Origin of the sequence: Saccharospirillum salsuginis, assembly GCF_014651855.1 — a bacterium.
In the GTDB taxonomy this organism is placed as follows: Bacteria; Pseudomonadota; Gammaproteobacteria; order Pseudomonadales; family Natronospirillaceae; genus Saccharospirillum; species Saccharospirillum salsuginis.
Map to the genome: position 1 here is coordinate 1 of NZ_BMXR01000015.1, position 115,343 is coordinate 115,343.

Genomic DNA, 115,343 nt, shown 5'->3' on the forward strand with positions numbered 1-115,343 from the left:
CTACGGACGAAGTCCACTGATGTGGCTTCTAGGTTGGAACGGTCTCCCCGGTGACTGGTCTCGAACCCTATCAAGTTCATTGGGTAAAACATACAAGGTTGGATCGGTCCGACGGTTCGGTAGCCAAAGGCGTAATCCAACACATCCAAACCTTTGCACCTACTCAAACCATGGTCACCCTTGTAGGATTACGTCGCGTAAGCGCGACTTATCCAACCTACTCAACCAGCCCCGTTTGTAGGACCAAACACCCCAACCAATGACCACGGTTACAACAACCGCTCCTCCAACGGGTATTTCGACAACAATTCCGGCCCATCCTCGGTCACCAATATCTGCTGCTCCAACTTAACCCCTTCCTTACCCCCCACTTCCCCGGCAAAACTCTCCACACACAACACCATCCCAGGCTCGATCATGCCTTCAATACCGCCGTCCTCCCACAAATGCGGACTGACGATCAAGGGGTATTCATTACACAAGCCAATCCCATGCGCGATAGCGGAATTGGTGCGCTCCCGGTACCGCTCGGGTAACCGGGCGCTGTTCTCCGCGATTTCGGCGAAGGTGACGCCGGGCCGGAACAGGGGGATGGTGTCGTGCACTTGCTGGTAGGCGGCGGCGTAGAGGGCGCGCTGTTCGCTGCTGGGTCGCCGGTCGCCGGCGATCCAGCTGCGGGAGATGTCGGCGGAGTAGCCGAAGGCGCCGATGAGGTCGGTGTCGAAGGAGACCATGTCGCCGGCTTCGATGACGCGGGAGGAACACTCCTGGTACCAGGGGTTGGTGCGTGGGCCGGAGGTGAGCAGGCGGGTTTCGATCCATTCGCCACCGTGTTCGATGTTGGCCTGGTGCAGGTAGGACCAGAGTCGTTGTTCGGTGACGCCGGGTTCGAGGTGTTCGTACATGAGCTGTATACCGGCTTCGCAGTTGGCGACGGCGGCGCGCACGGCGATCTGTTCCTGCGGGGTTTTGATCTTGCGGGCGTGGTTGATGACGGTCTGGCCGTCGATGACGTCGATGCCGTGGCGTTCGAGCGCCCGCAGGCCGATGGGGTCGAGCCGGTCGACGGCGAGGCGGCGGTTGTCGGCGCCGTGCTGGCGCATAAGGTCGGCGATTTCATTCGCCCAGTCTCGCGCCTTTTCCTCGACCCGATCACCGGCGATGAAGTGGTACCAGGCGACGGCGTTGCGGATCTCGCCGACAGCGGCTTTGCCCTGTACCAGATGCTCGCAGCCGGCGAATTCGAATAAGACAACCGGGCCTTCGGCCGGGACGAAGACGTAGCGGCAGGGGTTGTGCAGGCCGTAGACCTGCATATTGCTGGTGCCGCTGGCGTAGCGGATGTTGGTCGGGTCGTAGAAGAGCCCGGCGGCGCAGTCGTGGGCGCGAATCTGGGCCTGAAGGCGGTCCAGGCGTTCCAGGTCGAGCTGACGTTCATCGGGTTTTAACATCGGCACAGCCATCAGCGAATCAGCCCGTCGTAGGAGTCGGCCTGGGCGCGTTCGGCCAGGATGTGAGCCTCGGACACCCGACCGTAGAGTTGGCGCGTGCGTTCGACCGGGCCGACGACGCCGGGTTTCTTGGCATAGGCCAGCACGGCGGTGAGGCGAGCGGTATCGCCCCGGACGCGGCTGACCTGATGCAGGGAGTAGCGGCCGCGAAACATCTGCAGGTCGCCGGGACGCAAACGCAGTTCTTTTATCGGCGAGGTGTCGTCGCCCCGCAGGACCCGGCCGACGCCGTCGAGGTTTTCGTTGCCGGGTGTGCGGATGTTCGGGCAGTACTGGAAAACCCCGCCCTCGTCCGGGGACTGGGTCATAATGGTGGTGATGAATTCGTTGGTGTCGTAGTGCCAGGGTTGCTGGGTGCCCGGTGGCATGGTGTTGATCACCAGACCGGCGAAGGGGTCGGCGTATTCGAACACTTCGGGCTGGTCGTTGCATTCGGCGACGAACCGCTTCATACCTGGCGAGACGTAGATGCGCTGCAAGGCCGTGTCCGCCGGGATGGTATCGCGGGTGACGAAACCGCTGGAGCGTTCGAAGAAGAGTTGCCGCGGGTCGTCGTCGGCCAGGCGGTCGTCCGGTTCGGTGTTGTAGATGTTGCACCGCAGATGTTGGAAAAACGCCTTGGGGGCCAGGGCGTTGGTTTCCTGTTTGGCCTGGGCCAGACCGGCCCCGGTCAGAAAAGCCGGCAGCACGGAGCAGCCGTCCCGGTCGAGGTCGGCCTTCACGCGGGTGATCAGATCGGCCCAGGCCGGGCTGTCCGGATCGTGAATCGGGTAGCGCTCCAGATCGACCAGATCGGCCAGATCGGTTCGGCCGGCGTCGGCGAATTTCAGCGGTGTGGTCGAAGCGTCGGGCGGGGTCACCAGTGCTTGAGTCATTCGGTCACCTTGTCGGTTTCATCGGTGAATTCGAGTCGTTCGGTCAGGTCGGTATAGCGGCGCTTGATGACGCGGTAGTCGCGCAGCCGGGTCTGCGAGAAGCCCAGCAGCAGGAGGGCATCGCGCACCGGTTCGTTCAACGCAGCCATGGCGTCGACTACGGCCAGGTACAATCGATGCACCTCGCGTTCTGAGCGTTTGGCGGTGATGAACGGCAGCCCGGGCGTCGACGGGGTGCGTCCCAGCACGCGCAATTGCCCGGTGGCGGCCTCGTACCGGCGGGCATGCGCCCAGGTCACGGCGTCGATGGCGGCGACATTGGCCTCGCCCCGGGCCACGGCTTGCAGAGCGGCACGATGGCTACCGGTGATTTGCCGCTTCAGGCTGGCCGGGACCTGCGGTACCTGTTGCAACAGATGGAACAACGGCGCGGCGTAGCCGGACTGGGAGCCGATGTCGTTACAGGCGAAGCGCGCACCCACGAGGTCCGACACCCCCTCTATATCGCTGTCGCGGTGTACCACCAGCACGCTGAAGTACTGGCCGAAGCTGCAGTCGATGTCGTAGGACGGCGTGCCCACGACCGAGACACGCTCTTTCAGTCGGGTCACCAACGGCAGGCCGCAGGTCTGGGCCAGCAACAGGTCGGGCGATGACCAGAGCCTCATCAGGTCGACTTGCCGGTCGAGTCGTTCGGGTGGCGAAAACCCCCGGTCGGCGAGACTCTCGCGCAACAGGTTGTAGAACTGGTCGGTCTCGGAACGGATTTCCGGCCAGTCGTACATCGGCAGGGTCACGATGGATGCGCTCATGCCACACCTCCACGTTGACCCCGATTCTCTCCGGCCAGCGGATAGACCACCGGCTCCTTGGCCCGGAAGGCGAACCGCCGCCAGATCTCGGCGTAACTCCTGAAATAATAGCCCTGGTTCATCGCCAGCAGTCGCTCTCGGTTGTTCCGGAACAAGCGCGGCAGCTCGTACCAGGCGACATTCGGGTAGGCGTGGTGTACGGCATGCAGATTGTTGTTGAGGAACAGCCAACTGAGCGGACCGGTGTCTTCGATCAGAACAGTGCGGGCCCTCATCGAGTCATCGGCCTGATGTTCCAGAAAGGTTCGCACCGACAGCAGGCCGTAGCCCAGATAGGCACACAGCAGATAAAGGGCGGCCGACAACCCGGTCCCGATGTGAATGACCGCCAGCAGACCGATCACAGCCAGGCCATGCAGTACCCAGATTCGCACAGTGGCGGGTGTTCGCCGGCCTGTGGACAACTCACTCCCCACGAAACCGATCACGCTCAACAAGGGCCCAAGCAGCACCCGCCCGACAAGCCGGTTGTTCCAGCGCAGCAGGATTTTCACGGTCGTCGGCAGCCGCTGCCAACGCTCGGGCGTCTGGTACCAGCTCTCCGGGTCTTCATAGGGGTCGGTCAGGCTGGCGCCATGGTGGTGTTTGATGTGCGCCGCCTTGAACCGGCGATAGGGCACGAAGAGGCCCAGAGGGACGGCCACCAACGCATCGTTCAAGCGCTGGTCGAGGAAGGGATGGCCATGGATGCATTCGTGCTGCAACGACGAATGCAGGGTGATCAGCGGGATCAGCAGCAGGCATTGCGCCCAGACGGCCATGTCCAGCGGGTTCGACAAGACGCCGATCCAGGCCGCATAACAGGCCAGAATCAGCAACAGGGTTTTCCATTCGGCACGGTCACGTAAGCCCACGCGGTCGGTTACTCCTCTGTTCACGTTGGACTGTGTATTAGAGGCCGACCGACCGTTGTAGACAATCTGAGAATGTGAAGTCTAAAATGTTTCTTCGCAACATAATTCCCATGATGTGACTTTCATAGGATTTGCAGTGTTTTCACAACAAGATGAATTCCAGCCCGCCGACAAGCGCGACATCGCCCAGACGTTCCGCGAACGCATGGCGCTGTTGATTTCCCGGCACGGCTTCAACCTGAGCCAGTTCTCCCAGGCGATCGGCATCGACCGCTCGGCACTCAGCCAATTCCTGATGCCGGAGGCGACCCGTCTGCCGCGAGCGGAGACTCTGTTCAACATCGCCAAATTCTGCGGTGTCTCGGTGGACTGGTTACTCGGTGTGGTGGCGACGGAAGGCGAGCGGGATGACAGCATCCCCTCGGTCGAGACGTTGCGCATGTCCGGCGACGAAGCGCAACGAAAACTGGCGCAGTGGCACCGGGAGGCCCTGGGTTACAAGATCCGCTACATCCCCAGCACCATCCCGGATTTGCTGCGTATTCCCGAGGTCAGCGAATACGAGTTCAAGGACCACAATCTGGAAATCCGCGAAGCCCAGGACAAACAGGCGCGCGAACTGCTGGACAAAACGCCGTTTCCGGAGACGGACATCGAGGTCTGCATGCCGCTGCAGACGCTGGAGCACCTGGCCAAGGGCGAAGGCATCTGGAGTGACCTGGCGGCGCCGATCCGGCGCAAGCAACTGGAACACATGCGGGCCCTGGTGGAGGCGTTCTACCCGACTTACCGGCTCTTCCTGTACGACCAGCACACCGCCTTTTCGGCACCCTACACCCTGTTCGGCCCGCAACGGGCCATCATCTACCTCGGGAACATGTACCTGATCGTGCATTCGGTGGAGCACATTCGGGCGATGACGCAGCATTTCGACCGACTGATCAAAGGGGCGGAGGTGACGCCGGACCGGGCGGCGGAACAGATCGAAGCCTATTTGCGGGTCATGGAATAACAGAACGTACGGGGAGCACGCGAGGCTCCCCGGAGAGAGGCATCAGCCGGTTTGGCGGCGCAATGCCTTCCAGGCTTTCAGGTACGGGCGGGGATCCTGCTTCAACGGCAAATTAATGGCCATCAGCAACTCGGCTCGTGAATGTCCCATGTCTTCCAGTATGTGGTCGTCATAGCGCAACAACCCGACCAGCTTGCGGCGGTACTGCCAGGCCTTATACAGACGAACGGCGCTCTCCATCAGCCACAGCGGCGGCATGGACGGCATGTAATAGTCGATGTTGATCTTTTGGATGGGGGTGGGAGTGAGACCGATTGCTGTCATGGCGTTCTCCAAATAACAACAGCGTGGAAGGGCCCGGCAATTGCCGAAAAATTGAGCGATCTCGATCGCGGCGCGGATTATGGAGACAGCCGATGACAAGATCAATGGGCGCGAACGAGAATTCACTCACAACTTTGATTCAACGCAATTCGGGCACCCCCAATGGCCGAGTTGACCCGGCCCTGTGGACTACAAAATCTCGTTCGAGATCAAGAACCTACCGGTACTCGACCGACCGGAAAGCCGGCCGGTCGCTGTATCAGGAACTTTCCGGGAACAGCGACAGCCGTTTGCCTTCGGCCTCGCCCCACAGCTCTTCGAGCCGATCGTGACGACCACACCGCCAGACGTAATAGTTATAGCGAACCGAGTTTTTCTGATGGTAGTTCTGGTGGTATTGCTCCGCCGGGTAAAACGCCTCCAGCGGCTCGATCGGTGTCACGATCCCGGACGACAAATCGTACTGTTCGCTAAGCCGTTGACGCGACTGTTCGGCCAATTGCCGCTGTGCCTCGGTGTGATGGAAGATCCCGGTCGTATAGGAAGCCCCCCGGTCGCAGAACTGGCCACCGTCGTCCAGCGGATCGACATTGGCCCAGAACGCTTCCAGCAAGGTCTCATACGACACCCGACTGCGGTCGTACGTCACCTGCAGGGCTTCCACATGGCCGGTGCCTCCTTGCACGACCTGTTTATAGGACGGGTTTTCGACATGGCCGTTGGCATAACCAGATACCGTTTGGGTGACGCCTTCGACCTTGTCGAAGGCCTCCTCCACACACCAGAAACAGCCCCCGGCAAAGGTCGCCTTGGCCATGGTTTCCGCCGAGACCGGCGCCACCCAACTCAACGCGGCCGCCAGACCGACAGCCAACACACCTTTCATTGCATCACTCATAACTCGCTCCTCAGGCCGACTCGTCCGGAACAAAATCCAGCGCCAGCCCATTGTTGCAGTACCGCTTACCGGTCGGCTCCGGACCGTCGTCAAACACATGGCCCTGATGCCCGCCGCAGCGGCGGCAGTGATATTCAGTGCGCGGAATCACCAACTTGAAATCAAGTTTGGTCTCCACCGCGTCCGGCAGTGGCTCGTAAAAGCTCGGCCACCCGGTTCCGCTTTTGAACTTCGTTTCCGAGCTGAACAGGGGCAGCGCGCAGCCCGCGCAGATGAATGTGCCCTTACGGGTTTCATCGTTCAACGGACTGCTGAACGCCCGTTCCGTACCGGCCTTGCGCAGAATCTTGAACTCCTCATCGGTCAGGCGACGACGCCACTCCTGCTCGGACAACGCCGCCCAATCCACCGAGTTCCCGCCGCTCGAACCGCCGGACGTCTCCGCCAACACACGGAAACCGCTGACCGACGCCAGGCCCAACGCGGCCCCACCGACCAGAACCTGGAGAAACGCACGGCGACTTTGACCCTTATAGGTAGGCATGAACCAACCTCCCGGGAGTTAACCCAAACACATGTATCCACTGAGACCCGGATACGGGTTCAGAGTTCCTGAGAATCGCTATGGCTACCCGAGGCGTGATTTCAACCGGGCAAAAGGAAAGTCTGGGAAAGGACAGAAACCGGCCATAACACGACCGGCCAATGAGTCAATCGGTCAAGGCAATCGTCAGGCCGTCACCCACAACACCTCGGCATCCACCTCACTGGTCGACACCAGCGCATGCCCCATGGTGCAGTCGTAATAGGCCGAATCTCCCTCGAACAGCTCAACCGGCTCATAAAACTCCGTATAAAACAGAAGCGACCCCGACAGCACGTACAAAAACTCCTCGCCATCGTGCCGAATCCAGTCCGTGAACTCATCGAACGTCCGCGTATGCACCCGGGTGCGGAACGGCACCATCTTCTTCTGCGTCAGAGAGGTATTCAGCAACTCATGCTCATAGGTCGGCGTCGGATGCGGTTTCCCCTCCCCAGAGCGCGTGATATCCCGCCGACCCGCCGGCTTCGCCCCGGACCGGGGCTGCGCGAACAACTGAGGAATATCGATGCCCAGACCGTGCACCAGCTTCGTCACCGCCGTAAATGTCGGCGAAATCTGCTCATTCTCGATCTTCGACAACGTCGACCGCGCCAGACCCGTCCGCTTGGACGCCTCCTCCAACGTCAAATTCTGACTCAGACGAATCGCCCGCACCCGCTGCCCCAACTGCAGCGGCTCCAGAGTCGCCTCCGTCTCACTCCGGCGCTCCACTTCCAGCGCCTTCCTATCCTGCTCTTTCAAAAAATGCGGTTCGTCGGCCATGCCAAATCAAGTTTCGTATCAGGGACTTACCTCAGTATTGCACACCGACAGGGCCCTTGAAATGCCCGAGAACGCCATCCCGAGCAAAAGTTTCCTATAGGAAATTTTTGTTGATATCGAGAAATACCGTTGATAATCTGCGCCTCAATGAAACAGACGTTGGTGGTTTCGAGTACTAAAGCGACGCCACTGGTGGGGGTCTGACCGGTTCGAGAGTACTTGCCAGATGTCTTGGCAAGGGCGGTCAGACGAGAATCCACCTCACTTAGCGCCGGCACGTTGGCAAAAGTTGAATTTGTGGTGTCGGATTGAGCGCCGGATGGCCGGGATGCTCAGGTGGGGATGTCCGCAGCAAGGATGCTGCGGTCAAGCCTACATGGATGTATTCACGGCGACCCCGCATGAGCATCCCGGCCAGCCGGTGCGGACCCTGGCACCAAAAGCCAACCAATCAGCACGAAATACCGGCGCGAACGACAGCCACCAACAACCAACCACAGGGCATAACCGGAGGCACACAATGACCCAACACCATGGCACAAAAGCCTTCTTCCAGGACTCACTGGCCAAAAGCGACGCCTCCGTCATGACGGCCATCCGCCAGGAAGACCGCCGCCAACGCGACCAGATCGAACTCATCGCCTCCGAAAACATCGTCTCCAAGGCCGTGTTGGAAGCCCAGGGCAGCCTGCTCACCAACAAATACGCCGAAGGCTACCCCGGTCGCCGCTACTACGGCGGCTGCGACTGGGTCGACGAAGTCGAACGCCTCGCCATCGAACGCGCCAAACAACTGTTCGACTGCCAATACATCAACGTCCAGCCGCATTCCGGCGCCCAGGCCAACGGCGCCGTCATGCTCGCCCTGCTGCAACCGGGCGACACCATCATGGGCATGAGCCTCGACGCCGGCGGCCACCTCACCCACGGCGCCCGCCCCGCCCAATCCGGCAAATGGTTCAACGCCGTTCAATACGGCGTTGACGCCGAGACCCAGCGCATCGACTACGACGCCGTCGAACAACTGGCCCTCGAATGCCAGCCCAAACTCATCATCGCCGGCGGCTCCGCCATTCCGCGCAAGCTCGACTTCGCCAAATTCCGGCGCATCGCCGACAAAGTGGGTGCCTACCTGATGGTCGACATGGCCCACATCGCCGGCCTGATTGCCAGCGGCCTGCACCCAAGCCCGCTGCCGCACGCCCACATCGTCACCACCACCACGCACAAGACCCTGCGCGGCCCACGGGGCGGCATGATCCTGAGTAACGACCTCGACCTCGGCAAGAAGATCAATTCCGCCGTCTTCCCCGGCCTGCAAGGCGGACCACTGATGCACGTCATTGCCGGTAAAGCCGTAGCCCTCGGCGAAGCGTTGAGCCCCGCGTTCCGCACTTACAGCCAACAGGTCATCGACAACGCCCAGACCCTGGCCGGTGTGCTCATCGACCGCGGCTGCGACATCGTCACCGGCGGCACCGACACCCATCTGGTGTTGGTCGACCTCCGCCCGAAAGGCCTCACCGGCAACATCGTCGAAGCGGCACTGGAACGCGCCAACATCACCTGTAACAAAAACGGCATCCCCTTCGACCCGGAAAAACCCACGGTCACCTCCGGGATCCGTCTCGGCACCCCGGCCGGCACCACCCGGGGCTTCGGCTCCGACGAGTTCGCCCAAATTGGCCAGTTGATCGGCGACGTACTCGACGGCCTCAACAAAGACGGCACGCCCAATGCGGAGGTCGAAGAACGCGTCAAACGTGAAATTGCAGAGTTGTGCGAGCGGTTTCCCTTATATGGCTGAACCCTATTGGTCCGGTGGTTAAACCCGCGCCGGCTGCCGGGTAGACCTATTCGGGGTCGCCGTGAACCCATCCATGGGGGCTTGACGGCCGCCGTCCGGGCGGCCGACATCCCCGAATAGGTCTACCCGGTACCCGGCGCTAGCCTGCAGTGAACCGCGCAGGTACAGAAATCTGAACCAAATAAACGGTCGATTGGCACAGATGGTTAGGGACCGATGCCGGTGGTGCTCATTCAGGGAAGTCCGCAACATGGATGTTGCGGTCTAGCCTACATGGACGTATTGAGTGGGCGGCACCCCGCGCGACCCTGAATGAGCACCACCGGCAGCGGGCCCGGATTTAACCACAGTCCCAACCCAACCGCAGAACAAACGACAAACACCGAGGACATAACGATGACTGCCATTCCGAATGAATTGAAGTACGCCGAAAGCCACGAATGGGTGCGGGACAATGGTGATGGCACCGTCACCATTGGTATTACCGACCATGCTCAAAGCCAGCTCGGCGACATCGTTTTTGTCGAACTGCCGAGCCCGGACCAGGCCCTGGGTAAAGGCGACGATTTCGCCGTTATCGAATCCGTTAAAGCGGCGTCCGATATCTATGCGCCCATCGCCGGTACCGTCGTCGCCACCAACGATGCACTGGAAGACGCCCCCGAAACCGTAAACGAAGACGCCTACGGCAACGGCTGGCTGATCAAACTCAAAGTCGACGACGTCAGTGAACTCGATGCCCTGCTGACCGCCGACGGCTACCAGAGCCACCTCGGCAATGAAGGCTAAGGAGCACATCATGACCGCCAAACTGCCCTTCACCCAGAAACCCCTGTCCCAACTGCGCGGTGCCAGCTTCACCGACCGCCACATTGGCCCGGGCGCGGACGAGCAGGCCGCCATGCTCGACGCCCTCGGCGTCGATACCTTGCAGACTCTGATCGACCAGACCGTCCCCGAGGGTATTCGCCTGGGCCGCGAGCTGGACGTGCGCGAGGGTCTGTCGGAAGAAGCCGCGCTGGCCGAATTGCGCACTTTGGCCGATCAGAACATCGTCAACCGCTCCTTCATCGGCCAGGGTTACTACAACACCCTGATGCCTGCGGTGATTCAGCGCAATGTGCTGGAAAATCCGGCTTGGTATACGGCCTACACGCCCTATCAGCCGGAAATTTCCCAGGGGCGGCTCGAATCCCTGCTCAATTTCCAGCAGATGATCATGGATCTGACCGGTCTGGATCTGGCCAACGCCTCCTTGCTGGACGAAGCAACGGCGGCCGCCGAAGCCATGACCCTGTGCCAGCGCGCCAACCGCAAGAACAAGAGCAACGACTTTTTTGTCGCAGACGATGTCCATCCGCAGACGCTGGATGTCTTGCGCACCCGTGCCGAACATCACGGGTTCAATCTGGTCGTCGCGCCGGCCGGTAGCATCGGCGAGCACACGCCGTTCGGCGCGCTGTTCCAGTACCCGAACACGTCCGGTGATATTCCGGACCTGGGTCAATTGATTCAGACCGCCAACGCCCAGGGCGCCATGACCGCCGTGGCCAGTGACCTGCTGGCCCTGATGCTGCTGCGCTCGCCGGGTGAGTTGGGTGCGGACATCGTCTTCGGCAGCGCCCAGCGTTTCGGTGTGCCGATGGGTTACGGCGGCCCGCACGCTGCCTTCTTCGCCGCCCGCGAGCCGCTGAAACGTCAGGTGCCGGGACGCATCATCGGGGTGTCGGTCGACAGCCGGGGCGACACCGCCTTGCGCATGGCGATGCAAACCCGCGAACAGCACATTCGCCGCGAAAAGGCGACCTCGAACATCTGCACCGCCCAGGCGTTGCTGGCGAACCTGGCGGCGTTCTACGCGGTGTATCACGGTCCGGACGGTCTGCGTGCGATCGCCGAACGGGTCCATCGCCTGACCGCCATTCTGGCGACCGGTCTGCGCCGTGCCGGACAGGACGTGCAGGCAACCTACTTCGATACCCTGACGCTCGATGTCGAGCCCATTGTGTTGGAGCGTGCCAAAGCGGCCGGCATGAACCTGCGTTTGCTGGACGAGACCCACATCGGGATCAGCTTGGACGAGACCACAACCGAAGCCGACGTGGCCGAGTTGTTCACCGTCTTGCTGGGCGCGGAGCATGGGCAGTCCGTCGGTGATATCGACGCAGCTCTGATCGGCGGCGAGCCGACCGGGATTCGCGCCGACCAGCGACGCCAGGATGCCATCCTGACGCACCCGGTGTTCAATCAGTACCACAGCGAGACCGAGCTGCTGCGCTACATCAAGCGTCTGGAAAACAAGGATTACTCCCTGGTCCACGGCATGATTCCGCTGGGCTCGTGCACCATGAAGCTGAACGCCACGGCTGAAATGATGCCGGTCAGTTGGCCCGAGTTCGCCAACATCCACCCGTTTGCCCCGGCGGAACAGACGCGCGGCTACCGGACCATGATTGAGGAGTTGGAACGCGATTTGGCCGAAATCACCGGCTACGATGCCGTCTCCATGCAGCCAAACTCCGGCGCCCAGGGCGAGTACGCCGGTCTGCTGGCGATCAAACGCTATCAACAGGCCAATGGCGAAGGACAGCGCGATGTCTGCCTGATTCCGGCCTCGGCCCACGGCACCAACCCTGCGTCGGCGGCGATGATGAGCATGAAGGTGGTCATCGTCGAATGCGACGACAACGGCAACGTCGATCTGGACGACCTCAAGGCCAAAGCCGAACAGGCCGGCGACCGGCTGTCGGCCTGCATGATCACCTACCCGTCCACACACGGTGTCTACGAGGAATCCGTGGTCGAGCTGTGCCGGATCGTTCACGAACACGGCGGCCAGGTGTACCTCGATGGCGCCAATCTGAACGCCCAGGTCGGTCTGACCCAGCCGGGTCTGATCGGTTCCGACGTCTCGCACCTGAACCTGCACAAGACCTTCGCCATCCCGCACGGCGGCGGCGGTCCGGGCATGGGTCCGATCGGCGTGAAGGCGCACCTGACGCCCTACCTGCCGGGTCATGGTGAAACCGGTGCGAACGATGGCGCTGTCTCCGCCGCGCCCTACGGTTCGGCCGGCATCCTGCCGATCACCTGGATGTACAACCGCATGCTGGGTCGCACCGGTCTGCGCCAATCCAGTGAACTTGCGATCCTCGGGGCGAACTACATCGCCCATGAGTTAGCGGACGATTACGACGTGTTGTATCGCGGCCGTAATGGCCGGGTGGCACACGAGTGCATCCTCGACATCCGCCCGCTCAAGGCCGACACCGGCATCACCGAGGAAGACATCGCCAAGCGACTGATGGACTACGGCTTCCACGCCCCGACCATGTCGTTCCCGGTACCCGGCACGCTGATGATCGAACCGACCGAGTCCGAGTCCAAGGTTGAACTGGATCGGTTCATCGACGCGATGAAGGGCATTCGCGCTGAAATCGAAAAAGTCAGAACCGGAGAATGGGCGGCGGATCAGTCGCCGCTGCGGATGGCGCCGCACACCCAGGCCGATGTGGTCGGTGACTGGGAACGGCCCTACTCGCGGGATATCGGTGTATTTCCGAGTGAAGCGGTCCGAGCGGCCAAGTTCTGGCCAGCGGTCAATCGCGTGGACAACGTCTACGGCGATCGCAACTTCATCTGCAGTTGCCCGGGGACCGACGCCTATCGGGACTGAATGATGGCTTGAGTATTGTAGGGCAGAAGAGCCAACGGCGACATCTGCCGTAGGAAGCAGAAGAAGCCTGTGTATAACTCCCTGCCACGGGATACCTCCACGGCAGATATCGCTCCGCTCTTCTGCCCTACAACCCGCTCCCAACCCACACCGAACCACGCTGGGAGAACAACAATGCACATCAGCGTTTTCGACCTGTTCAAGATCGGCATCGGCCCGTCGAGTTCCCACACCGTCGGGCCGATGTCGGCCGCCGCCGACTTCGTCTCCACCACACTGACCGACACCCAACAATCGCGCGTTCAACGCATACAGGTCACCCTGCACGGTTCTCTCAGCGCCACCGGGCGCGGGCACGGTACGGACGTGGCCGTCATGGGCGGCCTGGCCGGTGCCCGACCGGATTCGGTCGACCCGGCCTGGCTCTGGTCCCTGCCGGATCGATTGCGCTCCGGCGTCTCGCTCTGGCCGGATCGGACACTCGGGTTCGATCCGGATACGGACATCGCCTTCGACGACACACCGCTGGCGTATCACCCCAACGCGATGACGCTGGTCGCATTCCTGTCGGATGGTTGCGAAGTTACCGAAACCTTCTATTCGGTCGGCGGTGGATTTGTCGTCACCGAAACCGAAGCCTCAAAGGGCCACCTCTTTTCACAGGATGCGGACCTGCCCTACGCGTTCGCAGACGCACACACCCTGTTGAATCTCTGCCGGGAAACCGGGTTGCGCATCAGCGACCTGATGTGGGCCAACGAATGCGCACGCCGACCGGAAGCTGAGGTCCGCACCGGCCTACACGCCATCTGGCAAGCCATGCACGACTGCATCGACACCGGCCTCGCCACCGAAGGCACCTTACCCGGCGGGCTCGATGTCGCCCGTCGCGCGCATCGGTTTCACGCTTCCCTGCAACAGGCGCGCGGTCGCAATGTCATCGCCAACACCCTGGGCGCCATGGACTGGGTGAACCTGTATGCGCTCGCGGTGAACGAAGAGAATGCCGCCGGCGGTCGCATGGTCACCGCACCGACCAACGGTGCCGCCGGTATCGTCCCGGCTGTATTGATGTATTACCTGACCTTCAGCGATCGCCTGAACAGCGACGACATCATTCCCTTCCTGCTGACCGCCTCCGCCGTTGGTGGACTGTGCAAACTGAACGCTTCGATCTCCGGCGCCGAAGTCGGCTGCCAGGGCGAGGTTGGCTCGGCCTGCGCCATGGCCGCTGCCGGCCTAACCGAGGTTCTGGGCGGCACGCCGGCCCAGGTGGAAAACGCGGCGGAAATCGCGCTGGAGCACAACCTCGGCCTAACCTGCGACCCAATTGGCGGCCTGGTCCAGGTGCCCTGTATCGAACGCAACGCCATTGCGGCGGTCAAGGCCATCAACGCCGCGCAGATGGCGCTTCGCGGCGACGGCAGTCATTTCGTGTCGCTGGACAAAGCCATCACAACCATGCGTGAAACCGGGAAGGACATGCAGGACAAGTACAAGGAAACGTCGAAAGGCGGACTGGCGGTCAATGTTATCGAGTGTTGACTTGGGAATGCTCGGGAAATCAGCTGACCCGCCCGGGAGCGCCGGCGCTCCCGGGGTTGGCTTCGGGGTTACTGCTTGGCCCCGTAGTTGTAGATGGAATTCCAGGCGCAGATAGAGCGGTTCCGATATTCGTTATACAACCAATAGTTGTAGCAGTTATCGTCGTAACTCCAGCGACCGACGTCGATCTTGTAAGGTCCCAGATTCACATCCTGCAGTGACCGGTATTGGCCGTTATACAACAACGAAAAGTGCAGATGCGGACCGGTGGAACTGCCGCCCTGGCACAGCGCATTGCCCCGGTCGTTCGCATAGTTGGCCAGCTTGGTGTTGCGATTGACCCACTGCCCGTCGCGCACCTGAATGCCTTCCAGGTGATAGTAGTTCGTCGCCCAGCCATTGGGATTCGTCACCCGGACCTGGCACTGTGAAAACACCCGCACATAGCCCCCATGCGCCGCCGCCACACTGTAGGTTTGCGCGCCCCAACGCGGCCAGTCGTAGGAGACGTCGATGGACGACAACGGATAGCCGGACCCGGTATTGGCGTGGGCGCCGTTCGGGATCCACCAGTACCCCTGGCGCCAGGGCATCTGCATCATGTTTTCAGGGGGGACGAAGCTGTTGTACCCGTAGTTCCACTGCAGGGATCGGTCCGACTTCTGTTTCAGATCCTGCTTGGGTTCGGGACGATCGACTGTTTCCTGGCCTCTGAGCGTGGCCGCCTGTTCAGGAAATAATTCGGCAAACCGGGTCTCGAACGCTTCCAGAGGGTCCTCGGCACGAATGGACCGGCTGTTCTCCGCCATCGCACTGGCCATAACCAGCGAGGCCGGGGATGCGTCCGATTCCACGTCTCGCCGCAAAAGGGACGGCCCGGTCGTGCGTTGCATGCCCTTGATGTTGTAAAAACGGTCCGACAATCGAGTGACCACATCGCTCAACTGGTCGTTAAAACCCACTTCGTCCGACAATGTGCCAAAGGGACGTTCCAGTGACGCATCGGTCGGATGGGAGACCACATCGCTTCGAGCATCCATCAGAGCCAGAACGATACGCGGATGAATGCTGGCATAGCCGGTCCAATGTGAAATGGCTTCCTCATGGGGCTTCAGGTGAGGGGCGTGTCGGTCGAGGTAGGTCGACAGATCGAAATTGTCGCGCGCCAGGTCATAGACAAAGGCCGACTCGCGAATCGGCTTGGACTGACTGACCGAATGGCGAACAATCTCGATACTGGCTCGGGACTCCAGCTGGGTTTCACCGGGTTCGTGAATGTCCTTGGCCTGAACGGAAAACCCAAGTGCGAGGAGAATCGAGGTACCGGCGCAACGCGCCAGTATCCGACGGGTAATATGCATGATGTGTATTCCTTTATTATTTCATTTTTGGTTGATTACAACTCGGACAGCAGCCGTGACCGCATGCACTCCCGGACGCCCGATTTCCTTGCGCCGGCATCTACAGCCGCTACAGGCACCTTAGAACGAACGATCACCGTACGAAATGTCTGAGAGCGACATCGCAACAAGATTGACGACAGTCATTAGCCTGAGTGTGATGGTCATCACAGGCATGAACCGTAAGAAGGGAACCGATACACAAAAAGCCCGCCAGGCTATCGGTAGCCGGGCGGGCTTGTGGGTCAGGCGTCGATCCGTGACAAAGGGTTTCCTGTGGCGGCGGTCACCGCATTACATTTTGCCTTTGGCTTGGTTGATGGTGGCCTGTGATGGGTTGAACTCACCGAACTCGCGATTGGACAGTTCGCCATCCCCATCGGCATCCAGATGAGTGAACAGATTGGCGATTTCATCGTAATTGGACACTTCGTTCTGGGTCAGTACGCTGTCCCCATTGGTGTCGATGGTCTGAAACAACTTCTTGTTGTTGCTCGCGGTCCAGTCGTCCTCAGACTGACCAGCGGCCATCGCGGGTGCGGTGGCCCCCATCGCGAATAAAATACCGGTTACCAGTGCTGTCTTTCTCATAACACCCTCCTGCTTGATTGAGTGGGTGACTTTGGCAATGCACGGAAACGAATCCTGCCCGCGCATCTACCCGTGGATAATCAAGCATCATGCCAGTCCTACAAAGGCGCTCATGATGTGTATTGCCGCGACAGACCGTTTAAAAACAGCTTTCATGCTGTTGGTATTTGGAGACACCGGAACGGGTATCGATTGCGCGGGAATGGGCCGACAAAGGGCGTATTCAACGTGTCGACAAACGTCGACACATTGGCAGGCTGATTCGCAAAAATCCGCCCGATTCAAAAAGTTAGAGTGTCGACAAGCCGCAACACCCGTCCCTGTGAGCGCGTGTAATCACTCGCTCACAGGCTGTTATGGCACTCGACAGGATCAATGCTGAGCCTTGAAGGCTTCTCGGGTCAGGTTTCTGGCGCCATCGGCACTCACCACCAGGTTGTCTTCGATGCGGATGCCGCCGTAGGGTTTGAGCCGCTCAATCAATGCCAAATCCAGACCATGATCGGGTTCCCGTTGCATCAGACGGTCCAGCAACATCGGGATGAAGTACAGTCCGGGCTCCATGGTAATGACCATCGAGGATTCGAGCGTGCGCGTCAGGCGCAGGAAAGGGTTGTCATCGTCGGCCCGGGTTTCGCCTTCCGGGGTTTGCTGATGCCCGCCGACATCATGCACCTGAAGCCCCAGCAGATGCCCCAACCCATGCGGGAAAAAAGCGTGAGGCACGCGCTTGGCCAACTGTTCCTCGACGGGCAGGCGGCACAGACCATGGTCGCGCAACAGGCCGGCAACACCGGCCAGCGCCTGGTTCTGCAATTCGGTCATGGTAACACCCGGCTTCACACTGGCGTTCAGTGTTTGCTGCAGGGCGTCCAGCCCCAACCTCAAGTCCGCGAACAATCCGCCGTCGGTCGTATGGGTGCGGGTGATGTCGCTGGCATAGCCGTTGACCCGGGCGCCGGCGTCGATCAGCAGGGTGCGGTGTTCGGCGGGTGGCGTAAAACGGCGCCGCTCGTAATGCAGCGTCGCCGCCGCCTCGTTCAATGCAATGATGCCGCTGTAGGGTTCCTGGCTTTCCAACTGTTCGCTCGCGGCCAGATAATCGCGGTAGATTTCCGCTTCACTGGCACCGCGCAAAAAGGCGTCCCGGGCCGCCTGGTGACCGGCTACGGCCTTGCGGTTAGCCTGTGCCATGCACTCGATCTCGAAATCGGTTTTGTAGGCGCGGTAATAGCTCAGTTCCGCCTTGAGACCGGCGGGGTCGATGTCTACCTGAACGCCCTGCTCCGCCAGCGCCGGGTGCCGGGGCCCGATCCAGGCGATGCGCCCGGTCAGTTTGGGCAGCCAATCGTCCAGACCGGTGGCCGCTTCAACACTCCAGTACCCCGCCCATTCACCACCGGGGGCTTGGGGTGTTAAGTGCCAGAAGTCGGCTCGAGCCGGCCATAACAACCGGGGTTTGTCGCCCGGTGTAAAGACGATGAAGGTATCGGGATCGATATCATAAGGCACCCACTGTTGAGCAAAGGGACGCGGGTTATAGGGGTAAGCCCGGTCATCTTCCGCCACCATCGCCAGACTGCCGCTACTGATGACGACGCAGTCATAGCCATGGGTGTTTAGAGCCTGCTCATAGCGATCGACCAATGCCTTCAGATGAGCAATGTACATTTCAGTATTCATGAAAACCTCTCGGATCGTATGCCATCAGCCGTCAGTGCCAGGCGGTCAATGACTGTGACTGAGCAATTCCTGCCCATAGGGGCTCCGGAACGCCTGCTGTTTTAACTGGTCCACCGTTGCCTCTTCCACCACCCTTCCCTGACGTAATATGGCCAGGCGGTCGCAAAGAAAAGACACGACGGGCAAATCGTGAGTCACCATAAAATAGGTTAAACCGCGGTCTTCCTGCAGCGCTTTCAACAGGTTCAACACCTCGGCTTGCACCGACACGTCCAGCGCCGATGTGGGTTCGTCCAGGAGCAGCACCGGAGGGTCCAGCATCAGAGCCCGGGCGATGGCTACACGCTGGCGTTGCCCACCCGACAATTGATGCGGCAGCCGGAATCGAAACTTTCGGGCCAACCCGACCGCGGCCATCGCGTCCTGAACCCGCTGGTCTCTTTGACCGATACCATGGATCGCCAAGGGTTCGGACAATATGGCATCGACACTTTTCCGGGGATGCAGTGAGCCATAGGGATCCTGAAAGACCATTTGGCACAATCGGACCAATGCTTTGTCCCTGCCATGTGCCAGTTCGTGCTCTCCCAGACGAATCCGCCCGGACCAGTTAGACAGTTGTCCGGCCAGAACTTTCAGTATTGTGGACTTGCCCGAACCGCTCTCACCCACCAGGGCAAAACTCTGACCGTACTCAACAGAGAGCGTCACATTGTTGACCACGGCGGCATCGCCATACCGAATGGTGACATCTTTCAGATCGATCATGTTACACACTCCCCAGTTGAATACGATCCAGGATGGGCAATCGGTTCCGGTGCTCATTCAATACGGGTACCGACGCCAACAGGCCCTGTGTATAGGGGTGCGTTGCCTGATGCAATTGCCCGGCTTCACAAGTCTCCACGATACGCCCCTTGAACATCACCAAAATACGATCGCAATAACGTGAAACAAGGTTCAGATCGTGGCTGATTAAAATAAGGCCCATGCCTTTGTATCGAATCAGGTCGTCCATGATGTCCAGAACCTGAGACTGAACGGATACGTCCAGCGCCGACGTAGGTTCATCGGCTATCATCAAATCCGGCTCCAAAATCACCATCATGGCGATCATGACACGCTGACCCATACCCCCGGACACTTCATGAGGGTATTGCCGGTAGACGCGCTCGGGATCATCGATACGTACCGAACGAAGCGCCTTCAGTACCGACTCACGACGCTGCTTTCTGTTCTGCCGACCGTGGAACTCAAGCACTTCGCTCATCTGATGCCCAATCGTCATAACAGGATTCAGTGAAAACTTCGGATCCTGCATGACCATCGACAACCGCGCACCTCGCAATCGTCGCATGGCTTTATCGGGAAGCGTTTGCAGATCCTGGCCATCGAACACCATCCGATCCGCGGTGACCCGACCGGGTGGTGCGATCAGTCGCATCAAGGCGCGTCCGGTCATCGACTTGCCGGACCCGCTCTCGCCGACGATCCCGAGGCGTTCACGACCGAGATCGAAACTGATGCCCTTTACAACCTCAACCGGCCCCTGGTGACTGGGAAACTCGACGCGCAGATTTTCAACACTCAACAAACTCATGATCAGGTCCTGTTCCGGGGATCGAGTACATCGCGTAAGCCATCGCCAAACAGACAGAAGCCGAGGCTGACCACAACAATGGCGAAACCGGGCATGGTGGCGACCCACCATTGATCCAGAATGAAGGCCCGCCCGCTGGAAATCATCGCGCCCCACTCGGGCATTGGCGGTTGCGCCCCCAACCCCAGAAAACCGAGGCCGGCCGCGGTCAAAATGATGCCGGCCATGTCAAGCGTCACACGTACAATCGTCGATGACAGACACAGGGGCATCACGTGGCGGACAATGATGCGAGCGTGCGATGCCCCTTGCATGCGAATCGCCGACATAAACTCCGCATTGCGAAAGGTCAGGGTTTCCGCCCGGGCAATGCGGGCATAAACAGGCCAGGCGGTAATCGCGATGGCGATCACCGCGTTCTCGATGCCCGGCCCAAGAGCGGCGACAAAGGCCAGGGCCATGATCAGCCGGGGCATGGACAGAAAGATATCGGTTAACCCCATCAGAACGCGATCCACCCAGCCGCCGAAATAGCCGGCCATGGTGCCGATCAGCAGCCCCAATGGCGCGGAAATCACGGCCACCAGCAGTACGATGTACAAAGTGATGCGAGAACCGTGAATAATGCGCGACATAATATCCCGCCCCAATTCATCGGTTCCCATCCAATGTGCGGCCGAAGGCGGGAGCAGGCGCGCCGACAGGTCGCTTTCAATCGGCGAATAGGGTGCGATCCAGGGAGCGAAGGCCGCCACTAGCAGAAGCCCCAGAATAATAACCAGTCCCACCAGTGCCAACGGGTTAGCGAACAGCGCCCGCGATGTCCGATACGCCTGCCCCAAACCGGCCTGCCAACGGGTTTCGGGCGCGTCACTCATCAACCAGTTAACCGTCATCATGCGCGAGCCCTCGGATCCAGTATGCGATACAACAAATCGGACAGGCGGTTGATGCCGATGAACACAGCACCGATAACCAGGGTCGCGCCCAGCACCGCATTCATGTCCGCGTTCAGCAGGGCATTGGTCAGATAGTTACCAATCCCCGGCCAGGAAAACACCGTCTCGATCATCACCGACCCTTCCAGCAGTTGAGCGAAGGACAGCCCGATCACGGTGACCAACTGAATGCGGATCGCCCGAAAGGCATGACGCCAAATCACTACCCGTTCCGGTGCACCTTTGACTCGGGCGGTGACGATGTATTCCTGGCTCAACTGATCCAGCATGAACGAGCGGGTCATCCGAGCAATGTAGGCCAGACTGAAGAACCCGAGAATAAACGCCGGCAACACAATATGTGAAACAGCGCTGCGAAAGACGCCCCACTCACCGGCCAGGGCACTGTCGAGCAACAACAAGCCCGTTTTGGGTTTGACCAGGCCCTCCATGAAGATATCGAGCCGTCCCGGGCCGCCGACCCAATGAAGATGGGCGTAAAACAACGCCAGCCCCACCAACCCTAGCCAGAATGCGGGGATCGCATAACCGGCCAATCCGATCACGCGAATGACCTGATCCACCCAACGGCCTTGATTGGCCGCCGCCACAACGCCGGCGGGGACACCGATGAACACACCGATCAGAATGCCCAGAGTCGCCATCTCCAACGTGGCGGGGAATACACGTCCCAGCTCTTCAATGACCGGTCGTTGACTGCTGACGGCCATGCCCAGATCGCCCTGCAGCACCGAACCGACGTAGTGAATGAATTGAAGCCAAAGCGGATCGTTTAGTCCCATCTCCAGCTTGACGGCGTCGTACACCTCCTGCGGTGCACGGTCTCCCACAACCGCCAGCACCGGGTCGATGGGCACTACCCGCCCAATAACGAAGGTGATCAACAACAACCCCAGAAACGTCAGCGACAAAGTAGCCAGAAAACCGGCTCCCGTCTTCAACCACCGCAAAGACGGCGGTACAGGCCGGGCCGACAGGCGAACGGCAGTCATATAAAACCTTTATTGTTATGAAAAAGTTTTTTGACTTAACTAAATTTTTTTACTAATGTCAAATTACTTTCACAGCCAAGAGATCACCGATGAACCCTCAACTCTCTGACTCCGAAGCCGGAACTACCTTGCTCAGCGGTTCGCGAATCCGTGAACTCAGGCGCCGGGCTGGCATGACTTTGCAAGCCCTCAGTGACCAGGCTGGTATCTCGGTTGGCTTTCTCAGTCAGGTGGAGCGGGGCAAAGGCACGCCGTCACTGGGTACCCTTGCCCAGTTGGCCGCGGCGCTCGGTGTCAGCATCGAGTATTTCATCTCCACGCCCAAAGCGACGGACAGCATCACCCGGTCCGATGAACGGCCGCGATTTGCCGTGGCCGACTCCTCGTTGCAGTACGAGCGGATTTCCACCGACCTCCCCGGCGGCCAGTTGACCTCGCTGATCATTCATATTCCGGTGGGTTACGAGTCCGAGCTGACCAGCCACCCCGGCGAGGAACTGATTCTGATGCTGGAAGGCGCGGTCAAGCAGACATTGGGTGACAGCACCTTCACGCTGCACGCCGGTGACTCACTGCACTTTATGGGCGACACACCGCACCAGTTCGCGAACATCGGCGATGTTCCGGTGAAAATGCTGTGGACAGGCACATCCCCTCGTTTGAAGGGCCCTCAGCCGTCCCGTTGAACACGGGGCCGATTATTGACCAATACTGTTGGAGAATCAGAACAATGAATAACCGACTGAAGGCTGCGGTGTCAGCCCTCGTATTGTCGTTGCCAGGCGTATCCGCCTGGGCCGCGACACCGGATGACACCCTGGTCGTCGCTCAGAACATCGACGACATCGTTAGCATCGACCCGGCTCAGGCCTATGAGTTTTCCTCGGGAGAATTCGTCGCCAACACCTACGATCAATTGGTGCAATACGACGCAGAGGACACCACCACCCTGGCCCCCGGACTGGCCACCAAGTGGACGGTGAATGCCGAAGATCGGGAAATCGTATTCTCATTGCGCGACGACGTGCGGTTCCATTCCGGCAACACCTTCGACCCGGAGGATGTCGTCTACTCGTTCAAGCGCGTCATCGAACTCAACAAGGCGCCCGCCTTTATCCTGACCCAGTTGGGCTGGACCTCAGACAACATCGAGGACATGGTGACTGCGGGTGACGATTCCGTCACCGTCCGGTATGAAGGGGACTTCGCACCGTCTTTCGTACTCAACGTGCTGGCGTCCAGACCGGCGTCGATCGTGGACGCTGAACTGGTTGCCTCACATGCCTCCGATGGGGACATGGGCAACGCCTGGCTCAACAGAAATTCCGCCGGAACCGGTCCGTTCAAATTGCGCACCTACCGTCCGGCCGAATTGCTGATCATGGATGCCAACGATGACTATTTCGGCGGTACCCCGGAGATCAATGGCGTCATCATTCGTCACGTCGCCGAAGCGGCCACGCAACGGTTGTTACTGGAAGCGGGCGATGTCGACATCGCCATGAACCTGACCCCGGATCAGGTCAAGGGGTTGTCCGGCAACAACGACGTGTCGGTTAAAACCTACCCTCAGGCCGCTGTACACTTCCTGTCGTTTAACCAGAAAGATTCCCGCCTGACGTCCGAAGCTCTGTGGGAAGCCGCGCGCTACCTGGTGGATTACAACGGCATGGTCGACTCTTTCCTGAACGGACAAATGGAAGTCCATCAATCGTTCTGGCCAGCCGGTTTCCCGGGCGCGGTCACCGAGACGCCATATGAGTATAATCCGGACAAAGCGCGTGCCATCCTGGAAGACGCCGGTGTGGACCTGCCGATCACTGTCACGCTCGATGTGATCAACTCGGCACCGTTTACCGATATGGCTCAGGCCCTGCAGGCGACGTTCGCACCGGTCGGTATCAACTTCGAGATTCTTCCCGGTACCGGCGCTCAGGTCATTACCAAGTACCGGGCCCGTACTCATGAAGCCATGTTGCTGTATTGGGGACCGGATTTCATGGACCCGCACTCAAACGCCAAGGCGTTTTCCTACAACTCGGATAACTCAGACGACAACTACCAGAGCACAACCACCTGGCGCAATGCCTGGCAGCCGTCCGATGAGATGAACCGCATGACCATGGCGGCTCTGACGGAACAAGACAACGAACAGCGCATGGTCATGTACCGGGAACTGCAGCGCGGCGTACAAGGTGATTCGCCGATCGTCATCATGTTCCAGGCGACCAAGCAAGTCGCGATGCATGACGCGGTGGACGGCTTTGTGAACGGCGCCATTTCAGACTACGTGTATTACCGATTAGTCGACAAGAACGAATAGCTCAACCCTTTGGGGCCACCGGCCCCTTTTTTTTCACTCAGGAAATCGAATGACCGCACCTTCCATATATTCCGACATCCACCACGCGGCGGACGCCAAAATGGGGATTCGACTGTTCACCGTTATGGTTCTGGATCACACCAATAATCAGGCGCAACGCGTCTATACATCCCACCCCGACGCTTACCCGGTCACTGGGTCCAAACCGATGCTGACCAACCGCTGGAGCCGGCACGTACTGGACGAGCAAAAACCTTTTGTCGCCAACCGTACCGAGGAGTTCGCCGATGTGTTTGGCGACCACGCTGTCATCAATGCGCTTGGGTGCGCATCGGTTGTGAACGTTCCGGTGATTGATCGACAGCGGGTCGTGGGAACGGTCAATTTTCTGGATCGGGCCAAACACTTCTCTCCGGGTCGGGTCGCCCAGTTGATCGCTCTGGTGGAGCGGCATACGCCCAAACTGGTTGAGGTCATGCAAGAACCCGTCGCCCTTCCCTAATCGTCAAACGGCTGCAACCCGCGCGCTTTGTTAAATTCTTTCAACCGATGAAACACATCCACACCCAGTTGGTGATAGACGTGCAACAGGTCGATCAGCACCCAGTTCTCACGGATGAGGCCGTTTTCGCAGCGCCAGAAGTCCAGGCTGCGCATGGTGATCTCCTGATTGTTCGGAACGATACCCATCCAACCGTCCTGACTGATGGTCATGCTCATGCCAGGCCAGGCGGTGAATCCCACGAAGTCGCCGTCGGCGAACAGATGACCGTTGTCCGGGTTGCCGTCGCGGTTGGGCATCGCGTTCAGGAATGGAATCTGGTGCCAGTTGCGAAAACCGCGCAACCCCCGGCCTGTGCCGATGCCGCTCGGGCCGTACCAGCTGCAGCGTGGGTGCCAGTAGTCTTCCAGTCGCATGGCTCTGGCACCGCCTTCGGCGAAGTTTCCCAACGATTGGAGCATGTTTTCGACCCGTTCGAGGCTCGCCTTCGACCGCGCATCGTCGCGTGAGTCGGGTACGAAACCGTTTTGTGGCGCGGGACCGGGAACATGCCACTCGCGACCGAGACTTGGCGCCATGGGCCAGGCATCGGCCTGCATCATCAGTTCCGGGATATCCCAGATCGCCTGCATCTCGACGATCCGCCCGTCGTCGAAACGGAAAAATTCATGGAAGCGCAGCGATACCTGGCGTCGGGTCGGCGGGATATCCAGCCAGGGGTGATCGAAGTTGCCGGTGTAATAACCGCAGCACCCGACCCATTGGCCACCGTTCTGGCTCGGCCCTTCCATGACGATGGTGTCGCGGCATTCGAGATCCGGAATGGCTTCGAACAGAGGCATCAGAGCCCGGTCGAAGAAGGCGGCCGTGTCGGGGAGAGTTTCGAAGGGGTGGCACAGTTGGAGTAAGGCGTCCGGGTGGAAGAGATCATTGATCGCTTCGCGGACGGTCTCGGGGTCGAAGTTGTAGAGGGCCTGTCGGTAGGGTTGGATTCGGGTTTTGTTGGACATGTGACTCCTCTCTGTAGCGTATGTGGTAGGGCCGAAGAGGCTTTGCCGACATCGGCCATGTGGACGAAGCCCACCGTGGTGGCATTGGTTGGTCGGGGCACCGTGTTCGAAACGGCCCATATCGGCGTTGCCTCTTCGGCCCTACGAAGGTTCTATGGTTATTTTTCCCGGGCCGCTTCGAAACAGGCCCAGGCTTGTTTGAAGTGTTCGAAGTTGAAATCCGGCGACTTGGCGGCATCGAGCACGATGCGTTCGCGCATCATCATGGTTTCGATGGCTTTGGGCAGTTCGGCTTGCGCGTCGTCCGGAATGATCACGGCGCCGTGCCGGTCGGCGTGGATCAGGTCACCCGGATTAACGGTGAGGTCGAAGACAGTAACCGGAATATCGTAGGCTTCGACGCGCACGAAGGCATGCGACGGGCCGATCGAGCCGGCGATGACCGGATAGTCCGGCGCCAATGCATCGAGGTCGCGCATGACGCCGTTAGTCAGGGTGCCCTGTAAACCGAAGCCTTTGTGCACCGTGGTATTGATCTCGCCCCAATACGCGCCGACGCAATCCGGGTAGTCGAGGTCTTCGATGACCACAACCGAGGGTTTGGGGGCTTCGGCCATGTATTGGTAGTAGGCCATGCGTCGCTCGGCGATAGCGCCCGGGTTTTCGCTCGTCGGTTCGGCGGCGCGCAACTGGGCGGTGCGGGCGTAGCCGACCATAGGCGGTTGCCTGGGGTCGGCCGCCAGCACGGTGCGGCGGGTGAAGCCGCTGCCCTGCCGCTTGCCCAGTACGACTTCGATGGCGTTGGCGATGGTCGGGGTGTCGACAGCGCGCAGCGCGTCGAAATAGGCATTGTCGAAAGCGGTCTTGGTGGTCATGTCAGTCTCTCCAGCCAGGTGTTCAGGGCGGCGTTGACCGCGTCCGGGGCTTGCAGCGTCGACAGATGGCCGACGTGCGGCAGAACAACCAGTTCGCAGTCCGGCATCAGGGTCGCGATGGCCTCGTGTCGGTCCAGTGGGCAAAGTTGATCGTCCTCGCCCACCAACGCCAGGCCCGGTACGGTGACACCTTTCAATGTCTTGGTTTGCCCGGGCCTGTCACGCAACGCGATCGATTGACGCAGAAAGACGGCCGGTCCCAGGTCTTCCGCCATGGTCAAAATCACATCCAGTTGGGCGCATTCGGTTTCGTGCGCGGCACAATATTTCGGCGCCATCTGGTCGCGCATGACCTCAATCAGGCGGCCTTCGCGCACGGCCTGCATCTGGGGTTCGCGTTTTTCCCGCACCTCTTCCGGTTCCGCCCAGGGGTTGGTGTCCATCAAAGCCAAACCGGCGATGCGGTCCGGTGCCTGGCGCACCATTTCCATCGCCAGGATGCCGCCCATGGACAAACCGCCCAACGCGAACCGCGGCCAGGGCGTGTCCGCCAGTACTCTGCGTGCCAGTTCGGTCATCGAATCGGCCCCGGTGATATCGGCGACGACCACCGGGCGCTCCGATTGGAACGCCTCGATCTGGGGCGCGAACAAGCGTTCGTCGCACATCATTCCGGGGAGCAACAGCAGGGGCAGTTCAGTCGACATGAGTCGGCCCCGCCGGGTCGTCGGTGTTGCGCACCAGGAATAAGGCGGTCTCGCCGCTCATCGTCGGTTCGATGACGCGCTCGCTGCCGGGTGGCACGGCGCAGGTGTCGCCCGGCGCCAGTGTCGCCGAAACGCCGTCGACCGTGACGCGCCAATGGCCGCGATGCACCATCAGGATTTCATGGCGATCGGTGCGGTAGGCGTCGCCCAATCCGACCTGTCCACGTTGCAGGAAGTCGATCTCGAATCCGGGTTTATCTTTTAACCACCCGTCCGCACCAAGCACGCGCAACGGTGCCTGTCGCGCCAGGGCTTCTATATCCCGGTAGCGGGCGACATAGTCGGGAATCACCGCGTTCTCGTGCACCACCGGGAACTGCTTCAGTTCCTCCGGCGTCAGCAACGGCATCGGCTTGATGCCCTCCGGCAATTGCTCGCCCTTTTTACTGTCGTACAGCTTGCCGTTCTCGGCCAACACCAGGCCGTGCTCGCGCGCCGCCTCGATAACGTGTGGCGCCCAGATGACACCGCCGCCGGCATCGTCGCCGCCGAGCACGGCCATCAGCATGCCGTAGTCGTCGCCAATGTTTTCGAAGCCGCGGAAAATACCGGTCGGGATATTGAACAGATCGCCCGGCTCGGCGATGAACTCACCATCGGTGCCGTGCTCACCCCAGAAAAACCGCCAGCGACCGCTGTGGACGAAAAACACTTCGGCGGTGCGATGGGTGTGCAGCGAGTTCGTGCAACGCGGCGGCTGGCCGGCGGCGCCGATGTTGAAGCCGGGTGTCTCGCGAATGTGGACGTATTGATCCGGGCTTTCGGACACACCCGCCCCGATAATGGTGAAGTTTTCTTTCTGGTTGGAGCCCGGCGTGTGAGCATCGATAAAGGCTGTGCGACAGGGCACCAGATCGCCGTAGCGAACGATGCGCTGTTCCAGAGTGCTGGCATCCATTGGTTTACCCCTTATGCAGCAGAATTTGTTTCCAGATGGCGGATTCGTCGAACAGGACCCACTCCCGATTCAAACCGCGCGGACCGAACTCGGCGTGGCTGATACCCATGACATGCACAGGCGCACCGGTGGGCGGGCTGAAAGCCCCGACGCCATCGTGCGTGCCGGTCAGGCTCCAGCGCACGGCGGCGCGATCGGCCATGCCGGCGTCCTGACGGCCGATGATGTGGTGCACCTTGAACTCGGCGAACGGAAATGCCGAGCGCAGGCCCAGCCAGAAGCGGTCGGCCGCGTCCCGGCCATGCTCGGTCACGCCACCGGGCAATTCCAACTGCACGGCCCGGTCATAGGTTTCGCGAACGGCGCGCAATTCGGCGTTCATGATGCGCTCCAGGAATTCGGCGTAACGCAGACCGAGCGGGTGCTCGTTACCCCGGCTCTGGTAGGGTCCGGCGACGTCCTGATCCGGTGTGAACGGTCGCTTGGCGTGCTCGGCGCCACCTTCCTGTTCGATCTGGTCGGCCGCGAAGCGTTGCGGGTCCAGGCCCAACTGGCGCACGACCGCGCCCAGGTCGCGGATCATCCACTCGTCCGTGATTTGATTGTCGATGCAGTAACAGTCGGCAATGATCCGGAACTGAAGACGCTTGCTGGTCGGCGGACCGAACACGCCGTGGCCGCGATGCGTCGCGGTGGAAAAAATGCGATGCGAGGACAGAAACCCCGCATCCTCGTCGCCACACCAGATGACATCCTCGCCGAGCAGGGTACGGTCCGGAAATTCGGCCAGGGTTCCCATGGTGGCGGCGATGACGTTTTCGTTGCCCTGGGTCAGCCCGGCGGGCGTGCGCACCGGTAGAGTGTCGCCGTAATAACGGCGCAGGGTATCGAGCCCCCGACCTTCCCAGATCTCTTCGGTGATCTTGATGATGTAGTCGGGCAGGTCACGAAACTGTGAGTCAAAATTTTTCATGGTCGTATCCTGGCGGTATGCGTGCGGACCCCCGAACGATCAGAGGCCCTTCGATTTCGATGCGTTTGGCGTCGGTGCCGGGGTTGTCCAGTCGCTCTAGCAGGGCGTTGACGGTGGCATCGACCATGGCGTCCACCGGCTGTGCCATCGTGGTCAGGTTGTAGGCCAGAGCCTTGGCCAGCGGTACGTCGTCGTAGCCGATAACGGAGACATCGTCCGGCACCCGTAAGCCCAACTCGAACCGCAGGGTATCGAGCACGGCCAGCGCCATATGATCGTTGGCGGCGAATATGGCATCCGGGTGGCTCGACTCGGGACCCCGATACAACGACAGGATGGCTTCGCGAGCCAGGTCCTGCCGGTAATCGCCGAGCGCCCGCACGTGCAGCTCCAGACCGTGCGCCTGCAACCCCTCAACAAAGCCTGTTTCCCGGTCCCGGTTCGTGGACGACCCTTCGAAACCGGACAGATAAGCGATGCGGCGATGCCCCCCGGCCACCAGAAAATCCGCAACCTCGCGTCCGCCCTTGCGGTTGTTGGAGGTAATGGCGGTCACGTCTTCGGCGTCGATCGCCCGGTTGAACAGAATGACCGGCACGGCCACCGAGTGGCAGGCATCGATCCAGTCCGGTGACAGCGACACCGAGGCGAGTACGACCGCATCGATCTGGTACTGCAGGAATTCCTCGACGATGGCGTCGGCCGGCTCGTTGCTGTCGGCGAAAAACATTAGGCTGTGGTAACCGCGTTTCTGCAACTCACGGGACAGCTTTTCCAGCGCCACCGGGTAGTACTGGTTTTCCATATAACCGAATACGAAACCGATGATCTTGCTGCGCCTCGTGATCATCGAACGCGCCATGACATTGGGCTGATAGCCCAACTCCTTGGCGGCTCGCAAAATCTTCTCGCGCGTGCTGGCTTTTACCGACGAGCCGGGCGTGAATGCCCGACTGACGGCGGACTGACTGACACCGGCCAATTGAGCGACATCACGGGAACTCGGTTTGCGTTTCATCGCGCGGTCCATCCTCCGTCCACCATCAAGGCCGTGCCGGTCACCAGGGCACTGGCATCACTGGCCAGAAACACCACCGGCCCCATCAGATCCTCGATCTCGCCAACCCGGCCGAGGGCAATGTTGTCCGTCACCCACCGGGTAAAGTCGGCGTCCGCCAACATCGGCTCGGTCAAGGGGGTGCGAATAAACGTGGGACACAGCGTATTGATGCGAATGCCGTGCGCACCCAGCTCCAGTGCCATCGACCGGGTAAACCCCTCGACGGCGTGCTTGCTCGCGCAATAGGCCGCGCGCTTGGGGCCACCCACATGCCCCATCTGACTCGACAGGGTTATCAGGCTGCCGGGCTTCCCCGCGCGAATCAGCTTGTCGGCCACCCGCTGGGCGATGAAAAAGGCCGAGCGGGTGTTCAGCGACATCGTGAAATCAAAGTCCTCGGGCGTGACCTCGAGCGCCGGTGGGTGCCGGGCCCCGCCGGCGCTGGACACCAACACATCAAAGGGAGGCTCCGCATCGACGAACCGGCTCACGGCATCGAGATCGGTCACATCCAGCGTCACGGCACGGGCGTCGCCGCCGCGTGCTCGAATCGCCTCGGCGACGGACTCGATCTCGGCCTGCGTGCGCGCCGTCAGCGTCACCTCGGCACCGGCCTCGGCCAGCGCCACCGCGCAAGCCAGGCCAATGCCCCGGCCCGCCCCGGTGACCAGGGCGCGCTTGCCGTCGAGTCGAAAACTGGGGGTTTTTGGCAGTTCCATAGTGTCTTATTCCGGTTGTACCGCGCTGTAGGGTTCGACGTCGCGATGGCCGTACCGCCGCACGCGCAGGTTGGCTTGTTCCCCGTGACCGGCGAAGCCTTCCAGCGCACACAGGCGCGAGCAGTACTCGCCCACGGTCGCGGACGCCTCGTCGGTCAGGACTTTCTGATAGGTGCAGGTCTTGATGAATTTACCGACCCACAGGCCCCCTGTATAGCGCGCGGCCTTTTTGGTCGGCAGCGTGTGGTTGGTGCCGATGCACTTGTCGCCGAACGACACATTGGTGCGCGGCCCCAGAAACAGTGCGCCGTAGTTGGTCATGTTGTCCTTGAACCAGTCGTCGCGGTCGGTCATCACCTGCACATGCTCGGACGCGATCTCATCAGCAATGCTCAGCATTTCCTCATAGCTCTCGGCGACGATCACCTGACCGTACTCCTCCCAGCTCTGCCGTGCCGCCTCGGCCGTCGGCAGAATACCCAACTGACGCTCGACCTCGGCCATCGTCTCACGCGCGAGTTTCTCGGAATTGGTCAGCAACACGGCCGGGGAATTGGTACCGTGCTCTGCCTGCCCCAACAGATCGATGGCGCACATTTCGCCGTCGACCGTCTCATCGGCGATGACCAGCGTCTCGGTCGGCCCGGCGAACAAATCGATGCCGACCCGGCCGAATAACTGACGCTTGGCTTCCGCGACAAACGCATTCCCCGGCCCCACGAGCATGTCGACCGGTTTGATCGACTCGGTACCAATGGCCATGGCACCCACGGCCTGAATACCGCCCAACGCATAGATCTCATTCGCTCCGGCCAGATGCTGCGCCGCGACAATGGCCGCTGCCGGCTGCCCCTTGTACGGCGGCGCACAGGACACAATACGCTTCACCCCGGCGACATTGGCGGTCAACACCGACATATGCGCCGACGCGACCATCGGATACTTGCCACCGGGCACGTAACAGCCGACGGAGTTCATCGGAATGTTCTTGTGCCCGAGAATCACCCCCGGCAAGGTCTCGACTTCAATATCCTGCAACGCGGCACGCTGATGCTCGGCAAAACGACGCACCTGCGTTTGTGCGAATTCGATGTCTTTCAATTCCCGGTCGCTCAAACTGTCGAGGCAGGCCTGAATTTCCTGATCCGTCAATCGATAGCTCTCACGTTCCCAGCTGTCGAATTTGATGGACATGTCACGGATGGCCGCATCGCCCCGTTGCTCAATATCATTCAACGCGTTTTCAACAATGCCGCGTACCTTGGCATCAATTTCAGCAACGGCACTGGCTTCTTTTCCGGTCTTCAAATAAGTGGCCATTTTCTTCGGCTCCTACTGTGTGCGTATTGGTTTTGTTCTGTGGTTGCTCGGGTGGTTGGTTTTAGTTCTGTGGCTGCTGGCCCGCGCCGGCTGCCGGGTACTCCCGCTCAGGGTCGCGCGGGGTGCCGCCCATTCAACCCATCCATGGGAGCTAGACCACAGCATCCCTGCTGTGGACTTCCCTGACCGGGAGCACCCGGCATCCGTCGCTCACTACCAAGTCCACTACCCCAAACCCATCCATCAGTTCCTGAATTAACACTGTGTGATGAGTTGGTGTGATAGAGCATTGGATGCCGGGGGTACGTTTGCGGGGATGTCCGCAGCATGGATGCTGCGGCCAAGCCTACATGGATGTATTTACGGCGACCCCGCAGGCGTATCCCCGGCAGCCAATGCGGTACCACTGACACCAGATCCAACCCAGCCACAGTCACATCAGCCCTTGACAGCCCCGGCCGTCAGGCCGGAGACGATTTGTTTCTGGAAGACCATGACCAACAGGAACAGCGGCGCCGTGATCGACGCGGCCGCCGCGATGGCTTCGATCTGGTCGGTGGCCGTGGTTTCGCGATTGAAATACTGCGTGATCGCCGGAACCATCGTCTGACTCTGGTTATCGAGCAGCAGCGACGTGACCAGGTAATCGTTGTACGCCAACAGGAACGAGAACAGCCCTGTGGTGATCACCCCCGGCCACATCACCGGCATGATGACCTGGCGAAACGCCTGAAAATGGGAACAGCCATCGATGCGGGCCGCTTCATCCAGATCCTTCGGGACCGTCATGAAAAAGCTGCGCAGCATCCAGATGGTGAACGGCTGGTTGATGGCGACCAGCACCGCGATCACGGCCAAGGGTTGGCCATAGAGCGTCGGTGGTGTCTCGCTGAAGGCACTTAACACCACACCGAGGATCGGTGTATCCCACAGCATCTGGAAGAACTCGCGCGACTGGATGAATACCGGCATGTACCCGGTCACCAGCACCGAGTGCGGCAGTGCGCGAAACACCAGCGCGGCGATCAGCAGCCAGAAGGCAATGGCGGATGTAGTGCGCGACAGCGCGTACGCCGCCAGGGTTCCAACGGTGAGCGAGATGGTGACCACACCGACGGTGACGATGATGGAGTTCTTGAACTGCTCGTAGAAGGTGTTGTCGATCCAGACCGCGTAGTAGTGCTCAAGCGTTATGCCGACCAGCGGTTTGGCGAGGAGGCCGACCAGGGGTATCCAGCCCAGTACCACTTCCAGTGCCGCCGTGATGCCGGGCAACAGGAAGCCGAAGCCGACATACAGGATCACCAGATAGGCGAGACCGAGAAAAATGCCGCCCATAAACCGCTGACCGCCCGGTGCGAACAACGCCAGGCCGGGTTGGGCGAGGCGGACCGGCAACTGATAGGCGACAACCAGGAAGAACCCGCCGACAGCGAGGTCGATCAGCGACAGCGCTTCGCCTTCACTCTGGGTGTTCGGGCCGAACAGAACTTCCAGCGGGTTCGACGCGAAGGCGTCAACCGGCAGTTTGAACGACATAACGACCACCCAGAACAGGGGAAAGGCCGCGACGACGATCCAGAACAACAGGAAGGAGTAAGTGCCGACCTTCAACCAGGGGGGCTGGCGCATGGCGTTGGGTATTGTGTTTTCCATGGGTTCAGGCTCCGGTTCGATGTTCACGCCAGGTCCGGCGCAGCACGGGAATCAAGATGATGATGATGCCAACCATGGTGAGCATGGATGAGGCCGAGGCTCGGCTGATGGCACGGTTGCCACTGTCGTCCGGTGTCAGGTAGTCGAAGGTGAGCCATTGCAATGAAATGACATGGGCTTCGCTTGAGAAACCGATGACTTCCTCGAACACACGGTAAGCGTCCATCAGATGAATCATGGTGACGAAAATGATCAGCGGCTGCAGGTGCGGCACGATGACATAGCGCAGTCGCTCCCAGCGGGAAGCACCGTCGACGGTGGCGGCATCCAGCGTGTCCTGATTGACCGTCTGCAGGCCGGCGTAGAAGATCACAAAGGCAAAGGGCGCGACGTGCCAGACCCGGTAGAAGAGCATAAGCAGTTCAATGGTCCAGCCCTGGGCGAACATGGAAATGTCCTGCCCGGTCAGTTGTTCCAACCCTCGGGTGATCAGGCCGTCACCGATGAACAACCAGCGGATGGACAGCGCGCCGATCACCGGTGTGATGATGAACGGCAACAGCGACACGAAAATGATGGGGCCGCGCAAGGTACGCACACAATTGTTCACCGCCATGGCGATGCTGAGCCCGACAACCAGGACAAACGGCAAGGTGATCAGGGTGAACATCACGGTAAATCGCAAGGCCTTGTAGAAGTCGATGGTTCGAAACGGTTCCAGCCACTGCCCCTGAGTGAAAGCCCGCTTGACCCGTTCCGGTTGCAACAGGGTGCGATAGGTATCCAGCCCGACAAACACCGTATTCGTCAGGACTTCTCCGTTGTCCTTGATGATGGGTTTGCGGCGCACTTCGGTGGTGCAGGTCTGGGTGGTGAAACCGGGTGTGCAGGATTCCACCGTCACGTCCTCGTAGACACTGCGGGTCACGTAAAAGCTGCCGATAAACACGCTGATCAGGGGCGCGGCGATGAACACCAGCATCATGATCAGGGACGGACCGACAAAGAGATAAAACGTCTTTCTGTTCATTGGGTTCTGCCCGGTTTGATGGCACAACCAAACCGCCGGATCGTGCTCAGCCGTTTGATTGATGGAAAACGGAGGGGCCGGTTTCCGGTCCCCTCAAAGAGACGCCGTCGTAACGGGTCGGTATTACAAAAGACCTTGTTCTTCGGCCGCGGTGCGGTAATCCGACTCGATGGCGCGCAGCGTGGCTTCGGCACTCTGTTTACCGGTCAGGAAGTCGGCCACGTTGTTGCCCAGTGCGGTGTGCATCAGACCGATCTCGACGCGCGAGGGATAGCTTGGCGCACCGCCCTGGACGGACTCGATCGCGCCCTTTGCCAAAGGCGTCGGTTCATAGCCGGGCACCAACCAGGCCGCGACTTCGCGATGTTTCCGGACCATGTCTTCATCCAGACCTTCCAATGCGACACGGAAGGCGTTTTCCGCCGCCTCGTCGCTGAGGTTTTTGGCGATGACGATGCCGTCCCACCACAGTGTGGTCGCCGGTTTACCGCCATCGACCACGGCCGGGGCGGCCGCCATGCCGACCTTGCCGACCACCGAGGATTCGGCCTCGTTATTCATCGCCGCCGCGCGCGACGACCACAGGTTGGCCATGGCGATCTTGCCCTGCTGGAACTGTTGCTGAACGTAGGTGGAATCGGACACCAGGTATTCCGGGTCCATGTATTCGGTGAGAGCTTTCATCAGTTCCAGGGTTTTGACGCCGTTGTCGTTGTTCACGGCCGGCTCGGAGCTGTTGAAGAATTCACCGCCATAACCCAGATAGATGTTGACGAACTCCTCGCCCAGGTTCCAACCGGTCTGGAAGGTGCCGCCGAGCGGGTAGTCCACCACACCGGCCTCGCGGATGGTTTCGGCGGCGCGCAGGACTTCATGCCAGGTGGTCGGCACATCCAGCCCCAACTGATCGAATATATCGGTGCGGTACATCAGGTGCTGGGTGTTGATCATCATGGCGACGGCCTTCACCTCGCCGTCGAATTTGATCAACTGGGCCGGGCGAACCTGATCGCCGTATTTGGCCACCAGATCGTCCAGCGGACGAATCAGGTCACGGTTGAGCAGCGGCGTAATGGTTGAGTTGCTGACGCCGCCGATTTCATACAAAGACGGGCTGGAGGCGAAGGCGGTCGGCTGCTTGGTACGGAATTCATTGTCCAGTTCGGCTTCGAAGTTTCCGCACTCGGCCATGGCGTCGGTCACCACTTTCCAGGCTTCGAAACTGTTGGCCAGAATGGACACCGGTTCCGGGTTGTCAAAATCGCATTCGGCCTGAACGCCGGTGGCGACCAGTGCGGAACCGAGCAGGGCGGCGAGGGTCAGTTTTCTCATTGTTTTCTCTCCTCAACGGATGGTTCAGCCATCGATCCGATGGCCGGTGTGTGCATCGAACCAGTGGCAACTTTCCGGCGCCAACCGGAAACCCACCTGCTGATCCATTTCGACTTCAAAGTCCTTGGAGGCTTTCGCCGCCACCAGAGTCCCGTCGATGTTCAACGTGACCAGGGTGGCATCTCCCAACAATTCGACGCTGTAGACCGGGGCGACCAGGGTGGCGTCGTTGTCGAGGGTGACCTCGACGTCCTCGGCCCGGAATCCCAGGGTGATGTCCCCTTCGTTCTGAATGTCGCCCGCCGGTATGCGCGCGTCGCCGGCCACAAAGTGGCCCTGTTCGATGCGGCCCGACAACAGATTCATGGCCGGAGAACCGATGAAAGAGGCGACAAAGGTATTGGCGGGCGTATCGTAAATCTGCTTCGGCGTGCCCAGTTGCTGCAGTTTGCCTTTGTTCATGACCACCACGCGGTCAGCTAAAGTCATAGCCTCGATCTGATCGTGCGTCACATAGATGGTGGTGGTTTTCAGGGTGTGCTGCAGATGCTTGATCTTGGCCCGGGTGGAGACACGCAATTTGGCGTCCAGGTTGGACAAGGGCTCGTCCATTAAAAAGACGTTGGGCTCACGGACAATGGCCCGCGCCAGCGCGACACGTTGACGCTGACCGCCGGACAACTCGCGGGGAAAACGATGCAACAGGTTATCGAGTTCAACCATGTCGGCGGCCTTGCGGACCCGGTCGTCGTGAGTGGTCGGGTCCACCTTGCGTACCTTGAGTGGAAACCGGATGTTCTCATAGACGGTCAGATTGGGATAAAGGCCATAGCTCTGAAACACCATGGCCACATCGCGATCCTTGGGGTCCAGGTTATTGACGCGGGTGTCGCCGATCAGAATATCTCCGTCGGAGGGGTCTTCGAGGCCCGCGATCATGCGCATGGTGGTGGTTTTACCGCAGCCGGACGGACCGAGGAAGACGATGAATTCCTGATCGGCCACTTCCAGGTCGAAGTGGCTGACGCCGGTCACTTTACCCCAGCGTTTGGTGATGCCGTTGAGCCTGATACTCGCCATGCGGTATGTCCTCTCGATCCGATTGTTCTTGAACTTGTTGTTGTTGTCGTTCGGCGCGCTGATCTGGCGGGAAGTCGCCTTGAGTCATCGCCAATGAATACGTACGCATTTAAGTTTGCATAAAATGACTACGTATGCAAACCTAAATTTGTGAACGCACATTGAGGATATCGACAATGACCGATCTGACCCCGCTCATCCAGGGGCTGAACCGCCTGCTCACTACTGGGGATGACGACCTGAACGAGGCCATGGCCGAGATCAGCCACCCCGACGCCGACTGGTACTGGTCCGACCCGGTGGGACATTGCGCGGGTGCGCAGGCCAGTCTGGAGCGGCTGTTTCAGCCGTTACGATCGGCGTTCGGTCACCTGCACCGTCGGCCCGAGCTGTTTATCTCCGGCGACTCGCGGGTTCACCCCGGCGAGACCTGGGTATCCGGCTTCGGACACTTCGTGGGTAATCTGCAAGCCCCGCTGTTCGGGCTGCAACCGCATCACCATCTCGTGTTCTTGAGATACGGCGAGTTCTACCGACTGGTGGACGGCAAGATCGCGGAAGCCCGCATCATCGTCGACTGGGTGGACCTGATGCGACAATTGGGTTGCATGCCCTTACCGATGGAACTCGGCACCGAAATGCTGTTCCCCGGACCCGCCAGCCACGACGGCATTCGGTTGACCGACGGGCCCGGCGCGCAGGATAACGCCACCGTTCTGTTGGTCGAGGCCATGCTGGGAGACTTGAAGGCGTTCGACCCCGATACCTTCGACAGCGCCGGTCAGTCCGGCGAGGGCGGCTACTGGCATCGCGACATGCTCTGGTATGGTCCTGGCGGCATCGGTTCCAACCTGAGCTACGACGGTTTCCAGAAAGACCACCGCATTCCCTTCCTGACCGCCTTTCCGGATCGGGTCGGCGGGCAGCACTACGCCCGCTTTGGCGACGGTCCTTACGCCTGCTCCAGCGGCTGGCCTTCCATCGACGCCACCCACGGAGGCGACTATCTGGGCGTACCGGCCACAAACCGGGCCATCACCATGCGCGTCATGGACTGGTGGCGGGTCGAAGACGGGCAGTTGATCGAAAACTGGGTGCTGATCGATTTCGTGCACTTGTTCGGTCAGTTGGGTGTGGATCTGTTCGAGCGAGCGCGCGAACGAGCAAGCACAGACGCCCGGTCATAGGTTGATGGGTCGCGCAGGGCGGTGCCTCCACCCTGCAGGAGCGCAGGCCCCTGCGCGACCCGAATTGGCTCCATACCTTCAGACCATCTCCCGCCTCAATGGTCCCATCCAACATAACCTATTGATTTTAAAGCAGTTTGTTTTTTTGAACCCGCCCACAAAACCGACGTTTTCACCACGGCCCTCGCCTCGCGACCTGATAGGTTCACCCTGCCATTAGAGTTCGTTGTCCTAATGATCATCCCCCATTCCTAAAACAAAACAGGTTCGATCATGAAACAGACTCTGCAAACGACGCTGGCCTTCGGTTGCCTGGCCGCCTCGACATTGCTTAGCCAAACCGCCCTGGCGCACGGCTACATCAGCCAACCCGCCTCCCGCTCACAACAATGCGCCCTGGGTGCCAACACCGGGTGCGGCGCCATTCAATGGGAACCGCAAAGCGTGGAAGGGCCGGATCGCTTTCCGGAAACCGGACCGGCCGACGGCGAGATTGCCAGCGCCGGGGTGTCCCACTTTTCCGAACTGAACACCCAGACCGCGACCCGATGGACCAAAACCACGGTCCAGACCGGATCCATCGACATCAGCTGGCATTTCACCGCCAACCACAGCTCACGGGACTTCCGCTACTTTCTGACCAAACCCGGCTGGAACCCGAACCAGCCATTGGAACGCGCCAGTTTCGATCTGGATCCGTTCTGTGTGGTCGACGGGAACAATGAACGTCCGCCGGTGGATCTCACCCACGAATGCTATCTGCCGGAAAACCGCAGTGGCTACCATGTCCTGCTCGGGGTCTGGGACGTGGGCGATACCGTCAATTCGTTTTACCAGGTAGTCGATATCGTGATCGACGGCGACAACACCGGGCCGAGCTGGACCGATGTCGGCGACATTCACCCCTCCACCGACCTGAACCCGGGCGATGTCGTCCGCGCCCGGGTATTCGACGATGTCGGCGAAATGCCGGAGCTGGCCATCGCCTGGACGGTGGATACCCCAGCCAACGGCGACAGCCAGGTCTGGCCGCAAAAACTGGCGGAAACCATCAATGCCGACAGTACGCAACTGCGCGCCGGTGTGCTGAACAACGGCACCATCACACCGGCCCCGGGCCGTAACGATGTCTTCGTGGAAGCGGGCAGCGCGATCACCCGGGTCGAGACTGAAATCGTCACCGATGAACCGGAGCCGGTGGACTTCTCCCTGAATGGCGTTATGGATCGCTACGAGATCGTGGATGGCCGGGCCGAGGTCGATTTCAACCTGACCAGCCGGCAAACCCTGACAATTACGGCCGAACTGTTCGATGCGGACAACAACCGGATCACCGGCACCCAGGGCACGCTGAACACCAGCCTGGATCTCGGCTTGACCGTCGAGAACGCACAGCCCGGCACCTACAGCCTGGTGGTGGTCGCTGAAAACGAAAACGGAGGAACCGCCCAGCAAACGCGGACGCTGAACCTGGTCGACCCGAATGCGGATCAGGAATACGACTTTGTGTATCCGAAAGGCCTGGAGAGCTATGAGGGAGGCACCCGAGTACTGGCCCGGGACGGCGCCGTGTACGAGTGCAAGCCGTTCCCGTACGAAGGCTGGTGCCGGGTCTATTCCGACGCCTCACCGCATTACGAGCCGGGGTACGGGAGCAATTGGGAAGATGCCTGGATTCGGGTAGCGCCGTAAAGGAAAGGCGGAACCTGCCCGTCGCTGAACGACGGGCAGGGGCTGTACCGATACCCGAACCGTAGGGCAGAAGAGCCTAAGACGACATCTGCCAAGTGGGCGGAGCCCACCCGGTAACCTGCGGAAGGCTTCTAGCTTTGGCTGATACGGCGGATAACGCCTTACGGCTCTTCCGCCCTACACCATCAAAGCAAGGTCCTGGGTTACGCCCGGGCAGCAGCCCGTTGGCGCCGGCGGGCCGGACGACGGGAATCGCCGTTCGACGAGCCGCCATTCGATCGACCTTCCGAACGCGGCTTGGCCTTACCGGCATTACCGGAAGGCCGACGTCCGTTAGGCTTTTTCTTCGCCGACGGTCGACCACTGGTTTCAGGGCTGGTCTGAGGCGCGTTCGGATCCGGCTCGAACCCTTCCACTGTGCGACGCGGAATCGATTGACGCGTCAGCTTCTCGATGCCGGACAGCAGCTTGGTTTCATCCGCACTGACCAGGGAAAACGCCTGGCCGCTGGCGCCGGCCCGACCGGTCCGGCCGATGCGGTGGACATAGTCCTCGGCCACATTGGGCAGGTCGAAATTGACCACCTGGGGCAACTGGTCGATGTCAAGTCCGCGTGCGGCGATGTCGGTCGCCACCAGGATATGGACAGAGCCGTCCTTGAACCCGTTGAGCGCCTTGGTGCGCGCGCCCTGGCTCTTGTTGCCGTGAATGGCGGCGGAGCGGATGCCGTTCTTTTCCAGATGGTCGCTCAAGCGGTTGGCACCGTGTTTGGTGCGGGTGAACACCAGTGCCTGGCGCCAGTCGCCTTCCTGAATCAGTTGAGTCAGCAAGGCCGGTTTACGCTTCTTGTCGACCGGATAGACCCACTGCGACACCGACTTGGCCGTGGTGTTGCGCGGTGACACCGAAACTTCCACCGGATCGTTCACCAGCCCCTTGGCCAGGCCTCGGATGTCATTGGAAAAGGTCGCCGAGAACATCAGGTTCTGACGGTTTTTCGGCAACAACGCGAGTATTTTCTTGATGTCGTGGATGAAGCCCATGTCGAGCATGCGGTCGGCTTCGTCCAGAATCAGCACTTCCAGTTGCTTGAAGCCGATGGCGCGCTGGTTATACAGGTCCAGCAGGCGGCCCGGCGTGGCCACCAGAACATCGGCGCCCTTGCGCAGCTTCATCATCTGCGGGTTGATCTTCACACCGCCGAAGACCACGGCCGACTTCAACGGCAGGTGCTTGCCATAGGTCTCGACACTTTCGGCCACCTGGGCGGCCAGTTCACGGGTCGGGGTCAGGATCAAGGCGCGGGCCTGGTTGGGGCGGGCGCGCTCGCCGGCACTCAGGCGTTGCAGCAGCGGCAGGGTGAAACCGGCGGTCTTACCGGTGCCGGTCTGGGCGGCGGCCATGACATCCCGGCCGGACAGTACGGCGGGGATAGCCTGGGCCTGAATGGGGGATGGTGTGTCGTAGCCTTGCTCGGCCACGGCTTTTAACAATTCGGAGGACAGCCCCAGGGAGGCAAAACTCATAAACAATCGGTACTCATAATGGAGGGATGAAATACGACGGGCGCCCTGATCGATACGGGCATGGGTCCGGCGAGGACGTGGAGCTTACCGTAAGGCGCGGTCATATACCATCCTCCTGGCTAAAAAAGCATCAACACCCCGGGGCCCTAGCTCGCAGGGCGTTGACTCGCAGGACGAGGCGGGATCGGCGACAGATAGCCGATCAGCAGTAACAGCAGCCCTACAGCGATGAACGACACGATGGCCGCCAGGGTGTTGCTGTCGCGCATGTCGAACAGGAACAGCTTGGCGACCACGACGCCGAGCAGAGTGGCGGCGACCAGCCAGACCACACGCCAGCCACGCCGGGTGGCGACGACCATGACACCGAGACCGACTAGAGTCCAGACGATGGAGAGCGTTGCCTGGGCCCGGGCCGAAGCGAGTATGGCCTCCGGTTCAAAGGCCATACCGGTCCAGTGGTGCAGGCAGCGCAGCACCGCCGCGTTCAGGCCGATAAAGGCCAGAGCCGAGAGGGCCGCGCGGTAGCGGTTGGCGGTGATGCCGAGGTGTTCCTCTTCGGACAAACCGCGGCACCAGAGCCACAGCATCGCCAGCACACCCGCCTGAACGGCATCGAGCGGGTTCAGCAGCGGTAGGTATCCGCCCAGCGCCAGGCTGGGCTCGGCGCTCACACCCAGGAACCAGAGCACCGACAACCCGGCCATCGGTGCGGGTATCTGTACCCGATACAGCAACGGGCGGCTGCGAATGGGCCAAGTCGAGGCGAGTTGCACCCATCCCATCGCCGCCAGGGTCGGCACGATCAGGGCGACCAGCGTCCAGGCCGACATGGGTTCGGTCCAATGGGCTACCCACCATTGGGCCTCCTGGGTCAGTAACAGAACCAGAACCCAGACACCGAGCGCATGGAGTGCGGGCAGCACCGTCTCCAGGTCATCGTGCTTACGGTTATCCCGCTGCTTCAGCAAGGCCAGGTAGACACCGTAGAAAACCGCCCAACCCGGCAGGTTCGCGTCTTCGAAGGGATGGTCGGCCATCGTCAGGGCGCCCATCGCAACCAACAGCAGGGCGCCCGCCTGGCCCACCACTGTCAGTCTCAGGCTGGACCAGCGCAAGCGACCTTCCAGCCAACCCAACACGCCCGCACTGGCGGCCAGGAACACCAGAGTCGTCAACCATTCGAACCGGGTCGGCACATAAGCCTCGATTTCCATCAAGCCGTTGCCAAGCCACCAGACCAGCGCCCAGACCAGCATCAACCGACGGGTCATTCGTCCCCAGGTTTCGGCTTCCCAGTCGTGTCGATGCAGGTAGTAGCTGCTGAACCCGCCGGCCAGGGCGACCAGTAGGGCACTGATGAAGGTGGCGTTGAGTACCGCCCAATCGCCGAATCTCATACCCCAGGCTTCCAGAAAGGCTAGCCCGGCCCCCAGCTGCAGCAGGATGGCAAAGGCCACACCCAGGCGGCGCTGCTGGCGCACCCCGATCCAGACCAGGGCGGCGCCTTCCAGCGCCCAGGCGGTGGCGATCCATTCGCCGTCCAGCGCGAACGGCACGGTCAGGGAGGCGAACACCACGCCCAGCGCCAGGAAGGCTTCGCTCAATACACGCAATGAGCCACCGCCCCAGCGACGGCACAGCACGGTCAAGGCGCCATAGAACGCCCCCAGAGCCAGCGACGACCACGCCAGACCGTATTCGAAATCGACCACCAGGCACGCCTGCAGCCCGAAGGCCACCAGAGGCACCCCGAACACCAGAGTGCCGTCGACATAGCCTTTCAGGCGCGGCGGCTGGCGCAGCGCGAACAGGAGGGCGATGCCGACATAGAACAGGAAAAACAGCACCAGGAAACTCTCGGTACTGGCGAACTGCTCGGGCACATACTGCAGCACGCCCCAGAGGGTGCCGATCACGAAGGTAAAGGCGAAACCGACCAGATTCAGCACCCGCCAGGCCTTGAACCAGGCCATGATGAAAATGCCCAGATTCAACACCGCGTAATAACCGAACAGGGCGATGTGACTGCCCTCCCCGGTCGAGGCCAGGATCGGCGCGAGAAACCCGCCCGTCACCGCCATAATCGCCAGGGCGGGCGCGTTTTGCAGCACCGCCAGCGCGGCCGAGGCGACGACCATGACCACCAGCAGGGCAAAGGTGGCCGTGGGCGAGAGCATCTGGAACAGTCGCAACGCAGCGAAAACCGTCATGTAGAGGATGCCGAGACCACCGCCCTGCATGATCAGCGCGTACAGCGGTCGTTTCAGCCTCAGCCACCAACCGAGCCCGACCAGGGCCGCCCCCAGGGCGCCGACACCGAACAGTTTCAGGCGCACCGGCAACACGCCCTGTTCATTGGCGTATTGCAGCAGGAAGGCCACGCCGAAGAACAGCACCACGATGCCGACCCGGACGATCAGATTGCCCTCGGTGAAATAGCCTTTAACGGCCGCGACCAGCTTGTCGAACACATCCGGTTCGCTGTTCTCGTCCCGGGTCGGTGCCGAAGACCAGGGATCGTCCGGAACGGCCGGCGTCTCGTCGGCCGATGCGGGCGTGGCGGTTGAAGCGGACGCCTGGTGCGCCGTTTGGTCGGCATTCGAATATTCCGGTTGCAGCGCTTCGTAACCGGCGGGATGTCGGTGCTCCCGGGCTGCGCCGTCTTCCGGACGTTCAATGGCCGGCGGTTCGGGTGCCGTGGCGCTCGCCTGCTCGGCCGTGTTTTCCGCGTCCGAATCATGCGCACGGGAGCGGGCGGCCAGCTGTTTCGCCAGACTATCCACCTGTTTCTGCAGCGCATTGACGCGACTGAACAGAAACAGGAAACCGATAAAGAGGATGATTAAAAACGTGGATATCACCGATGAAGTCCCTGTGAACGGTCAAGCGGCCAGTCTCTTCGACCGGGTCCGACGCGTCAACTCCCGGGTTCAGGCCGGTGTACGCCGTTTCACCGTGGTTTCCGGCGGAAACACCTCGTCCAGCGTGCAGGGCGCGCCCGCGTCGTTCAGCACCTTCACGATGCGTCGGGCCACCGGCAGCGGCGGCAGGCGCTCGCCACTCTCGTAGAGCGCGACACGCGATTGCGCCGACTTGAACCCGCATCGTTTTCCCAACTCGCCCTGAGTCAGCCCGGCGCTCACCCGATAGTACTTGAGCCTAAGCATTGCATTCCCTCGTGCAATTACATTTCGACCACCTTTTTAACATGACAGATTTATATTTTGCAAAAATTACGCATTGTGATGTCATTAGCCTTTTAATCAGCCCAAGGAATCAAGGCAGGGACTATGACCAACGTTGGCACCCGAATCCGAGAGACCCGTAAAAAGGCCAAGCTCTCCCAGGCGGAACTGGCTTCCCGCTGCGGCTGGAAGGAAATGCAAACCCGCATCAGCAGCTACGAACACAACCGCACCGAACCCAGCTACCGGGATATGGAAAAAATCGCACTCGCTCTGGGCGTGAACGCGTCCTGGCTGGCCTTCGACCAGGGGCCGGTGACCGGTCAGGTGCGGGAGCAAAGAGCCGAAGTCGACGAACACGCCGTGGCCGGCGAGACCGACGACAGCTACAGCAGCAGCGCCGATGCGCTCATCGCCATTCCCTATTTGGTCGAAACCGATACCGACAAGCCGGCCGACCAGACCGTGACGCTCGACGGCAATGGCCCCATGCTGCGCTTCGCCAAGGCGGCACTGCGCCGCGCCGGTGTACCAAAGGAATACGCTGCGGCCGCCCACATCAGCGGCAACGCCATGGCACCCTATTTGCCCGATGGCGCCCTGGTCGGTGTCGACACCAGCACCACCAAAGTCACCGACGGCAACCTCTACGCCATCGACCACGGCGGGCTGATGAAGATCCGGGTGGCATACCGCATTCCCGGCGGCCTGCGGCTGAAAGCCTACAACGACGCCGAACACCCCGAGGAACGCTACACCGGCGACGCCCTGACCGAGCTGCGCATTCTCGGCCGCGTATTCTGGTATTCCGTCCTGCTCTGATGCCCCCTTGCGGGGCTCTCCGCCTCGAAATTGTGTGATGCGGACCTCATGTACGGCAATTTATCATATTAAAAGCGCTTTTCATCGTGAATAATCTCCATTCACGACATTTAACCCTGACCTGCCCTAACATAAATCGATGTTCAGCCGGGCTGATTGCACGTCAATACGCAATAATAAATCTGTGACAAGCATCACAAGAAGCGGTGGGTTCGAAACGGTGGGACGGGACGGACAACAAGCGCGCGGAGGTCGCCGGTAACCTCCCTAAACACCGGCCACTTAACGTTCACACATCCGGCAGGTCCGAGACGATGCGGTTTCGTCCGCTGTCCTTGGCCTGATAGAGCAGACGGTCCGCCCGCTGCAGGTTTTTGACCAGGGACTCGTCGGAAGCAAATAAAGTCAGACCGCCGCTGACGGACACCTGCACGTTTGCCGACGACATCGGCCGGGCATCGACAGCCTGTCGCAGGCGTTCGGCGATCGCCCGATAGACCTCGGCATCGCCGTTCGCCAGGAAGACCAGAATCTCCTCGCCGCCCCAACGACACACCAGATCGTATTCGCGGACATGAGCCTGCAAACGGTCGGCGATGGTGGACAACACCTGGTCACCCACCTCATGGCCGTGGCTATCATTGATGTGTTTGAAATGGTCGATGTCCAGCAACAGCAGGGCCGAATCCCGCCCTTCGCGCAGCGCCAGTTCCCGTAGCGGTCGATAAGCTTCCTGGATTCCCCGCCGGTTCAGCAGCCCGGTCAGGTCGTCGCGGTTCATCAGGGTGGTCACCTTGGCCAGCGCTTCTCGCAGCCGAACGCTGAACGCCACCAGCACCAGCATCGCGAACAACACCGCCCACACCAGCAGACTCTCCCTGACGCCGTTCCAGTACAGGGTGGAACGGGGTAACCGGTGTAACAGTCGCAGTTCATCCCGCGCTACGATGGCGGACCGCCAACGGGTTCCGTCGGCATCGATGATCCAGGCGTCCTCCCGATGGTCGACGTCGTAGGTCTCTCCCAGCTCGAAATCGGCCCGGCGGGCGACAATGCGGTTATTCTCATCAATCAGGATGGACTCGCCCAGCGCCTCGCCGAAACCGGTCGCCCCGCGCAACAATCCCAGCCCCAGATCCAGCGAGGCGATGCCGAGAAACCGGCCATCGACCACGACCGGAGACGACAATGAGATCATCAACCCCTGACCATAGGCATCGTCGTACAAGTCGCTGATGATCTGCCGACCCTCGGGATTCACCGAAGGTTCGGCCTGGGACCAGAATTCCTTGGTGTAGAGCACATCGGAGAAGCGAAAGTCCGCCACGGCGGGGTCGGGCGCGATGTAGATGAACTCGCTGAGGGAGGTGTAGTAGACCCAGATCACCTCGGGGACGTGTTCCAGCAGGGTGCGAAACTGGCTCTCGGCGGAGAAGACGGCCGTCAACTCATAGTCCAGTTCCGGTGGTCGCCGCGCCAACACCGAGGTGCCGGTCAGGGTGCCGCTCAACGACTCGATGCCGCCCTCGCCCGCAGCCCCCGACACGCCCCAGACATCGTAGTCTACAAAGGGTCGGATGGACTCCAATTCCCGTGCCAGGGAACCGGTACGCCGGGCTTCGAGATACCGGTCCTCAATGGTGCTGTCCAGCGCGTAGACGTTTTGGCGCATCAGAATGATGTACCGGTTGATCAGGTTCGCTCGAACCTGGACGGCTTGCTCGGCGGCCTGCCGAATCCCCCTCAACTCCGCCTGGTATTCCACGACGGACAACGTCAGGGCGATGGCGGCTGCCAAACCGATCAGGATATAACGGGTTGGCATTACGACTGTGTCCGGTTTCAGCGGTCGTGCCATACGGCACCCATTGAGAATAGATAGTCGCTAAAACCGGATTCCGCCACTTATCGAAAGCATCCAGCCGAACGGATGACGCGAGGATGCGTCTGTCATACGCTCGGATAGTCGATCAGAAAACCGCCCCCGTGCCGACACGCCCGGCCGCCGCACATCGGTCTCGCGCTATTGCTGGAATGCGCGAATCACGGCATCGGGAATCGGCTTCGACTTGATGCCGCCCGGATTGTCCGGATCGTCTCCGACCCAAACCCGGGTTTCGAAGCCTTCCACCGCCAGGTCGTCGCCTTTCAGCAAGCGATGATGAACGTCGAAACTGCTGCGACGGAATTCGGTGATCGTGGATTCGATCATCACCTCTTCGCCGTAGCGCGACGGGATGTAAAACTTCGAGCGGGTGTCGACCATGGGAAAGCCGATCATGTCGAATTGTTGGTGCATCTCGAATTTGGGGAAGCCGGCTTTGGCGAACAGACGACCGGTGCAGTCGTCGAAATACGCGAAATAGCGCGGATAAAACACAATACCGGCCGGGTCGCAATCGCCCCACTCGATCGTTCGGGTACAACGGTTTACCAACATTGAAAGTTCCTCGTTAAAACCGGTTCAGGCATCCAGACGAATGACTCGCTCGGACGGTGGCTCGGCGTACAGATCGGTCACGACATCGGCGCGGTTATCCAGCACGGCCCGTTGATTGATCGACCCCTTGTCGGTGATTTCATGCGCATCCATTTTCGGCGGCTCGTCCAGCACCACCAGGCGCTTGACGCGGTTGGAGCTGCCGGTACTTTGCGCCTCCAGGGTTTTCAGCAGGTCCCTGAACGCCCGTCGTACCGGTTCACTGTCGAGCACGGCAGCGGAATCGGCCCCGGCCGGCAAGCCGCTGAGCCGCCGGCATTGCTCGCGATCGGGAAACACCATGACCGAGACATAGGACCGGTCGATCCCCGCGATCACGACATCCTGTACATAGGGGGCACCGGCGTGAATGATGGAGGCCCGCAGGGGCCCGACGCTGACCCAGGTCCCGGTGTCGAGCTTGAAGTCTTCCGAAATGCGGCCGTCGAAACGCATCCCGCGTTGGATGTTGTCCGGGTCGATCCACTTCACCGCATCGCCCAGGCAATAAAAGCCTTCCTCATCGAAACTCCTGGCGGTGACATCGGGTTGACGCCAGTACCCCGGCATCACGTTCGGACCGCGCACCCGGCACTCCAGCTTGCCACCATTGGGCACCAGCTTGATCTCCACGCCGAGCGCCGGTAATCCGATGACACCGGACTGGGATTCCTCCAACGAGGCGAACATCGCCGACGGCGCCGTCTCGGTCGCGCCGAGGCCGGTGAGCATGCCGATCTTGCTGCCGATCGTCTTGATCGCCAATGCATCCAGCTTGTCCCAGAGGTGTTGCGACAGACCGGCGCCGGCGAAGAACATCAGGTTCAGGTCGCGGAAAAAGGTTTCCCGCAAGTCGTCGTCCTGTTCCAGATATTCGGCGAGAAATTCGAAGCCCTTGGGCACATTGAAATACAGCGTCGGCGATATTTCCCGCAGGTTAGCGATGGACCGCTCGAACTGACCCGGCACCGGCTTGCCGTCGTCGATGTACAAAGTACCGCCGTTGTACAGCACGATGCCGACATTGTGATTGCCACCGAAGGTGTGGTTCCACGGCAACCAATCCAGCACCACCGGCGGCGTATCGCGCAGGAACGTCATCAGCCCCTGCAGCATCGCCTGGTTCGAACACAGCATGCGATTGGTGTTGATCACGCCTTTCGGCATGCCGGTGGACCCAGAAGTAAACAGAAACTTGGCGATGGTGTCCGGTGTTACCGAGCGATGGGCTTCATCCACGGCGCTGGTGACCGCTGTGTCGAGGAGGTCGTCAAAACGTTTCACCGAGTCTTCGTGACCGGACGGATCGATCGCGATAACGTCCGCGTGGTCGGTGTTGATGGCCTGCAACGCATCGGCGAAATCCGCCGCCTTATCGACCAGGAACAACCCCGGCGTCAGCAATTCACAGATATACCTGGCCTTGCCATAGTCCTGACTGATCAGACAGTACGCCGGCGAAACCGGCGCATAGGGAACACCGACGTACATCGCGGCCAACGCCAGCATCAGATGTTCGATGCTGTTGCCGGACAGGATCACCAGAGGACGGTCGGGGCTGAGTTCGCGATCCAGCAGTGCCTGGCCCAAGGCGCGAACCCGTTGCAGCGTTTCCGCATAGGTGAAACTCCGCCATTCACCGGCTGCATCACGCTGTGCGACAAAGCGTTGATTCGGTGTCGCGGCGGCCCAATGATCGAGACGTTCCATCAAGGTGTCGGGGTACTCGGGCAGAGGTTCCCGGCTTCTCAAGATTTGCGTACCGTCGGAGCGCTGCTCCAGTTCGGCGGTCGCCGTGCCCAGTTTGATGTCTCTAAAACCAGTAGCCATCATCGTTACCTTTCTTGTCTTTGTTTTAATGCGTTGCGTTTGGTTTGGTTGCCGGAAACCCGTGCCGGATGTTGGATTACGCCTATCGGCTAATCCAACCTACTCCCTCACCAGCCTTGTAGGGTGGGCACCGCCCACCGGGCTGTTCGATTCATCCACCGGTTGTGACGACCGGCACCTTCCTTCGGTGTCAATGGATAACCCCATGCGCCGTTTTCCTTCCATGGTGGGCGGTGCCCACCCTACGGTTTTTAACCACCCTCATGTGCGGTGGCATTGTCGGTTAGCGCCGGATGGGTGGGGTGCTTGTGTGGGGATGTGCGCAGCAGGGATGCTGCGGTCAAGCCTACAGGGCGGTCCGACGCGTCGGCGTATTTACGGCGACCCCGCATAAGCACCCCGCCCAGCCGGTGCGGTTTCTCGGCAACCAACCCGGCCCAGCAAAGGGAGTAACTAAGCAAAAACATAACCACCACCCCCGGAACCAGCCTGATAAACCCGAACCAGGGAAGCCGACAACTCGGGCAACCAGTGGGCACAGTAGAAGGAGAACAGGGCCTCAACATTATTGCGGTATTCATCCGTCACCGCCTCATCCTGCGCCGCGCGTACCGCAAGACCCAGTTGCCAGGCACTGGCGAGTACCCCGGTGGCCTCCAGCAGGGGCACCGCCGCCGCATGCAGGTGGACGGGGTCGTCCGCCTTTTCGCTCAGCAACCAGTCCACCCGATTGCGCAGCGCCCGGGCCTGGCGGGCCAGGGAGGCCCAGGCGTGTTGGGCGCTGGCCAGGTCCGACAGTGGGCTCAGGTCGGTCTCGATCTGGTCGAGCCAGTCTCGAAAACCATCACCACCATCCCGCTGGATCTTGCGGAACAACAAATCCTGCGCCTGGATGCCGGTGGTGCCCTCGTAAATCGTGGCGATTTTCAGGTCGCGGTAGAACTGGGCGACGCCGGTTTCCTCGACATACCCCATTCCACCGAACACCTGAATCGCATCACCGGCGAGCCGATTGGCGACTTCGGTGGACCAGGCCTTGAATACCGGGGTCAAGAGGTCGACTCGCCGCTGGGCCAGCTCCCGATCGGGGTGGCCCGTCTGTCGGGCGCAGTCGAGTTGAAACCCCAGGTGCATGCCGAGCAACCGCGAGGCCAGGGTCTGGCTGCGTATGCGCAGCAGTTGTCGACGAATATCCGGGTGTTCGATCAAGGCGACCGGGCCTTCGCCGGTTTCGCAGTGTCGACCCTGTTTGCGCTCGCTCGCCCAGGCGACGGCGTTCTGGTAAGCACGCTCGATGACGGCGACACCCTGCAGGCCGACGCTGAGCCGGGCTTCGTTCATCATCACGAACATCAGGGCCAGGCCCCGCCCCGGCTCGCCGACGAGCTCACCCCTGGCTCCGTCGTTCTGACCGAATGTCAGAGAGCAGGTCGGGCTGCCGTGCAGGCCGAGTTTGTGTTCGATACCGGTGCAGTGGATGTCGTTGCGCTCGGCCGGTTCATCCTGATCGTTCAACCGATGGCTGGGCACGGCGAACAGGGAAATACCACGGCTGCCTTCCGGGGCGTCGGGTAACCGGGCCAGAACCAGATGCAGTCGGTGTTCGGTCAGGTCGTGTTCGCCGTAGCTGATGAAGAGTTTCTGGCCGAACAGACGATAACCACCGTCGCCGTCCGGGACGGCCCGTGTCCTGAGTTGACCGAGATCGGAGCCGGCGGCCGGTTCGGTAAGGGCCATGGTGGCGGTCCAGTCGCCCCGGGTAAGACGAGGGCCGTATTGGTCGATCAAGGCCTGGTCGCCGCTGGCCAGCAGAGCTTCGACGGCCCCTTCGGTCAGCGGCTGGATCATGCTGAACGCCAGGTTGGCGCCTTGCCAGCATTCGGTGACCGGTGTCGCCAGAACCTTGGGCAACCCCTGGCCCTCAAGCGACTCGGGCAGGCAGAGCCCGGTCCAGCCGGCGTCGCGGAACTGGCGGTAGGCTTCCGGCCAGCCTTCGGGCGTGGTGACCCGACCGTTGTCGAACCGGCAGCCCGCGCGATCCCCAGGGGCGTTCAGAGGGGCCAGGGCCTGTTCGGCGAAGCGACCGGCTTCGTCCAAAATGGCACTCACCAACTCTTCGTCGAGAGGCTCGAATGCGGCCAGGGTCGATAGGCGGTCGCGGCCGATCACGCGGTTCAGGATAAAGTCGACATCCTGCCGGGGGGCTCGATAATCGGTCATGGGGCCTCCTAGCGCGGCGCCATGCGCAAGGCTCCGTCGAGACGGATCACCTCGCCGTTAAGCATAGGGTTTTCGCAGATGTGCAGCGCGAGCTTCGCGAATTCGGCCGGCTCACCCAGCCGCGCCGGAAACGGCACGGACTCGCCCAGGGACTTCTGCACGTCCTCCGGCAACACCTCCATCATCGGCGTGCGGAACAGGCCCGGTGCGATGGTGACGACTCGGATGCCGAACGCCGACAGCTCCCGCGCCAACGGCAGGGTCATACTGACGATGCCGCCCTTGGCGGCGGAGTACGCCGCCTGACCAATCTGGCCCTCATAGGCCGCCACCGAAGCCGTGTTGACGATAACACCCTGCTCCAGTATTTCGTTCGGCGGGCTGTGCTGCATGGCGTCGGCCACCAGGCGGATAACGTTGAAGGTCCCGATCAGGTTGACCTGGATGGAGCGTTGAAAGTCCTCCAGCGGGTGCACTCCCTTTCGACCCAGCACCCGGGCCGCGCCGGGAATACCGGCGCAGTTGACCAGAGTATTGATCGGGCCGAAGTGGGTGTTCACCGCCTCGATGCAGGCTTTAACCTGGGCTTCGTCAGTGATGTCCGTTTTCAGAAAACGGGCGTTATCGCCCAGTTCGGAAGCCAGAGCCTGCCCACCGTCTTCGTTGACATCGGCCAGCACAACGCGGGCACCGGCCCCAACCAGATGACGGGCGACCGACTCGCCGAGACCGGAAGCCGCCCCGGTCACCAACGCATTCAGTTTATCCAGTTGCATGGCACCTCCTCCTATCAACCAGCGTTTTCCAACAGCACCGCCACCCCCTGGCCGCCGCCGGCGCAGGCGGATGAAATACCGAATTGCTCGCCGGACTGTTGCAGCTGCCGGGCGACGGTGTGCGTCAGGCGCACGCCGGAGACCGCCAGCGGGTGACCGAAGGCAATGGAACCGCCGTGGACATTGACGCGGTCCCGGTCGAGCCCCAGCTCGCGTTCACAGGCGATGTACTGGGCGGAAAAGGCTTCGTTGATTTCGAAACGCGAGATGTCGTTCAAAGCCATCGATAGGTCGGCGAGCAAGCTGCCGATGGCGGGCGCCGGGCCAATGCCCATGATTTCCGGCGGCACCCCGACGACCGAGCCGCCGACGATGCGCGCCAACGGTCGCAGGCCATGGGCCCGAACATAGTCGCCGGACGCGACCAGCACCGCACCCGCGCCGTCGACGATGCCCGAGGAATTACCTCCGGTCTGGACACCGCCAAACGCCGGACGCAATTTGGACAGCACTTCGATCGGGCTGTGTCGGACATGACCGTCCCGGTCGAACCGTTGCACCCGGTCCGCCAGCTTCAGGCCCCGGTCGTTGTAGCCGTCCAGCGACCAGGTCGTGTTTTCCACCGGCACCACTTCGCCGTCGAAATAGCCGGTTTCCCAGGCCATTTCCGCGCAGGCGAAACTGCGGGCGGCGAATTCGTCGGCTTCCTCGCGATTGATGCCGTAGCGTTGGGCCAGGTTTTCGGCGGTGCCACCCATGGAGCAGTCCGGCGCGGTGTCGATGGTCGCTTCCCACAGGAAATCGCGGAAATCGACCTGCCCCATGCGGAAACCGGCACGGTGGGTGTAGGACGCCACCGGATTGCGCGACATCGATTCGGCCCCGGCGCAGAGCACCAGCTGGGCTTTGCCGAGTTTAATCTGATCCGCCGCGGTCAGGATGGCTTCGAAACCGGTGCCGCACAGACGGTGCACCAGCAGGGCCGGGACGGACTGACGCACCCCGGCATACAAGCCGATGTGGCGTGGCAGCAAATAGGCGTCGAAACTGGCTTGGGCGACGTTGCCGGCGATCACCGCGTCGACATCGGTCGCCGGGACCCCGCTTTCCTCGAACAGGGCGCGGGCGGCGTAAATGCCAAGATCGGTCGGCGAAATGTCACGCAACTCGCCGCAATAGTCGGCGAAGGGTGTCCGGCGGCCGTCGACCAGCCAGATGTCGTCGTATCGGGAGAGCAATGCACTGCGTTCGGAATCGGGATAGGCGGTCATGAGTCTTTCTTCCTGTTCAGAAACTGGCCGATGCGGGTCTGGACGTCCGGGTGGGTCTGGGTCATGCCGGCCACCAGGGATTCGGTGAACAGACCGTCGTCCATTGACATGCTGTCGATGCGGGCGACGGCGGTGACCATGGCCCAGTTGGACAGCGGGGAATTCCGGGCGATGCTTTCGGCCAGTTCCCGTGCCTTGGCCTCGCCTTCGCCCTCGCCCGTGAGGTAGTGCGCCAGCCCCAGCCGCTCGCCCTCGGTGGCGTCCAGCGTGCGACCGGTCAGCATCATTTCCGTCATCCGTCCGCTGCCGATAACGTTCGCCACACGCACCGAAGCCCCGCCTCCGGTGAAAATGCCGTGGCGCCCTTCGGGCAGGCGAAAGTAGGTGGTCATTTCAGCGACCCGGACATGCGCGCAGGCCGCCAGCTCCAGCCCACCGCCGATGACGGCGCCTTTCAGCACCGCGACCACCGGCACGCCCGCCTCGTGAATCTTGCCGAACACCCGGTGCCACAGGCGCGAATGTCGTACCACGTCGAACGGCTCGCGCGCCTGATGCTCGGCCAGATCCAGACCGGCGCAGAAATTGTCGCCGGAACCGGTCAGCAACACGACGCGGATGCCCTCGTCCACCGGGTCGAACAGAGCTTCCAACTGCAACAGCAGATCATCGTTGATGGCATTGTGTTTGTCGGGCCGATTGAGCCGGATGTGGGCGATGCCGTCCATCCGCTCCATCGTGACCAGAGGCGTCTTGTTCATAGCGGTCGGGCCTGGTTGTTGTGGGTGGTTCCGGACGGGGAAGGTCTTCCCGTCGTTGACTGACTTTCAAACTAGCCGATTTTTGTTGTACCTGTAAACAATTAATTTTTATAACAATTGGCAACAAAAATGCCCGCGCCTCGACTATTTGATGAAAATCAAGGACATAAGGCCTTATACAAAGCTATATCAGATGTCATTCCAGCCGAACCAAGAACAACACCAAGCGATTTTTGTTATAGACATAAACAATATATGACATAAACTAGATCCCACGATGGTCACCGACCTTCGACGTCGCGACACGAATTGCAACGCCCCGTCTGCGGGGAGTGAAAGAACAAGTCCAATAAACGAGGTTTAAGCGATGATTAGGAAGACGCTGTTATCCACCCTGCCCCTGGTGCTGGCCGCGGCCGCCACCCTGGGCCAGCCCGCCCTGGCCAAAGAACTGCGCCTGGCGCCGGGTACTCCACCCGCGCACCCGGGCCATACTCCCCTGTTCACGTCTTTCCAGACCGGACTGGATGAACGCACCGACGGTGAGCTGACCGGCCGCATTCTCGGCACCGAAGTGGTCAACCTCGGCAACATGCGCACCGCCATCCGCAGCGGCCTGGCCGACGCCGGCATGTTCCTGCCCGCCTACTTCCCGGCCGACCTGCCGGAAATCAACCTGGTCGGCAACCTGTCGTTCATGGGCTCCAATTCGCAGGCGATGGGCGCGGCCATGACCGAGTACATCGTCACTTGCGGCGACTGCCAGAAAGAACTGGCGCAACTGGGCGTCGTCTATACCAGCAGCCATTCCAGCGACCTATATCAATTGCTGACCACCAAACCGGTCCGTGACCTGGACGACCTGAAAGGCCTGCGCCTGCGTGCCGGCGGCCCGCAATTCTCTCGCTGGGCGGACTCGGTCGGCGCCACCGGTTCCAACATCTCGGTCGGCGAAACCTTCGAAGCCATCTCACAGGGCGTACTGGACGGCACCATCGCCTCCACCGCCGACCTGATCTCCTTCCGCCTGGACGACGTGGTCAAATACGTCACCACGGTCAAGCTCGGTACCTACCACTCCACCATCTCGCACGCCATCGGCCGCAAGACCTGGGCGGATTTGAGTGAAGACCAGCGCCGTACCCTGGCCGAAGCCTCCTCCTACTCAAGCGCCCTCGCCACACAGCGCTGGGCACACGAAATGCCAAGCCAGGCCGAAGCCGCCGCCAAAGACAGCGGCATCGAATTCCTGCAACCGAGCCAGGCCCTGGTCGACGCCACTAACCGGTTCGCCGAGGACGACCTGGACACCGTCATCAGCGAGGCTGAATCCCGCTACGGCATGAGCGACGTCGCCGCCAAACTCGAGCGCTTCCAGTCCCTGGTGGACAAATGGACCGACTACGCCGAATCCGTCGACAACGACCCGGAACAGATCGCCAACGAGGTCAATCGCCAGGTTTGGAGTCAGGTCGACTTTGGTAGCTATGGGATTTAAGCCAGTGGTTGGTGTAGTGCCAATGGCCTCAGAGGGTTGATTGATTCTTGGTGCCAGGGAACCCGCGCCGAATACCGGGGTGGTCCGTAAACGTAGGGTGGGCAATGCCCACCATGGAAGGAGACACAGGCTCCGGTCTGTCTTTTGGCTGAACATGACCTTTGGTGACCCGAGCCCTACACGCTGGTGGGCCGTGCCCACCCTACTTGCCATCTAGATCGATCACCACAACGGAGACACCCATGAACTGGCTATTCAAACTGACGGACCGAACCACCGCCGGGTTGGCTCTTTTGGGCACCCTCGGTGTGGCCGCCATGATGGTGCACGTCACGCTCGACGTCATCGCGCGTACGCTCTGGTCCGTCTCCATACCGGCCACGCTCGAAATCGTCACGCGTTACTACATGATCACCCTCGCCCTGCTGCCGCTTGGCTGGGTCGAATGGAAACGCCAGATGATCACCGTCGAACTGTTCACCGGACTGTTCGGACAACAGGGCGTGAAAATCATCGACGCCCTCGTCGCCATACTCTCCGCCGTGGTCTACATCGCCTTCACCCAGGCCACCTGGATCAAAGCCGTGGAACAATACGAACTCGGCGCCTACGTCATGTCGCTCAACTTCCCGATGCCCGTCTGGCCCACCTACTTCGTATTGCCGCTGGCGTTCGCGCTCGCCACCCTGGTCAGCGTGGTTCGCATTCCACAGCTGTTTATCACACCGCCCAAGACTGATTCATAGGAAACACCATGTCGATTGAAGTTGGGTTTTACGGTCTGCTGATCCTGCTCGGCCTGCTCGCTTTGCGCGTGCCGGTCGCCGTCGCCCTGATCACCGTCTCGCTCGGGGGTCTGTCGTTCATGCTCGACTGGAGCACCGCCATCGGCATGCTCTCGTCCACGCCTTACGACTTTATCGCCAAATGGACGCTCAGCGCCGTACCCATGTTCCTGCTGATGGGCTTCATCAGCTACCACTCCGGTCTGACCGACGGCCTGTTCAACGCCGCCAAGGTTGTCTTCCGCTGGCTGCCCGGCGGGCTCGCCATTTCCAGCATCTTCGCCAGCTCCAGTTTCGCCGCCGTCAGCGGTTCCTCGCTCGCCTGCGCCGCCGCCATGGGTCGCATCGCCATCCCGGAAATGGTGCGCAGCGGCTACAAACCCAGCTTCGCCTGCGGCACCATCGCCGCCGGGGGCACCATCGGCGCCCTGATTCCGCCCAGCATCCTGATGATCGTCTACGGCGTCTTCGCCCAGGTCTCCATCACCCAGGTCTTCCTCGGTGGCATCACCATCGGCCTGATGACCGCGCTCAGCTACAGCGTCGTCATCCTCATCGTCAGTTGGCTGCGACCCGACATCGCTCCACGCGTCGAAGCCGGCACCGGCGACTACAGCGTCCGCCAGGCCCTGCTCGAAATCTGGCCGGTTCTCGTCCTCGGGGTCCTCGTCTTCGGCGGCCTGTTCAGCGGCTTCTTCACCGCCACCGAAGCCGGCGCTATCGGCGCGGCCGGAGCACTGCTCATCGCCGGCGTTCTCGGCCGCCTGAACCGCAACCTGATCAAAACCTCCCTGCTGGAAACCCTCTCCACCACCGCCTCACTGCTCATCATCGGCGTCGGCGCCAGCATGTTCACCCTCTTCCTCAGCCTGAGCGGTCTCGCCGGCTTTATCTCCGACGCCGTCTCCGGCTGGGACGCCAGCTACCTCCAACTCATGCTCATCGTCGTCGTCATCTACCTCCTGCTCGGCCTGTTCATGGAACCTTTCGGCGCCATGCTCATCACACTGCCGATCTTCCTGCCCATCTTCGAACAGTACGACATCAGCCTGATCTGGTTCGGCGTCCTACTGGTAAAACTGCTGGAGATCGGCATGATTACGCCGCCGGTCGGGATGAACATCTTCGTGATTCGCGGGGTGGCATCGCAGTACGCCTCCCTGGTGGATATATTCAAAGGAGTCAGTTATTACCTGGTGGCGGATATTGTTGTGGTGTCGCTGGTGATTTTCTTTCCGGGGTTGGTTTTGTTTCTTACGAGTGGGTAGGTTGGGATGTTGGATTACGCGCTTCGCGCTAATCCAACCTACTTCTTAAGCTTAATTGGGTGGCACATTGGGCTAGTGGTAGGGGCCGGGTATGCTGTGGAGGGGACATCTGAGGCAGGATGCCGAAGCTAAGCGCCCATGGATGGGTTTACAGCGGTCCCCGGAACAGCATACCCGGCCCCTACCACGGGTTCAGCCACAAAAGCGGCAACCCAACCACGAACACAAACGACTGACAGAGAAAGATGATGATACAATGCCGAAATTGATGAAGACCGCATTCGACCCGATCTCCGGAGTATCAATGAGCCGAGAACGCAACGACATCGACTACACCATGCTCAACTCACTGGTCGGCTACCGCCTGCGCCGCGCCCAGCTCGCCTACTTCGAAAACTTCACCGCCACCTGCACCGAGCAAGGCGTCACCCCCGGGCTGTTCGGCATCCTCGCCATCGTCTACCACAACCCCGGCCTCACCCAGACCGCCGTCGCCCAGGCCATCGAAACCGACCGTTCCGCCATGGTCGCCGCCGTCGACAAACTCGAAAAACTCGGCCTCATCGAACGTCGCCCCGCCGAAAACGACCGCCGCTCCTACGCCCTCTTCCTTACCGGCCACGGCATAACCTTCACCGAAAATCTGCACAGGAAAGTACTCAAGCACGAAGCCCATTTCGAGGAAGTCATGAAAGACGGCGAGAAGGATTGGCTGCTCGACCTGCTCACCCGCATCATCGACCTGGATCGATAACGAAATCGCCGAACGGGTCCATCGCCAAAATGGCTTGACGCTCCCGCGTCTTGGCCGTGGACAGGTCCTTCAGCAGCTTGCGCAACCCCGGTTTGGCCGCTTTCGTTTGCTCCTGAAACGATTGCAGGTACTGCAACTGCACGGTCAGATCCTGTAATTGGCCGAAGCGCTTTTGCCGCTGCTTGAGCGCCTTCATGCGCCTCCCTTTCGGATCGACCACCAGTTCCAGCAGATAGCGCAGTTTTTTCAACAGTTTGCGCAGTTCATGAAAATCGCCGTCCGGTGATGCCTCGGTCAACGACTCGAGTCGCCGATCGTGTTCGGCCACAAGCTCATCGACCGCGTCCTGGACCGATTTTAGCGTTACCGCTTTCGCCGCCTTCTCGAAATCCGCAGAGTCGAGAAAGGCTCGCCAGCTGTCCATCCGCTCCCGGTGTTGCTGACTGTTCAATCGTTCGAGCAAGGCCTGGTGCTGATCGTTTCGTTTCAATGTGAACGCGTCGAAGAGCTTCAGTTCGATCAGCGCTTTTCGATAGACGGTCTCTTTTTCCCAGTCACGAAGGCGCATCAGCAATACATCGAGGTCACGCAGTTCACTGGTGGCTTGCGCCTCGTTCTTCAATGCCTTCAGTTGCCGCTTCAACGGCTTGTTGCGTTGCAAACGCAGCAAGGCCTGTCCCACCGATCGGCTGCGCCGCAAATGGGTCCGGTACTGGTGCATGAATTCGGGATCGGCTCCGACACGCACGCCCGGTTCAAGCGCTCCGATCATGTCGGATTGATAGCGCAGCAACGCCCGGGTCCGCTTCAGCAATTTATGTGCATGCACGCCTTTGGGTTTCAGCGGGCGCCGTTTCTTGAACGTCTTGTAGTCGACCCAGGCCGGGATCAGTTGATGGGTGATCGAAGCGCAACAGGGAGCGAGCTCGGCCCACCGATCGATCCGCAGTCGCAGCCTGACCAGGGCACAGGTTGGCAACGCCGGTAACGGTTCGTTGGCGAGCCGATTGGCCAGATCCAGCAGTGCCGGATTATGGCCGACCAGAGTAATCTCCTCAACGGTTCTGTCCTCGGCCAGCCAATGCCAGAGGTCGTCGGCATCGAATGTGTAGAGGTCGTCATCGTACTGAACGGTGTGGGTACGGTCGGCGAGGTCGGCGTGGTCCAGCAGAAAGCGCACAGTATCCGCCGTCCGACGAGCGGGGCTGGCATGAAGTTCCGAGTCGAACGCACCGCTAGCGTGCATCACCGGTGCCATGAAACCGACTTGCTTTCGACCCCGCCTGCCCAGGGGCCGATCCCGATCATCCAGTTGGTCATCGTCCCAGCTGGATTTGGCGTGACGTATCAGGGTGAGGTATTTCACGACGCCCTCCTGTGTAACAAGGTTCAAGACCTCAAGGGAGCCATTCCAATCTAGCAGGCTCGGACGTCTTGTCAGTTATTTTTACACACCCCGCTTGCGGCGTTCCGATCCAACCTCACATAACACTGATCAGGTGATTGATACTGAAAAGGAAACCGTTCCACGGCCTGAAATATGCAGCTTCACCGACCGGTTGAAGAGCGGGCTGATGCCCGGGTTGGATATGGAAGCCAGGCAGGAGAGCCGGCGGTTCAACCTGACCAGGAGCCTCTTCAGCCGTCTCAGGGGTACGACAAGGACGTCGTTATCCCCTGCCCATGGACGACTCGACATCAAGGGATGCGATCACCCACCTTACCGGTAGTTGAGCGGTCGGTATTCGGGCGTTTCCGTGTCACCCTGTGAATAACCGAGGTCCAGACCATGAAAAACCCCCTGAGTCCCGTACTATTGTTCTTCTCCTGCGCGGCATTCGCTTTGACAGCGAGTGCGGCGACGATCACCGTGAATTCCAGTTCCGATACCACCGCCGACGATGGTAAATGCACCCTGCGCGAAGCAGTCACCGCCGCCAATACCGACACCGCCTCCGGCGCCACGTCGGGTGAATGCGTGGCCGGTAGCGGCGCGGACACGATCACGGTGCCGGCCAGCAACTACAATCTGGCGTCCGGCGCGATCACCATTGACGACGATGTGACGCTGAACGGCGCCGGCGCGGCGGACACCGTCATTTTCGGTGACGGTGCCAACCGGATTTTCACCGTGAACAGTGACTACAAAGTCACTCTAAACGACATGCGACTGACCGCGGGCAGCAGCACCGATGGAGGCGCCGTCTATGCTTCCGATGCCGCGGTTCTGACGGTAAACAGGACGCAATTCAGCAACAACACCGCCAGCAGCGAAGGCGGTGCCATCTATGGCTACTATGCGTTCGTCAACATTAACGACTGCACCTTCACCAATAACACCAGTTCATCCGAAGGTGGCGCGGTTTATGGGTACTACAGCTCCGTTTTTATCTATGACAGCAGCTTCTCCGGTAACAGTGCCAGCAGCTCCTACGGGGGCGCGGTCGGTGTCGAAGAAGGCATTCTCAAAGCCAAGGACACTACATTCGAGAACAACACGGCCGGGTATGGCGGCGCTCTATACGTGTATTACGCCAGCAATGCCAGCCTGGACAATGTAACCATCAGCAACAACGAAGCGACCAACAGCGATGGTGGCGGCATTTACGCCTACGACTACGTCATGGTCACACTGATCGACAGCACTGTCAGCAACAATACCGCATCGGGGGACGGGGGTGGGATAGCGGCTGAATACTATTCCGGCATCGAACTCTACAATACGAGCATCGTCAGCAATTCCGCAGGGAGCTATGGAGGTGGGATCTACGGTTACGAGGCAAGCCTTTTCTCAATGGGGAGCCACATCGACACCAACACTTCCGACGACTACGGCGGTGGTCTGTATATGGAATACGGCTCTGGTCAACTGACCAACACCACGGTAACCGGTAACGAAGCCACCAATGATTACGGTGGCGGTATCTATGCCTATGAATTCCCGACCACAATCAAAAATACCACCATTTCCGACAACACCTCGGGGGACGACGGTGGCGGTCTGTATGCGGAATATTCTCCTTATACTGTGCTCAACAGCGCCCTTATCAACAACACCTCGGGCGACGACGGTGGCGGCCTGTACAGCACCAGCTATTCTGGCCACTTTTTTACCAATGTCACGATCAGCGGCAACAGTGCGGCCAATGGTGGAGGACTGTACAACGAATCGGACTCCTCCATTGAATTGCTGAACGTTACATTGGTCGATAACGAGGCCAGCGGAGAAGGGGGTGGTGTTTACAATGAAAACGATTCCACCTTCGGTTACCAGAACAGCATCATCGCCGGGAACACGGCAACAACGGGTGCCGACTGTGAAATCGGAGGCAACAGTCATTCACGTGGCAATAACATCCTCGGCAACGGTACCGGCTGCATCAAGACCAGTACGGACCTGTCCATCAACTCGCCCGCCGTATTGACCGATCTGCTCGATGCCCTGGCCGACAACGGCGGTCCGACCGCCAGCCATGAACTCAAGGCCAACAGCATCGGCGTCGATGCCGGCAACAATGATGTTTGCCCGGCCACCGATCAGCGGGGCGAGGAACGCGACACCAGCGACAACGACTGCGACATCGGCGCCATCGAGCTGATCATCGAGGCCATCACCGGCGGCGGTGGCAGTAGTGATGACGATGACAACGGCGGTGGCGGTGGTGGCGGCGCACTCGGCCTGTGGCTGACCGCTCTGCTGCTGACCGGACTATTCGGTTTCAGACAGCGCCTGATCTGACCCTCGCCGTCAGGTATCGCCGTTCCCGGTCCGGGTCCGTTCAGGGCTCGGGCCAGGATGGGTGCGCGACTTCACATTTAGGGCAATGTACTAAGGCGGAGAATGTCGCGTTCTCTTATCCTCCCAAGGACGTTCTGTTTAATCGAGCCGTCCCCGGATGCGTTATTGTTTCGCCCTCATCGTACTGCTGGCCACATCGCTGTCGTCCCTGGTGTCCGCCAGCCCGCTTCTGACACGGGAAATCGTCATCGACGGTTTCCCCTACCACGCCTTGCTGACCGCTCGTACCTCCCTGCCTTCGGCTCTGGGACAACACCAGGCATTGGTGAGCGGGCAACACTACGACGGTTATCTACTCGAAAGCCCCGACAGCTGGGTACGGCTGTCGAACATCGACGGAAACTGGACCGGTCTGGTGTTCCTGAACGGCCAGGTACAAGTGGTGGGCGAACCGGGCCAGCGGCTGCAAAGCCGCAGCGTCCATGAAGCCCTGGGGGACACCCCGGCCAGTTGCGGCGTGGAGGGGCACGAACATCTGCAGGCATCGCGTTCCGCCCTGGCGTTGCCGCGCGCGTCCTCGCTCGACTACGACACACTCTGCGAGCGCCAGGTCGACGGTCAGTGCATGCTGTCCGAACTGGAACTGGTGTTCGACAGCGCCTTTCAGCAACGCTACCCCGATACTCACTCGGACCAGGCTCTGTCGATTCTGAACATGGTCGAAGGTTACTACAAAAACGCCCTCGACATCGGGTTCGATGCCCTGACGATCGAGTTCCCGAATACGGAGCTGTTCAGCACCACCACCGACTCGGATGGCTTTCTGAACGCGATTCAGACCAACCGGTCCGACCTGGATTTCCTGAAAAACGACCAGTCGTTGCTGCACGTGGTGACCGGACGCGATTTCGACGGCAGCACAGTGGGCATCGCCTTCGTCGGCGTTCTGTGCAGCCGGGCCTATGGGGTCGGCACCACCCAGATCGTCGGCAACGACATGCCATTGACCGCACTGACGGTTACACACGAACTCGGCCACAACTTCGGCGCGAACCACGACAACAGCAGCTGTGGCAACGGCTTTGTGATGTCGTCCTATCTGGATGACGCCGCCTACAACCAGGGGTTTTCGAGCTGTTCACAAACCGAGATGCGCACCGAGATCAACAGCCTGAGTTCGCCCCAGGCCTGTTTCAACTTTCCGGCCGACGCCACCATCGAAGCCGAGGCAACCAACCCGACTACCGTCATCGCCAAGGTGCCCTTCAACCTTCACTATCGCATCGACCTTGAGCACGCGTATCTCACCGCCGACAGCCTAACCGTCACCGGGGGCATCGATCCGGATGACGGCCGGCTCGACCGGGTCCTGCTGTCCGACCAAGCCTGCACCCTCAGCGAGGACCTCACCGGCTACACCTGCACCCTGGCCGACCCGGTCTCGCCCCTGACCCTCAATCTGGAAGCCACCGCCACCGCGGACCCGGCCCGCTTAACGCACGAGGTATCGATCCAGCAAAGTACCGGTGATCTCAGGGAGACCCGCACCGATAACAACCGGATCACCACCGAAGTTACGGTCGACACCCTGAGTCAACCCGTCGACCTGGCCGCGGCGGTGACCGGTGCCGACATCGTGTTGAACTGGACCGACCCGGCCCGGGCGGAAACCGGTTATGCCGTCCGTCGGCGCCTGGACGGCAGTACCGGCTGGACGGTCCTCACCGACGCACTGCCCGCCGACAGCCAGACCTTTACGGACACCACGGTTGCGTTCGACACCCGCTACCAATACCAGGTGCAGGCGCTGCCCGCCGATGCGGATCAGGGATCCAACCAGGTCACCCTCGAAAACGAGACGCCCCCACAAAGCCGGACCGACTTTGTCGCGGATGCCACCGAAGACAGCATTCACCTCAGCTGGACCGACATTGACGCGTTCGAGACGGGGCTGCGTCTGGAACGACTGCGAGAAGGCATGGATATCTGGCAGACCCTGGCCGACGCCCTGCCGGCGGACACCACGACCTACCAGGACACCACTCCGGTACTCGAAGAACGCTACAGATACCGACTGACTGCCTACAACGACACCCACGACAGCGCGGCGGCTGTATCCGACTGGCTCGGTCTGACGAGTAACACGGAGGGTTCGGATACCGGTTCGGGAGATTCCGGTGACGCAGGGGATTCCTCATCGTCCCAGCCCGGCAATACAGACGATGGCGACCGGCTTGGAAGCGACGACAAGGCCGGTCCGGGTTCGCTGATCTGGATCCTTGCCAGCCTCCTACTGTGGGTGGCTCGGCAACGCACTGATCAGGTTCATGAACGGCACCGGGGTCGTTTTTGCCCGCCATGCCGACGGACGCGTCGAAGAGAAAAACGACTGATATCCGGAAAACAGGCTGCAGAGTGCCTGTCTAACCTGACTTAAGGCCATATACAGCGTTCAATCGGTGCTCTAATCTGGGAAGCTTCGACCTTCGCGATAACAAGGAGTCATCATGGCCATCCTGATCCTCGGTCTTGTCCTGTTTCTCGGCATTCACTCGACACGCACTCTGGCTCCCGGTGTGCGGGAGAGCGCTGTCCAGTCCATGGGGCTCAACCCCTGGAAAGGCCTGTACAGCGTCATCTCCCTTGTCGGGTTCGTACTGATAATCTGGGGTTACGGCGAAGTGCGCTACACGCCGACCTGGGTGTGGGTACCGCCGGTATGGACCCGCCACATTGCCGCTCTGCTACTGATTCCGGCCTTTATCCTGCTCGTCGCAGCCTATGTGCCTGGCACCCACATGAAAGCCAGACTGGGCCATCCCATGGTCCTGGCCACAAAAACCTGGGCGTTCGCCCACCTGGTCAGCAACGGCACCGTCGCCGACATCCTGCTGTTCGGCGGCTTTCTGGGCTGGGCCATCCTCTACTACGCCATCGCTCGTCGCCGCGACCGCGCCGAAGGCGTGACCCGCCCGGCCGTCAGTGGCACCCGCGATCTCATCGCCGTCATAGTCGGTTTGGTGTTCTACGGTGTGTTCGCACTCGTACTGCACGAATGGCTGATTGGAGTAAAACCCTTTGGCTGACCCCCGACACCTGGTCCGTTCGGTGCCCTGTTTTCTAACAGTGAACTGTTCGATAAGATTCATGGACGAACCCCTGACCTGAGCCCATACTGACGTTGGCGCCGCGGATCCCCGCCTGGCGCCGCCTTTAGGAAAACCAGCCCGATGAAGTGTGCAGAACCCGATGTCGCAAGGGCCTATTCCTGTCGGCATTCATATGAACGCAACGCATCAGGAACAGGAGATTTCCAAATGAACGTCAACGACGTGATGGTTACCGACGTGGCCAGCTGTTCGCCGCAAACATCCCTGCAGGACATCGCAATGCTGATGTGGAACAGCGACTGCGGAGCCATACCTCTGGTCGATGAGAACAACCACCCGGTGGGTATCGTAACCGACCGGGACATCGCCATGGGCGCGGCGCTGCAGCACCGCCCGCTCTGGGAGATTCGCGGCGAGGAGATAACCAACGGCCGGGAACTGTATTGCTGCGGACCGGACGACACCGTACAGCAAGCACTGGAGTTGATGGAACAACATGAAGTCAGGCGCCTGCCCGTGATCAATCAGTCCAGCCAGTTGTCCGGCATGGTGAGCCTGGGGGATATTGTTTCCTTCACAGGTACCGAGCGCCTGCGCAAGCACGGGAACAAACACATATCATCGAAGGAAACGATGGAATTCCTTCGCCACGTCAGTGCGCACCACCAAAGCCACAAAGCAGCCGCCACCTTGTAACGACCGCTTTGCCAAGCAGTCGCCCTTTCCCCGGGAACGGTGACTGCCTACCCACTTCATCCACTCAGTCAGGTAATCGCAAACCCTTTCTGTACCATCGAAGAGCCACGTACCCGTGGCACGCGCGCCAACCGCATGCCCCCCAAGACCACCAACATGACAACCAGCAAACCGAGCGACGCAGGTTCCGGAACCGGAGCTGTAACCCAGATACTGCCTGAATAAGGGTAGCCACTGCCTTCGTCGATCAGTAAAAAGCTATCGGCATTGGCGATGGCGAAATCGTTCAGCGTCGTGGACTGATAATAGCTGATGATAAAGTCGTCCGTACCACTGATAACGGTCAGCAGATCATCGAGAGGATCCCCGCTGATGGTCGATAACAGGACATGGTCGAGACTTCCATCCAGAAACTGAATGGACCCGTAGGTATTCGAAGTGTCAAAACCACCGTAATTAGGGCTCAGGTTCAATGAATCCAACTCGATGCCGATCTCGGTGGTGAACCCTGTATCGCTGACGCCGGCATCATCGTAGGTAAACGAAAAAGAACCGCTGAACACACCGATGTCCGGCAATGGACTGTCCGCGATACCAATGGTGAATTCCCCCTGAACATTCAACAGGGTCGCTTGGGCACCGCCGAACGATGCCAGAAAAGACACAAAAAGCAATCGCATCCAGATCGTCATGGCGTTTCCTCCATGCGGCGACACGCCGCCTACTCTTGCCATGCATTGCTTATGCCTAAAAACTACCCATTGAAAATCAACGAGTTACACCAAACCTGATTCTAATCTGTAAACTGTATCGACAATGCGGCCGCACACCGGCTTAACTGATGAGAACGGCGGCATGGCCAGGAGAGACACCATGAACACAGACGACCTGCACCTCCACCTCCGCAACCTGGAAGTGGACGACTACCCGCAACTCAAACGCCTGATGGACCGCATTTACGACGACATCGGCGGCGCCTGGCCCAAACGCACCATCGCGCGGCTGGTGGACGAGTTCCCCGACGGCCAGATCGCCATCGACGACGACGGCGAACTGGTGGGGGTGGCTCTGAGCCTGCTGGTGGACTACACCACCTTCTCCAACCCGCACAAATACGACGACCTAATCGGCCAGCGCGAGATCATCCTCAACGACAAGAACGGAGACGCCCTCTACGGCCTGGATGTTCTGATCGACCCCGACTATCGCGGCCACCGCCTTGGCCGGCGACTGTACGACACCCGCAAGGACCTGTGCCGCTCGATGAACCTGCGCGCCATCCTCGCCGGCGGACGCATTCCGAATTACTACCAATACTCCGATGAGTTAACACCGACCGAATACATCGATCAGGTGCGGCGCAAGGAAATTCACGACCCGATTCTGTCGTTCCAGCTCGCCAACGATTTTCAGGTCAAGCGCCTGATGCGCAAATACCTGCCCGAGGATGAGAAATCCCAGGGTTTCGCCACTCTGCTGGAGTGGAACAATATCCTCTACGAGCCCGCCGACCGCGTACTGGAAAACACTCGCACCCAGGCCCGGGTGGGCGCCGTGCAATGGCAAATGCGCGAATTCGAATCCGTGGAGGGCGTGCTTCAGCAGATTGAGTACTTCGTCGACGCACTGTCGGACTACCAGAGCGACTTCGCCGTCTTCCCCGAGCTGTTCAATGCCCCGCTGATGGGCCTGACCGACCAATCCGACCAGGTGGCCGCCATCCGCTACCTGGCCACTCACACCGAGCGGTTCAAGACCGAGCTGAGCCGCATGGCGGTGAGCTACAACATCAATATCATCGGCGGTTCGATGATCGAAGAGGGTCGGGACGGCATGATCTACAACGTCGCCTACCTGTTCCGCCGCGACGGCACCCTCGAACACCAGGCCAAGCTGCACATCACCCCGCAGGAACGCCGCGACTGGGTGATCGAAGGCGGCCACGAACTGGCCGTGTTCGAGACCGACGCCGGCCGCATCGGCATGCTGATCTGCTACGATGTCGAATTCCCCGAGATCAGCCGATTGCTCGCCGACGACGACATGGACATCCTCTTCGTTCCGTTCTGGACCGACACCAAGAACGGTTACCTGCGCGTGCGCCACTGTTCCCAGGCGCGTGCCATCGAAAACGAATGTTATGTCGTCATCTGCGGCAGTGTCGGCAACCTGCCCTCGATCGAAAACCTCGACATCCAGTACGCCCAGTCCGCCGTGTTCAGCCCCTCGGACTTCGCCTTCCCGCACGACGCCGTACTGAACGAGACAACGCCGAATACCGAGATGATTTTCTTCTCGGATCTGGACTTCAACCGCCTGAAGATCGTGCGCAACGAAGGATCGGTAACCAATCTGAAAGACCGGCGTAGAGACTTGTTTACCCTGAAACGGCGGGCCTATCTGGAAAAGAACGTCGAATAGGGTGTGTGACGGAGCGAGCCTCAACCTACAACTGCCTGCCACAGTACCTCCCCTCTCCCTCAGGGAGAGGGGCCGGGGGAGAGGGTCAACTCCTCAGGGATAGCACCATGGTTACTCAGTAAGCCTTGGATTCCATATCAATAAGCACTATGCCAGCTTGCGATACGCCTTCAATCCACCGGCAATGACTTTGGCGTTGCGATAACCCATATCTTTCAGAGTTGCGGCCGACAGGGAGCCTCGATTGTAGGCGTTGCAGTAGCAAAGAATCTCTGTATCCAGGTCCGGTATTTTGCCTTCGACGACCATTTCAAGCTTTCCCCGGCTGATGTTCATCGAGCCTTCGATGTGATCCTGATCGTGCTCTTCCTTGTCTCGGATATCGAGGGCTATGGCGCCAGATGCCAAACGCTCATCTACCTGGTCGGGCTGGACTTCCTCCACACGCGCACGAGCGGCATCGGCCATGCGTTGAAACTTTTCAGTGTATTGCATCGTGACCTCGAATCATTTATTAGTTTTTTCTAATATAATGATCGAGGCGGATATTTCAAGGGCGGCGAAAGGAACAGGCTGCTTGAGTGGGTCAAACGCACGGGATGCCTGAAACAATGAAACGGCGTATGGTCGGCGCACCAAACCGATCCCGATCGACCTGGATGCGATGCAGTTCGGTTCACTGCGCCGATTAAGCCATCAGGCGGCTTTTCTGGCCACATACACCTTGTTGAACGGATGTTCGAAAGGCAATGTCGTCAGTTCTGCAAAGCCGGCCCGATCGGCCATTTCGCGAACGGTGTCTTCGGGCAGTCCGCATGTACCCAGCCCTTGTCCCTCCATGGCAAGAGAGGTGGTCATGCAGTAGCTTACGCTCAACGAGTAAAACACGGCACCGATGGGACCGAGGTTTTCCTCCAGTCGTTCGCCGACCCGGTACTCCACCAGCAGGTAGGCACCGCCATCGCGCAAGGCCCGGTGAATCAGTCGAAAAGCCTGTTGAGGGTCCTTGAAATCGTGGACGGCATCGAACGTCAGGATGGCATCGAAAGTTTCCGGCAGGCCGTCGTGAACGTCGTGCTTTTCGAACCGGATGCGATCGTCGACACCGGCCTCCTGGGCCAGACGCCGTGCCCCCGCCAGATTGCTGTCGGAAAGGTCGTAACCCACTCCCGTAACATCGGGATAAGCCTGCGCGAGCTTAATCAGGGCGCGCCCTTTACCGCAACCGATGTCGGCGACATGAGCGCCACCGTCCAGAGTCTTTTGAAGGTCCGCCTGGGGAATCCATTCCTGCAGCATGAAGTTCTCGGTCCAGGCGGCGGTGACCCGCTCCATACCGTCCCACCAGTCCTGCCCGTACGCATCCAGATTCAAGCCACCGCCCGTGCTGAACCGCTCTTTCAGCTCCGGCATGATGTTCCACAGCCCCTGCATCTGTTGATACATCCCTCCAAAAAACACCGGGCTTTTCGGGACCGACAGGACTGCGGCGTGTTCGGGTGGAATGACAAAGGTATCCGCATCGGAGTCGTATTCCAGATAACCCCCGCACGTCATGGCGGATAACCATTCCCGGACATAGCGTTCCTGCAAGTTCCGCTCGCTCGCCAATTCCCGGCTGGTCATCGGCCGCTGCGAGAGTGCCCTGAACAGTCCAAGCCGGTCACCAAGGTGGGCCATGAGCATCATGAATCCTCCCTTGATATCGCCCATGGCATGATTGACGAATTGTTCCTGTTTTGCCTGATCAATGCTCATAACATCATCTCCCCATCCGTTTATGGTTGTCTTTATTGTTCAGGGGATCGCTGCTAACTTGGAGAGCCGAATCGGTGCAAACCGGTTCATTTGTGACGGGGCGAGTGATGGCGATGGGTACAGGCCGGACTCGCAACAGGGTCGACTGACGCTCGATCCCATCTGGTGGAGAAGGCTATGCCGCAGAATGAGCCTGTCCAACGCATCAGTCTGGTGGCTGTGCCGGAGGCTTCTCCGGGCACCCTGGCCGGCCTGCGTGAAGTGTTCGGTGAGTTCGCGCCTCTCAGCCTGGTGGATCCTTCCCTGAATATTCGAAACCCCTTTTCGCTGGACATCGTGACGCCGGGGCGTGGCCCTCTGGATCTGGGCGGCGGTCTTTCGCTGGACGGGGCACACTGTGTGGACGAGGTGACCCATACCGACATCGTCATCGTTCCACCCCTTTCCCTGCCGGATAACGGCAATTGGCGAACCGGCCGGTATCCCCAGGTGATAGCCTGGATGCAACGCATGCACGACAATGGCGCCCAGCTTTGTTCGGCTTGTTCCGGAGCCCTGTTGCTGGCCGAGACCGGCTTGCTCGACGGTCGGACGGCCACCACACACTGGGCGCTCGCCGACACCTTTCGTCGCCTTTTCCCGGACATCCATCTTGCGCTGGACAAAACACTAATCATTGAAGGGGAGCGCCGTCAGTTGGTTCTGTCCGGCGCGGCTTTCGCCTGGCAGGATCTGGTGCTATGGCTGATCGCCCAGCATCTGGGAGCGGCGGCGGCTCAGGCCGTTGCCAAATTTCATGCCTTGAACGCGCACCTCGACGGAATGGCGCCGTACCGTGTCTTCATCCCCCGTTTCGATCACGGCGATGCGGTCGTGGCCCGCGCCCAGCATTGGATCGCGGACAACCTGACCTGTCCGTCCCCGGTGGAGACAATGGTCGACCGGTCTAACCTGTCGGCGCGTCATTTCAAGCGTCGGTTTTTAAATGCGACGGGGTACTCGCCGATTCGATATGTCCAGATGCTGCGCATCGACGAAGCCAAACGACTGCTTGAACAGACCCGACAGCCGGTGGAAGACATTGCCTGGGCGGTGGGCTATGAGGAACCGGCATTTTTCCGGCGACTGTTTCGGCGTTTGGAAGGCGTGTCACCGGGTATACATCGGCGCCGGTTCAGTTTAATGCCGTTTGAAAGCGGTACGAATGTGCCTATGGCTAATCGATGAAGTGCACCTGCGCATTGAACGCGATCACCACGCGATCCTTGTCGCCGAAGTATGGCAGGGCCGAGTGGGTCAGGTACGACGGAAACACGATCACCTTGCCGGTTTCCGGCGCGATGTCCCACACCCCCGACTGATTCAGATACTCCGACCCCGCATCCAGATAGTGCCCGGCGTTCACGCGCGGGTCGTAGAAGCGGTTGACGCCGCTGCGCCGTTCAAAGTCTTCGTCACCCGCGTCCAGATAGTAGATGCCGCACCAGGAGCAGTTCGGGTGGCTGTGCGCGTCGTGGTAGCCGCCCTGGCGGGTGATGTGGTACCAGCTCTCGGTGATGAAGGCTTCGGCTTCCGCGTCCTCGGGCCAGTTGTGGGCATTGGCTTCGGAGGCGATGGTGAGGATCAGGTCACTCAGGGTCTGGTTGAGGAATTCGATGTCCGGATGGTCCGTATCCAGGAAATCCAGTTCGCTTTCGTGCAGGCCGTGCTTGGCGGTTTGGGCGACCTGGCTTGCGACCTCGATTACTGACCGGTTGTGGTGTTCGTAGATAGCCTGTTTCACCGGTTCGGCAATCAGGGCATGGCTGGGGTTGGAGCACAGATAGAGCTGTGTACTCCAGGTCGGGATGGGTTCGATCTGCGGGGTATCGGTGATGAAATCGTCGGTCATTTTGAGGCGGTCGCGTTCAATGGAGTGTTTTAGAGAGTCCCTCTCCCTAGCCCTCTCCCAGTGGGAGAGGGAACTTGTTCGGTGGCTCGGATGGTAGCTTGCCGGAGGGCCGGTTGGAAGTTTGCCCGGGTTCAGAAGCGGCTGCGCAGTGTTTTAGGGTCGCTTTGGGCGCCGGGGAGCAGGTTCAGACCGATCAGAACGCCGGTTTCATCATCGTGCCGGACGATACCGATGCTCCAGCGTGTATTCCAGTGGAACAGGGCGCCGATGCCCAGCGGGTCGGTGTCGGCGCGGTCGGAAAGGCTGGCGACAAGAGACGCGCCGATGGGCCAGGTCATCGTGGCGCCATCCCAGTTCCAGCGGTGATAGCCGAGCACTTCCAGAGTGACGGCAGGGGCGACGCGGCTGCCTTCGGGGTTATCGTCAAGGTATTCGAGGGCGATGTCCGGGTGCAGCACGATCCATTGGTGTGCGGGCGGGCCGCAGAAACCGCCTTCGGACGAGCAGTAGTCGTCCGCCTTGCGACGGTCGTAGAGCCAGGCGTTGATCGCCAGTTCCCAGGGCATTTGCGGGCGGGCCCGGGTGAAGTAGGCGTTCCACTGGTTGTCGAGGAGCGTCAGTTCGTCGGCGAGGTCGAGTTCGCTGGCGCGGATGTCCGTCAGCAACACGCGGGAGGTCGCCGAGCTGATCGCGAGCCAGGTCATGGCGTTGTTCAAAGCCGCTTCGCACATGACGGGGGATTCGGCGCAGGGTACTTCGATGAAGGTGGCCTTCACGGTGACATCGAGGGCCGGGGTGTTCAGACTGTCGTTCGGGCGCCAATGGGTCGGGTCGGTCAGGCGGGCACCGGGTTCGCCCAGGGTATCGGCGGTGTCTCGCAGTGTGGCGGCGAGGCGCTCGAAAGCCGTCTCGATGTTGGCGTTGGCCGCGTCCAGGCGGCGCTGGTCGGCGCGGCGGGCCAGTTGTTCGAGCCAGTCGCGCAGATAGCGTTGTTTGACCTTGGCGGGCTCCAGCCGCAGTTCATGAATGCGGTCTTCAAGCGTGGCGGCGAACGGCCAGTCGTCCTGGGTGCCCCCCAGACAGCCGGCGTCGACCATACGGCCGAGCAGCAATATCCGCAGTTCGTTATTCTGTTGCGACATCAGGTTGGCTTCGATGTCGCCGCATTCATCGGCCAGGGTGAGCGGCGCCCAGACGAAGAGCAACAGCAGCAGGCCGCGTTTAATCATGACCGACCACCTCGTAGTAATGGATCAGCAGGCGCACCAGGTCGGCATGGTTGCCGGACCGTTTGACGAAGGACTTTTCCAGACGTCGGCGCAGTTGATCGAAGTCGGTCTGCCGGTTGGTGCGCAGGTATTCCACGGTGAGCGTCGAGGCTTCCTCCGGGGAAATCAGTTCCGGCATGGTCAGGCGGCGGAACAGCGGCACGAAGCAGGCCGGGTCGCGCAGGTAGTGTTCGAAGCCGTGCACATTGGGTTCGGAAATGGCATTGAGCGCGATTTCCCGAAAGCGTCCGGCCATCCGGGTTTCGGGGTCGGGCCATTCGTCGTGCGGCTGGAAGGGCCAGAAGGCGGGAATCGGATCCCATTTGTGGTGGATGTCCAGGAAGTATTGCAGCACGCCCGACTGGCCGGGCATGACCGGACGCACCTGGGAGTCGTAGGCTTTGACGTCCGTCTGCAGGGTCCGGCTGACGTTGGCCAGCATCATCAGGCAGTAGGCCGGTCGGATGGATCGGCGCGGTGCGCCGTTGGCTGTGGCCAGGGCATGCAGGGTATCGTGCGTTACAGCCGTACCCAATGAATGCGCGATGAGGGACCATTTGCCGTCCGTCGGCAAGGAGGCCAACGCTTCGGTAATCTGTTTCCCGACACGGGCTTTCACGGCTTCGCGCACGGTGGCGAAAAACCGGTACATCACCACATCGAGTACATGAGTGGAGATGAAATGGTCCGAGCCGAAGGTCGCCAGCATGTCCTGAATACGGGTCAGGGCGGATTTTTGCAGACCCGCCTGGGTCAGTTGAGCTTCCAGGTTGGTCGCCCCCAGCTTCCATTGCTCGCGCAGCTCTTCGAAGATGTCGTCGTAGTGAATTTCCACAACCCGAAAACCGGATTCCCACGGCCACAACTGGCTGCGTTCCAGCGACTGGTATCGCTGACGCAAGACATGGCGGACCGATTCGGACCAACCCGGCGGGTGCTTGCCCATGCCGTGGACGACGAACAGCAGATGATGCGACACCCTGAGCCTCCTGCATTGTTCTTGTTGGGATACAGGCTTCCGGCCACAACAGCTCTGGCGGTGAACAGGGTTCAGGTTAGCAAGGTGGTGGAGATTGGTTGTTAAGAAATGTAATACAGGGCCTGGCGAGTCGGGGATACTTGGATCCGTTAGCCGCGAAGTGCTGTTTGGGGATGTTGTCGCCCGAGTATTCTTGCGATCAGGACATCGTCTCCGATCACTCGAAAATAAATCGCATGGCTGCCATAGATACTCCTGCGGTAGCCGGAGCGAATGAAATCCACACTTTGAAAACGGTATGGATGGGCTGCGATATCCTCAAGTCGGTCGATCAAGCCATCGAAATACTGATCGGCCTGCATCAATCCGAAAGTGAGAATACCGGTTTCATACAACCGTTCGAGGTCTTCTTCAGCAAGTTTGTTGAGTTTATAACTGGCCATCCCGCTTTAAACGTTCCTTAACCGTCTGCCGGATGTCTTCGGCTGTCCGGTGACTGGTTTCCCTGCTTTCGGCTTCGATCAGGGCCGCCCTGATCGCCTCGATGTCGTTGTTACGCTCTTGGTCGCGGCGCACCAGGTCACGGATGTATTCACTGTCGTTTGTAAACTGGCCAGCCACGATTTTGGATTTAATCCACTCGTCCTGTTGTTGAGTCAAAGTGATGGTCTTGCGGATGGTCGCCATGATGCACCCCACTCATGCACGCTTTATCATACTATTGGTGTATTTTAGTGGGGAATTAGAGAAAGGCAAGGTTGGGCAAGAAGAGCCCCTCTCCAGGAGAAGAGGGGCGGGTACTTCCGGTTAAACCATCCAGAGCAGCATTTCGTCCGGCTGTTCCAGCAAGGCCTTCCAGTCGTTGTTGAAACGGGCGATGGTGCCGCCGTCCAACACGCGGTGGTCGCCGGACCAACTGACCTGAATGATGTCGCGGATTTCCAGTTCGTCGTTGGCGTTCGGGCGCGGCAGCCGTTGCAGGCGACCGATGCCGACGATGGCGACTTCCGGGCTGTTGATGATCGGCGTGGTGACGGTGCCGCCAATCGCGCCGATGTTGGAGATGGTGATGGTGCCGCCTTTCATGTCGTCCGGGCTCAGACGACCGGCGCGGCCGGAGTCGGTCAGGCGTTTCACTTCACCGGCGACATCTTTCAGGCTGAGCTGGTTCACGCCCTTGATGTTCGGCACCAGCAGGCCCATCGGCGAATCCACGGCCATGCCGATGTTGTGGTCGGCATGTTGGTGGATTTCGTCCGCGCCGTCGCTCATGTGGCTGTTGACGATCGGGTGGCGTTTCAGCGCGACCGACAGGCTCTTGATGAGCAGGCTCATCATGGTCAGCTTGAGGCCTTCGCTCTCCAGTCGTTTATTCAGGGTGCGCCGCATCCGGTTGAGGGCCGTGATGTCGATTTCCTCGGCGTAGGTAAAGTGCGGAATGGTCTGCACCGAGTGGGTCATCTGGCGCCCCATGGCGGCACGGACGCCCTTGATCGGAATCACCTCGACCTCGCCCCGGGCGGTGGCCGCTTTGGGTTGCACCGGTTCCGGTTTGGTGCCCGGTCTGGCCTCGGTCGGTGCCGCTTCCAGTTCGCCCAGGAAGCGCAGCATGTCTTCCTTCAGAACGCGACCGTTCTTGCCGGAGGCGGGCACCTGGCTCAGTTCGACCTCGTGTTCCCGCGCCAGGCGACGCACGGCGGGCGTGGCCAGCACCTTGCGACGGTTGCTGTCGGTGCTGGCGACCTGTTGCCGGGTCTGTTCGACCGGTTCCGGTTCGCGCGGTGGTGCCACGGCCGGCGCCGGGTGGCCACTGCCGTTACCATCGGCCAGGGCCATGCGAAACAGTGGCGCGTGCACCTTGGCGATCTCGCTCTGCTCGACATAGCGTTTGACGACGCGGCCGGCGTGTTTGGCGGGGATCTGCACCAGCGCTTTGTCGGTCTGGACGTCGGCGACCGGCTGGTCTTCCACAATAGTGTCGCCCTCTTCCACCAGCCATTCCACCAGTTCGCATTCGACGATGCCTTCACCGATGTCCGGCAGGATAAAATCCTCCTCGTATTCGCCGGAACCGGAATCGGTCGATTCAGCGGCCGGCTTTGGTGCCGGTTTTTGTTCCGGTTCCGGATCGGACGTCTCCAGATTAGACACCGCGTCGCTGTCTTCCGCGTCCAACGCGAACAACGGTGAATGCACCTTGGCGATGTCGCCCTGTTCGACATAGCGTTTGACGATGCGACCGGCCTGTTTGGCGGGAATCTGCACCAGCGCCTTGTCGGTTTGGACGTCGGCCACCGGCTGATCTTCTTCCACCCAGTCGCCCTCTTCGACCAGCCATTCAACGAGTTCGCATTCGACAATGCCCTCGCCGATGTCCGGCAGGATAAAATCTTCGCTCATGACCGGCTCCTCAGTAATGCAATGTCGCTTTGATGGCTTCAAACACCTTGGTGGCGTCCGGATGGTATTCGACTTCGTGCGAGAGCGGGTACGGCACGTCCATGCCGCACACGCGGGTCACCGGCGCTTCCAGATAGAGGAAAGCCTGCTCCTGCACGGTGGCGCTGATTTCCGCACCGAAACCGTTGGTGACCGGGGCCTCGTGGCTGACCAGCAAGCGGCCGGTTTTCTTCACGGACTCGACCACGGTGTCGACGTCCCACGGCAGGATGGAGCGCAGGTCGATGATCTCGCAATCGACGCCGTCCTTTTCCGCCATCTGTGCGGCTTCGTTGAGCACTTCCATCTGGGCGCCCCAGGCCAGCAGGGTAATGTCTTGCCCTTCGCGGACGATCTCGGCGCTGCCCAGCGGCAGTTCGTAATCCTCGTCCGGGACCTCGCCGACCGAGGCGCGGTACAAGCGTTTGGGTTCGAAGAACAGCACCGGGTTGTCGTCGCGAATGGAGGCCAGCAACAACCCCTTGGCCTGATGCGGATTGCGCGGCACGACGATTTTCAAACCGGGCGTGTGCGCGAAATAGGCTTCCGGGCTCTGGCTGTGATAATGCCCGCCGCGAATGCCGCCGCCGTAGGGCGTACGTATGGTCAGACCGCCGACATTGAATTCGTTGCCGCTGCGGTAACGGAACTTGGCGGTCTCGTTCACGATCTGGTCGAAAGCCGGGAAGATGTAATCGCCGAACTGGATTTCCGCGACCGGTTTGTGGCCTTGCGAGGCCAGACCGTTGGCGAAACCGATGATGCCCTGTTCGGTCAGCGGCGTGTTGAAACACCGGTCGCGTCCATAACGTTCCTGCAGGTGACTGGTGGCGCGGAACACGCCACCGAAGTGACCGACGTCTTCACCGAAACTGACCACTTTTTTGTCCGCCGCCATGGCGGTGTCGAGGGCGTTGTTGATCGCCTGCAACAGATTCATCTGACTCATCAGTCCAACCTCCCGGCCGTCTTCGGATACTTGTCCGGATATTTGCGAATGTGGGCTTTCAGTTGTTTCAGTTGCTGCTGCAACTGCGGGGTCGGGACGTCGTAAACGTCGTTGATGAGTTCGTCGATCACCGGCACCGGCCGTTTCTCGGCTTCCTTCAGCGCCTTCAGTATGTTCTCGCGGTGACGGGCGTAGAGCGCCTTTTCCTTTTCGTCGTCCCACCAGCCTTTGTGGGTGAGCCAGTGCTTGTAGCGCAGGATCGGGTCTTTCTTGGCCCACTTGGCTTCCTCGTCTTTCGAGCGATAACCGGTCGGGTCGTCCGAGGTCGAGTGCGCGCCGAGCCGGTAGCTCATCGCCTCGATCAGCACCGGCGCGTTCTCGGTCAGGGCGTGCTCGCGGGCGGCCACGGTGGCGGCGTGAACGGCCAGCAGGTCATTGCCGTCGACGCGCATCGTGGCGATGCCGTAACCGATGCCGCGCGAGGCGACACCGTCGCCGTAGAATTGCTCGGCCGCCGGAGTGGAAATGGCGTAGCCGTTGTTGCGACACAGGAAGATCGTCGGGCTGTGCAGGGTCGCGGCCATGTTCAGGCCGGCGTGGAAATCGCCTTCGCTCGCCGCGCCCTCGCCGAAGTAACAGATGGTGCAGGCATCGAGCCCGTCGAGTTTCTGGCCGTAGGCGTAGCCGGCGGCCTGCGGAATCTGGGTGCCGAGCGGCGAGGAGATGGTGTTGTAGTTCAACGCCTTGCTGCCGTAGTGAATCGGCATCTGTCGGCCCTTGCCCAGGTCCTTCTCGTTCGAGAAGCACTGGTTCATGAACTGGTCGACGTCGAAACCGCGATAGCGAAGCGCACCCTGTTCGCGGTATTGGGCGAAGATCATGTCCTGGGGCTTGAGCGCGGCGACGCTGCCGACACTCGCGGCCTCCTCGCCCAGACTCGCCAGGTAGAACGGAATCCGGCCCTGGCGTTGGGCACCGATCATGCGTTCATCCAGCACGCGGATGAACACCAGATCGTCGTAGAGCTTGAGGGCAAAGTCTTCGCTCCAGTCCGGCTCAACCGCCCCTTTGTACAGCGTGCCGTCCTGCTTGAGGACTTTGAAGGTGGGGATATCGAGGGCATCACCCAGGATAAAGCCGGGCTTGTGGATGCTTTTACTCATAGGTCCCATTCCTGTGGTCGTTGTTGTTGTCCGTCTTTTGGACGGGCTTTGCTTTCAGCTTAGAGGGTTCGTCCGCTTTTGGCAGTCGAACCCCGGTTTGTTTTTTTGGAGCATGGTGTTGGAGTTGGTTTACGGTGCCGCGAACCCAGTAGGGTGGGTCGGTCCGACGCCTCGGCCGCCCACCATGTTCATGTGGCCTCAATGACCTCGCTTGCCACACATGGGATTCACCGGTTGGTTGTTCTCCCATGGTGGGCAGTGCCCACCCTACGACTGATAGGCCTGGTTCACCTTCGACGGCGGCATTTTGTCCAGTTCACCAAACAACCATTTCCCTGTCTCAACCAACGCCTCTACATCCACACCCGTCTCGAACCCTTCACTCTCCAACAAGTACACCACATCTTCCGTGGCCACATTACCACTCGCCCCGGGTGCGTACGGGCATCCACCGGCGCCGCCGACGCTGGCGTCGAAAGTGCGAATGCCCTTCTCCAACCCGGCGACAATATTGGCGATGGCCATGCCGTAGGTATCGTGGCAATGCAATGCGAGCTGCTCGGGTTTGAATTCACTCAACAGTGCATCCAACACCGCATGAATCTGTTTCGGGGTGCCTCGGCCGATGGTGTCGCCGAGGGAGACTTCGTAGCAGCCCATCTCAAACATCGCACGTACAACGGGCACGACCTGATTCGGCTCGATACGCCCTTCGTAAGGGCAGGCGACCAGGCAGCTGACGTAGCCGCGTACACGCATGCCATTCCCCAGTGCCTGTTCGGCGACCGGGCGGAAGCGGTCGAGGCTTTCCTCGATGCTGCAATTGATGTTCTTCTTGCTGAAACTCTCGCTGGCGGCACCGAAAATGGCGATGTCTTTCGCACCGGCCGACAGGGCCGCGTCGAGCCCCTTCTGATTGGGCACCAGGACGGGGTAATGAATACCGGCATCGAGGTCGAGTCGATCGAGGACCTGATCGGTGTCGGCCATTTGCGGCACCCATTTGGGCGAGACGAAACTGCCGGCTTCGACGGTGGTCAGGCCGGCGTCGACCAGGCGATGAATCAATTCGACGCGACGCTCGACATCCAGCGGCCGGCTTTCGTTCTGCAGGCCGTCGCGGGGGCCGACCTCGACCAGGTTCACAGGCTCTCGGCTCATGCCTCATCCTCCGCTTCGATGACGAACAGCACCTGCCCGTCCTGCACCCGGTCGCCGACCTGCAACGAGCTTTGCGCCAATGTGCCGGAGACCGGCGCGGTCAGGGTGGTTTCCATTTTCATGGCTTCCATCGACAGGATCTTGTCGCCTTTCTCCACCCGTTTGCCCGCCTCGACGTGCAGGGCGGTTACGGTGCCGGGCATCAGGGCGGTGACGCGACCATCGCTGGCCTGTTCCTCATGCGCCTGTTCGGCGCGCCACCAGGTCAGCGCCTGGCGGGCCCGACCGTCGTCCAGTTCGATGCCGGTGTCAGTGACCCAGGCGTCGAGCTTGACGCGGTCGTTGTCGTGACGGGCGGTCAGGCGACCCCGACCGTGGTGGAATTCGGTCCAGCTCACATCGTACACACTGAGACTCTGGTTTCCGCAGCGGGCCTGCCAGTGGCCCTGGTGTTCGGTGACAATGCAGGCCTCGGCTTCACTCAGGCTGTACAGCCAGCGGCGTTGCTGAAAGCGCCGCCAGCCGGTGAACCGCCGCCAGGGATCACGGTCGTCGCGTGTGCGATCTTGTTGCGCGACGCTCGCGGTCAGGGCGGCCCAACACGCCGGGGATTCCTGGCCACCGTGCCAAAGTTCGGCATGGTCCTCGATCCAGTGGGTATGCACCTTGAACGTCGCCAGGTCGTCGGCGCGGCACAGTCGACGCAGGAAATACAGGTTGGTGGCGAGCCCGGCCAGACGCACATCGGCCAGCGCCCGGTTCAGGCGTGCCAATGCTTCCTCGCGGGTGTCGCCGTGGACGATCAGTTTGGCGAGCATCGGGTCGTAAAACGGTGAGACCTCGGTATTTGCATCGACCCCCGCATCCACTCGAATACCCACGCCCTCGGGCCAGAGCACATCCTTCAAGTGACCGGTGGTGGGGCGGAATTGCTGGTCCGGGTCTTCGGCATAGAGCCGGACCTCGAACGCATGGCCCTTCGGTTGTTCGGGTTTGTCGAGCGCCAGCGGTTCGCCCGCGGCGACACGCAACTGCCAGGCGACCAGGTCGAGCCCGGTGATGCATTCGGTGACCGGGTGTTCAACCTGCAGGCGGGTGTTCATTTCCAGGAAGAAAAAGTCGCCGCTGGCGTCGAGAATGAATTCCACCGTGCCGGCACCGACGTAACCGATGCTCTCGGCCGCGGTGACGGCGGCGTCCCACATGGCTTTGCGGGTGGCCTGCGGCATTTCCGGCGCGGGCGCTTCCTCGACCACTTTCTGGTGTCGGCGCTGCAACGAGCAGTCACGCTCGAACAGATGCTCGACGGTGCCGTGCTGGTCGGCGATGACCTGCACCTCGACGTGACGCGGTTTGACCAGGTAGCGTTCCAGCAACAGTCGATCGTCGCCAAAAGCGTTCTTGGCCTCGCGACGTGCGGCCGAGATGGCATCGGGCAGATCGTCGTTGCCGTGGACTACCCGCATACCCTTGCCGCCGCCACCGGCGGAGGCTTTCACCAGCAAGGGGAAGCCGATGGACTGAGCCTTGGCGATCAGGGTCTTGTCGCTCTGGTCGTCGCCGTGGTAGCCGGGAATCATCGGTACGCCGCGCGGTTCCAGTGTCTGTTTGGCGGCGGCCTTGGACGCCATGGCGCGCATCGCCGAGGGCGGCGGACCGACCCAGATGCATCCGGCGTCGATCACCTTCTGGGCGAAGTCGGCATCCTCGGACAGGAAGCCGTAGCCGGGATGCAGGGCATCGGCCTCGCTGTCGGCGATGGCGTCCAGCAGCGCCCGGGTATTCAGGTAGCTTTGACTCGCCGGCGGCGCACCCAGGCACACGGCCCTGTCAGCCTCACGCACGTGCAAGGCCTGGTGATCGGCCTCGGAATACACGGCCACGGTTTCGATGCCGAGTTCGCGCGCCGTGCGAATGATGCGCACGGCAATCTCGCCCCGGTTGGCGATCAATAATCGTCGAATGGTCATGAGGATTTCACCCAGGCCGGTGTCCGTTTGTCCAGGAAAGCCGCCAGGCCCTCCTGCCCTTCGTCGCCGACACGTTGCGCGGCGATGCGTTCGGCCAGTTGCTCCATCAGCGTGGTATCGATGGGCGCCAGGCTGACGTCCTTAACCAGTTGTTTGGCCGCCTGCTGGGCTTCGGGTCCGCCCGCGCGCAATGTCTCAAGCAAGGTGTCGAGTGTGGCGTCCAGGTCGTCCGTGGCGACCACTTCGTGGACCAGCCCCATCGCTTGCGCCCGCTGAGCGTCGAAGGGTTCGGCACTGACGAAATAGCGCCGTGCCTGGCGCGCGCCGATGGCGCGGATGACGTAAGGCGAGATCGTCGCCGGGCTCAGGCCGATACGGACCTCGCTCAATGCGAAAAAGGCGTTATCGGTTGCGAGCACGATGTCGCAACACGCCAGCAGGCCGACACCGCCCCCCATGGCCGCACCCTGGCAAACACCGACCAACGGTTTCTGGCAGCCGTCCAGAACTTCCAGCAGGTTCGCCAGCTTGCGGGCGTCGACCTTGTTTTCGGCCTGGGACAGGTCCTTCATCGACCGCATCCAGTTCAGGTCCGCGCCGGCGCTGAAATGCTTGCCCTCCGCGCGCAACACCAGAACGCGCACCTCGGGATCGAGGTCACATTCGGCAACGGTTTCGGTCAATTCGGCAATCAGTTCCGCACCGAAGGCGTTGCGCACCTCCGGCCGGTTCAGTGTCAGGGTCGCGATGCCCTGCTCCCGTGTCACGGTTAATGCAGACATGCTCACTCCCTTACATCCGGAAGACGCCGTAGCGCGTCGGTTCAATCGGGGCATTGCGGCAACTGGACAGGGCCAGCGCCAACACCTGGCGCGTGTCCGCCGGGTCGATGATGCCATCGTCCCAAAGCCGGGCCGTGGCGTAATAGGGGTCGCCCTGGGTCTCGTATTGCTCCCGGATCGGCGCCTTGAATGCGTCCAGTTCGGTCTCGCTCATCGGTTCGCCCTGGCGGGCTTTCTGGTCGGCCTTGACGGTGGCCAGCACATTGGCCGCCTGCTCGCCGCCCATCACCGAGATGCGGGCGTTCGGCCAGGTCCAGAGGAAGCGCGGGTCGTAGGCGCGGCCACACATACCGTAGTTGCCGGCGCCGAAACTGCCACCGGTGATGACGGTCAGCTTCGGTACCTTGGCGCTGGCCACAGCCGTGACCAGCTTGGCCCCGTCCTTGGCGATGCCGCCGTTTTCGTATTTCTGGCCGACCATGAACCCGGTGATGTTCTGCAGAAACAGCAGCGGTATGCCGCGTTGGTTGCACAGCTCGATAAAGTGCGCGCCTTTCAGTGCGGACTCGGAAAACAGAATGCCGTTGTTGGCCAGGATGCCGACCGGATGCCCCTCGATGTGGGCGAAGCCACAGACCAGGGTGGTGCCGTACAGCGCCTTGAATTCATCCAGGCGCGAGCCGTCGACCAGGCGGGCGATCAGTTCGCGCGCGTCCACCGGTGAGCGGGTGTCCCGCGGGATCAGGCCGTACAGTTCTTCGACCGGGTAGGCCGGCGGTTCGGGCTCGTGCAGACCGCGGCTGTCTTTCTCCGGCCAGTTCAGATGGCGGATCACCTGCCGCGCCTGAACCAACGCATGGTCGTCGTTGTCCGCCAGGTAGTCGGCCACACCGCTGGTGCGGGCATGCACATCGCCGCCACCCAAATCCTCGGCCGAGACTTCCTCACCGGTCGCCGCCTTCACCAGCGGCGGACCGCCCAGGAAGATGGTGCCCTGATTGCGTACGATGATGCTCTGGTCGCACATCGCCGGTACATAGGCGCCACCGGCGGTGCAGGACCCCATGACCACGGCGACCTGCGGAATGCCCTCGGCCGACAGATTGGCCTGGTTGAAGAAGATTCGGCCGAAGTGCTCGCGGTCCGGAAACACCTCGTCCTGCAACGGCAGGAAGGCACCGCCGCTGTCGACCAGGTAGACGCAGGGCAGTCGGTTCTCGGCGGCGATCGCCTGGGCGCGCAGGTGTTTTTTCACCGTCATCGGGTAATAGGTGCCGCCTTTGACCGTGGCGTCGTTGGCGACGATCAGACAATCCACGCCCTCGATGCGACCGATGCCGGCGATAACACCGGCGCTCGGAACGGAGCCGCCCGGACGGGATGAATCCGCGTCGTACAAACCCCAGGCCGCCAGGGGTGCGATTTCCAGAAACGGCGATCCCGGGTCCAGCAGGCGTTCGACCCGTTCGCGCGGCAACCGCTTGTTGCGCGCCAGGTGCTTGGCCCGCGCCTGTTCGCCGCCGCCCAGTTCCACCTGGTGCAACCGCTCCAGTAATTGGTTGCGCAAGGCCAGGTTGGCCTCGCGGTTATCGATGAACGGCTGCGAGCGGACATCGACCTTGGATTGAATTCGACTCATGCACCGCGCTCCTCAATCGACCGGGCGACAATCATTTTCTGAATGTCGCTGGTGCCTTCGTAAATCTTCGCCACCCGGACATCGCGCAGAATCTGCTCGACCGGGAAATCGGTCAGGTAACCGTAGCCGCCCAGGGTTTGCATCGCGTCCGAACAGACGCGTTCGGCCATCTCGCTGGCGAACAGCTTCGCCATTGCCGCTTCGCGCAAACACGGAATGCCCGCGTCCTTCATCCGGGCCGCATGCCAGACCAGCTGTCGCGCCGCCTCGATCTGCGTCGCCATATCCGCCAACCGGAAGCTAACCGCCTGATGCCTGATCAACGCCTCGCCGAAACTCTGCCGCTCTTGGGCGTACTGGCAGGCCACCTCGTGCGCCGCCTGCGCCATGCCGACGCACTGCGCCGCGATGCCGATGCGACCGCCTTCGAGGTTACCGAGCGCAATGCCGTAACCCTGCCCTTCCTGGCCGAGCAGAGCCTCGGGCGGCAGCTCGATGTCGTGAAAGGTAAGCTGGGCCGTGTCCGAGGCGCGTTGCCCCATCTTGTCCTCGACCCGGCTGACCTCGTAACCGGACAGATGCGTCGGCACCAGAAAAGCGCTGATGCCTTTCTTGCCCGCATCCGGATCGGTCACCGCGAACACGATGGCGAGATCGGCGATGGCGCCGTTGGTGATGAACTGCTTGGTCCCGCTCAACACCCAGCCGGAGTCGGACTTGCGGGCGCGGCATTTCAGCGCGGCGGCATCGGACCCGGCCTGGGGTTCGGTGAGGCAAAACGCACCGAGTTTTTCGCCACTGGCGAGCGGCGTCAGCCAATCGGTTTTCTGCTCGTCGCTGCCGTAGCCCAGCAAGGGGCCGCAGACGACGGAATTCATAACGGACGTAATCGTGGACAAGGCGCCGTCGCCCTGGGCGATTTCCTCGACGACCAATGCCAGAGTCAGGTAACCCGCGTCGGTGCCGCCCCACTGTTCGGGCACGGTCAGGCCGTAGAAACCCATTTCACCGAGTTCGCGAATCACATCAATGGGGTGCTCGCCGCTCTTGTCCCAGGTCGGGGACATCGGCTTCAGCCGCTCCTGGGCAAAATCCCGCGCGGCGTCCCGCATCATCTGCTGGGTGTCCGTGAGGCCTTGATGTTGGTGTGTTGTCATGGCCGTTCCTGTTTGGTTTTGTGCCAGGGTTTTATACTGCTGCCAGTGTTCGCGCCAGGGGTGGGGGTGGTCCCTTCAGGGGTCGCCATAGATACATCCATGTAGGCTAGACCTCGGCATCCATGCCTCGGACTTCCCCTGAAGGGACCACCCCCACCCCTGGCGCTTAATCCGGTGGTCACATCGGCAATCTGTCCCCAGACATTGCTGGGATCGTTGTATTTGGTGGTTGCATTGTGCGCCCGATCCCTACCTCAGCTGGGATTGTTGTACTTGTAGGGCAGAAGAGCGACAGCGTTATCTGCCGTTTTTTCTTGTGGCTTTGGGTCGAACCGTGCCACCGATTCTTCCTATGGCAGATAACGCCTTCGGCTCTTCTTCCCTACGTACATCGCCAATCGTTTGGTGATTGGGTTGGTTTTGGTTCATTGGTGGGCAGTGTCCACCCTACTTGGGAACACTTTGGTCCCCTGGCACCGTAGCAAGCGACGGGTGCGGGGGATGCTCATCCGGGGATGTCTGAGGCAAGGATGCCGAAGCCAAGCCTACACGGATGTATTCACGGCGACCCCGGAGGAGCTTCCCCCGCACCCGTCGCGAACCCCGGCAACCAAAGCCCCTCACCGAGTCTCGTTAAACAACTCCCGGCCGATCAGCATGCGGCGAATCTCACTGGTGCCGGCCCCGATTTCGTACAGCTTGGCGTCGCGCAACAGGCGTCCGGTCGGGTATTCGTTGATGTAGCCGTTACCGCCGAGAATCTGAATCGCATCCAGCGCTACCTGGGTCGCGTTTTCGGCGGCGTAGAGAATCGCGCCGGCGGCGTCCTTACGGGTGGTCTCGCCGCGGTCGCAGGCGGCACCGACGGCGTAAACATAAGCGCGGCAGGCATTGAGCTTGGTGTACATGTCCGCGACCTTGCCCTGAATCATCTGGAACTCGCCAATCGGCTGGCCGAACTGCTCGCGCTCGTGCACGTAAGGCAACACGACATCGAGACAGGCCTGCATGATGCCGATCGGGCCGGCAGCGAGGACGGCGCGTTCGTAGTCGAGGCCGCTCATCAGGATCTTCACGCCATCGCCTTCGTTGCCCATCACGTTCTCGGCCGGCACCTCGCAGTCCTCGAACACCAGTTCGCAGGTGTTGCTGCCGCGCATGCCGAGCTTGTCGAGCTTCTGGGCGGTGCTGAAGCCGGGGAAATCCTTCTCGATCAGAAAGGCGGTGATGCCGCGCTTGCCGCCGGCCGGGTCGGTTTTGGCGTAGACGACCAGGACATCGGCGTCCGGGCCGTTGGTGATCCACATTTTATTGCCGTTGAGGACGTACTTGTCGCCCTTTTTCTCGGCCTTCAACTTCATGCTCACCACGTCGGAACCGGCGCCGGGTTCGCTCATCGCCAGAGCGCCTATGTGCTCGCCACTCATCAGTTTGGGCAGGTATTTGGCCTTCTGGGCGTCGCTGCCGTTGCGGCGGATCTGGTTGACGCAGAGGTTGGAGTGGGCGCCGTAGCTCAGGCCAACGGAGGCGGAGGCGCGGCTGATTTCCTCCATGGCGATCATATGCGCCAGGTAGCCCATGCCGGTGCCACCCAGGTCTTCGTCCACGGTGATGCCGAGCAGGCCAAGGTCGCCAAACTGTTGCCAGAGTTCGTTGGGATAGGTGTTCTTTTCGTCGATCTCGGAAGCACGCGGGGCGATGGTCTTCTGCGCGAAGTCGTGCACGGTGTCACGCAGCAAGTCCAGGGTCTCGCCCAGACCGAAATTAAGGGTTGGATAGCTCATGTCGATGCCTGCCAGCGGGTTGTTGTCGTTGTATCACTGGGCGATCAGGCTAATTGACGTTAACGTTAACGTCAATTTCATTCGAATCAAGCACAGAGTCAACTCAAGTTGACAGCAAGCCCCGGCTTTAGACGCCGTTCACATCTCGAACACCGTAGGCGGACACAGGTGCGCCTACCGCGTGTTAAACACTGGTTTACACCCGGTAATGGGACTACGCTGATTTCAGCCCGACCCTGCGCCACCATTGGCTCTTAAGGATAGAGCGCCCATCCGGTGGCCAGTCTCGAATAGCCGTCGACTTGGAGGATCCATGGACGACCTTACGAACTATCTGTTCACCAGCTCATTTATGCCACATGGCCAGTGCTACCTGTGGCGTCCCGACATGCTGGCGCTTCACGCCGGCTCCGACGCACTGATCGCCCTGGCGTACTTCTCCATTCCACTGGCGCTGGCCCAACTGTGGCGCAAACGCGGCGACCTGGCCTACGGCTGGATATTCAAGCTGTTCGCGGCTTTCATTCTCGCCTGTGGCGCCACTCACCTCTTCGGTATCTGGAACATCTGGAACGGCGACTACTACATCGAGGGTATCGTCAAATTCATCACCGCCGCCATTTCGGTCACCACCGCCATCCTGATCTGGCCGCTATTGCCGCGCCTGCTGACGGTACCCAGCCCGGCTTTACTGGCCGAGCGCAATGAAGCCCTCAGCGCCGAGATGGACAAGCGCCGCTCCGTCGAGCAGGAATTGCGTCGGCTGTACGCCTCGCTCGAGCAAACAGTGGAGCACCGCACCGAGGAACTGCGTCAGGCCAAACAGGCCCTGGAATTGCAGATCCAGGCGTCGGAGCAGGTCAAACAACGGCTGCAGAGCATTTTCGAGTCCGCGCCGGACGGCATGATCGTCGTTAACCGGGACGGCACCATTCTTCAGGCCAACAGCACGGCGCACAGCATTTTCCGTTTCGACTACGGTGAATTGACCGGCTGCACGGTGGAATCGCTGATCCCCAACGACAAGCGCGAACGCCACAAGGAGGATCGTTCCCAATATGTCGCCTCGCCGGTCAAACGCATGATGGGCGATCGCAAGGACTTGTACGGCCTGTGCGCGGACGGCAGCACGGTGCCGGTGGAAATCGGCCTGAACCCGGTCAGCGGCAGCGAGGACGGTGAAGTGGTGGCGTCGATCGTCGACATCAGTCAACGCAAGGACTACGAACGCCGCATCGAACAGCGCACCGATGAACTGGAACGGTCGAACCGGGAACTCAAGGAATTCGCGTTTATCGCCTCGCACGATTTGCGCGAACCGCTGCGAAAGGTCATCTCGTTTTCGCGGCTCTTGTTGAGCAAGGATTACGGCGAATTCACCGAGGAAGGGGAGACCTTCGCCCACTACGTGGTCGACGCCGCCGAACGCATGCGCGAACTGCTCGACAGCCTGCTGTCCTACAGCCGGGTCACCTCGCGCGGTGGCCAATTTGTAGAGACCGACCTGAACGAGATCGTCGGTGAAGTCCTGTCCGATCTGCAACTGACCATCGAAGAATGCGGCGCCCGGTTCGACCTCGCGCCCCTGGACCACCTGACGGTGGACCCGAGCCAGATACGGCAGTTATTGCAGAACATCCTCTCCAACAGCCTGAAGTATCGTCATCATGACAAGTCACCCGAGATTCGTATCCAGGGGGAAGACCTGGGCCGCGACCGCTATCGCCTGATCATCGAAGACAACGGCGTTGGCTTCGACAATCAGTACGCCGAACAGATCTTCGAGGTGTTCAAGCGGCTGCACGGCCGCGACCAATACCCCGGAACCGGAATGGGTCTGGCGATCTGCCGCAAGATCGTCGACCGACACAACGGGCAGATATACGCGCAAAGCGAGGCGGGTGAAGGCACCCGCTTCACGATCGAGCTGCCCAGACACCCCGTGCAGGAGACTGCTCATGAGTTCTGACCCGATACCCACCCTGGTCGTGGTCGATGACGACCCCGAGGATTTGCTGCTGGTCAAAACAGCGGTGAAGCGAGCCGGCCTTCCACTGACCGTGGAAGCCATACACAACGGCAATGACCTGATGACGTTTCTGACCGACCACCCGGAGCATTGGGACCCGATGCGTCCAACCATGATCATCCTGCTGGATCTGAACATGCCGGGAAAGGACGGCCGCTCCTGCCTGCGCGAACTGAAAGCCCATCCGGCCTGGTCGTCCATCCCCATCGTGATTTTTTCCACGTCGGATTCACCCGAAGACATCCAGAAAAGCTATGAACTGCATGCCAATTCCTACATTTGCAAGCCGGACGATCTGACCCGGTTGGAACGCATTATCATCACCTTGTACCGGTACTGGTTTGGCGTCTCGCCCGTGTTAACGCAGGAATCCTCCGCATGATAAAGCAGCCCATTAAAACCCTGATCGTGGAAGATGACCCGGCCGATTTCGTGCTGGTCAAACAGTCGCTGTTGAAAAGTGAACGCCACCGCTACCAGATCCGGCACATCGCCGAGTTTAGCGAGGCCTCGGAAGCCTTGTACGGGGACGACTACGATCTGGTCCTGCTCGATTATTTCCTGGGACACCATTCCGGGCTTGAACTGTTGCAACAAGCCCGCCAGTCCCAATTGAGCAAACCGATCATCGTGATGACAGGCAACAATTCGCCCGAGCTCGACGACATGCTGATGAAGGAAGGCGCCGCGGATTTTATTCCCAAGGATGAACTGTCGACCTCCCTGCTCGACCGCAGCATTCGCCACGCCATCGAACGCAAGGAGGCCGAGTTGGAAATCGCCGAACTGGTCCGGCGCGACCCGCTGACCGGCCTTGGCAACCGGAACATCTTCGAAGAGCACATGGAACTGGCCATTGCCCGTGCCAAGCGCACCCGGTCAAAGTTGGCCGTGTTGTTCCTGGATCTGGACCGGTTCAAGGACATCAACGACAGCCTGGGGCATCACGTCGGCGACCTTCTGTTGACCCTGGTCGGCGAACGCCTGCGGCGGTCGGTACGCAAGAGCGACTTCGTCGCACGCATCGGCGGCGATGAGTTCACGGTATTGCTGGACAATGTGGAAGATTCCGAGAACGTCACGCGCATCGTCGAAAAGATCGCCCGGGAAATGCAACGGCCCGCGCCGGTCAGCAACACCACGCTCGACATCACCGTTAGCATCGGCGTCGCCATCTTCCCGGAAAACGGCGAATTGGCCATCGAGTTGATGCAAAAAGCCGACATGGCTCTGTACGAATCGAAGGCGCGCGGTGCCGGTAATTACCATTTCTTCACCGACCGCCTCCAGGCCCAGTTGATTCATGGTCTGGAAACGGAAAAGGAATTGCGCCACGCGTTGCGAAAACAGGAATTCGAACTCTATTACCAGCCGCAGATCGACCTGGAAACCGAAGCCATTGTCGGCCTGGAAGCCCTGATTCGATGGAACCGGCCGGACGGACAGGTGATGTCGCCGGCGGTCTTCATTCCGGTCGCCGTTCGCAGCGGCCTGATCGTGCCCATGGGCCAGTGGGTGATCGAAGCCGCCTGCCAACAGATTCAATTATGGGAGCGGGCCGGCATTCACATTCCTGTCTCGGTCAATGTCTCCCCCCGGCAATTGAAGTACCAGGGCTTTCTCGACCAGGTACTGCAATGCACTCGACACTACCAGATTCGGCCCGGCATGCTGGAACTGGAACTGACCGAGGAAGCCTTGATCGAGAACGGTTTCAGTCACTCGGACACCCTGACCTCCCTGCGCAAGTCGGGTATTCGAATCGCCATCGACGACTTTGGCACCGGCTATTCCTCGATGCGGTACTTGCGCGAGTTCCCGCTCGACCGGATCAAGATCGACAAAAGTTTCGTCTCCGAAGACGGCGTCAAGGGTCTGCGGGAACCGGCCATCACCCATTCCATCATCTCACTGGCGCAGGGGTTGAACCTGACCGTGGTAGCCGAAGGCGTGGAAACGCGGGAACAAAAACGTCAACTCCAGCGTCAGAACTGCCGCGTCTGCCAGGGCTTTCTCTACTACAAACCCCTGCGTGTCGACGAGTTGGAGCCTATACTGCGTGAGCAGGGTATTTCCAACAAGAATAACGGGTCCCGATAGCGACCGCCTTGTGCGCTGGAATTGCCCGCAAACGTAAACGGAGGACCCAGTCCGATGAGTTCCGCCCGGAAGGCGTTCGTCCCGAGGACCATTCTGTTGCTGTCCGAGGATCCGACCGTCGCCGAACAAATCGAACAGGCGTTGGCGACCTACTGTCTGTCCCATCACATCGAATGGCACACGGACATCGCCGCCTTCCAACAATCCCTGATTGGCGCCCGGCTGCAGGCGGGCTCGGCCGCCCATGTGGACCTGTTCATGGTCGCCCATACCGACAATGAGGAACGCACCCGGGAAACCCTGTTCGACCTGAAGCGGCTCAAGCGCTGGAAGCTCGTCCCCACGGTCGTTCTGTTGAAGCAATGCAACCCGGCCTTCGTTCGCACGCTTTACCATTTCGGTGCCAATACGGTGATTCGATACCCGCTGCATTTCGATGCCCTGCAGCAACTCATCAACACCATGGACGCCTATTGGTTCGACACCGTCACCCTGCCCTACCCGGATGACGATTGATGGCTTCGGGCCGGGCCGATTTGTTGTAGAATCCCGGCAGACATGGATACAGGACTCTACACGATGACCGTTTCGACCCTACCGAATACCCTGATTCGCGGCTTTCTCCTGGCCGTAGCCGCTCTGGCGTTGTCCGCCTGCGGCACCAATCCCACCATCGCGCCCTATGCCGGCGAAGAACAAGGCCTGGTCATCTTCGCGGCGGACATCAAAGTCCTCGGCGATACCGAACTGGAATACAACTACCTGTTCACGGTGGAAAACAAGGATACCGGCGAGACCCACCGCATGCGGATGCTGGTGGAAGAGAACAAGCCCTACGCCGTATTGGGCCGACTGCAGCCGGGCCAGTACCGTCTGACCCAGCGCGAGGACATCCGCCGCGACGCCCGGGGCATTCAACTGGCCGAGGCCGAGGGCGAATTTCGCGTCGAGGCCGGCAAGATCACCCTGCCCAAACTCATCGAAGTGGAAAAGAAGAAGTACACGCGCAAGGTCTGGGTGCGGAATCTGTCGAAAGAGGACGCCGAGCTGATCTACAACCTCGATATCGCCGTCGAGGACGAGTATCAGGGCTGGGCGTTGTTGACCGACTGAACCCCGGTGGCCCGTGGCATTCACGGGCTTAGCTGGCGCCGCTCGACCGTCAGCCCCGCGTGCTCCAGCGCCTGCACCAGCTCTGCCGTGTCCTGATGATTCAAAAACGGCGCCAGCGGCACCTCTTCGTCCCGATGGCCGAGGTAAACCGCCGGCGGCGTCCACGGATGGCGCGGTACTTCCAGCCAAGCCCGGGTGTAGCGTCGCGGCCACTGCCAGCGCGTTTGGCGCCGGTATATGCCCTTTTCAATCGTCAGAGTGTCGCCGTCCAGGCTGACCACCTCCTGCTGACGGCAACACAGGGCCGTGTAATAGAGCCCGACCGCCAGAGCGCCCAACTCCAACCCGACAAACGGCAACACCACCCAGGCCCCGGCCAGGATCATCCCGGTCACGATCAGCGCCGACAGCCCGCACAGCGAATACAGAATGCGCAGATTCCCGCGCCAGCTCAGCGACCGGTTCGGGGTCAGCCGCATTAACGTGCCGGTTTGTGTCGATTGAATGGAGACCATAGCCACCCAGTCCGGTTGTTCCTCGTGGTTGATTAAATTGTAGGGCAGAAGAGCGACAGCGTTATCTGCCGTTATTGTTCCAGGCACGATTTTATGAAGTGCTTCCGCTACGCAACGGCAGATAACGCCCTTCAGGCTCTTCTGCCCTACACGGTAACCCCCCAACACAACGTAAAAATCCCCAAAATCCCAACCGGACCACTGAATTCCCCAGCCATTCAGGTATCATCCCAATGATATCCTGTATCATCCAATCGGTACCGCGCACCTATGACCATGACACCCCCGCCCATCAAACCCCTTGGCATGATCCTGGTCCTGACCGGCGTCCTGTTCTGGACCGTCGGCTGCGGCTCCGAATCCGATACCGTCGACTCCGACATCCAGGCCAAGGCCAACCAGCCGGCGGCGGTCGCCGAGCCAAGCCCGGCCGAACCGGACTCGACCGGGGAGTTGGCGTCGGACGCGGGCGCATCCGGCCTGTCGTCGGAGGAACTGGCGATCGAGCCGGACGCCACCATCGAGCCGCTGGACGAAGAAGCCGCCGCCGACCAGGCCTTTCGGGAGTTGACCTGGGACGACCTGCTGCCGGCGGACTTCGACTTCAAAACCCTGCGCGATAAAATCGATCTGGAAAGCTACGACATCGGCTCGTTGACCGACGAAGACCCCGAAGCCCAGCGCCTGTACGACGACCTGCAATCGGTGATGTCCGATGTACCCATGGTCGTTGCCCTGGACGGGCTCGACGCCCAGGTGCCCGGCTTCCTGGTACCGTTGGAAATGGAAGCCGACGCTGTGAAGGAATTCTTCCTGGTGCCCTACTTCGGCGCCTGCATCCACTCGCCACCGCCGCCGGCCAACCAGATCGTGCACGTAGTGCTCGATGAAGCCGTCGCCTTCGACAACCTGTACGAACCCTACTGGGCGCGTGGCACCCTCGAGGTCACCCAGACGGAAACCCACCTGGGTACCGCCGGTTATCGCATGGTCAGCGCGAACATTCAGCCGTACGAGTAAGCGCGAGTTCGTGATCCGGCGCCAGGGCGGTGACGAAGTCCGCATCGTGCGAGACGATCATCAAGGTACCCGGATAGCCCGCCAACGCCTGCTCGAGCAGGGTTTTCGAGTCCAGGTCCAGGTGGTTGTCCGGTTCGTCCAGTAACAGGACATCCGGCGCATTGTGCCCGCCGGTAACGGCCAGCAGCGCCACTTTCAGTCGTTCTCCGCCGCTCAGGCCGGCCACCGACAGCAACGCCTTGTCGCCCCGCAGCCTTAGACTCGCCAATTGCGTGCGCAGATCGCTCTCGGCCGTCCCGGGGTGCAAACGCTTTAAGTTGGCGTAGGCAGATTCATCGGGGTTCAGCAAGCCAAGCTGTTGGTCCAGATACACCACCGACCCGCGTACCCGACAGTCCCCGCCGGCGGGGCGAGCCAAACCCGCGATCACCTTCAGCAATGTGGATTTGCCACTGCCGTTGTCGCCACTCACCCGCCAGCGCTCGCCGGAGTGAATCGTCAGGCTGATGGGTCTCGGGTCCCCGTAGGGCAGTACCAGTTCGGACAGGTGCAGTCGTATCCCGCCGCGTACCCCCTGCGTGGCCAGAACCAGGCGCTGTGACTGTTGTTGTTCCAGCTCTGCCTTGGCGTGTGACAACGCCTGCGAGGTCGCTTCGACCCGCTGCTGGTGCCGGTGTTTCACCGTCGCCAGGCTGCCTTCGGCACGCTGCTTCCGGGCGTCCATCAGCATCTTCCCCTGTGAACCGGACCGACGCTCCCGTTCGCCCTGCTTGCGCCGCGTGGCGGCTTTCTCAAGAGCCGCCTGCCGGGCCTGTTTCTGCTTGCGCTGTGTGGCGTCGAGGTGGTCCACCCGCTGCTCCAGGGCGGCGAGCCGTGCGTCCTTGACGGACCGGTACAGATCGTAGCCGCCGCCATATTCCTCCAGTCCATCGGGTGTGAGTTCCCAAATGCGATCCATCCGCCGCAGCAGGGCCCGGTCGTGACTGGCGACCAGTGCGCCACCGGCGTGCCGGGCCAGGTGTTCCATCAACCAGTTCCGCCCGGCGGCGTCCAGGTGATTGGTCGGTTCGTCCAGCAACAGGCAGGCATCCGGTCGCAACAACACCCGGCACAAGGCCAGGCGCGTCTGCTCGCCACCGCTGAGGGTATCGACCGGGTCGTCGAGGGTGCGTTCTATCCCGGCCGATGTCAGCAACCGGGCCCACTCGGCGGGCCGATGCCACAGATCCGCGACCCGATCCAGATCCTCGGGCGTCCCCTGGCCGCTTTCGATGCGCGCAAAGGCGTCCCACAATTCGGCCACGCCCAGCGCATCGGCCAGGCGGGGGCCGCCCAAGCGCTCGATCTGCCCCAGATGGACGACCGGCACCCGCCACTGAATCGCCCCGTCGGATGGGGTCAGTTGACCCGTCAGCAGGTGCAACAAAACCGACTTGCCCCGGCCGTTCGGGGCGACCAGACCGGTCAATCCCGGCATCAGGCTGTGATTGAGATTGGAAAACAAAGGGACGTCGTCAAACCGGACACCCAGCCCGGTGAACTGACACAGTGCTTCAGACATACAGGCTCACTCCTATTCACGAGGAACAGGCAGCGACGCGACGAGAACCGCATTGGAGATATGGAACGAACAGAAAGGCAAAGCCCGCAACGCCACCTGCACCATCAAACCGCCAGCCAAACCGGCTGGATTCAAGACTTCGGTTGATGCAAGGCTTACTTCATTGGCGTTGGAACTCCGGTAATGGAAAGACGCGCACAGTGTAATCGCACGACTGTTGAACCACAACTGGGCCAGAAAACCGCATTGACGGTCATCGACGCCCACAATGTGATCCGTCTCTCATTTCTGTGGCATGACGGCGGTGATATCTAACGGTAGTATGAATCGTTTCGATACCGGATAACCCGAACCGATGGCAAAACACCCTGGATCAGGCCGGTTCACAAACTTCCGCGTAACCCGCCCCCAATAAAACCACAATAAAAAGGAGCACTACTATGAAAAACAGGATGATCAAACCGGTCACGTTTATTGTCTTATGGCTTGCGGCATTGTGTGTTCAAGCGGCCGGCCTTGAGGCTTTGCAGGGCGACTGGGAAATCGCACCCGAGGCCTCGCTGATCGCCATAGCCGAGCGAGAAGGTCTGAGCGAGGCGGAATTAAACGACAATCGCGCCAGACTGCTGAGCCGATTTGAATCCCAAAAACCGACGCTTTCAATTGATGACCAGCGCATCGGGCTGGTGATTGGAAACAAATCGATCATTATGGATTATCACGTCACCCAGGCTACGGATTATTCGATCGACCTGGAACTCACGCTGGATGGCCAGAAACTGCCGGGGCGCATCGATCTTTTTGGCCCTCAATGGATTCGTCTGGCGACCGGTGGCGACAACGACTGGTATGTCTGGCGCAGAGCGAGCGGTGGTGAATCCGCACTGGACGATCGGTTCGTGCAACCACCTTCCGGAGACGACTCGGACGAGTCGTTGGAAGGCACATTCAAACGTTTGGCACGCCTGGCTGAACGGGGAAATTTCGCCGCCATCGAAGTCCTCCACAGCGACACTAGCCGAAGCCGAAACGACACGGAGAAAATAGCCAACCGATGGAATCAGCTCAGTTCCGGGTTGAGCGCCGATGACCTCCAGGTTAGGGACGTCTCTGTAATGGCCCAGCATCCCGGCGTCTGGTTCGTGGAAGGTCGTTACCGGCGGGGCAAACAAAGCGGGCCAATCTTCTCCGTATATTTCAAGGAAATCGACGGCGACTGGCACGTGGTTTCAATGCCGGACCTCGAATAAGATCGGGAAAACTGTGACCCACTCTTCATCCGCGCCGGTATGATCCATTTGCATCACATACACCCCGGAATCCGGCCCGATACACTCCTGCGCAAACCACTGACACAGTCTCTTGCGCAGGAGAACCCAAATGAAGATGACATCCCCCGGTGCGGCCACACTGGCCATCACCGGTCTTTTGCTCGCTGGTTGTTCCGGAAGCGGTGATTCGGACGACACGGGCGACCAGAATCAGCAGGACAACGACACCCAACCCATCGGCAGCGTCACCCCGGCCGAAGGCGCGACCGGGGTCGATCGCGGAGCGTCGGTTGAAATCACGTTCACCGACGATGTCTACGCTCAATCCGTCGGTCCGGTCAGTCTGACGCTGGCCAGCGACACACTGGTCGCCGGTCAGGTCGACTTCGACGCCGGCAACAACCGCCTGAGTTTCCAGCCCGATCAATCGCTCGGCAAACTGGTCGACTACACCGCCACGGTCAGCACAACGGTGACCGATCTGGACGGTGAGCCGCTGCTCGATGCCGCACACACCTGGTCGTTCACTACCGAGGATGGCGCCTGGCAAGCGGTGAAAACCATTGATGATCCCAATGAAGGTGCTTCCAGTTCGGCGTCGGTCGCCGTGAACGCCTCCGGCGAAGCCATCGCCGCCTGGCATCAGGATACCGCCACGGACTACTCCATCTACACAGCCCGTTTCGATCCCGAGCTGGGTGAATGGCAGGATGCCATACTGGCGGAAACCGACAGCGGCAATGCCGAATCGACCAGTGTCGCCATCAACGACGACGGCGACATCGTCGTCGCCTGGCGTCAATGGGGCACCAGCAATTATGACATTCGGGCCAACTATTACGACTCGGCGACAGGCACCTGGAGCGGGGATGAGATCCTCGACGGTGGTTCGATGCAAGTGAGCGGCGCACAAGTCGCCATCGATGCCGATGGCAAAGCCGTGGTCGTCTGGAAACAAGGTGGACTGCTGTACAACGTCTATGAGCCGGGTACCGGTTGGGGCAGTGTTGATGCAGTGGTTGACGGGGCGTCGATACAGACACCGGCCCTGACGGTCGATGCCGATGGTCGCTTCAGCGCCGTCTGGACACAATTCAACTACAGCGACTCTCGATACGACCTTTATGCAAGCCGCTGGGTCGACGATAGCGGTTGGCAGAGCCCGATACCGGTTGAAGAATTGGACGACGGTGATGCCACCAAGCCCAGCCTGACGGTCGATGCGTCGGGCAACCTGTTGGCAGTCTGGCAACAGAACGACGGGACGGTGGACAACATCCGAGCCAGTCGTTTCGATGTGGAAGCCGGCAGTTGGGGCTCGCCGATCCTGCTGGAACAGGAAGACCAGCACAACGCTCAGGAGCCGCATGTCCACATCAACGAAGCGGGCCGGGCCATCGCGGTCTGGGAACAATTCGACGGCAGCCGCACAGCGATTCAATCGGCCCGGTTCGAAACCGGAACGGGCTGGCAAACCCCGATCGAGGTGGATCCGGACGGCAGCGATTCGGCGTCCGATCCGATCATCGCTCTGGATGCCGATGGCAACGCCTGGGCGGCTTGGGTTCAATCCATCAGCGGCGGCGATGCCCTGATGGCGAGTCGAATGGCGGCCGGCGCCGATTGGGAAACGCCCGTGGAAATCGACAATCAAACCTGGGGTGTCTCTTTTCCGACAATTGGCGTCTCCTCCGGCCAGGGAGACGCTGTTCTGGTGTGGCGCCAGAGCGATACCAAAGCGCGTTGGTTCCGGTAACGTCCGCTCCAATAACGACCGGATACACCGCTCAATCCACCCATTCCAGCGGTGTCACGCCCGGCAACTGCCAGACGAATTCGTCACCCATCAGTTGCGACGGTGTGACACTGCCCAGCGAAGTCGTTTTACCGGCGAGAACCGCCTCGATGATGGCCAGCGGCGCCTCGATGGTGACCTCGTAGCCGTTGGGCGTTTTAAAGCGGGCGGTGCGTTGCTGGCCGGCTTCGTCGCTCACCCGGCCCCACAGTGAGGTCGGGTTGTCAGCCCGCTCCTCTTTCGAGGGCCCCGATACCTTCTGTTCAATACGGCGCTTCATCCAGTTCTGCACGAAGGGCCGCGCCATCACCCACCGCATCCGCTGCATACGCCGAACCCGCTTGAAGGTTTTGCGCGAGGCCGGAATGCACACCTCGATGGTGCCGATCCCGGTCGTGTAATAGGCGGTGCTGACATCGCCCCAAGCGATGGTCATGGTCGAGCGTTCGCCCTCGCCGAAATCGACGGTTCCCGGCCGGGCATAGGTGTCCTGAATCCGGCCGGCCTCGCGCACCTTGCACAACTCCGCCGCGCCTTCGACCGTGGTCTTGGCCGTACCGGGGCTGAGTTTGCTGCGCGACTGAAACGCCAGCGTCAATCGCGTCGCGTCCGGCAGTGCTTTTTTCAACTGAGCCGCCAGACAATCGGTGGGCACCACATCGAACCCCACACCCGGACACACCAGAATGCCCGCCTGGCGGGCACGGGTGCTGGTCGCCGGGTCGTGCGCGAGTTCAAAGACCTCGATCTCGCCGGTAATGTCGAAGTAGTGGGTTTTCGAATCCAGACAGGCGTTCAACATGGGCCGCGCCGTTTGCGAAAACGGACCGGCGCAGTTGAGCACGGCGGTCATGTCTTCCAGGTCGCGTCGCGCGGCTTTGCCGTCGGCCAGGTCGAAGACTCGGAACCCCAGGCCCAACTCATTGGCCAGGGGGCGCAACTTGCCTTCGTTGCGCCCCGCGAGAATCGGGGACATGCCCCGAGCGGCGGCCTCGCGAGCGATCAATTCGCCGCTGTACCCGTAGGCGCCGTAAATCATCCAGGATGGTTGCATGCACTTTCACTCCCTAACCATAAACCGATACACATTCAAACGTTGAAGCATGACAGAGCGGTGGAGATCGACCCAGGAGACAGGTCACAGTTCCACCGAACCCGGGGTCACTTATTTTTTGAGGCGATACACCAGGTCGACCGGGTAAAGCCTGGCAAGCCCGGCCGGTCAGCCTTCGGCCGTGTCGAAGCGCACCGAGTCGACCACTTCCTCACGCAGCCAACGGTTGCCCGGGTCCGTCGTCCGACTGCGATGCCAGTACAGAAAAACATCCAGCACCAATCCGGGCAAGGGAAAATTCGCCTGGGCGAAGTGGTGCAGATGCCGGGTCTGTTGCAGGAAGAGTTTCGGCATGGTCAGCAAGTAGTCGGTCTGGGTGACGACCTGACAGGCGGTCCACAGACTCTGGCACCGAACGGCGATGTCGCGTCGATGCCCATCGCGCAGCAAACGGGCATCCTCCAACCCCGGCCCTTCGGTTCGACGGGTCACCAGCAGGTGACGGGCCCGCAGATACCGTTCGAGCGTCAGCCCCTCTCGCATCGCCGGATGATCCTCGCGACCGATCACGATATAGCCGCACTCCAACAAATGTTGCTGCTCGATCCGGTCGTTCAGGTGGACCCCGGTATCGATGGCCAGATCGATCGCACCCGAGGTCAGGTCGCCGATCAGGGCATTGCGCGGCGTTCCCTGGCCGGCGAGTCGCAAATGGGGCGCGTCCTGTGCCAGCCGGGACAGCAACGGCGGCAGAATGATGTTTTCAAAGGCGTTGTTCAGGCCAAGCACGAACCGCTGTTCGCTGGTGGCCGGGTCGAAGCGGTCGAGCGCGGCCAGAGTGGTGTCCAACTGCGCCAGTGCCGGCCCGGCGGCGCTCAACAACCGCTCAGCCTTGGCGGTCGGCACCATAGTGCGCCCGCGCCGCTCGAATAAGGGGTCGTTGAACGCGTCCCGCATCCGCTTAAGGGCGTGGCTGATGGCCGGTTGGGAGACGTGCAGTATCTCGGCCGCCTGAGTGGTGGAGCGGCATTCGTGCAGGACTTTCATGACCACAAGCAGGTTCAGATCGACCCGATTAATATTCATTTCACTAATAATTAATCATCAAAACAATTCATTCTTTTTATACGCCGGGGTTCGCTAGACTGCAAGGCAGTTCATTCTCGAGGAGACACCCCATGGTGTTCGACCTTTCCGAGCGGGCCCAGGCCACGCTGGACCGGGTGCGGCAGATTGTCGACCAGGAGATCATCCCGCTGGAGGCCCCCTTTAACCGGGCGATGAAAAACCCTGATCGGGGCTGGCAGTTAATGCCCGAGATCGAAGCCTTGAAACAACGTTGCCGCGACGAGGGGCTGTGGAACCTGTTTCTGCCGGTCGAACCTTACGGCGCCGGCTTCACCAACACCGAGTACGCCCACATGGCCGAGGCCATGGGCCGCAGTCACCTCGCCCCGGAAGTGTTCAACTGCAACGCGCCGGACACCGGCAATATGGAAGTCCTGGTGCACTACGGCAGCGAGGCACAGCAGAAACGCTGGCTTAAGCCACTGCTGAACGGCGAGATCCGCTCCGCTTTCTGCATGACCGAACCCGATGTGGCCTCGTCCGATGCAACCAACATGCAGGCGACCGCTACCCTCGATGGTGACGAGGTGGTGCTGAACGGCCGCAAGTGGTGGAGCACCGGCATCGGGCACCCGAACTGCGAACTGCTGATCTTCATGGGGCTGACCGACCCCGATGCGCCACGCCACCAACAGCACTCGATGGTGCTGGTTCCGAAAAACCACCCGGGTGTGACCGTCGAACGACTGCTTCCGGTCTTCGGCAGCCTGCACGAGCCCTATGGCCATGGCGAAGTGAGTTTCACCGACGTCCGCCTGCCGCGCGACGCCATCGTCGCGGGCCCGGGACGCGGGTTTGAGATCGCCCAGGGTCGTCTCGGGCCGGGCCGCATTCACCACGCCATGCGCGCCATCGGCGCCGCCGAACGCACACTGCAATTGATGATCGAACGCGGTCTCAGCCGCACCGCCTTCGGCAAGCCGCTGATCAAGCTCGGGGGTAACCTGGAACGCGTGGCGGACCATCGCATGGCCATCAACCAGGCCCGGCTGCTGTGTCTGCACACGGCCACCCTGATCGACCGTTATGGCATCCGCAAAGCCTACTCCGAAGTCAGCCAGATCAAGATCGTCGCCGCCAATGTACTGCAACGGGTCGCCGACGACGCCATTCAACTGTTCGGCGGCGCGGGCGTGAGCGACGACCTGCCATTGGCCGACCTCTGGGCCAACGGCCGCGTACTGCGCCTGGCCGACGGGCCGGATGAAGTGCATCGCGCTACCATCGCCAAACAGGAACTCAAACGCTACGAGAAACGCTGAACCATGACCGAATCCAGAACACAGGAACACGTTTTGATCACCGGCGGTGCCAACGGCCTGGGCTTCGCACTGGCCCGCGCGCACGTCGAGCGGGGCGACCGGGTCTGCATCCTCGACCGGGATGAGACACAGGGCCTGAAAGCGGCGGAACAACTGAGCCAGGGACACAACGATGTATTATTCTTCCGCTGCGACCTGACCGATGCCGCCGACTGCGAACGGGTGATGGCGCAACTGAGCGAAACCTGGCCCGGCCTCGACCGCCTCTACAACAACGCCGGCATCGCCGGCAGTGTGGGCAAGCTGGAACACCTGACCGAAGCTGCCTGGCAGGCCGCGTTCGCGATCAACGTCTTCGCCGTCGCCCGCATGAGTCGACTGGCCATCCCGATGCTGAAAACCGCCCAGCGCGGACGCATCGTCAACGTCGCCTCCATGGCCGGCTTACTCTCCGCCAGCCACATGGCCGCCTACAGCGCCAGCAAAGCCGCCGTGATTTCCCTGTCGGAAACGCTGCAAAAAGAACTGCACAAAGACGGCATCAAAGTCACCGTCGCCTGCCCCGCGTTTTTTAAAACCCAACTGGCCAACAGCATCCCGCCACAGGAAACCAAGGCCCGAGCCAGCGTGGAAAAACTGATGGCCAACGGCAAACTCAGCGCGGACGATGTGGCACAGCAAATCATCGAAGCCTCCGACACTGGACAGTTCTTCTGCCTGCCACATCGCAGAGAACGTTGGCTATGGTATTTAAAACGAATGTCCAACCGAGCCCTGCACAAAGTCATGCTGGCACACCAACCGTAGGGCAGAAGAGCCCGAAGGGCGTTATCTGCCGAGGGGAGAATAACGAGCCACTGGCCAACCCGCTGCCACGGCAAGAACGGCAGATAACGCCCTTCGGGCTCCAAAGTGTCGGACCATTCTGCCCTACACGTTACAGGGGACACAAAAACAATGACCACAAACGACCCAACCATCTCCATCCGCCCGGGCGAACACATCGACATCCCCAAAGTCGACGTCTACCTCAAACACCACATCGAGGGTCTCGATGGAGAACCGACCGTCACCCAATTCCCCGGCGGAGCCTCCAACCTGACCTACCGCTTCGCCTACCCGAACAAAACCCTGATCCTGCGTCGCCCCCCGTTCGGGCCGCTGCCTAAAGGCGCACACGACATGGTGCGTGAAGCCGAACTGATGCGCGCCCTGAAACCGCACTTCGACAAGGTGCCGTACATCCACCTGATCAGTACCGACCATGAGGTGATGGACACCGACTTCTACGTCATGAGCGAACTGCGCGGGCTGATACTGCGGCGAGACCTGCCGGAGGATTTGGACGGCACCCCGGACCTGTCCAGACGACTGTGCGACATCTACATCCAGGGCCTTACTGAACTGCACAGCATCGACCCGGCTGAAACCGGGCTGGATGCGTTCGGTAAAGGGGAAGGCTATGTGGAACGCCAGGTCAGCGGCTGGACCAAACGGCTATCCAAGGCGCAAACGCCGGACGTACCCAGCTTCGACGACATCGGCCGCTGGCTCGCCGACCATCAACCGGCCGACCGTCCGGCCCGTCTGATCCACAACGACTACCGTTTCGATAACCTGATACTGGACCCGGAATGCTTCGACATTCGCGGCGTACTCGACTGGGAACTGGCCACCGTCGGTGACCCTTTGATGGACCTGGGCACGGCCCTCGCCTATTGGGTGGAAGCGAACGACCACCCCGCCATGCTGGCCATTCGCCCGCAACCGACCCACTTGCCCGGCATGTTGAGTCGAGCGGAACTGGTCGACGCCTACTTTCAGCTTCGCCCCGAAGACCGGCCCGACGATTTCCGGTTCTACGAGGTCTTCGGCCTGTTCCGGCTGGCCGGCATCCTGCAGCAGATTTATCAACGGTTCCACGCCGGCCAGACCCAGGACAAACGCTTCGCCGGTTTCGGCCAGGTCGTAGCCCATCTGCACGACCGATGTGAACGGGAGATCGCACGATGAACCGCATTCATTTGATCCGCCACGGCCAGGCGGCCGAGGACGTATTGAGTTACGACGACCTGAGCCCGCTCGGCGAACGGCAGATCGCCGCTTTGGGCGCGTTCTACCGGGACCAGGTCCGGGAAAGCCCACTGTATTCAGGCACCCTGACCCGCCATCGCAAAAGCGCCCGGGTGTTCATCGAAGCGACCGGCTATCCGGGGGAACCCGTCAGCGACCCGCGCCTGAACGAGTTCGACTTTCTCGACATCGTGCGGCAATACGTTCCGGCCTGGGAAGACGCCGAGCAACTGCGCGCCGACCTGGCCGAACAGCCCTCACCGGACCGCTACTTCCTGCGCGTATTCCGCGAAGCCCTGTTCCGCTGGTTCGAGCCGCCGGAAGACGCCACCTACGCAGAGACCTGGGCCGACTTCAGAGCCCGCACCCGAGCCATCCTGAACGACGCCGACCCGGACCAAACGCATTGGCTGTTCACCTCCGGCGGTGTGATTTCCTCGCTGGTCGCCGACGCGCTCGACCTGAACCCGGCGCAGATGATTCGCCTGAACCTGCACCTGGCCAACGGGTCCGTCACCACCTTTCAATCGTTCAAGGGCCGCTGGCGGCTGCTGAGCATCAACCAGATGCAGCACCTGCACGACAAGCCGGACCTCGTTACTTTTCGCTGAACCCGAACATCGACCCAAGAACAGGAGTCACCATGACCGACATCGCCAACCCCTTCGACCTGACCGGCAAAATCGCCCTCGTCACCGGCGCCAGCAAAGGCATCGGCGCCGCTATCGCCCAATCCCTCGCGCGTCAGGGCGCCTATGTGATCGTCACCAGCCGCAAAGCGGACGCCTGCGCCGAAGTCGTGAAAACCATCGAAGCCGACGGCGGACGCGGCGAGGCCCACGCCTGTCACATCGGCGATCTGGAGGCTATGGAAACCAAAGTCGCCGAATGGATCGACACCCACGGCCGGATCGACATCCTGGTCAACAACGCCGCCGCCAACCCCTACTTCGGCCCCATCGACAAAACCCCGCTGGACGCCTTCAACAAAACCGTGGAAGTGAACATTCGCGGCTACTTCTACATGACCAACCTGGTCGGCGCCCACATGAAAAAAGAGAAAAGCGGCAGCATCATCAACATCGCCTCCGTCAACGGCGTCATCCCCGGCGACATGCAGGGCGTCTACTCGATCACCAAATCCGCCGTCATCGCCATGACCAAGGCCCACGCCAAGGAATGGGCGCCCAAAGGCGTACGCGTCAACTGCCTGCTGCCCGGCCTGACCAAAACCAAATTCGCCAGCGCTATCACCGACAACCCCGAGATGATGAAACAGGTCCTGCCCCACATCCCCATGGGCCGCGCCGCCGAACCGGAGGAAATGACCGGGCAGGTGCTGTATTGGGCGAGCAACGCCAGTGGATACACCACCGGCAGCGTAGTGAACGTGGATGGAGGCTACTTGTTGGTTTAATTCGGCCTGACACTCATGGTTCACTGATCATATGGCCGTAGGGTGGGCACCGCCCACCAAAAACAACCCACTCAAGCCCCCACGACCAACCTATTCCAATTCGACGGACACCTCTATTTCCGGTAGTGTTCAAATGGTGGGCAGTGCCTACCCTACAACGCATCCCAACCCAAAAACGAAACCAGCCCAAACACGAGGCTCAAAAAGGATGAACGTCAAAATCAGACGGGCCGAACCGTCCGACGCGAAAGCAATCAAGGACATATACGAGTGCCCCAATGCCTACAGCGGCACGCTACAACTCCCCTTCCCTTCAAACGCCCTGTGGGAACAGCGCCTCGCCAACACGCCCGACAATTTCTATTTGTATGTCGCACTTGTAGACAATGAAACAGTCGGACACATTGGTTTCGAGGTATCCAGGAACGTAAGGCGGCGGCACGTCGGCTCATTCGGAATGGCCGTGAAAGACGGCGTCCAGGGCCATGGCGTCGGCAGTGTTCTGCTGTCAACCGTTATTGACCTGGCGGATAACTGGCTCAACCTCAAACGGATCGAACTGACCGTTTTTTCGGATAACGACAGAGCTGTAGGCCTGTACAAAAAGCACGGCTTCGAGATAGAAGGTGAGTCCAAGGCGTTCGCGTTCCGAAATGGCGAGTACGTGGATGCCTACCACATGGCCCGTGTACTAGCCTAAGCTGAACGGCGCGTCTTAGCCCTAGCCTCCGTCTTGCGATACACTCCCCTTATAACGACCGACCAGGGACGCTCCATGCAAGCGACACGGACATTCGAAGACTGCCTTACCGAGAGACCTAAACCGACAGGAATCGACGTGGTATGCGGTCTCAAACACTTTGCGATCATCACATACGCCGTTCCCATAGACCGGTTTAAAGGCCTCTTCCCGGACAGATTCCAGTTGGACACGGTCGAGGTGAATGGCCAGGAAATGGGCCTGATCTCGGTTGTACCGTTTATTGATGTTGATTTCACCTCAGCGGTTTACCTGTTCCCCAAGTTCACCATGGGGCAGACCAACTACCGTATATACATTATAGACACTGCAACCAACGAACGATGCGTCTGGTTTTTGGGAACCACATTGGATTCGTGGACACTGTTCGTCCCCAGGCACGCCTGGAACCTGCCCTGGTACGCAGGCAACGTTCAATTTGATTGCTCGTTCGATGACTCCACCGGCTTGTACAAACAGTACAAAATGGACACCCAATCCACCTGGGCGGAAGCCTCTGTCGAGCTGACACAACATCGAGACACCGACTTTGACTTCCCCGGTTTTCCGGATACTGAAACAGCACTGGTTTACCTGACTCATCCGCTCGCTGGGTTTTACTATCGAAGGGATGGAAAACTAGGCACCTACCGTGTTTGGCACAAAGAGCTGCAGGTAAAACCCGCGACTCTGATGTCGGCACACTTCAAGCTTCTAGCCGACCTCGGGATTGTCCAGCCCGATGAGCAACAGTCTCCCTACAGCGTATTGATCGAACCGATCAACGAATTCACCATCTACTTACCCCCTACCATTATCGGATAAACTAACATGCACCCGTATGTGAAAATTGTTCGAAGAATCGATTCCGAAAATAGGCTTTCCAATGCTTGATTTAACTATTTATGGTGCTATTGGACTCTTATCTGCTATATATCTTTATGGCGCGTCCTACATTTCATATTGTATCGCCAAGTCTGCCATGTTCGACAATTGGCAAAAGGTCATTATTATAGCAATGAGCTGGTTGATTCCTATTATCGGACCAGCATTCATCTACCGGCTACTGGAAGATGAAATTGCAGACACGAACATAGCCAAGCCGCCACTGGTTACCTATCTTTATCTTTCGTCCGATGTATCCTGGTCTTATGGTAATGGGCATCACATGGAGTCTAATTCGAGCGGGTCAGAATCAAGCGGTGGTGATTCGAGCTAGTGGTCCATCAGGTGGCTAAACAACATGGGGTTCGAACGCCTTTCCCACCGCCGCTCGTCCCATAGGCCGTGCCGCTGAATTGCCGGTTACACTTCAATGGTGGGCAGCCGACATCGGGGTGCCGGATCAGACGTACCGACCCACCCTACAACTTCGTTCGGAGCATAAGGAAGCATCATGACATTCACATCGAAGAATCGAGCCGAATGGCGATCCTGGCTATCCGACAACCATCACAGTGCCTCCGAAGTCTGGCTGGTTTTGTTCAAGAAAACCTCCGGCAAAGCCAACCTGTCCTATAACGATGCAGTGGAAGAAGCGCTCTGTTTTGGCTGGATAGACGGCATGAAACGGTCGATCGATGAGGAGCGGTATTCTCTTCGGTTTACACCCCGAAAAGCGGACAGCCAATGGTCCCAATCGAACAAAGACCGGGTTAGACGACTGATCGAAGCCGGACAAATGGCTCGGGCCGGGCAAGATGCCGTTGACCTGGCCAAGAAATCTGGCGTCTGGGACAGGGAGCATCCGAATTAAACGTCGGCGTCGAGTTTCAGCCGCGTTTTAACATCATCATAGGCGGCCAGGATAAGTTCTCTCAACGCAGCCTCATCCACCTCCGCACCCACCCGCAATTTCACATGCCGCATAAAGCGCCCTTTTCCCTCCAACAGGTTTGAAGGATCCGGCAACTCTGCGCCTTGAAAGAACCCCAGGTTGGCGTGTGCCGAAAACACGTCCACGTAAACAAACGCAGCCCCTTCCACACACAGAGTGGGTTGGCCGTCGTGCATGACTTCGGTGATGTCCCCGCCACAGGCATAGGCTTGGCGATACCAGTCAAGAGCCAGCTGGCCCAATGCGTTGGAGTGAGCCTCAAACCACCGTTCAACATCAGGGTGGCGACGGCAGGTACCGGTCAGTCTGAAAAGAGGTCTCATTTCTCGGTCCCAAACATAATGTTGGTAGAAGCAGAGTATAGCTCGCGACACGGCGTACCCACGCCTCCGGCCGTATCGTGCATATGGATGGGAAGTCATCGTTGGTTTAGGATAGAGGCAAAGCCCAACCTGTATGGATAATCGGTGACCTTGCAACGGCCCATTCCTTCCTTGTCGCACGTGGTGCCAAGAAAGAACGCAGCCCACAGCTTGCGGCCAAAATGCCTGATCATGAACTGTGGACAGGCTTTTTACGGGACCCTGATGGAAACCTTGTTGGACTGATGGAGGAAAAGCAATAAGTTAGGGGAAAATCCGGACGGGCAGGTGGATCCATACAATAAGTGAGGAAGACCGATTTGATTCGCGAGTACAAAGCAGACGATATAGAACAGGTTCTGGACATCTGGCTGTCCGCATCCATCAAAGCGCATGACTTTATTGAACCGGAGTTTTGGGAGTCCAGGGTGGACGACATGCGCAACATATACATCCCGGCCTCGGAGACCTATGTGTTTGAATCCGGCGGAGAGATCTCGGGGTTTTACAGCCTATACGGAGATACGCTCGCTGCGATCTTTGTGTCGCCCTGCTTTCAGGGCAAGGGCGTGGGAACAGCTCTTCTGGATGATGCCAAAACCAGACGTCACAGCTTGCGGCTCAGCGTCTACCGCGAGAACCGCCCCAGCATCGCATTCTATGAAAAGCATGGATTCATATCGTTGGGTGAGCAAATCGATGAACATACGGGTCACCCCGAGCTCATCCTGGAATATTTATCGTGACAATAGGAGACCCATCAACATGGGGTTCGAACGCCTTTCCGATTTTCTGCGAGAGCATGGTGTCACATCAGAGGTGCTGTCTCTTTCCGCCAACACAGCGACGGTCGCTGACGCAGCCAATGCTCTGGGCACGACGCCCGATCGAATTATAAAATCCGTTCTTGTTATGGCGGAATCCACCCCGGTACTGGTTATCACCAACGGCACGGCCAGAATCGACACCAAGCTTCTCGCCCGGCATCTCGGCGTTTCAAAAAATCGCGTCAAACTGGCCAAACCCGCTACGGTCCTGGAGATCACAGGTTTCGAGGTGGGAGGCGTGCCACCGTTCGGCCACAAACAGCGCATTCGCACCATCATCGATGAACGCGTGCTCGCTCTGCCGGAAGTCTATGGCGGTAGCGGGTCGCACGATAGCCTGCTTAAAGTGGCCCCTGCGGAGATCGTACGCGTCGCCGAGGCACAGCCGGTCGACTTTTCAGAACCTTCCGAGTCCTGACCTTTCGGGTCCACTACACCCCGGCACACCTCGCCAGCCGCCGGGGGATGCCGGGCCTGGAACAGCGCTCCCGCCCCTCCTGGCCCCATCCCGAGCGGCATACCCCGCTCGCGTGCATTTTCCGTTCAAATGATCCACAATACCTATCAACTGATAGGTAGGCACCCTGGGAGGCCGACATGACAAGCTCGCAAAAAACGGATGTATTGGTTCTGGGCGGCGGCCCCGGTGGGTATTCAGCCGCGTATCGCCTTGCGGATCTGGGCCGGAACGTGACGCTGGTCGAGCGCCATGCCACGCTGGGCGGTGTCTGCCTCAACGTCGGTTGCATCCCGTCCAAGGCGTTACTCCATGTGGCTTCGGTATTGTCCGAGGCACGCGAGTCGAAGGCCATTGGCATCAACTTTGGGGAACCCGAAATCGATCTCGACGGCGTTCGCGCCTTCAAACAGAAGTCCGTCGACAAACTGGTCAGCGGTGTCGGTGGTATGGCGAAAAGCCGGAACGTCACCGTGGTTCGGGGCGTGGGTGCCTTTAAAGACGCCCATACGCTGGAAGTGACCGGTGAGGACGGCAGCAGTCTGATCCAGTTCGATCACTGCATCATCGCCGCCGGGTCACGGCCGGTCACCCTGCCCTTCATTCCGCACGACGACGCCCGCGTCTGGGACAGCACCGACGCCCTGGAACTGCCGTTCATTCCCAAACGCTTCCTGGTCATCGGCGGGGGCATCATCGGTCTGGAAATGGCGACGGTCTACGAGGCGCTGGGCAGCGAAGTGACCGTGGTCGAATTCGCCGATCAACTGGTACCGGCGGCCGATACGGACTTGATTCGGGTTTACCAGCGCTTCAACAAGGACCGCTTTACCGTACGATTGCAGTCGAAGGTGACCGCCGTCGACGCTCGCGACGACGGCCTGCACGTTACCGTGGAAAACAACCGGGGCGAGACCGACGAGGCCGTCTACGATGCCGTCCTGGTGGCCGTCGGTCGCCGCCCCAATGGTTCGCAGATCGGTGCGGATCAGGCCGGCATCAAGGTCGACGAACAAGGCTTCATCGGCGTCGACAACCAACTGCGCACCAAGGTGCCGCACATTTACGCCATCGGCGACATCAACGGCAACCCCATGCTCGCGCATAAGGCCAGCCATGAGGGGCACGTCGCCGCCGAAGTAATCGCCGGCCATAAAGTTGTGTTCGAGCCGCGCACCATTCCGTCCATCGCCTACACCAACCCGGAAATCGCCTGGACGGGGCTCACCGAGAAAGAGGCCAAGGCACAGTCGTTGAATTACGAAGTCGCCACCTTCCCGTGGTCCGCCAGTGGCCGCGCCATCGGCGCCGACCGCAGCGAAGGCAAGACCAAACTGATATTCGACAAAGACCGCGGCACCTTGCTGGGCGCCGGGATCGTCGGCATCAACGCCGGGGAACTGTTGGGTGAACTCAGCCTGGCACTGGAATTCGGCGCGGATATCGAGGATGTGGCGTTGACCATCCACGCCCACCCCACACTTCATGAAACCGTCGGCCTGGCCGCCGAACTGGGCGCCGGCACGATCACCGACCTGCCCAACCCGAAAGCCGGCAAAGCTCGCGCCCAACAATCTCCCAAGGAGACGACCGAGGCATGAGCAATACGCGTGAACAACTGACCGACCGGGCGGAAGACTACATCCGCTCCGGCGGTTTCAGCTCGTTCAGTTTTCGCGACCTGGCGAAGGACCTGGGCATCAAAAGCGCCAGCGTGCACTACCATTTCCCGACCAAGTCCGACCTGGGCACGGCCGTCGCCGACCGCTATAACCAGCGGTTCAAAGACGCCCTGCCCGACCCTGAGACCTCAAATCGATTCACCGAAGAGCTGATTCGACATTACATTCGGATGTTCCATACGGAAATGATGCAGGCCGAAAAAATCTGCCTGTGTGCCGTGCTCAGTGTCGAACGGGCCACCCTGTCGGATGACATGAGGGCGTCACTCGAAACCTTCTACACGCTCAACCTGGACTGGCTGACTCGGGTGTTTACACGCCAGGCACCAGACGCCGCCCTCCCAAGAACACAGGCATACCAACGGGCATGCCAAGTACTTTCGGCGCTACAGGGCGCTTTGATAGGCGCTTGGGCGATGCAGGACCGGTCCTACTTCGAGAAGAGCGCACGCGGACTCTATAAGGACTTGTTTGGAAAGACATTGAAGCTGCCCAAACACATCTAGCCAATACCCAGGGTATTCGCCGATTGGCGGGCAAAACTGTACTGACGAAGGTCGTGCCGTTTGTTCAGTCACAGGGGAGTTCCAACATGGCTATATCCCGTTCTCACTCAATAAAACAACTGACCGCTGAAGACCTCAACCTCATGGCCGGGCTGATGCAGGTCTTTGGCAAGGCGTTCGATGAAATAGAGACCTATACCGGAGCCACCCCGGATGAACCCTATCTGACAAATCTGCTGAACCTGGACACCTTCATCGCCCTGGTGGCGCTGGACGGCGACACCGTGATCGGCGGGCTCGCCGCCTACGTGCTGCCGAAGTTCGAGCAGGCACGCAGCGAGGTGTACATCTACGACTTGGCGGTGGACGAAGCATACCGTCGCCAGGGCTTCGCCACAGCCATGATCGAGCATCTGAAACCGGTGGCCAAAGCTAAGGGTGCCTATGTCGTCTTCGTGCAGGCCGATCACGGAGATGACCCCGCCATTGCGCTCTACAACTCATTGGGCGAGAGAGAAGACGTCCTGCACTTCGACATTCCGGTGGACTGAACCGCTATATCCACCGCCCCCGATGACGCCCAACCTGGCCCAACAAAGCATCCCGTATCTCGGCCAGCCGAGAGCGGGATACGAACCCGACGCTCTCCGATCGGGCACCGCTCCACACTTTGAGCTCGGCCGCGTCGTGACGACGCAACACCGGCCCCTGGGACAGCTCCAGCTTCTGCACCTTGATGTTAGGCATGAAGACCTGTTGGTAGCCGATCAGCCCGGACTGAAAGCCCACCCACTGCTCGCCGGCCGAGTAGCGCCGACGACGCCAGCGCCCCCAGGCCAATGCAGCGAAGACCGGATAAACCAGCAACGCCCAGCCAACCGGTAACGCCGAGGTCGACCAGGCGGCGGTACCCAGAGCCACACCGCACAGGGTTCCGTACAGCGCCACGCTCCAGACCATGCGTACCGGCATGGTTCGCTGCCAGTTGGGCGGCTCCACGTCCAACAGGGCCTGGATTCGTTGCAGGGTAGGCGCGTCGACCACCGGCACAATGAACGCGCTGTCGGTGTTTCCACCGTGGTCATTGGCTTGCTGCAGTTTGAGGGTGTATCGATTCAAGCACCGGGCCAACACGCCCTGGCGCACCACCACACACTGCAGCTTATGCTGCTTGAACCCCCGGCTGACCCGATTGAACAGACCCGCCTGAAAATGCAGCCGGTCCCCTTCGACCGTCAGCGTATAGTTCCAGTACCGAGCCATCGCCAACAGGATGGACAGGACGTATAACACCGCCAAACCCAGAACCAGAATGGCCGCGACCAGTCCGGCCACGAAAAACCAGTCCGAACTCTTCAACACAACAGCAAGCCATTGAACCCAGGGCCGGCTTTCCAACCATTGACGCATGACGTCGGTCAAACCGCTGGATTGACTGAGCAGCACACCGATGATCGGCGCCAGATAAATCAGGGTGTTGTGCATCAACCCGAAGCGGACGAGTTCACCGGGCGTCAGTGTCAGCGTGTAATCGGGCTTCGCCTCGGCCTGTTCCGTCTTGACGGCTTCCGCCGTGGGCGTACCGCGTTTGTAGCGCAGGAACCGACCGCGAACGTCATCGGCAAGTGCCCGGCGCACTCCGGGGATATGGACTTCCTCACCCTTACTGCCAGCACTTTCCAGGCCCAGGCTCCACAACTGGAACGGCCGGAAATACACCGCCTGTTCCAGGTTGATTTCCTGCACCCGGTCGAATTCAAGGGTCAACCGTCGACGGTGCAACAAGCCACTGCGCAGCTGAATGCCCCGGTCGTCGTACTGAAACCGGAAATACCACCAGTGCAGAAAGGAGACCGTTACCAGCCAGACCAAAACAACGGGCACACCGACCCAGAGAATAACGCCACGCCATTCCTCCAGCGCGATGACCGCCGGAATGGCCGGCCAGAGATTGACGAGGCCCCGCACATTGCGAAGCAGGAAATAGAGGCCGCCCAGCGGCGAGGTACGTTGCCAGTCAGTCTGCATCGTCCGGCTCCTGCGGTTCGGCGTTGATCCGCGCCAGGATGGTCTCCTTCAGGTTCTGCGCATCCTGGGAGCGCAACCCGGGAATGCGGAT

Annotated in this window: 105 protein-coding genes (1 of these 105 running past the window's edge); 42 read left to right on the forward strand and 63 right to left on the reverse strand. The window is 60.5% G+C overall.

Annotation, left to right across the window (positions count from 1 at the left end; all coding sequences use genetic code 11):
• Nucleotides 1-269: 269 nt before the first annotated feature.
• From IE111_RS21720 to IE111_RS21735, 4 genes are read right to left on the reverse strand one after another with little or no spacing between them, the layout of a single operon-like run.
• Nucleotides 270-1,451 (reverse strand): M24 family metallopeptidase, encoded by a 1,182-nt coding sequence (locus tag IE111_RS21720; protein ID WP_189612834.1) that lies wholly within the window; start codon nt 1,449-1,451, stop codon nt 270-272.
• An 11-nt stretch (nt 1,452-1,462) separates the two neighbouring features.
• The gene (locus IE111_RS21725; protein WP_189612836.1) at nt 1,463-2,386 is read right to left on the reverse strand and encodes a HalD/BesD family halogenase; all 924 of its coding nucleotides are present in this window, start codon (nt 2,384-2,386) and stop codon (nt 1,463-1,465) included.
• Complete coding sequence (locus tag IE111_RS21730; RefSeq protein ID WP_189612839.1) at nt 2,383-3,198, reverse strand: phosphate/phosphite/phosphonate ABC transporter substrate-binding protein; 816 nt, start codon at nt 3,196-3,198, stop codon at nt 2,383-2,385. The genes IE111_RS21725 and IE111_RS21730 overlap by 4 nt, the downstream gene beginning before the upstream one ends.
• A complete protein-coding gene (locus IE111_RS21735) occupies nt 3,195-4,112 on the reverse strand; it encodes a fatty acid desaturase (RefSeq protein ID WP_229805475.1) in 918 nt (305 codons plus the stop codon). Before IE111_RS21735 ends, IE111_RS21730 begins: the two co-directional genes overlap by 4 nt.
• Nucleotides 4,113-4,248: 136 nt before the next feature.
• Between IE111_RS21735 and IE111_RS21740 the strand changes: the two genes are divergently transcribed.
• Nucleotides 4,249-5,124 (forward strand): helix-turn-helix domain-containing protein, encoded by an 876-nt coding sequence (locus IE111_RS21740; protein ID WP_229805476.1) that lies wholly within the window; start codon nt 4,249-4,251, stop codon nt 5,122-5,124.
• Nucleotides 5,125-5,166: 42 nt separating this feature from the next.
• Here IE111_RS21740 and IE111_RS21745 read toward each other — a convergent pair whose 3' ends face one another.
• The 4 genes from IE111_RS21745 to IE111_RS21760 form a co-directional block, all read right to left on the reverse strand.
• On the reverse strand, nt 5,167-5,448 hold the full coding sequence (locus IE111_RS21745) for a hypothetical protein (RefSeq protein ID WP_189612841.1): 282 nt from the start codon (nt 5,446-5,448) through the stop codon (nt 5,167-5,169).
• A 259-nt stretch (nt 5,449-5,707) separates the two neighbouring features.
• The gene (gene msrA / locus IE111_RS21750; protein ID WP_229805477.1) at nt 5,708-6,346 is read right to left on the reverse strand and encodes a peptide-methionine (S)-S-oxide reductase MsrA; all 639 of its coding nucleotides are present in this window, start codon (nt 6,344-6,346) and stop codon (nt 5,708-5,710) included.
• Between the two features lie 10 nt (nt 6,347-6,356).
• Nucleotides 6,357-6,890: a peptide-methionine (R)-S-oxide reductase MsrB gene (msrB, locus tag IE111_RS21755; protein ID WP_189612843.1), complete on the reverse strand. Its 534-nt coding sequence runs from the start codon at nt 6,888-6,890 to the stop codon at nt 6,357-6,359.
• Between the two features lie 186 nt (nt 6,891-7,076).
• Nucleotides 7,077-7,715, reverse strand: coding sequence for a helix-turn-helix domain-containing protein (locus IE111_RS21760; RefSeq protein WP_189612845.1), 639 nt, complete (start codon nt 7,713-7,715; stop codon nt 7,077-7,079).
• Between the two features lie 520 nt (nt 7,716-8,235).
• Here IE111_RS21760 and glyA point away from each other — a divergent pair.
• From glyA to IE111_RS21780, 4 genes are all read left to right on the forward strand, one after another.
• Nucleotides 8,236-9,522 carry a serine hydroxymethyltransferase gene (gene glyA, locus IE111_RS21765; protein WP_189612847.1) on the forward strand — a complete coding sequence of 429 codons (1,287 nt, stop codon included), beginning with the start codon at nt 8,236-8,238 and terminating at the stop codon, nt 9,520-9,522.
• 396 nt (nt 9,523-9,918) lie between these two features.
• Nucleotides 9,919-10,311: a glycine cleavage system protein GcvH gene (gcvH, locus tag IE111_RS21770; RefSeq protein WP_189612849.1), complete on the forward strand. Its 393-nt coding sequence runs from the start codon at nt 9,919-9,921 to the stop codon at nt 10,309-10,311.
• Nucleotides 10,312-10,321: 10 nt separating this feature from the next.
• Nucleotides 10,322-13,198: an aminomethyl-transferring glycine dehydrogenase gene (gcvP, locus tag IE111_RS21775; RefSeq protein ID WP_189612851.1), complete on the forward strand. Its 2,877-nt coding sequence runs from the start codon at nt 10,322-10,324 to the stop codon at nt 13,196-13,198.
• A 174-nt stretch (nt 13,199-13,372) separates the two neighbouring features.
• A complete protein-coding gene (locus IE111_RS21780) occupies nt 13,373-14,743 on the forward strand; it encodes an L-serine ammonia-lyase (protein ID WP_189612853.1) in 1,371 nt (456 codons plus the stop codon).
• Nucleotides 14,744-14,811: 68 nt separating this feature from the next.
• On the opposite strand, the gene IE111_RS21785 is transcribed toward IE111_RS21780, so the two are convergent.
• The 7 genes from IE111_RS21785 to IE111_RS21815 all read right to left on the reverse strand — a co-directional run bounded on the left by IE111_RS21785 (nt 14,812) and on the right by IE111_RS21815 (nt 21,968).
• Nucleotides 14,812-16,104: a M23 family metallopeptidase gene (locus tag IE111_RS21785; RefSeq protein WP_229805478.1), complete on the reverse strand. Its 1,293-nt coding sequence runs from the start codon at nt 16,102-16,104 to the stop codon at nt 14,812-14,814.
• A 333-nt stretch (nt 16,105-16,437) separates the two neighbouring features.
• Entirely contained in the window at nt 16,438-16,734 is a 297-nt protein-coding gene (locus tag IE111_RS21790; RefSeq protein WP_189612855.1) for an EF-hand domain-containing protein, read from the reverse strand.
• A gap of 372 nt (nt 16,735-17,106) precedes the next feature.
• Nucleotides 17,107-18,417 (reverse strand): Xaa-Pro dipeptidase, encoded by a 1,311-nt coding sequence (gene pepQ / locus IE111_RS21795; protein ID WP_189612857.1) that lies wholly within the window; start codon nt 18,415-18,417, stop codon nt 17,107-17,109.
• A gap of 45 nt (nt 18,418-18,462) precedes the next feature.
• Nucleotides 18,463-19,185 carry an ABC transporter ATP-binding protein gene (locus tag IE111_RS21800; RefSeq protein ID WP_189612860.1) on the reverse strand — a complete coding sequence of 241 codons (723 nt, stop codon included), beginning with the start codon at nt 19,183-19,185 and terminating at the stop codon, nt 18,463-18,465.
• 1 nt (nt 19,186) lies between these two features.
• A complete protein-coding gene (locus IE111_RS21805) occupies nt 19,187-20,017 on the reverse strand; it encodes an ABC transporter ATP-binding protein (protein WP_189612862.1) in 831 nt (276 codons plus the stop codon).
• Nucleotides 20,018-20,019: 2 nt separating this feature from the next.
• The gene (locus tag IE111_RS21810; protein ID WP_189612865.1) at nt 20,020-20,916 is read right to left on the reverse strand and encodes an ABC transporter permease; all 897 of its coding nucleotides are present in this window, start codon (nt 20,914-20,916) and stop codon (nt 20,020-20,022) included.
• On the reverse strand, nt 20,913-21,968 hold the full coding sequence (locus IE111_RS21815; RefSeq protein WP_189612867.1) for an ABC transporter permease: 1,056 nt from the start codon (nt 21,966-21,968) through the stop codon (nt 20,913-20,915). The genes IE111_RS21810 and IE111_RS21815 overlap by 4 nt, the downstream gene beginning before the upstream one ends.
• Nucleotides 21,969-22,057: 89 nt before the next feature.
• On the opposite strand from IE111_RS21815, the gene IE111_RS21820 reads away from it, so the two are divergent.
• The 3 genes from IE111_RS21820 to IE111_RS21830 are packed head-to-tail and all read left to right on the forward strand — an operon-like array spanning nt 22,058 to nt 24,793.
• Entirely contained in the window at nt 22,058-22,654 is a 597-nt protein-coding gene (locus IE111_RS21820; protein WP_189612869.1) for a helix-turn-helix domain-containing protein, read from the forward strand.
• A gap of 44 nt (nt 22,655-22,698) precedes the next feature.
• Nucleotides 22,699-24,291: an ABC transporter substrate-binding protein gene (locus tag IE111_RS21825; RefSeq protein ID WP_189612871.1), complete on the forward strand. Its 1,593-nt coding sequence runs from the start codon at nt 22,699-22,701 to the stop codon at nt 24,289-24,291.
• Nucleotides 24,292-24,340: 49 nt separating this feature from the next.
• A complete protein-coding gene (locus tag IE111_RS21830) occupies nt 24,341-24,793 on the forward strand; it encodes a GAF domain-containing protein (protein WP_189612873.1) in 453 nt (150 codons plus the stop codon).
• On the opposite strand, the gene IE111_RS21835 is transcribed toward IE111_RS21830, so the two are convergent.
• The 12 genes from IE111_RS21835 to IE111_RS21890 form a co-directional block, all read right to left on the reverse strand.
• Nucleotides 24,790-25,803 (reverse strand): ester cyclase, encoded by a 1,014-nt coding sequence (locus IE111_RS21835; RefSeq protein WP_189612876.1) that lies wholly within the window; start codon nt 25,801-25,803, stop codon nt 24,790-24,792. The two genes, IE111_RS21830 and IE111_RS21835, sit on opposite strands and share 4 nt — an antisense overlap.
• Nucleotides 25,804-25,961: 158 nt before the next feature.
• Nucleotides 25,962-26,678: an RraA family protein gene (locus tag IE111_RS21840; RefSeq protein WP_189612878.1), complete on the reverse strand. Its 717-nt coding sequence runs from the start codon at nt 26,676-26,678 to the stop codon at nt 25,962-25,964.
• The gene (locus tag IE111_RS21845; RefSeq protein WP_189612880.1) at nt 26,675-27,385 is read right to left on the reverse strand and encodes an alpha/beta fold hydrolase; all 711 of its coding nucleotides are present in this window, start codon (nt 27,383-27,385) and stop codon (nt 26,675-26,677) included. The genes IE111_RS21840 and IE111_RS21845 overlap by 4 nt, the downstream gene beginning before the upstream one ends.
• Nucleotides 27,375-28,343 carry a cupin domain-containing protein gene (locus IE111_RS21850; RefSeq protein ID WP_189612883.1) on the reverse strand — a complete coding sequence of 323 codons (969 nt, stop codon included), beginning with the start codon at nt 28,341-28,343 and terminating at the stop codon, nt 27,375-27,377. Before IE111_RS21850 ends, IE111_RS21845 begins: the two co-directional genes overlap by 11 nt.
• A 4-nt stretch (nt 28,344-28,347) precedes the next feature.
• Nucleotides 28,348-29,316: an ester cyclase gene (locus tag IE111_RS21855; protein ID WP_189612885.1), complete on the reverse strand. Its 969-nt coding sequence runs from the start codon at nt 29,314-29,316 to the stop codon at nt 28,348-28,350.
• Nucleotides 29,303-30,334 (reverse strand): LacI family DNA-binding transcriptional regulator, encoded by a 1,032-nt coding sequence (locus IE111_RS21860; RefSeq protein WP_189612887.1) that lies wholly within the window; start codon nt 30,332-30,334, stop codon nt 29,303-29,305. Before IE111_RS21860 ends, IE111_RS21855 begins: the two co-directional genes overlap by 14 nt.
• A complete protein-coding gene (locus IE111_RS21865; protein WP_189612889.1) occupies nt 30,331-31,095 on the reverse strand; it encodes an SDR family NAD(P)-dependent oxidoreductase in 765 nt (254 codons plus the stop codon). Before IE111_RS21865 ends, IE111_RS21860 begins: the two co-directional genes overlap by 4 nt.
• 6 nt (nt 31,096-31,101) lie before the next feature.
• Nucleotides 31,102-32,415, reverse strand: a complete 1,314-nt coding sequence (gene hisD, locus IE111_RS21870) for a histidinol dehydrogenase (RefSeq protein WP_189612891.1) — start codon at nt 32,413-32,415, stop codon at nt 31,102-31,104.
• A 438-nt stretch (nt 32,416-32,853) separates the two neighbouring features.
• Nucleotides 32,854-34,071: a carbohydrate ABC transporter permease gene (locus tag IE111_RS21875; protein WP_189612893.1), complete on the reverse strand. Its 1,218-nt coding sequence runs from the start codon at nt 34,069-34,071 to the stop codon at nt 32,854-32,856.
• 4 nt (nt 34,072-34,075) lie between these two features.
• Nucleotides 34,076-35,101, reverse strand: coding sequence for a carbohydrate ABC transporter permease (locus tag IE111_RS21880; RefSeq protein WP_189612895.1), 1,026 nt, complete (start codon nt 35,099-35,101; stop codon nt 34,076-34,078).
• 123 nt (nt 35,102-35,224) lie between these two features.
• Entirely contained in the window at nt 35,225-36,433 is a 1,209-nt protein-coding gene (locus IE111_RS21885) for an ABC transporter substrate-binding protein (RefSeq protein ID WP_189612898.1), read from the reverse strand.
• A gap of 24 nt (nt 36,434-36,457) precedes the next feature.
• A complete protein-coding gene (locus IE111_RS21890) occupies nt 36,458-37,513 on the reverse strand; it encodes an ABC transporter ATP-binding protein (protein ID WP_189612900.1) in 1,056 nt (351 codons plus the stop codon).
• 176 nt (nt 37,514-37,689) lie between these two features.
• Between IE111_RS21890 and IE111_RS21895 the strand changes: the two genes are divergently transcribed.
• Both IE111_RS21895 and gbpA read left to right on the forward strand, forming a co-directional pair.
• Complete coding sequence (locus tag IE111_RS21895; RefSeq protein WP_189612903.1) at nt 37,690-38,700, forward strand: ester cyclase; 1,011 nt, start codon at nt 37,690-37,692, stop codon at nt 38,698-38,700.
• 273 nt (nt 38,701-38,973) lie between these two features.
• Nucleotides 38,974-40,392: an N-acetylglucosamine-binding protein GbpA gene (gbpA, locus tag IE111_RS21900; protein ID WP_189612905.1), complete on the forward strand. Its 1,419-nt coding sequence runs from the start codon at nt 38,974-38,976 to the stop codon at nt 40,390-40,392.
• A 203-nt stretch (nt 40,393-40,595) separates the two neighbouring features.
• Here the strand turns inward: gbpA and IE111_RS21905 are convergent, their stop codons facing one another.
• From IE111_RS21905 to IE111_RS21915, 3 genes are all read right to left on the reverse strand, one after another.
• Nucleotides 40,596-41,918, reverse strand: a complete 1,323-nt coding sequence (locus IE111_RS21905) for a DEAD/DEAH box helicase (protein WP_189612907.1) — start codon at nt 41,916-41,918, stop codon at nt 40,596-40,598.
• Nucleotides 41,919-42,064: 146 nt separating this feature from the next.
• Nucleotides 42,065-44,782 (reverse strand): DUF2339 domain-containing protein, encoded by a 2,718-nt coding sequence (locus tag IE111_RS21910; RefSeq protein WP_189612909.1) that lies wholly within the window; start codon nt 44,780-44,782, stop codon nt 42,065-42,067.
• A gap of 69 nt (nt 44,783-44,851) precedes the next feature.
• On the reverse strand, nt 44,852-45,088 hold the full coding sequence (locus tag IE111_RS21915) for a helix-turn-helix transcriptional regulator (protein ID WP_189612910.1): 237 nt from the start codon (nt 45,086-45,088) through the stop codon (nt 44,852-44,854).
• Between the two features lie 123 nt (nt 45,089-45,211).
• Between IE111_RS21915 and IE111_RS21920 the strand changes: the two genes are divergently transcribed.
• Entirely contained in the window at nt 45,212-45,928 is a 717-nt protein-coding gene (locus IE111_RS21920; protein ID WP_189612912.1) for a helix-turn-helix domain-containing protein, read from the forward strand.
• 289 nt (nt 45,929-46,217) lie between these two features.
• Here IE111_RS21920 and IE111_RS21925 read toward each other — a convergent pair whose 3' ends face one another.
• The 7 genes from IE111_RS21925 to IE111_RS21955 form a co-directional block, all read right to left on the reverse strand.
• On the reverse strand, nt 46,218-47,753 hold the full coding sequence (locus IE111_RS21925) for a sensor domain-containing diguanylate cyclase (RefSeq protein WP_189612914.1): 1,536 nt from the start codon (nt 47,751-47,753) through the stop codon (nt 46,218-46,220).
• Nucleotides 47,754-47,951: 198 nt separating this feature from the next.
• Nucleotides 47,952-48,368: an acyl-CoA thioesterase gene (locus IE111_RS21930; protein WP_189612916.1), complete on the reverse strand. Its 417-nt coding sequence runs from the start codon at nt 48,366-48,368 to the stop codon at nt 47,952-47,954.
• A gap of 24 nt (nt 48,369-48,392) precedes the next feature.
• Complete coding sequence (locus IE111_RS21935; RefSeq protein ID WP_189612919.1) at nt 48,393-50,240, reverse strand: feruloyl-CoA synthase; 1,848 nt, start codon at nt 50,238-50,240, stop codon at nt 48,393-48,395.
• A 450-nt stretch (nt 50,241-50,690) separates the two neighbouring features.
• The gene (locus tag IE111_RS21940; protein WP_189612921.1) at nt 50,691-52,457 is read right to left on the reverse strand and encodes an acyl-CoA dehydrogenase; all 1,767 of its coding nucleotides are present in this window, start codon (nt 52,455-52,457) and stop codon (nt 50,691-50,693) included.
• An 8-nt stretch (nt 52,458-52,465) separates the two neighbouring features.
• Nucleotides 52,466-53,233 carry a 3-hydroxyacyl-CoA dehydrogenase gene (locus IE111_RS21945; protein ID WP_189612923.1) on the reverse strand — a complete coding sequence of 256 codons (768 nt, stop codon included), beginning with the start codon at nt 53,231-53,233 and terminating at the stop codon, nt 52,466-52,468.
• A gap of 14 nt (nt 53,234-53,247) precedes the next feature.
• Complete coding sequence (locus IE111_RS21950; RefSeq protein ID WP_189612926.1) at nt 53,248-54,504, reverse strand: thiolase family protein; 1,257 nt, start codon at nt 54,502-54,504, stop codon at nt 53,248-53,250.
• The gene (locus IE111_RS21955; RefSeq protein ID WP_189612928.1) at nt 54,501-55,265 is read right to left on the reverse strand and encodes a crotonase/enoyl-CoA hydratase family protein; all 765 of its coding nucleotides are present in this window, start codon (nt 55,263-55,265) and stop codon (nt 54,501-54,503) included. Before IE111_RS21955 ends, IE111_RS21950 begins: the two co-directional genes overlap by 4 nt.
• Nucleotides 55,266-55,632: 367 nt before the next feature.
• On the opposite strand from IE111_RS21955, the gene IE111_RS21960 reads away from it, so the two are divergent.
• The 4 genes from IE111_RS21960 to IE111_RS21975 all read left to right on the forward strand — a co-directional run bounded on the left by IE111_RS21960 (nt 55,633) and on the right by IE111_RS21975 (nt 59,570).
• Complete coding sequence (locus IE111_RS21960) at nt 55,633-56,763, forward strand: C4-dicarboxylate TRAP transporter substrate-binding protein (protein WP_189612930.1); 1,131 nt, start codon at nt 55,633-55,635, stop codon at nt 56,761-56,763.
• Between the two features lie 242 nt (nt 56,764-57,005).
• A complete protein-coding gene (locus tag IE111_RS21965) occupies nt 57,006-57,509 on the forward strand; it encodes a TRAP transporter small permease (RefSeq protein ID WP_189612932.1) in 504 nt (167 codons plus the stop codon).
• 8 nt (nt 57,510-57,517) lie between these two features.
• Nucleotides 57,518-58,816: a TRAP transporter large permease gene (locus IE111_RS21970; RefSeq protein ID WP_189612934.1), complete on the forward strand. Its 1,299-nt coding sequence runs from the start codon at nt 57,518-57,520 to the stop codon at nt 58,814-58,816.
• 304 nt (nt 58,817-59,120) lie between these two features.
• Complete coding sequence (locus IE111_RS21975; RefSeq protein WP_189612936.1) at nt 59,121-59,570, forward strand: MarR family winged helix-turn-helix transcriptional regulator; 450 nt, start codon at nt 59,121-59,123, stop codon at nt 59,568-59,570.
• Here IE111_RS21975 and IE111_RS21980 read toward each other — a convergent pair.
• On the reverse strand, nt 59,551-60,936 hold the full coding sequence (locus IE111_RS21980; protein WP_189612938.1) for a CHAD domain-containing protein: 1,386 nt from the start codon (nt 60,934-60,936) through the stop codon (nt 59,551-59,553). The two genes, IE111_RS21975 and IE111_RS21980, sit on opposite strands and share 20 nt — an antisense overlap.
• A gap of 423 nt (nt 60,937-61,359) precedes the next feature.
• On the opposite strand from IE111_RS21980, the gene IE111_RS21985 reads away from it, so the two are divergent.
• From IE111_RS21985 to IE111_RS22000, 4 genes are all read left to right on the forward strand, one after another.
• The gene (locus IE111_RS21985; RefSeq protein WP_189612940.1) at nt 61,360-63,309 is read left to right on the forward strand and encodes a CSLREA domain-containing protein; all 1,950 of its coding nucleotides are present in this window, start codon (nt 61,360-61,362) and stop codon (nt 63,307-63,309) included.
• Nucleotides 63,310-63,466: 157 nt separating this feature from the next.
• Nucleotides 63,467-65,746: a zinc-dependent metalloprotease family protein gene (locus IE111_RS21990; RefSeq protein WP_189612942.1), complete on the forward strand. Its 2,280-nt coding sequence runs from the start codon at nt 63,467-63,469 to the stop codon at nt 65,744-65,746.
• Between the two features lie 70 nt (nt 65,747-65,816).
• The gene (locus tag IE111_RS21995) at nt 65,817-66,395 is read left to right on the forward strand and encodes an NnrU family protein (protein ID WP_189612944.1); all 579 of its coding nucleotides are present in this window, start codon (nt 65,817-65,819) and stop codon (nt 66,393-66,395) included.
• A gap of 231 nt (nt 66,396-66,626) precedes the next feature.
• Nucleotides 66,627-67,115: a CBS domain-containing protein gene (locus IE111_RS22000; RefSeq protein ID WP_189612946.1), complete on the forward strand. Its 489-nt coding sequence runs from the start codon at nt 66,627-66,629 to the stop codon at nt 67,113-67,115.
• A 68-nt stretch (nt 67,116-67,183) separates the two neighbouring features.
• Here the strand turns inward: IE111_RS22000 and IE111_RS22005 are convergent, their stop codons facing one another.
• Nucleotides 67,184-67,807: a hypothetical protein gene (locus tag IE111_RS22005; protein WP_189612948.1), complete on the reverse strand. Its 624-nt coding sequence runs from the start codon at nt 67,805-67,807 to the stop codon at nt 67,184-67,186.
• 181 nt (nt 67,808-67,988) lie between these two features.
• On the opposite strand from IE111_RS22005, the gene IE111_RS22010 reads away from it, so the two are divergent.
• A complete protein-coding gene (locus IE111_RS22010) occupies nt 67,989-69,536 on the forward strand; it encodes a bifunctional GNAT family N-acetyltransferase/carbon-nitrogen hydrolase family protein (protein WP_189612950.1) in 1,548 nt (515 codons plus the stop codon).
• Between the two features lie 147 nt (nt 69,537-69,683).
• Here IE111_RS22010 and IE111_RS22015 read toward each other — a convergent pair whose 3' ends face one another.
• Entirely contained in the window at nt 69,684-70,031 is a 348-nt protein-coding gene (locus IE111_RS22015; RefSeq protein ID WP_189612952.1) for a rhodanese-like domain-containing protein, read from the reverse strand.
• A gap of 201 nt (nt 70,032-70,232) precedes the next feature.
• Nucleotides 70,233-71,294, reverse strand: a complete 1,062-nt coding sequence (locus tag IE111_RS22020; protein ID WP_189612954.1) for an SAM-dependent methyltransferase — start codon at nt 71,292-71,294, stop codon at nt 70,233-70,235.
• Nucleotides 71,295-71,471: 177 nt separating this feature from the next.
• On the opposite strand from IE111_RS22020, the gene IE111_RS22025 reads away from it, so the two are divergent.
• The gene (locus IE111_RS22025; RefSeq protein WP_189612956.1) at nt 71,472-72,521 is read left to right on the forward strand and encodes a GlxA family transcriptional regulator; all 1,050 of its coding nucleotides are present in this window, start codon (nt 71,472-71,474) and stop codon (nt 72,519-72,521) included.
• On the opposite strand, the gene IE111_RS22030 is transcribed toward IE111_RS22025, so the two are convergent.
• From IE111_RS22030 to IE111_RS22095, 14 genes are all read right to left on the reverse strand, one after another.
• Nucleotides 72,511-73,185, reverse strand: a complete 675-nt coding sequence (locus tag IE111_RS22030) for a TIGR02466 family protein (protein ID WP_189612957.1) — start codon at nt 73,183-73,185, stop codon at nt 72,511-72,513. The genes IE111_RS22025 and IE111_RS22030 overlap by 11 nt on opposite strands.
• A 131-nt stretch (nt 73,186-73,316) precedes the next feature.
• Nucleotides 73,317-74,414 carry a hypothetical protein gene (locus IE111_RS22035; protein ID WP_189612959.1) on the reverse strand — a complete coding sequence of 366 codons (1,098 nt, stop codon included), beginning with the start codon at nt 74,412-74,414 and terminating at the stop codon, nt 73,317-73,319.
• Nucleotides 74,407-75,432 (reverse strand): hypothetical protein, encoded by a 1,026-nt coding sequence (locus IE111_RS22040; protein ID WP_189612961.1) that lies wholly within the window; start codon nt 75,430-75,432, stop codon nt 74,407-74,409. The genes IE111_RS22035 and IE111_RS22040 overlap by 8 nt, the downstream gene beginning before the upstream one ends.
• A gap of 149 nt (nt 75,433-75,581) precedes the next feature.
• On the reverse strand, nt 75,582-75,875 hold the full coding sequence (locus IE111_RS22045) for a type II toxin-antitoxin system RelE/ParE family toxin (RefSeq protein WP_189612964.1): 294 nt from the start codon (nt 75,873-75,875) through the stop codon (nt 75,582-75,584).
• Nucleotides 75,862-76,119 (reverse strand): type II toxin-antitoxin system ParD family antitoxin, encoded by a 258-nt coding sequence (locus IE111_RS22050; protein WP_189612966.1) that lies wholly within the window; start codon nt 76,117-76,119, stop codon nt 75,862-75,864. Before IE111_RS22050 ends, IE111_RS22045 begins: the two co-directional genes overlap by 14 nt.
• A 120-nt stretch (nt 76,120-76,239) precedes the next feature.
• Nucleotides 76,240-77,832, reverse strand: a complete 1,593-nt coding sequence (locus tag IE111_RS22055; protein WP_189612968.1) for a dihydrolipoyllysine-residue acetyltransferase — start codon at nt 77,830-77,832, stop codon at nt 76,240-76,242.
• A 10-nt stretch (nt 77,833-77,842) separates the two neighbouring features.
• Nucleotides 77,843-78,820, reverse strand: coding sequence for an alpha-ketoacid dehydrogenase subunit beta (locus IE111_RS22060; protein WP_189612970.1), 978 nt, complete (start codon nt 78,818-78,820; stop codon nt 77,843-77,845).
• Entirely contained in the window at nt 78,820-79,983 is a 1,164-nt protein-coding gene (locus tag IE111_RS22065; protein ID WP_189612971.1) for a thiamine pyrophosphate-dependent dehydrogenase E1 component subunit alpha, read from the reverse strand. Before IE111_RS22065 ends, IE111_RS22060 begins: the two co-directional genes overlap by 1 nt.
• A 267-nt stretch (nt 79,984-80,250) precedes the next feature.
• On the reverse strand, nt 80,251-81,144 hold the full coding sequence (locus IE111_RS22070; RefSeq protein WP_189612973.1) for a hydroxymethylglutaryl-CoA lyase: 894 nt from the start codon (nt 81,142-81,144) through the stop codon (nt 80,251-80,253).
• Nucleotides 81,141-83,114, reverse strand: a complete 1,974-nt coding sequence (locus tag IE111_RS22075; RefSeq protein ID WP_189612975.1) for an acetyl/propionyl/methylcrotonyl-CoA carboxylase subunit alpha — start codon at nt 83,112-83,114, stop codon at nt 81,141-81,143. Before IE111_RS22075 ends, IE111_RS22070 begins: the two co-directional genes overlap by 4 nt.
• Nucleotides 83,111-83,896 carry an enoyl-CoA hydratase/isomerase family protein gene (locus IE111_RS22080; protein WP_189612978.1) on the reverse strand — a complete coding sequence of 262 codons (786 nt, stop codon included), beginning with the start codon at nt 83,894-83,896 and terminating at the stop codon, nt 83,111-83,113. The genes IE111_RS22075 and IE111_RS22080 overlap by 4 nt, the downstream gene beginning before the upstream one ends.
• Before the next feature lie 10 nt (nt 83,897-83,906).
• A complete protein-coding gene (locus IE111_RS22085) occupies nt 83,907-85,535 on the reverse strand; it encodes a carboxyl transferase domain-containing protein (RefSeq protein WP_189612980.1) in 1,629 nt (542 codons plus the stop codon).
• Complete coding sequence (locus IE111_RS22090) at nt 85,532-86,692, reverse strand: acyl-CoA dehydrogenase family protein (protein ID WP_189612982.1); 1,161 nt, start codon at nt 86,690-86,692, stop codon at nt 85,532-85,534. The genes IE111_RS22085 and IE111_RS22090 overlap by 4 nt, the downstream gene beginning before the upstream one ends.
• A 620-nt stretch (nt 86,693-87,312) precedes the next feature.
• Nucleotides 87,313-88,476 carry an isovaleryl-CoA dehydrogenase gene (locus IE111_RS22095; RefSeq protein WP_189612984.1) on the reverse strand — a complete coding sequence of 388 codons (1,164 nt, stop codon included), beginning with the start codon at nt 88,474-88,476 and terminating at the stop codon, nt 87,313-87,315.
• Nucleotides 88,477-88,789: 313 nt separating this feature from the next.
• Between IE111_RS22095 and IE111_RS22100 the strand changes: the two genes are divergently transcribed.
• The 5 genes from IE111_RS22100 to IE111_RS22120 all read left to right on the forward strand — a co-directional run bounded on the left by IE111_RS22100 (nt 88,790) and on the right by IE111_RS22120 (nt 93,718).
• Entirely contained in the window at nt 88,790-90,445 is a 1,656-nt protein-coding gene (locus IE111_RS22100) for a sensor histidine kinase (RefSeq protein WP_189612986.1), read from the forward strand.
• On the forward strand, nt 90,435-90,887 hold the full coding sequence (locus IE111_RS22105) for a response regulator (protein ID WP_189612988.1): 453 nt from the start codon (nt 90,435-90,437) through the stop codon (nt 90,885-90,887). The genes IE111_RS22100 and IE111_RS22105 overlap by 11 nt, the downstream gene beginning before the upstream one ends.
• Nucleotides 90,884-92,605, forward strand: a complete 1,722-nt coding sequence (locus IE111_RS22110) for an EAL domain-containing response regulator (RefSeq protein WP_189612990.1) — start codon at nt 90,884-90,886, stop codon at nt 92,603-92,605. Before IE111_RS22105 ends, IE111_RS22110 begins: the two co-directional genes overlap by 4 nt.
• Before the next feature lie 54 nt (nt 92,606-92,659).
• Nucleotides 92,660-93,121, forward strand: a complete 462-nt coding sequence (locus IE111_RS22115; protein ID WP_189612992.1) for a response regulator — start codon at nt 92,660-92,662, stop codon at nt 93,119-93,121.
• 63 nt (nt 93,122-93,184) lie between these two features.
• Nucleotides 93,185-93,718 carry a hypothetical protein gene (locus tag IE111_RS22120; RefSeq protein WP_189612994.1) on the forward strand — a complete coding sequence of 178 codons (534 nt, stop codon included), beginning with the start codon at nt 93,185-93,187 and terminating at the stop codon, nt 93,716-93,718.
• Between the two features lie 20 nt (nt 93,719-93,738).
• Here IE111_RS22120 and IE111_RS22125 read toward each other — a convergent pair whose 3' ends face one another.
• Nucleotides 93,739-94,233: a DUF2244 domain-containing protein gene (locus tag IE111_RS22125; protein WP_189612996.1), complete on the reverse strand. Its 495-nt coding sequence runs from the start codon at nt 94,231-94,233 to the stop codon at nt 93,739-93,741.
• A gap of 270 nt (nt 94,234-94,503) precedes the next feature.
• On the opposite strand from IE111_RS22125, the gene IE111_RS22130 reads away from it, so the two are divergent.
• Nucleotides 94,504-95,253: a DUF3299 domain-containing protein gene (locus tag IE111_RS22130; RefSeq protein WP_189612997.1), complete on the forward strand. Its 750-nt coding sequence runs from the start codon at nt 94,504-94,506 to the stop codon at nt 95,251-95,253.
• On the opposite strand, the gene IE111_RS22135 is transcribed toward IE111_RS22130, so the two are convergent.
• Nucleotides 95,225-96,814: an ABC-F family ATP-binding cassette domain-containing protein gene (locus tag IE111_RS22135; RefSeq protein WP_189612999.1), complete on the reverse strand. Its 1,590-nt coding sequence runs from the start codon at nt 96,812-96,814 to the stop codon at nt 95,225-95,227. The genes IE111_RS22130 and IE111_RS22135 overlap by 29 nt on opposite strands.
• Before the next feature lie 12 nt (nt 96,815-96,826).
• Complete coding sequence (locus IE111_RS22140) at nt 96,827-97,081, reverse strand: hypothetical protein (protein ID WP_189613002.1); 255 nt, start codon at nt 97,079-97,081, stop codon at nt 96,827-96,829.
• Between the two features lie 173 nt (nt 97,082-97,254).
• Between IE111_RS22140 and IE111_RS22145 the strand changes: the two genes are divergently transcribed.
• Together IE111_RS22145 and IE111_RS22150 are read left to right on the forward strand one after the other, a co-directional pair.
• Nucleotides 97,255-98,064, forward strand: coding sequence for a hypothetical protein (locus tag IE111_RS22145; RefSeq protein WP_189613004.1), 810 nt, complete (start codon nt 97,255-97,257; stop codon nt 98,062-98,064).
• Nucleotides 98,065-98,194: 130 nt separating this feature from the next.
• Nucleotides 98,195-99,841 (forward strand): Ig-like domain-containing domain, encoded by a 1,647-nt coding sequence (locus tag IE111_RS22150; RefSeq protein WP_189613006.1) that lies wholly within the window; start codon nt 98,195-98,197, stop codon nt 99,839-99,841.
• 31 nt (nt 99,842-99,872) lie between these two features.
• Here the strand turns inward: IE111_RS22150 and IE111_RS22155 are convergent, their stop codons facing one another.
• Nucleotides 99,873-100,934, reverse strand: coding sequence for a saccharopine dehydrogenase family protein (locus IE111_RS22155; protein ID WP_189613007.1), 1,062 nt, complete (start codon nt 100,932-100,934; stop codon nt 99,873-99,875).
• A gap of 168 nt (nt 100,935-101,102) precedes the next feature.
• A complete protein-coding gene (locus IE111_RS22160) occupies nt 101,103-102,020 on the reverse strand; it encodes a LysR family transcriptional regulator (RefSeq protein ID WP_189613010.1) in 918 nt (305 codons plus the stop codon).
• Between the two features lie 92 nt (nt 102,021-102,112).
• Here IE111_RS22160 and IE111_RS22165 point away from each other — a divergent pair, with 92 nt between their 5' ends.
• From IE111_RS22165 to IE111_RS22200, 8 genes are all read left to right on the forward strand, one after another.
• Nucleotides 102,113-103,324, forward strand: coding sequence for an acyl-CoA dehydrogenase family protein (locus IE111_RS22165; RefSeq protein WP_189613012.1), 1,212 nt, complete (start codon nt 102,113-102,115; stop codon nt 103,322-103,324).
• A 3-nt stretch (nt 103,325-103,327) separates the two neighbouring features.
• Nucleotides 103,328-104,131, forward strand: a complete 804-nt coding sequence (locus tag IE111_RS22170) for an SDR family NAD(P)-dependent oxidoreductase (protein ID WP_189613013.1) — start codon at nt 103,328-103,330, stop codon at nt 104,129-104,131.
• A gap of 150 nt (nt 104,132-104,281) precedes the next feature.
• The gene (locus IE111_RS22175; protein ID WP_189613015.1) at nt 104,282-105,337 is read left to right on the forward strand and encodes a phosphotransferase family protein; all 1,056 of its coding nucleotides are present in this window, start codon (nt 104,282-104,284) and stop codon (nt 105,335-105,337) included.
• Nucleotides 105,334-106,008, forward strand: coding sequence for a histidine phosphatase family protein (locus tag IE111_RS22180; protein WP_189613017.1), 675 nt, complete (start codon nt 105,334-105,336; stop codon nt 106,006-106,008). The genes IE111_RS22175 and IE111_RS22180 overlap by 4 nt, the downstream gene beginning before the upstream one ends.
• Nucleotides 106,009-106,040: 32 nt before the next feature.
• A complete protein-coding gene (locus tag IE111_RS22185; RefSeq protein ID WP_189613019.1) occupies nt 106,041-106,814 on the forward strand; it encodes an SDR family oxidoreductase in 774 nt (257 codons plus the stop codon).
• A gap of 208 nt (nt 106,815-107,022) precedes the next feature.
• On the forward strand, nt 107,023-107,514 hold the full coding sequence (locus tag IE111_RS22190) for a GNAT family N-acetyltransferase (RefSeq protein ID WP_189613021.1): 492 nt from the start codon (nt 107,023-107,025) through the stop codon (nt 107,512-107,514).
• Nucleotides 107,515-107,589: 75 nt separating this feature from the next.
• On the forward strand, nt 107,590-108,378 hold the full coding sequence (locus IE111_RS22195) for a DUF2071 domain-containing protein (RefSeq protein ID WP_189613023.1): 789 nt from the start codon (nt 107,590-107,592) through the stop codon (nt 108,376-108,378).
• A gap of 571 nt (nt 108,379-108,949) precedes the next feature.
• Nucleotides 108,950-109,309, forward strand: coding sequence for a YdeI/OmpD-associated family protein (locus tag IE111_RS22200; protein ID WP_189613025.1), 360 nt, complete (start codon nt 108,950-108,952; stop codon nt 109,307-109,309).
• Here IE111_RS22200 and IE111_RS22205 read toward each other — a convergent pair.
• Nucleotides 109,306-109,713: a DUF1801 domain-containing protein gene (locus IE111_RS22205; RefSeq protein WP_189613027.1), complete on the reverse strand. Its 408-nt coding sequence runs from the start codon at nt 109,711-109,713 to the stop codon at nt 109,306-109,308. The genes IE111_RS22200 and IE111_RS22205 overlap by 4 nt on opposite strands.
• A 359-nt stretch (nt 109,714-110,072) precedes the next feature.
• On the opposite strand from IE111_RS22205, the gene IE111_RS22210 reads away from it, so the two are divergent.
• The 5 genes from IE111_RS22210 (at nt 110,073) to IE111_RS22230 (ending at nt 113,775) form a co-directional block, all read left to right on the forward strand.
• Nucleotides 110,073-110,498, forward strand: coding sequence for an N-acetyltransferase (locus IE111_RS22210; protein ID WP_189613029.1), 426 nt, complete (start codon nt 110,073-110,075; stop codon nt 110,496-110,498).
• A gap of 19 nt (nt 110,499-110,517) precedes the next feature.
• Nucleotides 110,518-110,997: an aminoacyl-tRNA deacylase gene (locus tag IE111_RS22215; protein WP_189613031.1), complete on the forward strand. Its 480-nt coding sequence runs from the start codon at nt 110,518-110,520 to the stop codon at nt 110,995-110,997.
• 179 nt (nt 110,998-111,176) lie between these two features.
• Nucleotides 111,177-112,637, forward strand: a complete 1,461-nt coding sequence (gene lpdA / locus IE111_RS22220) for a dihydrolipoyl dehydrogenase (RefSeq protein ID WP_189613032.1) — start codon at nt 111,177-111,179, stop codon at nt 112,635-112,637.
• Nucleotides 112,634-113,224: a TetR/AcrR family transcriptional regulator gene (locus IE111_RS22225; RefSeq protein ID WP_189613035.1), complete on the forward strand. Its 591-nt coding sequence runs from the start codon at nt 112,634-112,636 to the stop codon at nt 113,222-113,224. Before lpdA ends, IE111_RS22225 begins: the two co-directional genes overlap by 4 nt.
• A gap of 86 nt (nt 113,225-113,310) precedes the next feature.
• The gene (locus tag IE111_RS22230) at nt 113,311-113,775 is read left to right on the forward strand and encodes an AAC(3)-I family aminoglycoside N-acetyltransferase (protein ID WP_189613036.1); all 465 of its coding nucleotides are present in this window, start codon (nt 113,311-113,313) and stop codon (nt 113,773-113,775) included.
• Between the two features lie 4 nt (nt 113,776-113,779).
• Here the strand turns inward: IE111_RS22230 and IE111_RS22235 are convergent, their stop codons facing one another.
• Nucleotides 113,780-115,252: a PH domain-containing protein gene (locus IE111_RS22235; protein ID WP_189613038.1), complete on the reverse strand. Its 1,473-nt coding sequence runs from the start codon at nt 115,250-115,252 to the stop codon at nt 113,780-113,782.
• Nucleotides 115,242-115,343 carry the 3' end of a PH domain-containing protein gene (locus IE111_RS22240; protein ID WP_189613040.1) on the reverse strand. It continues 417 nt past the right edge of the window, so 102 of the gene's 519 nt are visible here — the last part of the coding sequence; its start codon lies off the right edge, out of view; its stop codon occupies nt 115,242-115,244. Before IE111_RS22240 ends, IE111_RS22235 begins: the two co-directional genes overlap by 11 nt.

Excerpts from the sequence above, each read along its gene's own strand:
- IE111_RS21720 (WP_189612834.1), bottom strand. The coding sequence starts at position 1,451 with ATGTTAAAACCCGATGAACGTCAGCTCGACCTGGAACGCCTGGACCGC.
- IE111_RS21725 (WP_189612836.1), bottom strand. The coding sequence starts at position 2,386 with ATGACTCAAGCACTGGTGACCCCGCCCGACGCTTCGACCACACCGCTG.
- IE111_RS21730 (WP_189612839.1), bottom strand. The coding sequence starts at position 3,198 with ATGAGCGCATCCATCGTGACCCTGCCGATGTACGACTGGCCGGAAATC.
- IE111_RS21745 (WP_189612841.1), bottom strand. The coding sequence starts at position 5,448 with ATGACAGCAATCGGTCTCACTCCCACCCCCATCCAAAAGATCAACATC.
- msrA (WP_229805477.1), bottom strand. The coding sequence starts at position 6,346 with ATGAGTGATGCAATGAAAGGTGTGTTGGCTGTCGGTCTGGCGGCCGCG.
- msrB (WP_189612843.1), bottom strand. The coding sequence starts at position 6,890 with ATGCCTACCTATAAGGGTCAAAGTCGCCGTGCGTTTCTCCAGGTTCTG.
- IE111_RS21760 (WP_189612845.1), bottom strand. The coding sequence starts at position 7,715 with ATGGCCGACGAACCGCATTTTTTGAAAGAGCAGGATAGGAAGGCGCTG.
- glyA (WP_189612847.1), top strand. The coding sequence starts at position 8,236 with ATGACCCAACACCATGGCACAAAAGCCTTCTTCCAGGACTCACTGGCC.
- gcvH (WP_189612849.1), top strand. The coding sequence starts at position 9,919 with ATGACTGCCATTCCGAATGAATTGAAGTACGCCGAAAGCCACGAATGG.
- gcvP (WP_189612851.1), top strand. The coding sequence starts at position 10,322 with ATGACCGCCAAACTGCCCTTCACCCAGAAACCCCTGTCCCAACTGCGC.
- IE111_RS21780 (WP_189612853.1), top strand. The coding sequence starts at position 13,373 with ATGCACATCAGCGTTTTCGACCTGTTCAAGATCGGCATCGGCCCGTCG.
- IE111_RS21785 (WP_229805478.1), bottom strand. The coding sequence starts at position 16,104 with ATGCATATTACCCGTCGGATACTGGCGCGTTGCGCCGGTACCTCGATT.
- IE111_RS21790 (WP_189612855.1), bottom strand. The coding sequence starts at position 16,734 with ATGAGAAAGACAGCACTGGTAACCGGTATTTTATTCGCGATGGGGGCC.
- pepQ (WP_189612857.1), bottom strand. The coding sequence starts at position 18,417 with ATGAATACTGAAATGTACATTGCTCATCTGAAGGCATTGGTCGATCGC.
- IE111_RS21800 (WP_189612860.1), bottom strand. The coding sequence starts at position 19,185 with ATGATCGATCTGAAAGATGTCACCATTCGGTATGGCGATGCCGCCGTG.
- IE111_RS21805 (WP_189612862.1), bottom strand. The coding sequence starts at position 20,017 with ATGAGTTTGTTGAGTGTTGAAAATCTGCGCGTCGAGTTTCCCAGTCAC.
- IE111_RS21810 (WP_189612865.1), bottom strand. The coding sequence starts at position 20,916 with ATGATGACGGTTAACTGGTTGATGAGTGACGCGCCCGAAACCCGTTGG.
- IE111_RS21815 (WP_189612867.1), bottom strand. The coding sequence starts at position 21,968 with ATGACTGCCGTTCGCCTGTCGGCCCGGCCTGTACCGCCGTCTTTGCGG.
- IE111_RS21820 (WP_189612869.1), top strand. The coding sequence starts at position 22,058 with ATGAACCCTCAACTCTCTGACTCCGAAGCCGGAACTACCTTGCTCAGC.
- IE111_RS21825 (WP_189612871.1), top strand. The coding sequence starts at position 22,699 with ATGAATAACCGACTGAAGGCTGCGGTGTCAGCCCTCGTATTGTCGTTG.
- IE111_RS21830 (WP_189612873.1), top strand. The coding sequence starts at position 24,341 with ATGACCGCACCTTCCATATATTCCGACATCCACCACGCGGCGGACGCC.
- IE111_RS21835 (WP_189612876.1), bottom strand. The coding sequence starts at position 25,803 with ATGTCCAACAAAACCCGAATCCAACCCTACCGACAGGCCCTCTACAAC.
- IE111_RS21840 (WP_189612878.1), bottom strand. The coding sequence starts at position 26,678 with ATGACCACCAAGACCGCTTTCGACAATGCCTATTTCGACGCGCTGCGC.
- IE111_RS21845 (WP_189612880.1), bottom strand. The coding sequence starts at position 27,385 with ATGTCGACTGAACTGCCCCTGCTGTTGCTCCCCGGAATGATGTGCGAC.
- IE111_RS21850 (WP_189612883.1), bottom strand. The coding sequence starts at position 28,343 with ATGGATGCCAGCACTCTGGAACAGCGCATCGTTCGCTACGGCGATCTG.
- IE111_RS21855 (WP_189612885.1), bottom strand. The coding sequence starts at position 29,316 with ATGAAAAATTTTGACTCACAGTTTCGTGACCTGCCCGACTACATCATC.
- IE111_RS21860 (WP_189612887.1), bottom strand. The coding sequence starts at position 30,334 with ATGAAACGCAAACCGAGTTCCCGTGATGTCGCTCAATTGGCCGGTGTC.
- IE111_RS21865 (WP_189612889.1), bottom strand. The coding sequence starts at position 31,095 with ATGGAACTGCCAAAAACCCCCAGTTTTCGACTCGACGGCAAGCGCGCC.
- hisD (WP_189612891.1), bottom strand. The coding sequence starts at position 32,415 with ATGGCCACTTATTTGAAGACCGGAAAAGAAGCCAGTGCCGTTGCTGAA.
- IE111_RS21875 (WP_189612893.1), bottom strand. The coding sequence starts at position 34,071 with ATGGAAAACACAATACCCAACGCCATGCGCCAGCCCCCCTGGTTGAAG.
- IE111_RS21880 (WP_189612895.1), bottom strand. The coding sequence starts at position 35,101 with ATGAACAGAAAGACGTTTTATCTCTTTGTCGGTCCGTCCCTGATCATG.
- IE111_RS21885 (WP_189612898.1), bottom strand. The coding sequence starts at position 36,433 with ATGAGAAAACTGACCCTCGCCGCCCTGCTCGGTTCCGCACTGGTCGCC.
- IE111_RS21890 (WP_189612900.1), bottom strand. The coding sequence starts at position 37,513 with ATGGCGAGTATCAGGCTCAACGGCATCACCAAACGCTGGGGTAAAGTG.
- IE111_RS21895 (WP_189612903.1), top strand. The coding sequence starts at position 37,690 with ATGACCGATCTGACCCCGCTCATCCAGGGGCTGAACCGCCTGCTCACT.
- gbpA (WP_189612905.1), top strand. The coding sequence starts at position 38,974 with ATGAAACAGACTCTGCAAACGACGCTGGCCTTCGGTTGCCTGGCCGCC.
- IE111_RS21905 (WP_189612907.1), bottom strand. The coding sequence starts at position 41,918 with ATGAGTTTTGCCTCCCTGGGGCTGTCCTCCGAATTGTTAAAAGCCGTG.
- IE111_RS21915 (WP_189612910.1), bottom strand. The coding sequence starts at position 45,088 with ATGCTTAGGCTCAAGTACTATCGGGTGAGCGCCGGGCTGACTCAGGGC.
- IE111_RS21920 (WP_189612912.1), top strand. The coding sequence starts at position 45,212 with ATGACCAACGTTGGCACCCGAATCCGAGAGACCCGTAAAAAGGCCAAG.
- IE111_RS21925 (WP_189612914.1), bottom strand. The coding sequence starts at position 47,753 with ATGCCAACCCGTTATATCCTGATCGGTTTGGCAGCCGCCATCGCCCTG.
- IE111_RS21930 (WP_189612916.1), bottom strand. The coding sequence starts at position 48,368 with ATGTTGGTAAACCGTTGTACCCGAACGATCGAGTGGGGCGATTGCGAC.
- IE111_RS21935 (WP_189612919.1), bottom strand. The coding sequence starts at position 50,240 with ATGATGGCTACTGGTTTTAGAGACATCAAACTGGGCACGGCGACCGCC.
- IE111_RS21940 (WP_189612921.1), bottom strand. The coding sequence starts at position 52,457 with ATGACCGATTATCGAGCCCCCCGGCAGGATGTCGACTTTATCCTGAAC.
- IE111_RS21945 (WP_189612923.1), bottom strand. The coding sequence starts at position 53,233 with ATGCAACTGGATAAACTGAATGCGTTGGTGACCGGGGCGGCTTCCGGT.
- IE111_RS21950 (WP_189612926.1), bottom strand. The coding sequence starts at position 54,504 with ATGACCGCCTATCCCGATTCCGAACGCAGTGCATTGCTCTCCCGATAC.
- IE111_RS21955 (WP_189612928.1), bottom strand. The coding sequence starts at position 55,265 with ATGAACAAGACGCCTCTGGTCACGATGGAGCGGATGGACGGCATCGCC.
- IE111_RS21960 (WP_189612930.1), top strand. The coding sequence starts at position 55,633 with ATGATTAGGAAGACGCTGTTATCCACCCTGCCCCTGGTGCTGGCCGCG.
- IE111_RS21965 (WP_189612932.1), top strand. The coding sequence starts at position 57,006 with ATGAACTGGCTATTCAAACTGACGGACCGAACCACCGCCGGGTTGGCT.
- IE111_RS21970 (WP_189612934.1), top strand. The coding sequence starts at position 57,518 with ATGTCGATTGAAGTTGGGTTTTACGGTCTGCTGATCCTGCTCGGCCTG.
- IE111_RS21975 (WP_189612936.1), top strand. The coding sequence starts at position 59,121 with ATGAGCCGAGAACGCAACGACATCGACTACACCATGCTCAACTCACTG.
- IE111_RS21985 (WP_189612940.1), top strand. The coding sequence starts at position 61,360 with ATGAAAAACCCCCTGAGTCCCGTACTATTGTTCTTCTCCTGCGCGGCA.
- IE111_RS21990 (WP_189612942.1), top strand. The coding sequence starts at position 63,467 with ATGCGTTATTGTTTCGCCCTCATCGTACTGCTGGCCACATCGCTGTCG.
- IE111_RS21995 (WP_189612944.1), top strand. The coding sequence starts at position 65,817 with ATGGCCATCCTGATCCTCGGTCTTGTCCTGTTTCTCGGCATTCACTCG.
- IE111_RS22000 (WP_189612946.1), top strand. The coding sequence starts at position 66,627 with ATGAACGTCAACGACGTGATGGTTACCGACGTGGCCAGCTGTTCGCCG.
- IE111_RS22005 (WP_189612948.1), bottom strand. The coding sequence starts at position 67,807 with ATGACGATCTGGATGCGATTGCTTTTTGTGTCTTTTCTGGCATCGTTC.
- IE111_RS22010 (WP_189612950.1), top strand. The coding sequence starts at position 67,989 with ATGAACACAGACGACCTGCACCTCCACCTCCGCAACCTGGAAGTGGAC.
- IE111_RS22015 (WP_189612952.1), bottom strand. The coding sequence starts at position 70,031 with ATGCAATACACTGAAAAGTTTCAACGCATGGCCGATGCCGCTCGTGCG.
- IE111_RS22020 (WP_189612954.1), bottom strand. The coding sequence starts at position 71,294 with ATGAGCATTGATCAGGCAAAACAGGAACAATTCGTCAATCATGCCATG.
- IE111_RS22025 (WP_189612956.1), top strand. The coding sequence starts at position 71,472 with ATGCCGCAGAATGAGCCTGTCCAACGCATCAGTCTGGTGGCTGTGCCG.
- IE111_RS22030 (WP_189612957.1), bottom strand. The coding sequence starts at position 73,185 with ATGACCGACGATTTCATCACCGATACCCCGCAGATCGAACCCATCCCG.
- IE111_RS22035 (WP_189612959.1), bottom strand. The coding sequence starts at position 74,414 with ATGATTAAACGCGGCCTGCTGCTGTTGCTCTTCGTCTGGGCGCCGCTC.
- IE111_RS22045 (WP_189612964.1), bottom strand. The coding sequence starts at position 75,875 with ATGGCCAGTTATAAACTCAACAAACTTGCTGAAGAAGACCTCGAACGG.
- IE111_RS22050 (WP_189612966.1), bottom strand. The coding sequence starts at position 76,119 with ATGGCGACCATCCGCAAGACCATCACTTTGACTCAACAACAGGACGAG.
- IE111_RS22055 (WP_189612968.1), bottom strand. The coding sequence starts at position 77,832 with ATGAGCGAAGATTTTATCCTGCCGGACATCGGCGAGGGCATTGTCGAA.
- IE111_RS22060 (WP_189612970.1), bottom strand. The coding sequence starts at position 78,820 with ATGAGTCAGATGAATCTGTTGCAGGCGATCAACAACGCCCTCGACACC.
- IE111_RS22065 (WP_189612971.1), bottom strand. The coding sequence starts at position 79,983 with ATGAGTAAAAGCATCCACAAGCCCGGCTTTATCCTGGGTGATGCCCTC.
- IE111_RS22070 (WP_189612973.1), bottom strand. The coding sequence starts at position 81,144 with ATGAGCCGAGAGCCTGTGAACCTGGTCGAGGTCGGCCCCCGCGACGGC.
- IE111_RS22075 (WP_189612975.1), bottom strand. The coding sequence starts at position 83,114 with ATGACCATTCGACGATTATTGATCGCCAACCGGGGCGAGATTGCCGTG.
- IE111_RS22080 (WP_189612978.1), bottom strand. The coding sequence starts at position 83,896 with ATGTCTGCATTAACCGTGACACGGGAGCAGGGCATCGCGACCCTGACA.
- IE111_RS22085 (WP_189612980.1), bottom strand. The coding sequence starts at position 85,535 with ATGAGTCGAATTCAATCCAAGGTCGATGTCCGCTCGCAGCCGTTCATC.
- IE111_RS22090 (WP_189612982.1), bottom strand. The coding sequence starts at position 86,692 with ATGACAACACACCAACATCAAGGCCTCACGGACACCCAGCAGATGATG.
- IE111_RS22095 (WP_189612984.1), bottom strand. The coding sequence starts at position 88,476 with ATGAGCTATCCAACCCTTAATTTCGGTCTGGGCGAGACCCTGGACTTG.
- IE111_RS22100 (WP_189612986.1), top strand. The coding sequence starts at position 88,790 with ATGGACGACCTTACGAACTATCTGTTCACCAGCTCATTTATGCCACAT.
- IE111_RS22105 (WP_189612988.1), top strand. The coding sequence starts at position 90,435 with ATGAGTTCTGACCCGATACCCACCCTGGTCGTGGTCGATGACGACCCC.
- IE111_RS22110 (WP_189612990.1), top strand. The coding sequence starts at position 90,884 with ATGATAAAGCAGCCCATTAAAACCCTGATCGTGGAAGATGACCCGGCC.
- IE111_RS22115 (WP_189612992.1), top strand. The coding sequence starts at position 92,660 with ATGAGTTCCGCCCGGAAGGCGTTCGTCCCGAGGACCATTCTGTTGCTG.
- IE111_RS22120 (WP_189612994.1), top strand. The coding sequence starts at position 93,185 with ATGACCGTTTCGACCCTACCGAATACCCTGATTCGCGGCTTTCTCCTG.
- IE111_RS22125 (WP_189612996.1), bottom strand. The coding sequence starts at position 94,233 with ATGGTCTCCATTCAATCGACACAAACCGGCACGTTAATGCGGCTGACC.
- IE111_RS22130 (WP_189612997.1), top strand. The coding sequence starts at position 94,504 with ATGACCATGACACCCCCGCCCATCAAACCCCTTGGCATGATCCTGGTC.
- IE111_RS22135 (WP_189612999.1), bottom strand. The coding sequence starts at position 96,814 with ATGTCTGAAGCACTGTGTCAGTTCACCGGGCTGGGTGTCCGGTTTGAC.
- IE111_RS22145 (WP_189613004.1), top strand. The coding sequence starts at position 97,255 with ATGAAAAACAGGATGATCAAACCGGTCACGTTTATTGTCTTATGGCTT.
- IE111_RS22150 (WP_189613006.1), top strand. The coding sequence starts at position 98,195 with ATGAAGATGACATCCCCCGGTGCGGCCACACTGGCCATCACCGGTCTT.
- IE111_RS22155 (WP_189613007.1), bottom strand. The coding sequence starts at position 100,934 with ATGCAACCATCCTGGATGATTTACGGCGCCTACGGGTACAGCGGCGAA.
- IE111_RS22160 (WP_189613010.1), bottom strand. The coding sequence starts at position 102,020 with ATGAATATTAATCGGGTCGATCTGAACCTGCTTGTGGTCATGAAAGTC.
- IE111_RS22165 (WP_189613012.1), top strand. The coding sequence starts at position 102,113 with ATGGTGTTCGACCTTTCCGAGCGGGCCCAGGCCACGCTGGACCGGGTG.
- IE111_RS22170 (WP_189613013.1), top strand. The coding sequence starts at position 103,328 with ATGACCGAATCCAGAACACAGGAACACGTTTTGATCACCGGCGGTGCC.
- IE111_RS22175 (WP_189613015.1), top strand. The coding sequence starts at position 104,282 with ATGACCACAAACGACCCAACCATCTCCATCCGCCCGGGCGAACACATC.
- IE111_RS22180 (WP_189613017.1), top strand. The coding sequence starts at position 105,334 with ATGAACCGCATTCATTTGATCCGCCACGGCCAGGCGGCCGAGGACGTA.
- IE111_RS22185 (WP_189613019.1), top strand. The coding sequence starts at position 106,041 with ATGACCGACATCGCCAACCCCTTCGACCTGACCGGCAAAATCGCCCTC.
- IE111_RS22190 (WP_189613021.1), top strand. The coding sequence starts at position 107,023 with ATGAACGTCAAAATCAGACGGGCCGAACCGTCCGACGCGAAAGCAATC.
- IE111_RS22195 (WP_189613023.1), top strand. The coding sequence starts at position 107,590 with ATGCAAGCGACACGGACATTCGAAGACTGCCTTACCGAGAGACCTAAA.
- IE111_RS22200 (WP_189613025.1), top strand. The coding sequence starts at position 108,950 with ATGACATTCACATCGAAGAATCGAGCCGAATGGCGATCCTGGCTATCC.
- IE111_RS22205 (WP_189613027.1), bottom strand. The coding sequence starts at position 109,713 with ATGAGACCTCTTTTCAGACTGACCGGTACCTGCCGTCGCCACCCTGAT.
- IE111_RS22215 (WP_189613031.1), top strand. The coding sequence starts at position 110,518 with ATGGGGTTCGAACGCCTTTCCGATTTTCTGCGAGAGCATGGTGTCACA.
- lpdA (WP_189613032.1), top strand. The coding sequence starts at position 111,177 with ATGACAAGCTCGCAAAAAACGGATGTATTGGTTCTGGGCGGCGGCCCC.
- IE111_RS22225 (WP_189613035.1), top strand. The coding sequence starts at position 112,634 with ATGAGCAATACGCGTGAACAACTGACCGACCGGGCGGAAGACTACATC.
- IE111_RS22230 (WP_189613036.1), top strand. The coding sequence starts at position 113,311 with ATGGCTATATCCCGTTCTCACTCAATAAAACAACTGACCGCTGAAGAC.
- IE111_RS22235 (WP_189613038.1), bottom strand. The coding sequence starts at position 115,252 with ATGCAGACTGACTGGCAACGTACCTCGCCGCTGGGCGGCCTCTATTTC.